Below are 113,599 nucleotides of genomic sequence, written 5' to 3'. Positions count from 1 at the left end.
AAACCAAGTAATGTTTGAGCAAAATATGACCACGGAAGCAATTTCATACCAAATTTATGGGCGTGATAAACGCACATCCGAGGCTCAAAATGTTTTAAAAATAGTTCTATATTTTATGGTTATATTTCTTATTCTTCATTTACTGGTGTGGATATTCCAAAGCGGGGCTAAAGCAATTAATCTTGGATACCAGGACGCTCAATTGAATTATGTGTACACCTTTTCACCTCAAAACAAGAATTCGGCACCAATCTTCCCTTTGGTTAGCTCAAAAACTAAACCTGAGTTAAAGGGCTATCATATGACAGATTTCTGCATACAAGGATCCTGCTTACTAGTAAATAAACACAAAAATATTCAAACTTTTAAAATAGATGATTTGGTCATCAAAAATAGGCCAAATTTGGATTAAAAAAGCACCCTAAGGTGCTTCTTTAAGTAAATTTCAAAACTATGGGAGTTACTGTTTTGTTCCTAAGTACAGTACTGCGTTCTGCCTATTGCTATTTTCTGCCACTGCATAAAGTGATTTAATTGATGAATCATAATAAACCACGCCCTTTACAGACTGTCCCGCTAAGAGACAAGGTGAATAACCAAAAGCTAAATCAACATTGTAGTAAGGTGCATTTTCTTCAACTGCAATTTTCCCCGTGAACGTACAGCCACTTTGTCCCTTACCTGAAATCACACCCGTATTTGAAATTGTTAAGGTTGCTTCTTCAATACCTTCAACAATCGCTGATTGACCTATGTAAGAGCCTGTGATTGTCGTCAGATTGGATACCGTATTATTTAAATCAGCGTCATATAGGGTGTCAAATGTAACCTTATTTGAAGGCGTATAAGTGATCGTTCCATTTAGGCTCTTTTTAGTTTCAAAAGTACCATTAATAGATGTGTCGTAAACTGCACTACCACCAAAATAAAAGTCTTTCCCTTTATTCGCTTTTACTGTGTTACCAGAAACAGTTAAGTCACCAGTCATGAAGCCAGTAATTCCGTTAGAATAAGGTGGTGTATATAGAAACCAGAATTTATTATTTTTATCTACCAACCCAATAACATTTTGCGCTTGATTGGTCTTGCCGGTGTAAACACCATTGATTTCAGCATTAGCTACAGGTGTTTTATCTCCCTCATTATTAGAAGAAGAGGAATTACCCCCGCCACCACCGCAAGCAGTCAATGCCAAAGTTAATAGACCCAATCCAATTACTTTTTTCATGGTTATATCCAAGTTGTTATAAAGTTCCCGCGAACTTTAACCAACTCAAAAACTTTAATCAATTTATTAACTTATAACCCAGATAAATATCATTAAAATAATAAAGCCGACTATTCCTATTACTATCCAATCAGGCTCAGAAGAGTTGGTTGAACTCATAAGATTATTTTGCGGAGTTTGTTTTTGTGCTTTGCTTTTGTGCGGTTTATATGATGAGTAGGACAATCCAGTACCTGGTGCTGAGATTGTTGTTCTCGTTCCCTTTTTTCCTACGCTCACACGAGCACCTTTGCCACCGACTGATACACTCGAAATGCCTTTCTTTCCAACATTAAGCCTAACACCAGGTGCGACTTTAAAACTCTTTCTAAAATTAAGTCCCATATCAATCACACCCTGTTATCTACATATTTTCTTAGATGCGCTAATAGAACCATCATTGCAGACAAACTTTGTTCCTTGGCAATGACTAATACCACCCTTTTTTCCTGAACAAGGTTTACGCCCCTTTCCCGCTTCTGCAGTACTCGTAAAAGCAAACATCAAGACAAAAGTTAAACCTAAAATATTTTTCATGTTATTTCCGAAGTTTTTATTAAGTACATCAAAACTTTAATCAAACTTCGTTTAAAAATCAATCAGGGCAGCCTTAGCCACCCAAAATAAAACCAAACCCAATCACCCCTGCAACTAATAATCTTTTCATATGAATATCTTCTTATAAGTAACCACAAGATACTAATTCCAGCACTAAAAAACCACCCGAAGGTGGTTCTTGTCTTACAAGCTATTAAAAACTACAACTTTGTGACAGTAGCTAAATCAGAAATTATTTTTTCACACATCTGAATAGCCTCATTCGCAGTTTTGCTTGTTACAACTGTATCCAGCTTATAATCAGCTGCTACCCTTAAAATATGAAAATTATTTAATTTAAAGGCTAAACCTTTTAATTTATTGTTTGCTGGTCTTAGCTCAATAAGAGTTTGTCGTAGAGATGAGTGAGTCCCACCCTTATATGCATTGACAGGGATCCCTAAAGAGTCGGCTTTGTTTTTAACTTGATGGAATGCACAATAGTAGCTACGCCCAACTGCTTGGCGATAATCAATTTCCTCTACAGGAGATAGCGCGATAATCTTTTTTGCAAATTTTAAAAAATCTAAACTATCCACAAATTGCTTCCTTGCGAGCCTCATTTGCATGATCTTCTGATGTGAAGATAATTGGAAATTTTAAAATTTCATCGTAATCATAGTGATCAAGTAAATTTACTAATGCCTCACTCATTTCATCATTCAGTTTTCCAATCACTTCCAAGCTGAGCTCGGAATTAAATAAGATGGTCGACAAGTGAGAATCAGTGTTTATCGTAAGTCGATGCACTACACCGCTACAATGTGAAAAATAAATTTTAAAGGCTTCTATTAAAATAGATCGATATATTTCTATATTTAAGCAGCTATTTTTAAGATCCTCTGTTTCTTTAAGAAAGCTTGCTAGCCTCTCCTTAAAAATTACTTTCTTTTCTTGATCAAGAGATTTCATATCTTCAACCCTTGGGTCGTACAAAACAAAGTTAGATACAACAGAAAGAAATGACTCAAAATAGCTAGGTTCATAGGTAAGTTGATATGCCCTCCAATAGGCATCTAGGGCCTCTTGAGGTTTCCCCATATGGAATTTCATATTGCCTACGCATCTATAGGCTATAGCTTTTTTATTGTTATTAGATGTCAAAGCTAATGCTGAATTTACAGCATTAATTCCAGTAGTATTATCATTTTCATATGCTGCTAAGATTCCCATCAATATTTTATACTGAAACATATCAATGGTTTTTAATTTTTCAGCACGTCTTTTCCACGAATGAATCTTGAATTCACTCGTTGTCTTCTCCACCTCAGAAAACATCTCATCTAAGATTTCTGAATATACAGTTTGAAGAGCAGGAATGGTCATATCTAACTTTATAGCGTGTTTATGCTGCCATATTATGCGCATGCGCATAAATCGTCAACAATGATTCCCTATCGCTTCGTCAGTATATGTGTCGTTTTGTTCCCTTCTAGTATCATCAAACACACTCATAGCGTCGTGTTAAGCAAGAAACCAACTCACGCTGATTTCTCACTCATCCTTTTATAAACCCCATCCAAAAACTTGTTATCCATCATCACAATGCAATCTACAAAAATATGAAGCTGACAAGGTGCTTCATAAATCTGTAGATACTGAGCAATTGCACTCATATCAATAGGCAATGGTGTGCCTTGTTCATAGTTTCTTGATCGAGCAATGATGTTGAAAGCATTTAAAATGAGATTTGCTGTATAAGAATATTCAGGCTTAGTGATTGGATCAGGTAAAGGCTGCCCTAAAGCTTCAGCGATTGCCTTGCGCTTTAGGTTATCCTCGTTGGCTTCTTCTTCACTTTCGTACTGAATCCAGTCATAAAGACTTAAGACTTTCCCAGTGTTTCATCTCGATGCTTATCAGCCTCAAATTGAATCAACTCAGATTGCGTTTTAACAAAAGCCCAAATTTGTGGACCAATATCACCCAAGTTAAAAAGCTTCATTGCATTTTCAGCTGAATAAGGCACTTCAATAACTTCGTCATTTTCTTTAAGTGCTACGCCTTTCCAATCTTCAATGAGATGACAGGCAGCAGCATCAAGGTGAAGCTCATGCAGTAATCGATCACTAGCACTCGCCTTGGTGACATCAAAACCTTTTGAAGATACCTGATTGTGCGCACGCTCAATTGCAACCTGATAAGCAGGATATGCAGCACCACGAATCTTGAATTCGGCTAATACGTTACCTTCAGCATCTTTATATTCTTTCCATAAAGACACATTTTTACTTTCTTTAATCTCAACAACTAAAGCCATATAGACCTCAAAAAAATACCGCCCGAAGGCGGTGTGAATTATGCTTTTGGAGTGCGAACAAGAGTCGGCGCTTGTTCAACGGTTTTGTATTCAAAAGTAGTAGAAATCTGATCAGTTTTAGACCCAGTTGCCAGAGGTGCTGTTAATTCAGCTTTTGGAATAGTGAGCGTGTAAGCATTACCATCAGCATCAGTAATTGGGATAACAATGGTGACCGGAGTATTTACAAATTGCTTTTCATACATTTCAGCAGCTTTAGCGCTCCATGCTACTGTTAGATTTCCTGAGCCTTTTGCGCTTGTTTCGATGAGGCTTTCAATTGTTAAACCTGAGCCTAAGCACTCTTGCGGTGTGATGCCATTTTCCCAATTGAACGAGAATGCAGACACGCACGCAACGCCTTTTGTAGACACACCATCAATCAGGATTTCACCCACCGACACATTTGATAGTTTTTTGTTTGTTGAAGCAGCTGTTACTGAACCTGCTGGCAATGTGTTCGATGGAGTACGCTTTTTGCCCATGAATCCAAAGCTAAATTTGATCATGCCCTTAGCTGGAATATCGATGCCGAACGTATTTACATGCATACCTGCAAATGTGTGGTAATTCGCAATATCGGAATAACCCCACAGAATACTGAACGACTGTCGAAGAATTCCGCCGAATGTTAGTGTATTTGTAGCCCAGTTATTAAATGCTGCGGCTGCAATTAAATCATCAAACGCTCCATATCGAGCCTCAACGTTAATATCACCATCATAAGTTGCGCCAACCACAGCAGAAGCTTCATCCAGTCTTGAATCTACAACAGATTGAGATTCTTCTTTCTCTGCTGCTTGATTTAATGAGCAGTCAATAAATGGCAGGGTTTGTCTTGCAAAAGGTGTTGGCGTTGTGCCATTGACTGTTTCTTTGGCAATTTGAAGTATTTGTTTAGCACCACTAGACATGGCAATCTCCTAATTTTAGGCGTAAAAAAACCGCCATGTAGGCGGTGGAATTGGTTTTTAAATTTCTCTTTAGCAGTGTCCACGCTGTCTTGCTCCGTCATGCTTATTTTCCCAATTAAAAGCATCAACAATTCGACCAGTTGGCTTGTTGTGTATCAAGTCGCCATCAGAAATCATTGCAGCCTCTAATTGCTCAAGTTGATCCAGTGTTTCAATTAAGTTGAACAGTGGTCGCTGCGTCACGATGATTTTATGTTTTGGGAATTTGGCTTCTATTTCTTCCTGCTTTTCAGCAAGATTAAGCATGTTAGCCTTAGATGCAGCCACAACAACATAAACTACACCATCAACAATAAAGTCAGCCTCTAAGTCGCTATCACTTACTCGCTTGCACGCAAAAATAAGGTACGCATTGTCTGTAATTAGATTCACATCAGAGCCTCACTAGCAAATGGCAACGAAGGTTGCAATTCACCTTCCAATTGAGCTATTTCTTTATCAAGTGGATGCTTTTCATGTTTCCACACATTCATATCTCTAGCTGAGCAACTAACTTGCTGTTTGCGATTTTCGCGATAACCCACAATATAATTATATCTAGCCCATTTGGATTGAAAGACTTGGGTTAATTGGTTTGACATCCAGTTAAACGCATCAATAAATTGCTCTTTTACTGCATCAGCCTTCTCACCAGTAAAGCCCATAACTAAAAACATCCAGCCATCTTTAGTCATTCTATAAAATTTTCTTGCTTTTCCATTCTGTAACTTGTTGTTTTCAAAGCAAAGCTCAAAATTGAGCGCTTTAAATTTGTCAGAGCATCTTAGTTTTTCAATATCTCGTATTACGTTTTTATGCAGTTTTCCAAATGCTTCAGCCACAGCATAACTGGTTGTCTTCGGCTCACCATTTTCACTTGAGACCATGGCTCGTAAATTTAATGTTGTCATCATGTTCATAAGATTTCCTCTCATATGCTCATGTTCAAAAAAAGAAACTGGCAGGCACGTTGAACATGGAAACGTGCTTTTCGAGCCGTCGCTCTAGCCAGTGATTGCCTAAAAACAGGCATAAAAAAACCGCCCAATAAGGACGGTTTGATTAAGTGTTCAAGCTAATTCACTCGGAACTCAGCTCTAATAATTCGACCCAAGAAATTAGGGTCATCGATACGTGCTGGTGCATGGACTGTATGAATCTCCAGATCGTCTTCACTAAATGACTGCAAGAGTAGCAACCACTCATCACAAAGTTTTAATAGTGGTAGAGTGCCTGAACTAAGTGGTGCAAAACACTGAATCTGAATTAATCCGTTATGCCTAACCAGTGGGTTGTCTGCTAGTTCAGCCACCAAGCTATTCGCATAATCTATATACACTTTGCACCACAATTTATTTTTAGGCGGTGTGTATGGTGGTGAATTTTCATATACAACATCAATATCGGGCTGACCTGTTTCAACTTTACCCAAAGGCTCAGTTTGACCAATCTGGTGAATATCAGCACCTGCCATGTATTTACTTCGATCAATAAATTGACCTATTCGAGTGTAAATCACACGCTCAGCTTGGCTTAGTGTCATCATTTTACATTTCTCATATTCATGAATGCGATTGAGTAAACACCTTTGGATGCTTGATCAGACCATCCATTTTCAAGCCTTACCGCGTAAGGCGCATTGTTTTGAATATACAACTTATCACCGAGCTTAAATTTCACAATTTTGGCGCTTTCTTTGGCTATCGTGCTTTGACCACCCAAATCTTTAAGGTTTTCATCAAATGTGTGATCTTCCTTGTTGATTGAAATTAGATGATTGCCACGATATGCACCATCCATAATGGGCGATCCAACCACAACCGATTGTAGACCAACACCTGCAATCTTCTTCACATGCTCTTCGCTTTCTTCAATTACATCTAAAGCAAATTGTGTGGGCTTATAACCTTTCCAGCTCATTACACTGTAACCTTGCGTATCTGCACAAGCCATGTTGCATCCGCAGCATCAGGCGAAACATTTATCACTCTAAAATCACCTTTTGGAGTTTCCCAAATATCACCAATTTTCGGTTCTTCTGTAACTTCGTTCTGCAGCACAATCGATTTGCAATCATCAACTAGATAGTCAGAAGGCTTTGACAAATCCTTCAGGTAATTGCCAAACAATACACCTCGACCTGTGTAAGTCTCGGTTTCTTGGTTTTCATATTGACCAGTAATTGGATTCCATCGACCACTTGAAATTATTCTTGTGCATGAAAAAGGGTGAGTTGCATCGATTAATTTGCTATCTAATGCTTTGGCGAGTTTGGATTGAATTTTGTATTTAATCATGACCCAAACTCCAATCATATAGATAAAATAAATCTTGCGTGATGAGCTGAATTGAATACGCTTCAAACTCAACACTCGGGTTTTCTTCACCCATTCTCTTTTTAATTTCTTGCCATATATGCACCGCTTCGTGCGTTAGAAGACTGTGAATCTGATTTATTGTCCAATCGGTCTGACTGCTAATTTGCACTATTGCAGAATCATCTGGTAGGAAATTCACTCTTGCGCTTGCACCACCCTCAAGAAACTCAAATAGTTTCGGCTTACATGTCATCTTTAACAGCAATTTGTCAAGCTGCTCTTGATTTGTGACTAGCGTGTAGCGCATGTGTTGAAACGGCGTCTCGTGCCAAGCTGGTAGGCGTAATTTTTTGGTCATCGATACACCTCAAAACCAAAGCCATTCGACTTATTCGGATTCTCAAGATCAACAGACTGAATCAATGCTTTGGCGATTTGCTCATATCGAGTTACAACAACTGAACCCTCGGCAAATGTTTCACTCACCGACACACCGTTGGCATTAACCGTTTCGCTTACCGTTTGACGATCTACACCGACAAATAGTGCTTCATCAATGATGCCACGAACAATTTCAGCAGCAGCCAATGTAAGATTCTCATCAATTGACTCAGGAACAAAACCAATCTGATTTTTCATCCAAGCATTAGCAAGAATCAAGGTTTGAGCTTTATCACTGGAGATTTCAAACGGTGTTCCAATGATCTGAAGCGCTTGTTGTTCTGTAATAAAGCTCATGTCTCACCTACTTTTTCTTTGTTTCTTTGGTTGTTGTTGCATCTCTATTTTCAGACAGCAAATCACCATTCACACCTGCATTTTTAATAGCAACTAATTCAGCCTGGGATGCATTAAGCTGTTCTTCAAGTTCTTTCGCTTTCACAACCAATGCATCACGCTCAGTTTTAATGCCTTCAATTTCAGCTTTTAAGGCTTCATTTTCAGCAACAACTTTTTCACATTCAGCTTTAGCATCATCGATTGTTTTTTGAAGCTCGGGTGCGATTTCAGCATTCAATTGAACAGTGATTTTATTCACTTTGGGTAATTCACGCACCTCGACATCAATACCTAGCGACTCGTAATCAGCTTTAATTTTCGGGTAATCACCATAAATAATTACCGCTTCAGCAGATGGGTTTGGTTTGTCGTAGTAGTCTGGATTCTGAAATGAACCCAACTCGTCAATACCTGAGCTTTTTTTTGCATAGATAATTTTCAATTCTGTCTCCAAAAAAGAAAGAGGGCCTAAGCCCTCCTTTATGGTGTACCTGATAAATCAAGCAATGTGCCAGCAGTCATCTTGTTGCTTGTAGCATGTTTAATCCAGTTAGCATCAGCACCCAATAGCGCCAATGTTGGGTTGGATCCTTTCGAGGTATCCCATGAATAACCCATGATATCTAAATTAAAGACACCTTCTGCACGCATACCTATTGCAAGGTTCTCTTCATCATTGATGTCGTAGGCACGGAAACCAGGTGCTTGCGATTCGGTCACCGTCAATGCGCCAGCTTGCAGACCAAAGGCATCATTGTCACCAACCAAGTCAGTCACCAAAACTGGTTTACCTAGCGTTCCAGGTACCCCACCATAAATAACAATCTCAGATTCACCATAAACCTGATTTGTAAGAGCTTCATCAACAATATCGAAATACGTATCAGAATTCATAACCCAGAGTGAAATGCGTCCAAACTTGTCACCAAATTTACGCATACCTCGAGTTAAAGCTTTGCGACCATCAACAGCAATGCTTCCAGCAGCAATCATGTCAGGATTACTACTAATTGCTGCCTTTAAAGCAGTCAAACCGTATTGAAGACGCCCAGCAACCAACGCGTCAGCAAGATCTTGACCAACGATTTCAGCAAACTCTGCTGGTGAGCGTGCGCGACGCTTAAAAGCCTCTTCGGTTGAAGCATATGGACCATATTTAAATGGAATTTTTACACCTACTGATTCACCAGCACCAATCTTCTTCGGTGTAACTTTTGCCTGCGAGTTCACGTCACGATGCTCGATACTTCCACCAACGCGATAAAACGACTCTTGTTTAAAGTCACCTTGAATTATTTCATTCACATAGCGGATTGCACCGTTTGATGCTTGGTTAAATACATTAAGGTTGTCTTGTAGGCGCTCTAGGTATGCTGTTTGCGCTAACTGGTTGTAGACAATCATGTCACTATTAACTGTAGTCGTCATTTCGACTCCTTATTTTGGAAGTTTTAAATATGATTCCTGACCATGCTGACGAATGTAATCTGCTTTAGCATCAGCATTCATCTCACTACGTTTAAAGCCAGAATTTGATCCACCACCACCCTGATAACCACCGCCTTGAGCTTGATTACCCTTTAGAATTGAATCTTTGAATGGACATCCACCAACCAAAGTTTCTAAAGCTTCATCAAAGTCGGCAACTTCACCTGGTCGTGAGCGTGAGTAAATTTTTTGACCGTCAGCACCGTAAGCCACAACTTTTCCATCTTCGATTTTAAAGTTTTTGCCGAAAGTGGCTTGAACCATCTCGCGTGGCGCTGCAATTTTTTCTTCTATGAACTTAGAACGTAAGAATCCACCACCGATTAGCTCTTGGTAATAATCGTTTTCGACTTTTTCCAACTTTTGAACCACTGGAGCGTATTTTTCTTCAACAGCCTTGATTGCTTCAGCTTTGATTTTTTCGACTTCACCTGCATCCACAAGTTTTTTGTCATCAAAATTTTTCAAAGTTTCTAAAGCTTTTTTTGCAGCTGCTGGATCTTCAATACCTTCAAAGTTTTTAAGTTGAGCAAGTGCTTGTTCTTTTGCTTCACGATGTGTTTTCGCTTCCGCATTGAGTGAGCTAATTTTTTGCATTGCTGAGCCAGCATCAAACCCCACTTCTTTACCATCGTCATGCACAAAGATTGGTAAGCCTTGTCCATCTACTTCTGCATACGTTTTGCCATCGATTTGTGTCGTTTTAAGTTTCATTGGTATCCACCATAATTATGAGCATCCGCTCGGTTGCGCCCTATCCATCCGAATTTCAGGCAATAAAAAAGCACCCGAAGGTGCATGTTGAGAATTTGGTTTGTTTAATCTGTTGTCATGGACTTAAGCCGCATTTAATACTCGGTTAAAAGTTTCCCTATCCATTTCTTCAAGCTCAGCCAATGTGTAACCACGCTTATTTAATGGGTCGGCAAACTTATCGATAGAATAGTTGCCTTCCTTGTAAAGTTGGTATTTTGATTTACCAAGCCACTTGCGCTTAAAGAAATCATCTTGCTCTTCAAACCAATCTTTAAAGGTGGTATTTGCATCTACCTGACCAATAACGCCATCACGTTGATCTTTCGGAATATCTTTAACTTTTCGCTCATCTGCAACAAAAGGACGCTTGCCGAATATCTTTCCTTCAGCATCGCATCCCACATAAGTGGTTCTATTATTAGGGTGAACAGGAAATCTAGGGCGTTTTGGATCTTCGATTGCAAACACTTTGCCGTCAATTGATGCACAATACTTGCATGTCCTACCATCCAATGTGGAGACAACTCTTACATGTGTGTATCCAAGAGCTTTATATGTATCAATATATGCCGCATTCGACACATGGCTTCGTGCTGTTCTTACCTGTCTTTCAATGCTTGATCGAGATGCGTGAAGCACGCCATCTTTATAATTTTGAGACTTTCGACCCTTGATTCGCTGAACAATCTGCTGATTGGTTTGACCTTGTGAAATACCATCACGAATGATGTCTTCAACTTTCTTTCTGAGCGAATACGCAATATCTGCAAATAGATAATCAACCAAAGCACCGCCAGCAAAAGGAATTGCCTTAGCACTTTTCAATACCTCAGCGCCTTTTGCGACTGCTGCTGTTTCACCTGCAATTTTGGCAACGTAAGATGCTTCGTAAATTGCCAACTCTAATGCTGTTTTGTTGAATTGTTCACTCAGATCAACATCGATGGATTTAAACCACTCGTTCAGAATGGTTTTAATTTCCTCAATGTTCTTTGAAGCCTTTGCTTTACTCGCAAAATTAAGCGATTTCAGCGCATTTCGCTCTGATTCTGATAAATCCTCAAGCAACTCTGCTAAACGCTGTAATTTCGCATTTGAGTGAGAATTGAAGTGCTTGATTAATTCATTAACTGATTGTGATGAAGCTCGGTATAAATAAGCGTTGTGCTGACTCAACGCATTGACCAAGGCTTTTTGCGTTGAGATGTTCATGCTTAATCCTCATCCAATCCATCCACCCCGTCCTCACGCTTTTCAATCTGCTTTACCACATCCTCCCACTTGGAATCCGTGAAAGTGCCTGTTTGCTCATAGTGATACCAAACAAGCCATGGCATCGAGCCATTTAAGCAAGATTCATAGACCAAACGAGATCGAACAGGATCATATTTCGGTTTATTAAAGTCTTGAGCAATCGAATAACTTAGCTCTTCGGTTGTGAAATCATGACTAGGCATTGCAAATTTTGCACACCAACGCAAAGCATTAGTGAAAGCTTCAGACACGTTTGCAACCACAAGCGACAAAACCGAATGTTGAATCGAGTTTTCATTATCTGCTTGGGTTGCTGTTTTATTTGCCGAACCAACCTCAATAAGCCTTGCGCCAAGCTCTTTCATCTGATCCCACTTATCTTGCATACGCTTGTAAGCTAGACCATTTTCATCAGCTTGGATGAATTTACCATCGGTTGGGATTCCAGACCTACTACCCACTTGAACGCCCGACTCTTTTACCATTGCATATTGTTCAGGTGTGATGCTTGGAAAACATAAAGTAGGCTGACCAACAATAAAAGCTGATTCCTCAACATCTGCTGAACTGCGATAATACGATAACTCTAACTCAGCCAATCCGTACAAAGGTGGCATTTGAATCTCATCAGAGTTATCTACGGCACCACAAAAAGTGAATGGAATGTAATCCCAAGTTTTACCATTAAAGTCAGTCGGAGTGGACTCACTAAATAAATACCACTTACCTTTATCATCTTGCTTATAAACCTCAACAACGTAGGTTAATAAACCATTGACGACTCTAAGCCATAAGCAGCGATATTGCTTAGTCTCAGAGGTTTCAAACCCATTACGTTCTTTGACTGTCTCAAGTATCTTGACGTAGCTTAATTTTCGTTGATTACCAATCACAATGTGATCCCAATCTTCAATTAAGCCCGCCTCAATCACATGAATCATTGGAAAAGCGTTTTTAGATTTATCCTCTTCTAGAGTGTGACTCGGTGTGGTTGCTGGATAGTCAACGTAAATACCACATCGATAATTTCTCTCCACCAACCGTGTTGCACGCTGCGATACTTGCCAAATTGAACGCCCTGCACCATCTGCATTTCGTTCTAAATATGCAAGCTCATCAGGGCGATTAAATACAGGCGTCTTACCAAATGCCAAGCCAATGTGATTTGACAGTGTTACAGAAGTTACGCTTGGAAATATCGCTCGATCCTTGTATTCCTTGTAACGATCTTCACCAGTCTCATCGTTCTTAGATTTGAAAAGCGTTGGTAATGGCAAATAAGTTTTGCCAGCTTTCTTAATTACTTCAGGACCTTTACAAACATCATCCAACTTTTTCCAAGTTTTTTCATGTTCTAGAAAGTCGGCATGTTTGCTTGTGATACTCATAATTAAAATCCGAAAATTGGTAGGTCTATTCGTGTCACTGGTTTAATAATTGGGAATCGCTTCACAAGCGGATACGTGCCTGCATCACTCACATGGTCATGTCCTGATTTCTTATCAGGCATCCCAAAATCGTCATAAACCTGCTGTTCTAGCGCTTCCGTAAATCGAGGGCATTTGTTCGTATTTATAAGTAGTGTTCGCTCACCATCACCATTCAATATCAACGCATTGGTTGCATTCACGCGATCTTTGATTGCTGGATTGGTGCTATTCACTTCAATACGTAATCCATGATCACGTAAAATTTGATGATCTGATTCACTGCTGTTTTTGGATGATTTCGCTTGCCCTGCTGCGTCAGGTATTACAGTGATTTCATGCCCCGCAAATCGCTCTTTCAAAAGCCTTGCCATTGTTGGTGTATCTCTCACCCCAACAAGCTCATCTAAAGCCAAAGGCTTGCCATCTCGAATGACATAAATCACCGAAGCCATTTTCAAGACGTTAAAGTCCATGCCGACAATCAAATGCTCATTCGGCTGAATCTCTGCATCTGTATGGTTTAGCTTTCGATCAAAATCAGGATAAACAGCACCGCTGGTTAAGTTGACAAATTGACCACGTAGGTATGCTGAAATTAACTGTGGTGGATACGATTCAAATAGCGATGAAATGTAGTCATCAGGTAGATTGGCTTCATTATCATAAGTTGAAGCCTGAATCATTCCATATAAAGCGCGCTTGGCTGGTGTTAAATTTGCTTCTTTTACAAACTGCTCATATGTGAACTTAAAACCTTCAGGTGTGGTTGTAACATCAATGCCATTCATCAAACCAGGATGCTTCACACGCATACGAGCAATAATCTTGCGCCATGCTTGTTGAGCTTTTGTCATTGCCATAACATCAAGCTCATCAATCAGCGCATGACCAATCTTAAAACCTACAATTGTTTGCGGTTTTTCCATTGAGCGACAAATGATAGTGCTTCGATATTGGCGACCGTAATACAAATCCACTTCTTTGTTTGACTCATATACTTTGGTTTTTAAACCCCAGTCAAACGCCACTTCATCAATAGTAGGAAAGAAAATATCTCTAATTTGTGGGTAGGTTGGCGCAAAGTAGCCAAGCGGAACTTTTGGAAACTCCCATGATTTATCACAGAGACTCCCACAACCAACCCATGTTTTTCCACTGCCAAATCCAGCAACAAAGGCTCTAAATTTGTTTTTAAGTTGAAGAAAGTTCGCCTGCGGAACATTCAGTGTCGGATTGATGTTCGGCATTTGATTTACTCGCATCCACAACTTGGATTGTTACTTTTACTGGTGTTGGGTCATCACCCGCCCCATCCTCACCATCTCTAATGCGCTGAATCTCTAATTTTTTAAGCTCAATATCCAAAAGCTGTACATCATGACCTTGCATCTCATCTTTAATTTGCTTGATGATGTTTTGCTTCATGATTTTGTTTTTGCCCCAGTCGTTGTACATTTTTTGCAACTCATTGAGGCGAACAGCTTTATTTGCTAATGGGATGTCGTAGATATTGGATTTAAAATCTTCACGCGTTTTATAGAACAACTCTTTTAATTTTTTACTAAGGTTTTGCCCAGCCACTTTGGTTGGGTCGTAAAGCGCCACCTGTTGACGTGATATTTCTATCTTGAAATCTTGCTTTACAGCATCTACAACTTGTTGAGGTGTTTCAAAGCAAGCAAGAGACTGAACTATAAAGATTTTCACAGGCTCTTTGAGTGCTGCCATAAACTCCCCTTTGTATAGCTAGGTATAGCAAATCAGGCAATAAATTAAGCCAACTTCAATAAACACGTACCACATGCTTGAGCAATTTTAGCCTTACCAATCATTGGACCATTGTTGGCAAGCTCTACCATCTTCTGTACATCAGTCGAAGCACCATAACGTTTAACCACACCATGGAATTCTTCAACGTCGTGACCACGTAAGAACAATCTAGGCTCACCTACCGATGTGTATTCAAACTCACCCGACTCTTTATTTCGCTTATGCCCTATGTGATAAAGCTCATGTTCGACCAACGCGCAGAAATCAACATCACTCATCACCTGGCATACTCGAGCATCCAATGTGATTAAGTATCTCGGTACATCGCCAAACCAATCGATTAATTGCATCTCTTGTCGGTCACGCTTCCAACCACCAACATTAATCATCACTTTTTCAGTCTGACCTAATACGCGACGCTCTTTAGCTTCGCATTTTGTATAAGCCCAAAGGAATGAGATTTCAGGTGGTTGAAAACTTAGTAGATGCTCATGATCAGGATTGTGAAGCTCACCCCATGTCTCAAGAAAGGTTTCTCTAATCCATGGCCATAAATCATTATTGGCAGGCTCGAAGTGAAGTAGACCACCAGTTTCAATAAATTCGTCATCTTCAACATCTGTATTTTGATTATCTTGGATTGGTGGATATGGTCGCTTCATTGCGATTCTCTCAAATACATCAAATCATCAGGACAAGTCAGATACACACCAAGCTCCATATTTGCAAATGCATGTATCTTGTCGCAAAACTCAGTGAATTGTTTCTTACTAAGTTTGCTAGACTTCACATGATCCTGAATAAACATCTTGACCACTCGGTTGTATTTAGCTGTGTGAATTAACTTCTCTTGACCATCTAGCAATCGCAACACATCACGATAACCAATCACAGCTTCAAATGCTTCTGCTGCATCCTCGCTATCTCTGACGCACATACGAGCTAAAAACTTCTTTTTCATTTCGTATTTAACAGATTCAGCATCATCGCCTGTCTTTTTGGCTATTTCACCAAACCACATATGAAGCAGTCTGTTCTGCGCCTTACTTCGATCATCTTCTTTCTGATTAATGCGAACGACTAAAGGTTTGCCCTGATCAATTGCTTGGGTATGCCATGCATTTAGAAAGCCGATGGTTTTTGTGATGTTTTGATGTGAGTCGATGATGAATGTAGCTTCGAGTTTCTGATTCATCAAAACACCTCTTCATCCTTACTCATCATCACTTCTGTCTTTACTAACCATTGCTCAAATAGCTTTTCAGACTCTTCTCTATTTCCAAGCTTAAATTGATCAAATTGACTATGGCATGAATAGCAAAGCGGCACCGTGAACTCATCACTTGCCTTAATCCCTCTACCCTTACCATGCTTGGAGCTATTTGAATGAGCAGCTTGGCTTGGCGATTGACCACACCTCACACAAGGTAGCTTCCGAATCTCAGCGAGTCTTTTTGCGTTCCGCATTTATTAAATGTCTTAAGTTGTCAGTTTGGGTTCTGATCTCATTCATGCGACGCTGACAATCTTGTTTGAATGATTCACGGCTATTTAAATGATTAAGATGTGCTAGATGATAATGATCGCTCTCTAGTTTCTTAAGACTCTTCTCGGCTTCAACGATATCGACCATTCGACACCTCATAAAAAAGAAAAACCCCGCCAATTCTTAATAATCTATAGCGGGGTTTTGTGCCTTAACATTATTTGGCAACTGTTAAACTAAGTGTGAGTGAGAACTAGTGCTTTAACGTAATCATTAAACGCTTCACGACTGCTAATTTTCTTATTCCTAAAATAACAGTCTAAGAATGATTTTACTTTAGCATCCGATTCTTGGTCATACGCATAACACTGTATTTCACCAATACCATCTAGATCAATCTTTCTTTTCGTGAAAACGTATACCATTTCTTCTGTCGACTCATTATTAGAATAAGTCTCTATATGTGGGAGACCGTTATATGCAAACAAATCATCTTGACAGTAGGTAAAATGTTTCTCTAATGGCCCACCAACAACTAGGCTTTTTTTTAAGTTTCGATTGAATACTGACATAAAAATAATCTCTTATTAAGAGATTACATTATAACCGATCTAAAAAACGTTTTGGAAAAGCCAAAAATCATAAGGTATTGATATTTAATGCATTCATTGCATTCATAGCGCAACCTTGGTTAGCACTCACTCAACCTCTTTCAAACAATCTCGGCACACTTTTATTTGATCATCATTAATCGTGTAATCAATTTCAGTAGCGCCATGAAAGCCTAGAATACAAAGTAATTTACGGAGCATACGATTCTCCAGAAAATTTTTGGGCGATTCTATGTATCTCTACCCACCCAAGAAAGTGTACGCACGATAATACAAATCCTAATTACCAAGTACAGTGATGTCTTTAAGAAAATAAACCCCACCAAATGAACCTAGAGCGGGGTTTAGTGCCGTAATAAGTTCGGCAAGTACTTCAAAAAGGGCTTGCTCTTACCTGCGAGCCCTTTAGGTTGGCATGGTGCAAATACATGCATGCGTTAGAAATTCAAGTTAGATGTTAAACATCCAGGTTTATTGAAAGGAAAACGCAATTCCGGATTTCAACTTGAATAGTTCCGTTTTGCTTACGGTTACAACCCAAGATCACATTAACACCCATTTAAACTTGAAATTTAAAGTTAATGTAAGGGAATTTATTTAGTGTTTTAACTTGCTAATTCAATGAAAGATTAATTATGTAAATAATCCAATCTCAATTTATTTGTGATTTTAAACACAATAAAATTAACTGATAGATATTCATTAACTGTTAATAATTTAAAAGGCAAAAAAATACCTCCTGGGTGAGGAGGTAAAATTGAAGAACAGGTTAGGTCCTGTGCATAAATAATATTCAATTTCTAAAAGCGTAGCATTAGCAATAAGTTACAATATTATATTAGAAGAATTCATTAACCCGAAGATTTTAATTCAAGCTGTCTATCATCTTGAGTAATCTTAATTTTAATATTTTGATAAGTACGCTTACTAGGATTCATAGCGGATCCTACTACCTCTTCAAAAAACCTTCTATCTTTCATTAACTCTGCATATAGCTTGTAGCCTATCAATATTCTTTCAGGTTTTTTATTATTCGCTAATGTTTCTTTAAAAATATTGTTTAACTGGTTTACATCTACCATAAATAAAAATTAGCTCTAAATTTAAGAAGCACATTATGCCTTATTTAAAAGTACAAACAATGACAACTGCCTGTTATTAAAGCTTTCAGAACAACCAAACGGTTAAAACACTATACTTCGTAACTTTATCACCAAAAAAAAAGAAATATTGATAACAAAAAAGCTCACCATTTGGCGAGCTTAATTTAAACATGGTCTGAAACTGCGTAATACGACCAGTATAGTTTTACTATACCATTCCAAGGAAAATTTTCCTAGAACTATTTTCACATTTCTTTAAAAGTATTTTTCTTATACTTCTTGATCGCCTCAGATGCTCCATTTATAGCAGTTTCAATCGCAATAACCATCAATTTCTCATATTGCTCCCAAGTGCATTCATAAGCCTTAAGTGACATTTGATGATCGCCAATGCCCATGTAATACATACATCCATATTTCGTATATGCATTTTCAAGTCTTGGATTCATTGCAAAATCCAATACCTTTCGAGCCATTAACCATGCCAGGTGATACATTGCAATTCCCTGTGGCTCGCGCTTCTTATCTGCTTGCGCATTAGTGAGCATTATCTTCGCTAGATGATTTCTAATGTACTCATAGTCTGATTTTGCCAAATCCCCATAAATAATCAAACTCGTCACCGACTTCTCTAATTGAGTATCCATACTCGCAATCGCACCAAGTCGATCTTGATAATCTAAAGGCTTTTCTGCAGTTCCTCGAACAGTAGGCTCATAATTTGCAGTTTTAGCTGTAATGCCTTTGGCCAACCATTCAAATGGTTCAAATTTTTCAATCGCTAAATCAATATTAATTGTGCTCATCCCCATCCCCTTAAAAATTCTCAAACTTCCAACCGCTTTGCTTATCCCAATAGACCGCCACAAATGGGATCGGATGCATTGACGCTGCGACCTTTATCTTTACCTTTGCATCGTCTTCCCAAAAGCCTTTCACTTCATGCGCCTCAAGCTCACCATTTGCTTTCATTACGATAAAATCAGGCGAGTAGAATGTTTTGTCTGCCAAGCGAAACTTGATTGAATCGAAGGCGAAATACTGGATTTCGCCCGATAGTTTTAGTTGTTCTAAATGTTGAGCGTATTTGCGCTCTGTATTGTTCATTACGCCCTGTTTAAGTCGCCCTAGTGCTCTTGCACCACCTTTCGACTTACTATCCGAAATAGTGGATTTCTGGCGCATTTGACGAGCTTTGAGTTGCTCCTCTGTCATTCTCACCACTTCTTCACCTCTTGGCAGTGAATGCAAATCTCTAAGTCGTAAATCCAGCAGTATTGGAATTCATGATTACAAGCATGAATAATTGTTTGCTTATTCATGCTTTCCACCCCTCAACCTCTCCAAAACTCACATAATTTCGTTCATCTTCCGCTTTCAGCAATTCAAACTCAGCGTGAATAGCATCCCATTGTTTTTGTGCTTCATCACGTTCTGCTTGTGTTAAGCGATGGTCGTTGCGCTTATCGTTCAATGTTTTTAGATCGTTCATGCAGCCAACTCCTGTAAACGATATTTTCTGCGCATTCCACGGCTCACACGCTCAGCCTTAAATTTGTTGTAGGACTCGAAGTTTTTAAACTTCACATCCGCTTTCATGTAGCACATGCACTTGAATAGCTTGTAACCCCTATCTAAAAACGGCTTATGCACTTCATCGGTTTCTTTCTCCAAGCCCTTCCATCTGCGCTTTATGCCACATTCATCCGTCACCTTTGCGTCACTTCCACCGAGCTTGAATTGATCGTATGTCATGCTTGGCACATCAAACTGCCTTGCTGATGTTTGAATGTCGCATGGGTCGTCTTGGTGGTAGTAGTAAGAATCCATGCCCACAAAAAACGCTGTGTCATCAACAATCAAATCCCACAAAATTGACACAACCAAATCCCCATCGAAGTATTCATACATACCTTCGATAGCTTGTTTTTTTGACACGCCAGCCGCTTTCAATTTGTTTGAAGCTTCGGTCAATTCAACATCATCAAACGATGACCACAACTCATAAGTTTTAGCCAATTCATTTCGATACAGATTGACCAACTTATTCGGGTTGTATTTCTTATTACGCTTTTTCACCCCTGTGCTCCACCAGTTGTAATCATTTTGAATGCCTTTCCTGTGGCAACCACACCTTTGCTTGTTTTTTCTAAATACCCACCATCAATCAAATTTTTGATATATCTTTGTGCGGATCTCCTGGAAACCGAAAGGTATGCAGAAACCCAGGCTGATGTGACTGGTTTAAATTGAGCAAACGATACAATTGAGAGCATGTCGCCGAAGTTTTCAGTTTTCTCTCTATTCACACCCCACTCCCTACCTGCTAAACAACTTAATCAAGAGAACAAGCATTACAAAGACAATCAAAAGCCCTAATCCAAAACAGTAACCACGACCAACCCATTCAATTGCGGCGTCAAGGTTCTTATTTTTATTAATCAAACCTTTCACAAAGTCGTATGTGTAAAGAACAGCAATACATACAGCGATAATTTGAAATACCTCCTTCACGCCACACCCCCAACACTCTTTCTGCGCTGCTCTACCATTTCCCCTAAAGTCATTTCCCAATTTCTAACCGCTTGTGGTAGCGGTTTTTTCTCTAAAGCAAGACAAGCCTTGTATTGCTCCATGTTGTCAAATGGGTCGATATGTACCTGCTCTACCGTCTCCCATGGTTGGATTTCCTTGTGTTCATCTTGCATCTTGTTCACATTGCGCTTGATGTGTGGTGCAAGTTTCGCTAAAGCCTCTTGAGCTGTAGTCCTGTATCGCTCCGCATCACACTTAATCTCGTGAGTGGTTTGTTTGTGCTCTAGCAAGTTTTTAGCTTCAGGTGCTGGTAAAAACCCATCAACTTCTGCTTGTTTAATCGCTGTAATCGCCTGGTCTTTATCAACCCCAAGTGAAGTTACATAAATCGGCTTCAATCCCTGATCTTTAGCTTGAGTAACAAGTCGATCATAAGCATCGCAAAATATTTTCTTTGCTTCTGAGCGTTGATACTTATCACCAGTCTTAACCAAGTCTTCGCAGCGACTGAATGCTTGAGCCATTTGCTCAGTCCAAATCACCGTTAACTCCTGACCATCAAAGCCAATTGACTTTTCAGCAATCGCCCATGCTTCATGTGAGCCGAGCCAGTCATCGGTCTTTGGTTCGCACCATGCACGAAATTCGGGGATAGTCGGTGGCCACTGCTCATGCTTCATGCGATTCACACCGCGAGCAAAGTCTTCAACTGTTAAGCCCTGGTACGTGTCGACCATAGCTTGCTTTAGCTCCTCAACATCAACACCAACCCACTGATCCGCGAACTTCTTGCCGTAGTTGATACGCATTTTTGAAATCAGACGCGTAGCATCATCTTTGGTGAACTCACGCATGACCCACCTCCTCAATCAGCAATGACTTTTTTGGTGTTACATCCCGCTCACCTAATACTTCACGCTCAGCCTGTCTCCAGCGGTCCATTTCAGATGCTGTTCGTTGAGCAGTGGTTTGGAAGTTAGATTGTTGTTTAGGTGTTGCCAATGGTGTTTCTTGCTGGCGCTTAATCCACTCGAATGCTTTACCAAGAATCTGATTCTTCACCATTTGATGTTTATGTGAATAAGCGTCTTTAAGTTGAATCAATAAAACATTCAAATCGTGTTGAGAGATATTTTTTAAACCTGCCATTGATAAACGAGTGTTCACATCAGAAAGAGAGAGATCGAAACGAGGATCTCGGTTTTCTGTATTCAGGTTTCCACAATCAGGAATCAGGTTAAGGGAATCAGGAATCAATATATCAGCAGGGCTAGACTGAGGCTTGTCTAGGGTTTGTCTAGGGCTTTGATTGTCATTACCATAAGTAATTGAATTTAAATCACTTGTGTAGTTTTGATTTTCACTGACATTTATGCCTACATTAGCTTGGTCTTGTGCTTGCCCTAGGTCTGCCTCGGGTTTGCCTAGGTCTTGCTCAGGGTTGTAACGAGGCACATCATTAATTGTTTCTTTATGATGTGGATTTTGATGCTTTGTGAATTTTGGCAAGAAAATACACTTACGATTATTAACCACGTAGCGGACTAAAAACTTATGCTCTTGAAGCTCACTTAACATTTGGTCTACATTGACATCATCAGCAGGGAAAAGTGCCATTTTGATCTTTTTAGGCTTGTCCTCTAGGTAGCCTTGACGATCAGCTAGAGTCCATAACCCAATAAATAGAAGTCGAGTTTCAAATGAAAGCTCTACTAGATTTTCATTGATAAAAAACGATGGTTTAATGTTTCTTGCTCTAGCCATCACTCACACCCCTTGCATTTATTTGACCAAGTGCCGCGTGTTAAAGATCCGCACACGCATGGTTTTGTGTGCTGATAAGTAGCACGACCCATAGAGCGTGCATTGCTTCTATTAATTTGATGCTGTGGAATGTCGGCACGTTTTGGCTTCTCATTACCGTGTGAGAAATGCCCTGCATTCAAGCCAAATACCGAAGCAAAATCGTTGTCGAAACGATGGAGATTGATCATTTTTCGCCCTCCAATCTGAACATGTAGGTTATGTGAAAGCCTTGCCCCCCCCAACATGGTTTGCTAAAAGCCTTAAGTTCTTTCTTTAATATTGACTCAAAGTTCTTTTTAGTTTCCTGTTTGTAGCGCATAGGACTTTTGAAGATTCTGTGTGAACCGTTAAACGCCTCTACAACTACGGTTTTGTCGCTTCGATTGATCTCTGACAGCCTAACCTCAATACTCATGCCGCCACTCCTTCACTCACTAGTTTCTCAATAACCCACGCTTCACCTTTAGTTGTGAACATAGGTTGAGAAAATCCAAGTTCAGTTTGTTTAAGCTCACCAAAGCCTTTATCGATGAACCATTGTTGGAATACGCGTGCACGCTTTACGCCACGACTGTATACATTGAGAGCATCAAGAAACTTATTCATAGCCATTGCTGACATACCGAGCTTTTGAGCTACCTGAGTTGCGTTCAGTAAGGTTGAGCGCTCTACAACTGTGTCGAAGTATTGAACCTTAGGTGCTGCAAGCTCCAATTGACGCGCTTGATCGGCTGCGAGTTGTAGGGCTTCGGCGAAGGTTTGAGGTAATTTGTTTTGAGCACTTTCAAGCTCGTACCAACGCTTTACTATTGCTGCTGTAAACTCAGGGCAAAGTTGAGCAACCACAGTGATTGAATCCAATTTGCCTTGTTCGCCAGAGAAAACAAAAACCTCAACATCGTAAATTCGGTTATTAGCCCCCTTTTGCACAACCACACTGTGTGGGCGTGCTATTACAGCCTCACGCTTTTCTGTTTTGGCAGACAAAATCTCGATAGTGCGCTTAACACTGTCATGACGTTTTTGACAAAGCTCTGAAATATCAAGGCTTGTCATGCTCTGTTGATTATGATTAAATTGTGTCATCATATTCATGTTTACTTTCCTGTTAGTTAGTGAACAACCGGAAAAGCCTGATCTCGACCATCAGGCTTTTTCTGTTTCTGGGTTATCAATACAAGCTTGGATTTGTTTATCCAGCTCAGCCAAAGCAACGTGCATCTGGTGAATCACCTTTGACATGTCTTGCACTTCACCTTCCGTAATACGGCCATCAGCCATGATTTCGCGGAACAGGCTCATCACATCACCGCCCTTCATACCAATGCACAGCACTTTGTCAGTCAGTGACATGTCGCGGCATTCAGGAATTTCAGGTAGATCAATTGCAACTTTTTCATGCTCAGCTGATAAAGCCTGTAAAATACGAAAGTCACCAGTTAGAGCCATAAGCTTTGATGCTTCAGCTAGTGTTAAGTGGTGGGTTTCAGTATTTGGATTTACTTTACTGTTAAGCACAGCTGGGCTTTTGATTCCCATACGTGCGGCTAGAGCTGAGGCGCCACCCGGGTAGTCATGAACTGTGTTGTACGCTGCATCCGTTATGTTCATTTAAGGTTCCTTTGAACGTGGTTGTTTAAATTCAAATGCTTAATAATTGGTTTAAGCGGTTAACAATGTTTGCGTGGTAGCTTCTCGAACGATCTTGTAAGAAATTCCAGGTATAACAGCCATGATTTTTCCAACAGAAGGATCGGGAACGTATTCACCCCATTGATTAATCGCCTGAGGGGTAATTCCAATTTCTTCAGCTAGGCGCGATGCATTTTTAAAATGATCAAGAGCGTCGCTGGTTTTGATAAGTACTCTCATGCCTAATCTCGAAAGTATGCTTTATTATTAAAGTGTACTTTAACACATTTATGCAAGCAAGCTTTATTAATATTGTTGTAAGCTGGCTTTAAATTTAAAGTGAATTTTAATATGAGTACTCTTGAGGATCGGATTAATCAGGCCATATCTCATTTCTTGTCCAAAAAAAATCTTAAGAAATTGGACAGAGCGGCTATGGCTAAGTATTGCGAAGCATCTGTGGCTGCGGTTGGTCAGTGGATTAATGGCAAGACAAAATCTCTTGATAGCTTTAAAAATGCTAAAGCTGCCCAATTTTTGGGTGTAAATCCCCACTGGCTAGCTGGTGATCCTAAGTACGGAATGCTAGACGCATCAAGTGATCAAAAACTTGATAACAATATCGATTTGGCGCAGAAAATAAATATCGAGGGGCGGCCTGTTCCTGTTATCTCTTGGGTGGCTGCTGGCTCATTTGAGCCGATCGAGACTGTTTTAAAAGATGCGGAGATTGAGGAACACCTTCCTCCGATCAAAGAGTGTGGCAAGAATGGCTATGGATTGGTAGTTGTCGGCAACTCAATGAAGCCAGACTTTAAACCAGGTGATCGTATTTATGTAAATCCTGACATTCAGACTTTTGATTTACAGACTGATGATTTAGTTATCATTGCTTGTTGTGGTGAGAGTGAGGCTACTTTTAAAAAGCTTATTATTGAGGGTGGTGAAAAATATCTTCAGCCACTTAACCCCGATTGGCCTGAACAGATAATCAAGCTGACAGAAGATTGCCGCCTGGTTGGAAAGGTTGTTGGTTTATATCGAAAGATTTAGAAAATAATGCTGCGAACCCGACGAAGAACATTAGGGTCGATCTGGTAAATATTGAGGAACTTATGAGTAAGCCTGTTTTATTTTCAATTCATGATTTTAAGTTTAATGCTAAGCGGTTTAGCAAGGATCATGAAGAACCTATACAACCAATAGATATAATTGAAGTATTTAAAGAGATTTCGAAACTCAATTACAGCGAATATAGCTACCCTCTAAATGAGGAAACTTTGATTTCGCGTATCAAATTAATTGAGATAAATGAAGCGAAAAAATATATCAGTATTTTAGTTATTATTTCGGATAAAAATGCAAGAAATCGCAGCTACACTGATAACTCAACAGGAAAGACGAGACTTACAAATAAAACTAAAAATGAAGGTGATGATTCACGTGTTCATATAGTAATTCATACTAATAATGACAAATTTTCAGGGAAATTAGCTATTGAAAGAGAACGAGGATCTAGAGTTAACCCGACTCTCTTAAGAGTCTTGATTGATCGTTCAATAGAGTTCATTTATGAAAACAATATGACTCAACCTAATGTATTGAAATTATTTTCAGAAGATCACCCTTCTGGTTTTAAAGATGAAAATGGCGCATTCCAAAGATTACCAAAAAAAATTAAAGCAACAATAGATAATGTTTTTAGTGATGCGGTATTAAAAGCTTTTAAACAAGGTAAAATTGAAGATCTCGAGCTAATTCATACACATCAAGTAACAAAGACTGACCAGCATTCTTCATTTCATAGTACTTCAAGTTCATTCCATTTCGAAGTTGATCCGCTAGTTATTCCAAATGAAATTACTTCACCTGAAGCAATTCAAGCTACTTTAATGACTAAACTAACAAATTTATGGAATTCAACTTTTAGTAAGTCCACCCCTATCCCTTTATCCGAACATAAGTATCGAATTAGATATAAGGACGACTTTGGTGAAGTTGTGTCACACACATATACGCCAACAGAAACCTTAGATTTCGCTCTAGCTAAAACAATAAAGATAGACCACCGCTCTTTTACCCCCCTAGACTGGAAAGAAATTCCTGAGATAAACTCAACTTTATGCTTACAAATATTTTTAAAGTTAAAAGCATTACAGGATGAAAAGTATGAGTAGAGAAATTCTTAGACCATGCGATTATCTCTGGATAAGCTGGAAAGACAATCTAGATGAGAACAAGAAAAAGGATAGGATGGATTGGATATTCCCCTTTTTCTTTTCAATAATTGTGTGCATTGTTTTGTTTTTCACTTATAAATCAAACTTTATATGCGCTACTTCATGCAAAACAGTTTTATATAACAATGATGCGTACAATGTAATTTTAAATTTTCTACAAACCATGCCTGGTTTTTATATTGCGGCATTAGCAGCTATATCAACCTTCAATAATCCTGGCATGGATAAAGATATGGTTGGAAGTACACCCATAGATAAAGATCGAAAAAAGATGACTAGAAGAAGATTCTTGGCACAATCTTTTTCTTATTTAACTTTTCTAAGTATTGTCTTGCTCATTCTTGGTGCAATCATTAAATATTTTTATAGCTTAGATTTAGTTATTACCAATACAACATTGTTTGCAATAATCTACATGTGTGTAACTTTTGTCTTATTTATATTCCTATTCCAATTAGTCTTTATCACTTTTTATTGTTTGTATTATTTGGGAGACAGAATCCACCTGCCTTAACTACACCTCCAATTCCTTTACAACCCATCCCTGTGATGGGTTTTCTTTTGTCTATTAAAGCACAAATTAAAGCAAAGTTTAAAAATAATATTAAAGTGCGCTTTACACAACATATTTATTAAAGTATGCTTTAATCATTAAGTAAAAAAAGCCCCAGCGTTGCAGCAACAACCTGGAGCATGACCCACCCTAGTGAGTGAAATTATTATGAATCAAACCGCATCACATAGTCAAACGCCGAAGTTTGACAAAGCTCAGAGTCAAACGACTCAAATCCTATATCAGCCACCTACTAAAGCTGAAATGAAGCCTAAGTCATTCATTAAAGACACTATTCACAACATAGTTATGGCCTTAGTCGTAGTTTCAATTATGAGTGGTCTCACAACTGCTTGCTTCTATGCAGCCGATAAAGAAGCTGAATATCAACAAAATCAAGGAGTGCAGCATGAACGCAATATCAATTCAAAGTGACTTGTTAGCGCCTTGTTTTCCTAGCCACGCTGAGTGTGGTTGTGGATTGATGGCATACAGCTACTACCCTGTTCCTAATTCAAACAATCAATTGATATGGGTTTGCAGTCAGGGTCACTCAACTCGCATAACTTACTGTTCTCAGGATGTTGTGAACTCAATCAAAGCCAAGTTTGCCAATGAGGTGAGCTATGAATACATCAGTTAATGGATTGATTCTTAGTGAATTTAATAGTTTTGGTGCAGAAATTGGAAAGGTGTTTGTACATTCTGAACTAGCCAAGAAACTTAAATGGCATCAGGACTTTTGTCGACAAACCAAAACTGAGCTTTATGTTTCAGACAATAAAACGCAACTGCAATTTGTGGTTAATAAAAATGAAATCCGATTGCTAATTAAACACATTGAATTTCAAGGTCCTGTATTACCTAAGGTAGCTAAGCCAGTTGAGCAGACACCTTACATACCTAAAGAGCCTGAGATTTATACGAACAGCAAATGGAAAGGCGATTAAAGGAAATGGAAATGAATGCACCAGTTAAAGTTGAAGACAACATGAGTTTATGGCGTGAGGTTTTTGTGACCGATCCTCTAGCCGTTAAGCCAATTACTGGCAAAACCTATAAAGGCAGCTCACCTAAACCGTTTTGGATTGTAGAGCAAGCAACACGCACATTTGGTCCTTGTGGTATTGGTTGGGGTGTCGAAGTTAAGCAAGAACATTACATTAATTGTGGCTCTGAGGATGTAATCCATTCTGCTGTAGTTAGAGTCTGGTATATCCGTGATGGTAAGCGTGGTGAAGTTGAGCAAGTCGGAGGTACTAAAGTTTCATATCGAACCAGCGATGGAAAAAAATACATTGTAGATGAAGATGCAGCAAAGAAAAGCGTAACAGATGGAATGATTAAATGCTTATCTCTTTTAGGATTTGCTGGTGATATTTTTTCAGGTAGATGGGATGACTCTAAGTACGTCGCTGAAGCCGCTGAATATCACAATCAACAACGTCAGGTTGAAGCCGCTCAGCAACAACAGCAACAGCTTGAAGCTGAATTCAATCAAGCATTGTTTGATATAGAGAATGCTAAATCTAAAGAGGATTTAAAGAGACCGTATAACTACTTTAAGGGATCTCAGTTTGAACAAGTTATTTCAACCGCTGTGAAAGCCAAGATTGATCAAATGGGATGGGCAGCATGAGTCAGCGAATTAAGGTCAAACCACTAAACGACTGGCAGATACTACGCAATCGCTACCCAAGTGCTCGAGCCTATAAAAATCGAATTGCTTTGCACGTATCTCAGCAAAACGATTTTTCGGAGTGGCTTGTTGATCAAGGTGCTGATGTTTTTACCAATGCTGAGAAATACGAAATTTTAAGATTCAAGCTTAATGGTGAATTGGGAATTTGGTATCAAACAGGATCTAGCAATCTTCTTATGCATGACTTGGCCGACAAATTTAAAGCTGAGGTGGCAGCATGAGCTACACATATAACAGTCAAACTCGCACAGTTGAAATCACATGCAGAGGCAGAGTTAAAACTTATCGGGATATCAATCTGTTCGGAATCGAAGCTTGTATTAAAGACTTTGTGAGTACGTGGGGGTATAGATGATTTTTAGAATAAAACAGCGCGACCTTCAAGCCTTCAAAATATGGCTTGTACTGCTCGGATATGTGCGCAAAGACCTTGCTGACGGTGGCGCGACATTTAAAGGTAAAGGCACAAAGTTGGATTATGTGCTTATTGATTCAAAGATGAGTGGCAACTCTGCATGTCAGAAGTCGTATGAAGAATTTAAAGTCCATTTGGTGAGTCCATTGGATGTGAAATTGGCGAAGGTGGCGTGATGGATATTCAAAAGGATTTTATTCAATGCTTGCGTGGTCGTGCTGATTTTTGTCGTGATCGTGGCGAAATTAAAACACCAGAATTGTTAGAGCAAGCAGCAAATTTATTAGAAGCAGCCAAAGCGAGTGTGGCGGAGGGATTTGTTTTGATTTCAAAGAATGACTTGAAAATGGAATTATGCTCAATACGTCATTTGAACAGTGGTGAATATTCAAAATCAATTATTGAGGAATGTGTTTGCAATATCGAAGCCATGATCGAAGCACAGGAGCCAACCAATGACTGAAATTAAAATTAATTGGGGGTGCTCTTGCACTAAATGCGGTAGTTCCAAATCAACCATATATTCAACTGCATCTGGTGCAGCTAAACACGGATGGTTTCATGATGGTGATGAAGTGAAGTGCAATAAGTGTGGTCATGCAGGTGAAATGGATGCACGTGGTGAGGATTCTGATATTTGTTGGTTTGAAGATGAGGATCAAAATCAAACTGATGCATTACCAGAAAGTGTGGTTGAGAGCTTAAAGGAGGTTTCTTAATGGCTTTAAAAAGTTTTAAGAATATCAATGAAGATGAACGATCTAAATTATTAAAACCTTTTTTAGATGCACCTAATGATCAAAAGTTTGGACAAGATTTGGTAGCGTTATATTTAGATTGTTCCCCGTGGACATTGGCTAGAATGCGCTGTGATGGGTCTGAACTTCCCTACACCAAAATTGGTCGACGAGTTGCATATAGAAAAGCTGATGTATTAGCATTCGAAAAAAGCAGAACCGTCACCTGCACAGCTCAATATGCATAAATAAAAAGGCAGGTTATCCTGCCTTTAATTGTTTGAGTCTTTCATCCCATACACTTTCATAATTAAAACAATCAATTTTCCCTTGATATACAGCCTCAATCATATTCATGGATGCTCTTAATTCCTCCATCGGGATTTGAACATAGCCGCCCGTGACATCTAACCGTGGTCTAGCAGTATGGTTAAGGAGTCGTTTAGTCACATAGATGTTAAACCTTAGTAAATTACATATTGACGCGAAGGTACGCCTAAAATCGTGCATCGATACATAAAAATTAACCTGAGCACCTATTTTCTTGAGCGCAGTATCTACAACAGTGGCGTGAATATTATGAGAAGTTGGAAGTTTAGTCGCTGGGAAAACCCAATCATTTTCTTTTAGTAAGTATCTTTCTTTTAATATAGACAGCAAATGATCCCCTACTGGAAATTCATGATTAGAACCATTTTTCGTATCTCTAAAAATAACTATACCTTCTTTAAAATTCACATCTTCCCATTTAAGACCGCAGACTTCTTGACGACGGCAACCGGTATACATGGTAAATAAAATGATATCTCTATGCGTGTTGGATCGTGCTGTATTTTCTAGATTAAGTTCATCCTCATAATTCAAAACGGCGTTGTAGTACTTATGAATGATACTTTTATCTAAATGCCTATTACGACTTTCAATCTTATTCCAGCCTTTAGTTACGGCAATAATATCTACCGGATTGCTTTTTAAAATTGGGTTTTCATCGGTCGAATAAAGCACATGAATATATTTCCAGACCGTGCCAAGCAATGAAATTGCACCATTGGCTGATGACTTGCTGAGCTCAGATACTTCGATAAATTTATCCAGGACTTCTTTTTTTGTTATTTCAAAGAGCTTACGATCTGACCACTTTAAGTATAAATCAAAGTATTTTTTATACTGCCTAATTGTTTTAGGTTTGAAATCATTTCTATCGGTATAAATCTTTAATGCTTCATCGACAGTGATATTTAAAAAATTATTTACGTTTACTTTTTCATTTGGACTAATGTATTCCCCATTGGAGATTTGAGCCAAAATCATTTGGGCTTTTGCTCGAGCAGAATTTACGGATATTTCATTCGCTTTCCCAATCACGACTCGATAAAGTTTACCCTCGTGTCTCCGTTCAACAATATAGGATTTTGATTTCGTGGTGACTCGAATCGCGAAACCGATCAAATCTGTATCTCTGATAATTTTTTGACCAGAATCCGTCAATGGGATAGCATCAACATTAGACTTGTTGAGTTTCATGATTAATCCAATAAACCTTCAGTAAGTTTATTAAATCATGCTTCTCAACAGTCTACAAATAGTCTACACGTGATTTTTTAAGACTTTTATAGCATCGTTAAGATTAATATAAACCACTAATAAATATATAATTTTAAGTTAATAATATTCCACAATGGTGTTATAGAAAAAGTAGAATCCACCTAACCTACTTTGGATTGGGAATGTTTGGTGCATATCGAACCGTGCTTAATTTCAAATAGAACTATATTATAAAATAGATAATGAATAGTGATGAGAATAAGAAAGGCAGCTCAAGGCCGCCTTTAAATTAATTCAGTGCGATGACTTTAACTAAGATTGTTTGTGATTCTTCAAAGTCATCAAATATTTGCTTTCGATTAAGTTCTTTTGACTTCACTTTAAACTCATGATTCTGGTACTGAATGACTGATGGAATTGAATCGAAATACGCATAGTCTGCCTCGATGGTTTCTTCAAACAATGGAGTGCCCAATTGATAGTCTTTGCTCTTCAGCACCACATATTTTACAGTCGTTTTCATTTCATACTCTTTTATTAACGCTTTATTTTTAGTTATATCACCTTTTGAAAAGTGTTCAATCAAAAATAGAAACGTTTGACCATAAAGGACTCAATCAATTATTTTTTACCACCTTTAAACTTAATTCAAGCAACCTGACAAGCATCACAAAAAGAAAAATAGCAAAACACGACATTAAATATATATTTTTTGATAACTGGTTAACATTTATATGGATTGTATGCTAAATTTAGCATATACAAAAACAACATCTATTTAACTGGTTGATAATAATGAAAGTTCAATTTATATCTATTCTTACTGCTCTTTCACTGAGTGGGTGTATCGTTGTATCCAATAAACCAAATGCAAGTTCTGCAAAAGCTTATGCATCTAATGTTATTGATTTTAAACCTTCAGAAAATGCCAAGCGAATTGAAACACGTGGTCAGGTGATTTGTGAACCATCAAAACCATGTACTGAGTTAACATTTGATTGGAAACAGCAGAGCAATAATTTATTTAGAGTACATACCAATCTATTTGATCGAAAATCTTTTGATATCAAGCAAGTGATTTTCACGCTAGATGGTCAAACTTATCCTTACACAACTTTAACTCAAACCAATACACGATCAGTCAACAATTCCGATCTCATTAACTCTACAAATTACATTGATGTACCTATGAATTTTGTCGTTATGTTTGATCAGTCTAAATCTATCGATATTGCTGTAGTGACAGATCAAGGTGCTATTACGCATAGCATTTTAAAAGATGGGCATGCATCATTTGCCTATCAAACATTTAAAAGTGGCTACCAACAATTTAAGCAAAAGTAAAAAAAGACCCACTATGGGTCTTTTTTTAATCATCTATACAAAACTGCAACGTGTTATTAGACTGCTAGGCATTTCATTTTTTAGAATTTTTCGTTAGATTTAACAAATTGTGTACACAGTTATAATAAACAAGACAATAGGTAAAATCATGAAAATCAAACTAGCGCTTATTTCAGCATTGGTTGTATTAACAGGTTGTGCAGGAAGTTATCCAGAACGTGTTGTAACCAAAGGACCTCTCATCTGTGCTACTGATGAAATTTGCCCTGAGCTTGCACTCCGTTGGAATGATGAAAAGCGTAATGGTTTTAAAATAACTGCAGATGTAAATGACACTATACAGCACGATATAAAACAATTGAACTTTATTGTTGATGGTCAGCCTTATGTCTATTCAACAATTCAACCAACCCAATATGCAACTGCAGCTGGTGTAACGAATTCATCTAATTTTATTGTCGTTCCTGTAAGTTTTTTAAACTCATTTAGAGACGCAAAACAAATTGATCTAAAAATCGTGACAGCTAACGGCGAAGTGACTCGTCCCATCCTGCAAGCTGACGGTCAGAAGTCTTCTGCTTACTTAACATTTATCAAAGGTTATACAGGTCAAACTATCGAATAAATGAATTATTCACTAAAAAGCCAGTTCGTTGAACTGGCTTTTTTAAGGCTTACAACTTTTTTGATAACTTGTTCCTAAATCTTGGAATGATAACTCAAAAGAATTTCTCATTTTTTTTGCAAATAATGCTTCTTCTTTTGCTTTAGCCATATGAATATTCTTTTGTGCTATTCGCTCTAAAGCATTTAATGCATCTGCATATTCACAAGCTCTTTGAATGATCAACGAAATATTCTGCTTACTATCGACCGATTGATGTAATCGAATTTGACTCGCTTCAATTTCGTTATAAATTGACTTCACTTCAATATCAAACTGAGATTGTGTTAAGCCATTCGCATAACTATACGATAATCCGCATAAGACCATCGCCCCAACCAATATCCTTATTTTCAATTGAATTCCCCATAAAACGTTCAATTGCAATTTTAAAATTATATTAAAAAGCCAGATCAATCATCTGGCTTTTTACATCATACGCTTTTTTACTTTGGTTAAATTGGCTCAAATGGCGCAACAACGTCGGCATTTTGGGCACGATGACGCATAAAGTGATCCATTAACACGATTGCAAGCATCGCTTCAGCGATTGGAGTCGCACGAACACCCACACAAGGATCGTGACGACCTTTAGTAAGCACATCCGTATCTTCACGATTAATGGTAATCGTTTTGCCTGGTGTGGTAATAGAAGCAGTAGGTTTTAGTGCAATTGATACACGAATATCTTGACCACTTGAGATACCACCTAATATACCACCAGCGTGATTCGCTAAGAAGCCATCAGTTGTCAGTTCATCACGTGTTTCATGACCAAATTGTTCAGCCACACCAAAACCATCACCAATCTCTACACCTTTAACCGCATTAATTGACATCATCGCATGTGCGATATCAGCATCTAAACGGTCGAAAACAGGTTCTCCCCAGCCTACGGGTACTTTAGAAGCAATAATTTCAAGTCGTGCTCCACAGCTTGTTCCTTTTTCACGCAATGATGTCACAAGTGCTTCAAAGCGTGGTACGGCATCAACATCACCACAAAAGAATGGATTATTCGGCACTTCATTCCAATCTAATTTTGCTGTTTTTTCAGTTCCGATTTGAGTTACATGCCCACGGATTTCAATACCAAATTTTTCAAATAAGAATTTTTTAGCAATTGCACCCGCTGCAACACGCATCGCTGTTTCACGTGCGCTTGAGCGACCACCACCACGGTAATCACGGAAACCATACTTTTGTGTATAAGTATAGTCTGCATGACCTGGACGGAAAGTTTGTGCGATATTACCGTAATCTTTAGATTTTTGGTCTGTATTTCGAATTAAAAGACCAATGGATGTCCCAGTGGTTTTACCTTCGAACACACCTGAAATAATTTCAACTTCATCTGGTTCTTTGCGTTGTGTTGCAAATTTAGAGGTACCTGGTTTACGACGATCTAAGTCTATTTGTAAGTCCTCAGCCGATAACTTCAGACCTGGTGGAACTCCATCTACAATCGCCATCAAACCAACACCGTGAGATTCACCACAAGTTGTTACACGGAACAATTGTCCAATACTATTGCCAGCCATGTTCAACAACTCCTTTAAACTTGAACAGATTGAATGAATAAATCACGATATTGACGGCATTGTGCTGCAGTCAGTGCAAAAATACCTGATCCACCACGTTGGAATTGCAACCAGTAGAAATCAACAGTATTAAAGTTTTGCTTCATCGCCCATTCTGAGTTGCCCACTTCAATGACGATTAAACCATCTTCAGTTAAATAGTCTGCGGCTTGAGCCAGCATTTTACGCACAAGATCCAAACCATCTTGACCCGCTGCCAATGCCAATTCTGGCTCGTGATGAAACTCATCTGGTAAATCTGCCATATCTTCAGCATCGACATACGGCGGATTAGAAATAATTAAATCGTATTGATTTTCAGCAGGTATTTTAGCGAAAAGATCAGATTCCAATAAAGCGACTTGATACTGTTTATTGTGATGCTCACAGTTGATTTGAGCAACCTCAAGGGCTTCTTTTGAAATATCAGTAGCATCAACTTCAGAATCAGGGAATGCATATGCCAAAGCAATCGCGATACAACCAGAGCCAGTACACATATCCAAAATACGCTGTGGAGTTTTAGGATTTGGATTCACTGGCAAATTATTGACCGCTTCACCCATTTCGCCATTTTCAGTCAAACAATAAGGTGCAAAACGATTTTCAATCAGCTCAACGATTGGTGAGCGTGGAATCAGTACACGCTCATCGACATAAAATGGTTTACCAAAGAAATAAGCAAGATTTAATAAATATGAAGTAGGAACACGGTCATTGATACGACGTTCGAGTAAGCTCAAGAATTCCGCAACTTCGCTTGGCAGCAATTTTGAGTCTAAAATCTCAGCATCGGCATTCCAGTCTAGTGACAAAGTTTGTAAAACTAAAGCAGAACTTTCAGCAAAATAATCTTCAGTACCTTGACCTAAGTGTGCATCGTATTGACGTAATGCTGTAACTCCAAAACGAATAAAATCTCGAATAGTTGTTAAGTTTTCAGCGGCTTCCTGTAGATGTTCAGGGCTAATAGTCGGTCGATCCACTTAAGGCGTCTCCAAGGTCAATTTTTTAAAAACGGTCTATGATACCTTGTTTTATCCTATTAATAAAAAGTTCTATCCGTGTTATTCGGCAAATTTGTATTGAAAATTTGAATAGTTAGAATTATCCATTGAATAAGGTCTACTCATTCAGGTTTTAAAATAGCGAGAAAGTTGATTAAAACTAACGATATTGAAAATAATCGTGTATACTCGAAGCCAACTAGAAAATTTATGTTGTTTCATTAAATCTTTTATTTCGCAGTGTTAGTCATAATCCTACGTTTGGTTTCAGATTTTAAGTTTCATTTTTTTTCCAAGTTACATCATTGAGTTCAAACTCATAACATTAAAGTTTTATTAGGATTCCTATTATGTCTAATACTGTTAAAGGTACAGTTAAATGGTTCAACGAAACTAAAGGTTTCGGTTTCATCCAACAAGAAAACGGTCCTGACGTTTTTGCTCACTTTAGCGAAATCAAGGGTTCAGGCTTTAAAACTTTGGCTGAAGGCCAACAAGTTGAATTCAGCGTAACTCAAGGTCCTAAAGGTCCTAACGCTGTTGACATCGTAGCAGTTTAATTAACTGTTAAAAAAAGCGGGCTTTGCCCGCTTTTTTTTGTCTCTCGAAAAGCTCACCAGAGTTGAAAAAGAAAATTTAGACTCAAACTAATAAAAGTTAAAGTGAATTTCAAAAGTTAAAGTATGAGTTATAAACACAATAATTTAATGGCAATGCGTCAAAATTACTGGAGTGATGATTCTTCCCCTCGTGTCACAACAGAAAAACAATTTCTTAAGCAATTTTTGATGGATCATCAAATTTTTGAAAATCCAAGTTTGGATGATGTCAAATATTTTTTCTTCAGCTTACCTAGCGTCATTATTATCAAAGCATATGCCCTTGGATTTATTCATGAAACTGTTGTCAACTTAATGAAGTTATTCATCTCTGAGTATCGCGTGTCTCTGTCTACTCGAGCTCAACTCCCAGTTAAATATCGACTTTAAAAAGCTTAGGCTATTTAAGTTTGAATAAATTGACCATTTATACACCTGATATTGAAATACTTGAACTATTTTAATACGTTCATAACATGTAATATTCAATACAATGATTTCTCTGCGCGATTCGCTTAAAGGACCTAAACTTCATGTCAGATCAGAATGAAAAGCTTAAACAATTAAAAACTTCTTCAATGGATCGCCGTCTTTCGATTGCGAAAGCTTCTCTACTGGCTGGCACACGCTGGGCTGCTTCAAGTGCGAGTTCTATTTTTTCAAGCGAAGAAGAAAAAGAAAAAAAACGTAAACAAGCGATGAAAGAACAAGCTGACTATCTTGTTGCTGAAATCGGTAAATTAAAAGGCTCTATCGTCAAAATTGGTCAAATGATGGCGTTATATGGTGAGCATTTTCTACCTGAAGAGATCACGCAAGCTTTAAACACTTTAAATAATCAGACCGTTGCCCTCGCGTGGCCTGCCATCCATGACCAACTGCGCAACCAACTTGGCTCTAAACTCGATGATCTCACCATTGATCATGAGCCTTTAGGCACCGCATCATTAGCACAGGTTCACCGTGCAACACGTAAGTCTGATGGTCTTGAATTGGTGCTCAAAGTTCAATATCCAGGTGTAGCAAGCGCAATTGACTCAGATATGAGCTTGTTTAAGAACATGCTCAAACTTACACGCATGGTTCCTCAAACTCGTGAATTTGATCAATGGTTTGATGAGGTTCGCGAAATGATGCACCGTGAAGTAAATTACAAAATTGAAGCTGAAACAACACGTCGCTTTAGAGCGCGTTTAAAAGATGATCCGCGTTATGTTGTTCCACAAATTATTGATCAATATTGTACAGATCAAGTGCTTTGTATGACTTTTGAGCGTGGTGTTCCGATTAATAGCCCAGTCATGCTTTCACTCCCTCAGGAGCGTCGCAACAAATTAGGTGAAGCATCGCTTGAAATTGCCGTTCGTGAAGTGTTTGAATGGGGCGAGATGCAGACTGATCCTAACTTTGGTAACTACCTAGTACGCTTAGGTGACGGCGCGCAAATTGAAGATAAAATCATTCTTTTAGACTTCGGTGCGATCCGTCAATTTGATGATCAACTCCTCAAGGTAGCTCGTAATTTAATTACCGCGGGCTATCATCATGATGCTCAAGCCATGGTCAATGCTATGACAGGTTATGAGTTTTTCGATGCAATGCCATTAAGCATTAAACCTGACATGGCAAAAGTGTTCCTTCTAGCTACTGAAGCTTTTAGTACTTATAGCAATAATCCAGACCTACCAACAGGCATTATGGATGAACAGCAGCGCTATGATTGGAAACAAAGCCAACTGCATAGCCGTGTGATGCAACGAGCATCCAAGTCGATGGCATCGCGCTATTTTTCAGTTCCACCGAAAGAATTTATGTTCATCAGTCGTAAGTTCATTGGTGCATATACATTCATGACTGTGATCGAAGCAAAAACAAATGTGCGCAAAATGATCCAATCATATGTTTAAGGAACAAAGACCATAGTGATCTATCGTGTCACTATGGTCAATTTATTAAATAAAAAATTTAATTACTAAAAAGAATATATCTTAAATTTCATTAGAATACCTATTCAATTACCATTTATCTGTTTGGTCAAAAAAGTCTTTTAAGCTAGTCATTTTCGACATAGTCATTTCACTAAACACATGTCACGATCTTGTTGTATAAAAAAACCATCAGGGAATTTACAACAATGAATGATATCGCAAACAAAGCGCAAGGTTTAGGCTTAGCCTTGATCACTAAGCTCGCAGGCAGTGATTTAATCGATCAATTAAAACTAAGAAAAATTATCGAACGCTCGCTTTATCAAGGTTCTAAGGCTGGATTTAAAACCTTGGGCTCTACACAGAAAATTTTTAAACAAAAATCCAATACTCCGACTCAACGTCTATCCAATCAGCAAAAAGGGTTATTTGATCTCAGCCTTTCTGAAGAACAACAGATGACTGTTGATGCGATGCAACAATTTGCTCATGAAGTTCTCTACCCCCTAGCACATACAGCCGACCACCAAGCTATTTTTCCAGAAAACTTATGGGCTCAATTTAAAGATTTAGGTGTCAATTATTATGCATTGCCTGAACAATACGGCGGCGTTGCTTCAGAAAAGAATGTGGTTACAAATGTGCTGATCGCAGAGCAACTTGCACAAGGTGACTTCTCATTAACAGCTACATTACTCTCCACGTTCTCAGTCATTAATGCAATTACACAGTGGGGTTCAGCAGAGATTCAAAATAAGTATTTGTCGGCATTTAGCGAACAAGATGATCTATTTGCAACTTTTGCTGTTCAGGAAAATACACCTGCTTTCAACCCTTTCCAATTAAAAACAAAAGCGACACACCAAGGCGATCATTTTGTCATTAATGGTGAAAAAACTATCGTTATTCTAGGTGAGCAGGCAGATCTTTTATTGGTTTCCGCAGATTTAGATGGAACAGCTCAGGTTTTCATTGTTGAGCGAAATGAAACGATTTCATATAAAGCAAATCCAGCAATGGGGCTTAAAGCAACCCAATCTGTGAGCCTAAAATTTAACAACACACCAGCATTTAAACTAAATGAGCAAGATTTTGATTATTCAGCGTTCATTGATCTGGGCAATTTAATGTGGTGTGCAATGGCAGTGGGTACATGCCAAGCGGTTAAACAATATTGCATTCAGTATGCCAATGAACGCACCGCATTTGGTGAACCAATATCCCACCGTCAAAGTGTTGCATTTATGATCGCGGATATGGCTATTGAAATTGATGCTATGAAAATGTTGGTTTTGAATGCTGCAAGCCGCGCAGAATCAGGTTTAAGTTTCCATCGTGAAGCATACTTAGCACGAATTTTGTGTGCAGAAAAATCAATGAAAATTGGCACTGATGGCGTACAACTCTTAGGTGGACATGGCTTTACCAAAGAACATCCAGTTGAACGTTGGTATCGGGATTTGCGTGCTACTGCCATTATGCATTCTGGTTTACATGCTTAATCAAATAATAAAAATTTAAGGACAAAGATGATGAATTTAGAAAATCCGAAAAAATTTAAAATGCTTGTTGATCAAGCTCATCAGACAGCGTTAAACGTGCTTCGCCCTATTTCACGCAAATATGATAAAGCTGAACATGCTTATCCCAAAGAACTCGACATGTTAGCATCCCTATTGGATGGTATGAATGAAGGTGGCGATGGCATGAATGCTGGCGCTGCCGTCAATAAACGTGGAGATACTACTCAAGGCAACAAAAATGGCGTGAACATGTCTACTGCTTTGGGTGTAATTGAGATGTGTTATGGCGATACTGGTTTATTACTTACCATGCCTCGCCAAGGATTAGGTAACTCTGCAATTGCTGCTGTAGCCAATGAAGAGCAACTTGAACGCTTCAAAGGAACTTGGGCTGCGATGGCAATTACCGAGCCAGGCTGTGGATCTGATTCTGCAGCAATACGCACCACAGCGACTAAAGATGGTGATGATTATATTTTAAATGGCGAGAAAATTTTCGTCACTTCTGGTGAACGAGCTGATTCAGTCGTGGTTTGGGCAACACTCGATAAAAAACTTGGGCGTGCAGCAATCAAATCATTTGTTGTTCCTAAAGGCACGCCTGGCATGACCGTTGAACGTCTTGAACATAAACTCGGAATTAAAGCTTCAGATACTGCTGTCATTCGCTTTATCGATTGTCGTGTCCCTGCTGCAAATTTATTAGGCAATGCTGAAATCGATGTTGCAAAAGGTTTCGCTGGCGTCATGGAAACTTTTGATAATACACGCCCTCTTGTGGCCGCAATGGCAGTTGGGTGCTCTAAAGCGTCTTTAGAGCGTATCAAGGAAATTTTTAAAGACCAACTAGATGCTGAATATGCCACCCCCTACCTTCAATCCTCAAATATTGCAGCTCAGATTTATCGTATGGAAGCAGAATGGGAAGCTGCTCGTTTATTAACCCTAAAAGCTGCATGGATGGCTGACAATAAAAAGCCTAACTCGCGTGAAGCTTCAATTGCAAAAGCGAAAGCTGGACGAATTTGTAATGAAATTACATTGAAGTGTGTCGAACTTGCTGCAAGTGTAGGCTATACCGAAGATGAGTTGTTGGAAAAATGGGCGCGTGACTCCAAAATACTAGATATCTTCGAGGGTACACAACAAATTCAACAGCTTATTGTTGCGCGCCGTGAACTTGGAAAATCATCAAGCGAATTGAAATAAATCACGTTGAATTAAACTCAACTCCGATGAAACTTAGATATACTCTGTGAAGATTTACTAAGTTTCATCGATTATGTACTTTATTCGAACTATTCAACCCCAAGATAATCCCCATATTGCAAAAATCATTCGTGAAGTCTCAGTGGAGTTTGCTCTCGCTGCTGAATCAGGCTTCGCAGTAGCAGATCCAATTCTAGATCAACTCTATGACGTTTATACAAAACCTCACTCCATATATTGGGTTATTAGCAATGACCAACACGAGGTCTTTGGTGGTGGGGGCATTGCACCTTTGCTGGGCCACGAAAACACCCTAGAGATACAAAAAATGTATTTTAAGCCCTCAATACGAGGTATGGGTTTTGCAAAACAAATTCTAGAAAAATGTATCCAATTTGCACGAGATCAGGGTTACACGCAAATTTATCTCGAAACCACAGCATCTCTCTGGCAGGCTGTAAAGTTATATGAAAAATTAGGTTTTCAACATCTACAACACCCATTAGGAAATACTGGACATAGTGATGCATGCGAAATACGCATGTTAAAAGTATTATAAAAAAACCGACCCATGGTCGGTTTTTTATTTTTGAGTGTTAGCCCAATAATTTATCAATAACACCAAATTTTTTAAAAATTTTTGCTCGTCGTTTTGGAAGAATATTGGCTTTATTTAAATCGCCACCATAATGGTCAAATACGCGCTTATCCATAATTTTAAACCATAACTTAGGTATTAAAACTGGGATCAACATCGTCGCATATCCACTTGGCAACACTGGCGCTTCTTCAAAGTTTCTCAATGCTTGGAATGGTCGTGTCGGATAAGCATGATGATCCGAATGGCGCTGCAACTGGTATAAGAATAGATTGGTTGTGATGTTATTATTATTCCAACTATGTTCAGGCATAGTGCGCGAGTAACTTCCATCCTCCTTCTTTTCTCGCAATAAGCCATAGTGCTCAAGATAGTTGACCATTTCGAATAAAGTCACACCATAAAGTGACTGAATGGCTAAGAATGGTAAAATTTTCTTACCATACAGTTTTAGCATCGTTGCGTGAAAAGTTGCACTAATGGCTGCGCCGTGAAATAGCTCATTTTTCAGTGAAAAGAACGACTCACCCTTACGATTTAATCGATGTTTTTCAATCTGTATTGCTGACTTCAAGCCACCGCTAATGGTTCTTGGAAGAAACTCATAAAAGGTCTCACCCATCTTAGAGGTCGCTGGATCTTCTGGAGTAGCTGCGCGCTTATGATGCCCATATGGGTGCTCAATACGGAAATGATTGTATCCAAGTGGTGCTAGTGTCACGTGTGACCAATAATGATCTGCACGCTTCGGTCGATGGCATAGTTCATGGGCAGTATTCACACCAATACCGTTGATCAATCCCATTGTACAACCAATCAATAACTGATCCAACAATGGAGTTTCTTTACGTGAAACAACATATCCGGCAAAAAAATTAGCTGCATACTGTAAAGGAACAAACATTTTTACTATACGATCATAGTAAGGATCACTGACCAATTTTTTGATCTGCTCATCACTCGGATTATTCTCATCAGTACCGACCAAAGCATCAATGGTGGGAATAATTACGTGTAATAATAAAGGTCCACCTAATGCAAACAATTTTTTAGTTGCTTTAGGTCCGTATTGATATCCAGCCAAAAAGCCCATCCCTAATACAGGTAGTGCTGGACTAAGCAACCATAAGTAACGCTTCTTATCCAGTTGTAAGCCTTGCGCTATCGGGTTCTGACTCAATAACTCTTCAACTTTTACCTTTGCATTCACTTGCAATTATCCTTTTCTATTTCTTATTTTTATCTTTGGTCATTTCGAATTTCAAATACAGTCGTAATCGTCCAAAAAAGCTATTGAGTCGTATTTCCGCGATGATTTTGAAGCTAAAATACATTATAGAAATCTTTACACATGTTAAGATTCAGCAATTGTATGCGTATAGGGAATATACGAAAAACATGGATGCCCTCAGTCAAGTTTTTGAAGATATTCACCTCAAAAATACGGAATATCTCTACCTTCAAGCACAAGGTAAATGGGCTTTTGATTTAAGTCATCAAACAGCCATGATTACCTATATTTTATTATACGGTGAAGCCTTTTTTAAATTTCAAAATGGCGAACAGCTACACTTAAAAGCTGGAGATATGGCAATTATTCCTTCTGGAATGTCACATCAAGCCTATAGCCATCAAGAACAAAGATTAGTCAACATTACTCAAATAGATCATTTATTTAAAGGTTTAAGAGATGATGAAATTATCCTCGGTGACGAAGATGATAAATCTGAGAAATCTCTCATCTTCAGTATACGATCTAACATGGACAGTATTATGGGTGGACCATTGATTCAAGCCTTACCCACTTATATCCATTTAAACAATGCACTGAATGCTAGAGAGCCGGAGTGGTTAAGGATCGGGCTTTATTTCGTGGCTGATGAAACCAAGATGAACCGACCTGGTCGCCATAAGATTATGGATCACGTGGTGAGTATTATGTTAATCGAATGCGTGAGAGATTACATTTCCACGCTTACAGATCAGAATAACTGGTTAAATGCACTGACTCACCCAGAACTGAGCCCTGCATTTTCAGCGATTCACAGCCAACCAGAACGAAACTGGACTGTAGAATCATTGGCAGAAACTTGCTTTATGTCGCGTTCAAAATTCGCTCATTTATTTCAAAATATGGTGAATGAAACACCATTAGCATACTTACAGAAACACCGTTTAAGATTAGCCAGTCAACTTTTACGCTTGAGCCAGCTTTCAATTCAACAAATCGCGCATAAAGTTGGTTATTCATCAGAGACTGCATTTAGTCAAGCCTTCAAAAAACATTATCTATGCAGTCCAAGCCAATATCGTAATACTTATTTGAATTAATCGAATTAAATAAATCATAGCAAAATAAAAAAAGCACCGAAGTGCTTTTTTTATGAAGATAGAATTACTGGTGAGTTACTTGATTTTTGCAACTGACTTTAAATACTCAGTGTAATCTTTAAGTAATTGTGTACCACGATAGTTTTGATAAAGCTGTGCAAGCTGCTGTTTTTCTTCAACCGAAATCGAATCCATAGATGGTTTTTTTACCTCAGCCACACCGATAATTACCATTTCATTTGGTAATTGAGCTGTAGTCACAGACCACATTCCTGCTTTAGGTGCAGGCACACTAAATGCAGCACGTTCAATTTCTCGTTTAAGACCTTGAGAACGAGTAAAAACACCAGCATTTACGAAAGATTGCTGATGCTTAGTTAAAACCTGCTGTGAAGGTAGTGTTTTAAAATCCTTTAACATTGCAGCAACTTTTGCTTGAGCAGCTTCATATGCCTTTTGATTCAACAGCTTTTCTTTAACCTTCGCTTTGGCTACTGATAAAGGTTGAACACCAGCTTCACGGTATTCACGAACTTTCAACCAAACTGTATCACCATTCGCCAATTGTATATTGCTGGTCGCATTACGATCACCATTTTTTACATCTTGACTAAAGATCTTAGCTTTTACAGCAGGATCCGCTAGGACTGTATTTTGAGTGGCAAGAGTTACATTATTCGCAGTAACCAATTTAGCCGATTTTAATTCCTGAGGGACTACATCTAAAGCATCGCTACTTACAACGAGCTCATTCAAACCATTTACTAGATCAGAATAAGCATTGGCATTTTTAGATTTTAATAAATCAGCTTCAAGACGTGCTTTTTCAGACTCAAAACTAGCAACATTCACTTGAGCAGCTTTAGTTTGAATAATATGTACACCAAAATCGGTTTTTACTGGCTTAGAAATCGTACCTTTTGAAGCTTGAACTGCATTATCAAAAGCATCACCGAATACACCGGCTTCATAACCATCAACTCGACCCGCATTATCTTTGGAACTAGAATCTTCAGAATACTGTTGAGCAGCCTCTGCAAAAGATAATCCTGATTGAATTTTTGCATAAACATCATTGGCTATTTTTTCAGCCTCAAGCGCAGTACGATTATCTGTTGTAATCAAAATATGTTGGACTTCAACTTTGGCATTTTTATTTTGTTGAGTTACATATTGATCATAAGCTTGTTTTAATTCTGCATCTGTAACAGTTGTTGTGGCATTTGCTACCATAGCAGGCGTTACCAATACATAATCAAGATCAACTGAGGCAGGTTGCTTAAACAGCACTTTATGTTTTTCATAATAAGCAGCGACTTCAGCATCAGTTATTTTTAAAGACGTTTTGTAATCATCCAATTTTACAGATGACATAAATAACGTACGTTGCTCACCTTGTAGATTTGCGATTTGCTGAATATCACTTTGGCTTACCAAAGAATTATCACGAATGCTTGAAACTAACATTTGAAGCGCATGATCTTGTCTTAAATTTTGGATTAGACCCTGGCTCGTCATATTAATTGATCGAAGATAGTTTTCATAAGCTTGTTGTGAAAATTTACCATCAACCTGCAGACTTGGCTGTTGAGCAATCATTTGTTCAATCTGAGCATCACTTAAACTGATGCCTAACTTTTCAGCCTGCTGAACCAATAAAGCACGATCAATTAAACTATCTAGAGCCATTTGTTCAATATACGATTGATTCAGAAGTGATTCATCACCTTGAACCATTTGTAAGAATTGATCTTTATAATTCTTCGTTTGAACTTCTAGCTCTTTATTAGAAATTTCTAAATCATTAACGGTTTTAGCAATCCCATCTTTGTTTCCACCACCGAAATAGCCTTCAATACCGACCAATGCCAATGGTGTCAAAAATAATACTAGAAGGACTTTGCCGAGCCACCCTTTAATGAGTTTACGAAACGATTCCATAGGTATTCCAATATTTTATTTCAAAGCGATTCTAACTGATATTCCAAACCGAATATATCAGATGAAGCCATAAATTTTCTTTTTAATAAAAAACGCGCCAAGTCGGCGCGTTTTGGACTTAATAAGAATTAAGCTACAGAATCTTTTAAACCTTTACCAGCTTTAAAGCTAGGAACTTTGCTTGCTTTAATTTGTAATTCTTCGCCAGTTTTCGGGTTACGACCAGTGCGTGCAGCACGATCTTTAACGCTGAAAGTACCAAATCCTACTAAAGTAACAGAGTCACCTTTTTTCAGCGCTTCGCCAATAGAAGCAATAGTCGCGTCCAATGCCTTACCAGCATCAGTCTTAGACAATCCCCCTTTCTCTGCAATTGCATCAATCAATTCTGATTTATTCATGAAGATTACGTCCTCTTATATCGTTTGTTTAAAATCCAAGGCTTGTATTTTAAAAGGCCATGACGACTTTATAGCAATGCTTTGGGGGGAAACGCAATACTGCTCGACCTGTTTTGATCAAAATAAGCGACAAAAAATACCAAAATTACAGTTTTATCTCTAAATCCATCATTTTTTTTCGAGTTTAGCTCGTAAAGCTTGATTTTCAGCAATGAGCACATCTAATTTCTGGTTAATATCTAAAATCATATTCTCAAGATGTTGTACATCTTTAGTTGAGACGAGCCCAATACGATTAAGCGAAGTACTCACCCCATGATCTAAAAGTTTTTCGACCTTATCTTTTTTATCCGTAACAGACTCTTTAGTTTTTTCCGCAACTTTGTTTACTGTTTGATCTGTAAATTCAACCGTTTTTGATTCAAGCTCTTCACCAACTTTGACTAAAGAGTCAAACATTTTATTACCTTCTTCCTCTGCGCGAGAAAAAGCACCTAAACCAGCAAGCCAAATTTGTTTAGTATATTTACGAAAATCAAGTGTGGACTTGCGTTGATGCTTTGTTTTACGTGAGTTTGCAGGTTGTGAGTTGTCCATTAATTCCTGTTCTTTATTGTTATTTACATCTTGATCCACCGTTACACTCCTGTATATTTTAGCCTCTAAACTGACTATTCGTGCATAAAATACATTGATAATATCAAATATCGCTATTGAACCTTGTTCAAAACTGTTCTACAAAGCAATGATAAATGATGTAATCTTAGACTTAATTTAAGTTTGTGTTAATAGAACTTTTTAGATTTATTAAATTTGAATAGGATTTATTTATGAGTGAATCGCAACAACAACAAGGTCATACCCGTTTGTTGCTTAACATTGTTATGTTAGTTTTAGAGACATTCTATTCTTTCGTCTTAAAACATGACCGTGTTGTTCGCCTTCAAGCAAAAAAATTTGTAGAACAACAAATTACAATTAAAATGAATAGCTATATCCCCTATTTTGACTTTTATATCCAATTTACGGATAAAGGCATCTTATTTGACCTTCAAGCGCCAGAAAAAGAACCTGACCTCAAGGTAAGTAGTACTTTAGTCGATATCATTCAAATTTTCGGGTTTGCAAACCGCAGAAGTTTGAAAAAAATGCGTATTGAAGGTGATCAAAACCTTAAAGACGAATTCAGAGATTTAGCATTACATCTCTCAACACCGAAATTACTTTCAGATTGGAAAAACTGGTTAACAACAGCTTCTGAAGACCAAGACACAAAGGCTTCGAGAAAACGCATTGCACCATTACTTGAAAAAATTGACTTACAAAGATCTAAAATCAATACACTTCAAGTAGAGGTAAAACAATATAAAAATCGTATTCGTCGCATGCAAACCAACCAAAAACGCACCAATATTGCGTTCGGGATAGTTTCGGTTCTATTCGTGGCTTTAATCGTGTATAATTTATTGAATATTTATTAAAATAATAAAGTTTTATCTGTTTAAATCCTCGCCATATTTAATTCCGATTAATTTAGTTGGTTTTTAGAAAAAATACTTGACTAAATTAGTCGGAATTCATAAAATTTCATCATCTAGCCTTTTACACGTGTATCGAATCATGCGCTTAACCACTCGCGGTCGCTACGCAGTGACTGCATTACTTGATCTAGCTTTGCAGCCGACTGAACAAACCATTACTTTGGCAGAAATTGCTACTCGCCAAACTATTTCTGTGGCTTATTTAGAACAACTATTTGCTAAATTAAAGCGTCATGGCTTGGTTTCGAGTGTACGTGGTGCTAATGGTGGATACCATTTAGCGCGTAATGCTTCTGATATTACGGTCTTAGAAATTATTGAAGCTGTAAACGAAACTGTTGATGCAACACGTTGTGACCACAAAGGTAACTGCCAAAATGGCGCAATGTGTCTAACTCACGATTTATGGCAAGAACTCTCCCTCCACATTGCCGATTACTTAGCTAAAATCTCTCTTGCTGATTTAGTTGCTCGCGATAACGTTCAAACTGTTGCGATCCGCCAGAATACAGCTCCATTAGATTCAGCCCTTTTATCGGTTACAGGTATTTGACATGAAACGTCCAATTTATCTTGATTATGCTGCAACGACTCCAGTCGACCCACAAGTTGCTGAGCGCATGATGGAATGCCTTACATTCGATGGGACTTTTGGTAACCCTGCATCACGTTCGCACGCATATGGTTGGCAAGCTGAAGAAAAAGTTGAATACGCTCGTGAGCAAGTTGCAAATCTTGTAAAAGCAGATCCACGCGAAATCGTTTGGACATCTGGCGCTACAGAATCTGACAACCTTGCACTGAAAGGTGTTGCACAGTTCTACGCTTCAAAAGGCAAACACATCATTACGAGTAAAATTGAACATAAAGCAATTTTAGATACTTGCCGTGAATTAGAACAAGAAGGCTTTGAAATTACCTATCTTGAACCAGAAGCTCAAACAGGTCTAATTACTCCTGAAATGGTTCAAGCTGCTTTACGTCCAGATACAATTCTTGTTTCATTAATGATGGTCAATAATGAAATTGGTACTGTGACTGATGTTGCCGCTATTGGTGAATTAACTCGTGCGAATAAGACATATTTCCACGTAGATGCCGCTCAAGCTGCTGGTAAAGTTGAAATCGATTTATCAACCATGAAAATTGATTTAATGAGTTTCTCTGCTCACAAAATTTATGGCCCTAAAGGTATCGGTGCACTTTACGTACGTCGTAGTCCACGTGTGCGTCTTAAAGCTCAAATGCATGGTGGTGGTCATGAGCGCGGTATGCGTTCTGGTACGCTTGCAACTCACCAAATCGTTGGTATGGGTGAAGCATTTGAACTTGCAGGTAAAAACCTAGTTGCTGAACAAACTCGCTTACGCACTCTACGTGACAAACTTTGGAATGGTCTACAAGATCTTGAACAAGTTTTCTTAAATGGTCATCCGACTCAAAACGTAGCAAACTACTTAAACGTAAGTTTTAACTTCGTTGAGGGTGAATCTTTAATGATGTCACTTAAAGATGCTGCTGTTTCATCTGGTTCAGCTTGTACTTCTGCAACATTAGAACCTTCTTATGTTCTTCGTGCATTAGGCTTATCTGATGAGTTAGCACACAGTTCAATTCGCTTCAGTTTTGGTAAATATACGACTGAAGAAGACATTGATCACGTACTAGAAGTGACAAAAGCTGCTGTAGAAAAATTACGTGACCTTTCTCCACTTTGGGATATGTACAAAGAAGGGATTGATCTGTCGAAAGTTGAATGGACAGAACACTAATTTAAACCAAACACATGCATCTTATTAAGCTTAAATATTGAAATTTAATAAGATGCACCCATATTAAATATTATCAGCCGACCCTGAGGTTTGGAGACGCATCATGGCTTATAGCGAAAAAGTGATTGATCATTACGAAAATCCTCGTAATGTTGGTGTTTTAGATAAAAACGCAGAAAACGTAGGTACAGGTATGGTCGGTGCACCAGCTTGTGGTGACGTTATGCGTCTTCAAATCCAAGTGGATGAGAATGGAGTAATTGAAGAAGCTCGCTTCAAAACTTACGGATGTGGTTCTGCAATTGCTTCAAGTTCACTTGTAACTGAATGGCTAAAAGGTAAAACTTTAGACCAAGCACAGCAAATCAAGAATATTGATATTGCAAATGAACTTGCGCTTCCTCCTGTAAAAGTACACTGCTCTGTACTTGCAGAAGATGCAATTAAAGCTGCTGTAGAAGACTACCGTAGCAAAAAAGCGAAAGCTTAATTTAGCGCTTGATGATTGAATGGAGTTTTCATGATCAATTTAACTGAAAATGCTGCAACTCATATCAGCAATTATTTATTGAATCGCGGTAAGGGTGAAGGTATTCGCGTTGGTGTGAAAACTTCAGGTTGTTCTGGATTGGCTTATGTTCTCGAATTCGTTGATGAAGTTGACGAACATGATCAAGTCTTTGAACAGTTTGGGGTTAAAGTTTTCGTTGATCCGAAGAGCCTTGTTTATCTAGAAGGTATGGAAATGGACTATGTTAAAAATGGTCTAAACGAAGGTTTTGAATTCAACAACCCAAACAAAAAAGGTGAATGTGGTTGTGGTGAATCTTTCACTGTTTAAGATAATCATTCTCTTTTTACCTGATTAAAACAGTGCCCTGCACTGTTTTAATTCTATTCAGCGCCCACTTTTATTTTTCACTATTTTGGAATTTCCAATCCATGAATCATTTTGAGTTGTTTAATCTCCCTGTAGCACTCGATATTGATTTAGCAACTTTGAAAGCTAACTTTCTAAAATTGCAGCAACAATATCATCCAGATAAAGCTGAAAATAAAGACCAAGCCTTGATCAAATCTAGCGAAATCAATCAAGCTTATAAAGTTTTATCTCAAGTTGACAGCCGTGCTGGATATTTACTTACACTCAAAAAACAAGACTATCATTTAGATCAATCCATCAATGATTTCGAATTTTTACAATCTGCATTAGAAATTCGTGAACAGTTAGATGAAGCTCAAAGTTCTGAACAACTTTCATCTTTAAAAACTGAAGTGCAACAATGGATTGATGGTTTAGTTCGCGAATTCAAAATAGACTATGAAGCTGAAGATTGGGCTGAGTCTCGCGATACTGTTCGAAAATTACGTTTCTTCCAAAAAGTGATGAATGATATACATCAAGCTGAAGACCGTATTCTCGATGATGAAGATTTTGACTTAGATGACGAATTCTAATTTTATTTTTTTGTTTTATTTTCAAGGGATTTAACACATGGCACTCTTGCAAATTGCTGAACCTGGACAATCAAGTGCGCCACATGAACATCGCATTGCTATTGGTATTGATTTAGGTACGACCCACTCTCTTGTAGCAACTGTGCTTTCTGGCAAACCTAAAGTTCTAAATGATGAACAAGGTCAAGTGTTACTTCCTTCTATCGTACATTATGCTGAAAACTCTACTGTGCTCGGCAATGACGCAAAACCGTTTATAACTCGTGACCCACAGAATACTATTGTTTCTGTAAAACGTTTTATGGGACGCTCAAAAGCTGATATTAAATTTCAACACCCATATCAATTGGTGGGTGAAGACAATCAGATGCCTGCTTTTGAAACAGCGCAAGGTCGTAAAACACCTGTGGAAATTTCTGCTGAAATTCTAAAAAACCTAAAAGATCGCGCTGAAGCAAGTTTAAAGAATCCCATAAATGGTGCTGTCATTACAGTACCTGCCTATTTTGATGAGGCACAACGCCAAGCAACACGAGACGCTGCACAGCTCGCTGGTTTAAACGTACTGAGATTATTAAACGAACCTACAGCAGCAGCTGTAGCGTATGGTTTAGATCAAGCAACAAATTTAAGTACAGATCAAAATTATGTGATTTACGACTTAGGTGGTGGTACTTTCGACGTCTCCATCCTACGTTTCTCACAGGGTGTATTTGAGGTACTCGCTACAGGTGGACACACTGCACTTGGAGGCGATGATTTAGATCGTCTTATCGTCAAGTGGGCTAAAAAATCACTCAATATCGAGACCTTAGATGATAACGAGTATGCACACTTCCTTGTTGCAGCACGTAAAGCGAAAGAAGCTTTATCGGACCAAGATCAAGTTAATCTTCAGCTTTTAGAAAACGAATTAACTTTGGATCGTTCAACGTTTGAAAGCATCATTAAAGTTGCTCTAGATAAAACGATTTCAGTGTGCAAACGAGTATTACGTGACGCTAAATTGAAATTAGACGATATAAAAAATGTCGTTTTAGTAGGTGGCTCTACTCGCTCTTATGCGGTACAAAAAGCTGTAGCAGAAGTATTTAGTCAAGAACCCCTGTGTACCATTAATCCAGATGAAGTCGTTGCAATCGGTGCTGCAATTACTGCCAACCAATTAATTGGTAATAGTTCAGATGGTTCTCTACTACTTGATGTAACACCATTATCACTTGGTATTGAAACCATGGGTGGACTAGTAGAGCGATTAATTTCACGCAATACTGCAATTCCTGTCGCTCGTCGTCAAGAGTTCACCACGTATCAAGATGGTCAAACTGCGATGTTAATCCATGTTGTCCAAGGTGAGCGCGATTTAGTAGAACATTGCCGTAGTCTCGGACGTTTTGTTTTACGCGGCATTCCACCGATGACTGCTGGTCAAGCACGCATTGAAGTGACTTATCAAGTCGATGCTGACGGTCTCTTATCGGTATCTGCTCGTGAAACAACATCTAACGTCTCAGCTCAGATTGATATTAAACCATCGTATGGTTTATCTGATACTGATATGGAGCGCCTACTGGTTGATGGTTTTAAATTTGCAGCAGAAGATAAAGCCCTTCGTCATTTACATGAAACTAAAGTTGAAGCTCAACGAGAACTTGAAGCTCTTTCTCAAGCGCTTAAAGCTGATATTAAACTCTTGACTGAACAGGAAGCTCAGGATTTAATTTCGGCACAAACTCATTTGGCTCAACAACTTGAAACTTCTGATATTGAAGCAATTGAAGCTGCTGTTGCTGCGTTAAAAGTACATAGTGATGCATTTGCTGCAAAACGAATGAATCAACATATTGATCATGCTCTCAAAGGCACTAAGCTTGACGATTGGTCAAACTCAAACTAAACATAGGTAAAAATTTATGCCACGTATTAAAGTTCTTCCACATGCGCAAATTTGCCCTGAAGGTGCTGAGTTTGAAGTTGAGCAAAATGCCAATCTTTGCGAAAGCCTTCTAAAAAATGGTATCAAAATTGAACATGCTTGTGATATGTCTGCAGCTTGTACGACCTGCCATGTTATTGTTCGTAAAGGTTTTGATGGTCTTGAAGAAATGAATGATGTAGAAGCAGATTTACTCGATCGTGCTTGGGGTCTAGAGCCAGATTCACGTCTTTCTTGCCAAGTAAAAATTGAAAATGATGATTTAGAAGTTGAAATTCCGAAGTACACGATTAACCATGCTTCTGAAAATCATTAATCATTTGTAAAACCATATAAAAAAGGTCACTTAAGTGACCTTTTTATTTGTGTAGATATAAAATCCTAATTTAGATATTTTACTTCATCAGATATTTTTAATTTCACAATACCAGAAGAGTTGGTTAAATCCTGCTGAAGTTTAATACGTTCAATCATTTTTTCTAAAACTGCGATTAATTCAGCATATTCGTAATTTTGTACTTCTTCCATATTCAGTACCAGTTGAAACCCTTTGTACTCATAATCAAACCAATGCTGATGGGTTTGCTTGGTGCTATATTTTTCCATGACCTGCCAACTTTTAATTGAACCATGAATCCCTTTCAGCTCTATAGGTTCCTGAGGTGCACAAAGATAATAGTTTTTAACTAACTTATAAGTCTCATCCGAGATTAAAATTTCATCAATTTCTGCAGCATTTTGAAGTCTTGCAGCTAAATTCGCATCCCGCCCAACAATGGTATATGCCATTCGATGAACTGCGCCATAGTTACCAACGTGACAATAACCAGTACTAATGCCCATACGTATATGCAGTGCTGAGTATCCCATTTTCACCCAGCGTTCACGCAAAAATTTCATTTGTTGACGCATTGCCATCGCCATATCGATGCAATTTTTGGCATCTTGTTCAACCCCTTGCGAATCTGGATCTCCAAAGAAAATGAGAATCGCATCTCCCATAAACTTGTCAATTGTTCCACCATATTGCTTGGCAATTTCAGTCATATGGCTCAGATAGTCATTCAAAACAAAAGCTAAGTCATCTGGAATAAGAGTCTCTGAAAGCTCAGTAAATCCCTGAATGTCAGAGAAAAAAATCGTAATTTTTTTTCGTTTATATTCAAGTTTCGCTTCAGTTTCACCACGCATGATTGATTGCCACAATTGAATTGGTGCATAGCGGCTTAACTGATTCGATAACTCAATATATCGATTCATTTCTTTAAAATAAGTTTGACGTTGAACATCTAATTTTTTTACACGTCGATTCTGATAATAATTAGCAAAATTCACAAAAAGAATCGCACATATACACGAGACTACGGACAATTCGATTGAAGTTTGCTGGAAATAATCTTCAAAACCAAAAATAAAAATTGTACAAATATAAAAAACAATGATCGCAACTAAAATTGCAATCGAACTCACCATCATCGAAATTTTATTATTAACGGCGGTATACACTAATCCAAACAGGAAAACAAATGTTGGCAACAAACTTAAATGCACTGCTGCTAAGGCGGTAGCTACAACAACAACATCAATAATAAAGAACGCAAAACGTCTGGTTTTACTACCATAACGATATTGGATACTGTGTGAAATTCGGGGCGCTAATAGAATCAGCAAGAAAATAAATAGAGGGTATAAAATCTGATAATTTTGGTTTTGTGAAGTGAAATAATAGATCACAACAAGAATCGCGATCATCACATACCCCATCATCCTGAGGAGTACTTCAAATTGCTGTGGCTCTTTATCCAGCATTCGTTCAAATGGCAATTGCTATTACCTCAATTCACATTATTTTTATTCTTCCCTGAAATTGACGTATTTACTCCATACGCCAATCGAAAGGCATGTCACCTTGACCACGTAGCGCGAGCATGAGCGTTTGACGCATATGCGCTAAAACATCATTACTGTAAGGAACTGCAGGTGAAGCACCCCAAACAGGCTTAGGCCATGCAGAATCATTCTGATAACGAACTACATGATGAAAATGAAGTTGAGGAACCATATTTCCTAGTGCTGCAACGTTCATTTTATCCGCACGGAAAACTCGAGATAATTGACTAGATAACCAGCTAGATTCTCTTAAAAATTGTTCTTGGTCTGCTTGGCTTAATTCATATAATTCAGTTACACCAGGAACACGCGGCACCAAAATCAACCATGGAAATTGCATGTCATTCATTAAACGACAAGTTGAAAGTGGAAAGTCGCCAACAAAAAAAGTATCTTGAGCAAGTTGTGGATGCAAACTAAACATATATTTATAAATGACGCAAAAATTAAATGGATAGCTAATACTAACACAACAGTTTTAGACTGAGTATTATTAGTCATGTGTTTCGATACAAAAAAATATGTATTTCATTGATTTGAATCTCACTCATTCATTGCAACTCATCGCTAAAAAATCTACCTATAAAGTTGACTGTCAGCCAGTGCATTTTGAGCAATGAACAAGTCTAGATTCAAGCCCAACTTAGATCAGTTGAGCCCTCTCATCAATTCATCTAAAAGATCATTAATAAACTGAATTCTTTTGTCATTTTCCTCAAGCATAACCATCACTTTCAGACGTTGACCACCGTCCATTCTAAAAAATGTCGGATGTTTTTGCATCATTTGGATAATACTCATCGCTTGAACAGGAGTATCAGGTGAAAATTCAATTTGGCCACCCTGCTTACTCAAGTCAATCTTGGTAATACCTAATTTTTCTGCTTTTATACGCACCTGATGAACAGTAAAAAGATATTTCACTTGTTGAGGTAGCACACCAAAACGATCGATAAGCTCCATACGGATATGATCGAGTTTTTCTTGTGTATCCGTATTACTAATTCGCTTATAGAACAATAAACGCTGATGCACATCACCTAAATATTCATCTGGAATTAATGCAGGCATATGTAAACTAATTTCAGCCGTGAGTGACAAAGGGGCATCAAAGTTAGGAGTCTTACCATTTTGGATAGCTTTAGTCGCTTTCTCAAGCATTTCCATATATAGACTATATCCAATTGCATGCATTGAACCACTTTGTTGCTCACCTAAAAGCTCGCCTGCTCCACGTATTTCTAAATCCTCTGTTGCCAATACAAAACCAGCGCCTAAAGTAGAAGCACGCTGAATGGCATCAAGTCGTTTTTCAGCATCACCTTTTAAGCCTTTAATAGACGGAACCATCAGATACGCATAGGCTTGATGATGAGAGCGCCCCACACGACCACGCAGTTGATGAAGTTGTGCCAAACCTAGCTTGTCTGCTCGCTCGATGATAATTGTATTGGCATTTGGTACATCAATTCCCGTTTCAATAATGGTCGAACACACCAATACATTATATTCTTTATGATAAAACTGCTGCATGACCTGTTCTAACTCACGCTCACGCATTTGACCATGCGCAACTGCAATCCGAGCTTCAGGAACTAACAACCGAATATTTTCAGCCGCTCGTTCAATGGTATCCACTTCATTATGCAAAATATAAACCTGACCACCACGTAATAGTTCACGCAAGATCGCCTCTTTCATCGTGGCATCGGTCTGCTCATTGACAAAGGTCTTAACAGCGAGACGGCGTGCAGGTGGTGTAGCAATAATTGAGAGGTCACGCATACCTGAAAACGCCATATTTAAGGTACGCGGGATTGGCGTAGCGGTTAGCGTCAGCATATCTACATCGGCACGCATCGCTTTAATACGTTCTTTATCTCGCACACCAAAGCGATGTTCTTCATCAACAATCATCAATCCAAGTTGTTTAAACTGGACATTTTCCTGCAAAATTTTATGCGTTCCAATGACGATATCAACTTTACCCTCTGCCAAATCTTCGATCGTTTTTAAGTGTGTTTTATTTGAGCCAAATCGAGATAACACTTCAATACGGATAGGCCAATCAGCAAATCGATCTTTGAAAGATTCATAATGCTGTTGCGCAAGTAAAGTTGTTGGAACTAAAACAGCAACTTGCTTATTGTTCTGTACAGCAACAAAAGCAGCTCTCATCGCTACTTCTGTCTTACCAAATCCAACATCACCACAGACTAAACGATCCATTGGTTTAGCTTGTTGCATGTCGTATAAAGTCGCTTCGATAGCATTCGCTTGATCAAGCGTTTCTTCATAAGCAAAACCACTAACAAACTGCATATAAGTAGTGTGATCTAATTCAAATTGAATACCTGGTTTTGAGTGGCGTCTTGCTTGAATATGAAGAAGTTCGGCTGCAACATCATGTATCTGTTCTAGTGCTTTGCGCTTAGCTTTATTCCAAGCATCTGTACCAAGTTTATGCAGTGGTGCTAAATCAGGATCACCTCCACTGTATCGACTAATCAGATGCAAATTGGTGACAGGAACATAGACTTTGGCATCATCAGCATAATTAAGTTGCAAAAATTCGTGGTCTTGATCATCAATACATAAAGTCACTAATCCCGCATAGCGACCTACACCGTGATCAATATGAACTACAGGAGCACCTATACTTAATTCAGTTAAACTTTTAACTAAGAACTCTTCAGAAACTTCATGCTGGCGTTTTCTACGGCGTTGTACAACACGATGCTCATAGAGTTGATTTTCTGAAATGACAGATATTTGTCCTTTAATCTCCAAGCCACGTTCAAGTGGTGCATGCGTTACTGCTACTGAATATTGTTGATTAATAAACTCCTGATAATGCTCTACAACAGGAATTTCACCCATACTTGCTCGCAAGGAGTCCTTTAACGATTCACGACGTCCCGCACTTTCAGCGACGAGTAAGACAGGGTGTTGCGCAGCATCGATAAATGATTTTACAGCATGAAATGGCTGTTGATGTTTAGGCTCTACCGCTAAACGAGGTGGCTGTTCAGCAGAGGTATTAATTACACCCGCTTTAGGTTCAAAAACTTCGTCAGATGCGATAATACGAGGAAACTGATTGAGTTGTTCAAAAATTTGATTTTGTTGAAAGAAGATTTGTTCTGGAGCTAATAAAGGTTGATCAACATTGTGACGTCGGTCTTCATAACGCTGATAAATATCTTTCCAAAATTGAGTTAATTCACTTTCAATATTGCGATCTGTAATGACAATAGAATGATTTGGTAAGTATGATGAAATACTACTTTGTTCTAGCATTTCTTTTTTTGAAAAGAACAGTGGAAAGTAATAGTCCAATCCTGGTGAAGATATCCCCTCCATTACATCCTGATAAATCGGATTTTTTTTCGGGTTCGCCGTTGGAAACTCTTCAGCATAACGGTCTCGAAATTGAGCTCTACCTTCTTTTAAAGGAAACTCTTTAGCTGGTAAAACCTTAAAATGTTCAAGTTTCGTCGTGGTCCTTTGAGTTTCTGCATCAAAAAATTTTAAAGAATCAATTTCATCATCAAACAAATCTATTCGAATTGGAGCATCTTGCCCTGAAGCAAAAATATCAACTAAACTTCCCCGAACAGCAAATTCTCCATGATCATATACAGTATCGACCAAATGATAACCAGCCTGAATCAGGCGTTGTTTCTGCTTTTCTAAATCAAATTTTTGCCCAACGCTAATATCAAAATGCTCACCTAACACCCAAGACGTCGGCGCAACACGTTGTGCCAAAGTTGTGCTTGAAATGAGTAGTATCCCTTTTGCTGGCATATTAGAGAGCACTGATAATCTTTCTGAGACAATATCTTGATGCGGAGACAACCGATCGTAAGGTAAGATCTCCCAATCTGGAAAGATGGTGGGCTTCACACCATAAAATTCAAGTTCACTCTCAAGTTGAGCTAAATGTTGATTATTTCTAGCTACCAGAACAAAGAGTCGATCAGAGTTTTGACTTATTTCTTTTAAAAGCAAAGCGATGGCAGAGCCTTTAAGCGCCCCTAACCATCTTTTTTCGCCAGATTTTATTTGTGATAGATTAAGTTGAGAAATTTCTTTTTGGAACATGAAGATCGCTTTAAAAGTCTGGTAGGACATTGCACTATTTTATCATGTTCAAAATCGAGAATGAGTTATTTTTAGATATCACAAACATTCAGTCGCAAACATTAGCGCTCACGTTTGAATTCACGATAATAATCATTGAGCAATATCACGAATTTTTTTAACTGTTCTAGATTCTGTTGATTATTACCTAATCTCGTAGTAAAACGACCTGTATTCAACTCGAGATCTATTTTCTCTTTGATCAACATTCCTCGATAAAATAAATTTTCCAAATCATCAAAACGAGTCACCTTTCGGTTCGAAAAATATGACAATCTTTCATTTAGTTCATTCAAAACAACGTCATCGATAATATATCCTAATTCAGGATCATGACGAATTTGATGGGTCTGTAAATAAACTTGCTCAGCCGATGGTTTTTTTTGAAACAAATCAGAAATTTTTTTAAACATAGTTCGGTAAGAAAAGCTGAAAACTCAAAATAATGTTTTATCTTAGCATTTGGTCATGAATACACCTATATTCATGACCAAAAAGCACTCAAACTAAAATTAACCGTAATTTTTTCTTAAATATTCTACAATCTTCTTCGATTCGAACAATTTTACGCCTGTATTCGGATCAACTAAGTACGGGACTTGTATATCCTGCCCCTTGCGATTCATTACCTTTACAACCTGCTCGCGTTTACCGCCAGCCAAAGGAATATATTTCCCAGGCTTCAATCGTAAAATCGCTGGTCCTTGATCCTGCCAACGCTCTTTAGCGACATTATGAAACTTAAATGGTAATTCAAGTTCTGTGAGTTCAGCGCGCACGATTCTGGTGTATGGACTCGCTTCAAACCCCCACAGCTCAATTAAATGCTCGGGTTGTGGTCTCTGCTTAATCGCTTTATTTATAAAAATCCCACGAGCACCATTAATCAGTGTTCCAGCTAGAGCAACCACAGGCAATTTGGGGTAGTGTGAGAATTGTTTCGGTGTTTGACCTGTCTCACCATAATGCTTAAAAAGATAGTGAATAATATCCTGAGACTCGTAAAGTTTAGCCCCAGTATTTTCATCAATTAAAAAAGGAAATTGAGTCTTACCCCCAAGTGTTTTTACTTGATCTCGATAGACCCTTCCACCTTTTGGACAAGGATACACTTCGTAATCAAGATTAAGTAAAGTGAACACTTCTCTTACACGGCGACAGAATGGTGATCCTTCAAATTCGTAAAGCTTTAATGCTTTTTCTGGCTGTTTAGGAAACGGTGTACCTGAAGTCCCACGTCCACCTTCTGCAACAGCTGAAGCTAGCGCTTGAGCCACTTTTAATTGATGAATCACCATACTGATTACCTCGTTTTTATTTTATTTAAATTAGTCGACTAATTTTGTCTTGGACACAATAATTCCATTATTGTCTGCATAGATATAATCACCTGGTTGGATTGTGATATTTCCAATTTGAATCGTGATATTGGTTTCGCCCACCCCTTTACGATTACTTTTTTGAGGTATAGCTGCAAGTGCGTGCACGCCTAGATTTAAACTCGCAATGGCATCAACATCTCTAACACAACCATTAATAATGACACCACTCCATCCATATTTAACGGCAGACTCAGCAATCATATCTCCCATCAATGCACAACGCATGGAAGAACCACCATCTACAACTAAAACTTTGCCTTGCCCATCTGTAGCGAGTAACTCTTTTACTCGTGAATTGTCCTCAAAACATTTAACAGTGACGGCTTCACCCCCAAAGCTTTTTACACCGCCGTAACTTTTGAAGAATTTTCCATCAATAGATGGATACAATACTTGAATATCTAAATCAGGATGGTCATCCAGTAAATCACACGTCACAAATGTTGGCGTTGTCACTTTTTATACCCTCAGTTATGTTTTTGAATCTCTAAATTATCATAAATCTTAATTTTTTCATTTTGAGTTCTTGCGCTCACGACCATAGTATTAGCGACTTGCTCTGCTGTCACTGGCTTATATTTGAATGTATTTGGCAGAAATTGCGATACTCGCTTGAAAATACTCTGAGAAATATCTTCGAGTGTCCTAGTTTCAGCTCTTTCACCAATTAAGAGTGAAGGTCGAATGATCGCCAATTGATAGAGTGATAATGATTTTAGATAATTTTCTAACTTTCCCTTCACTTGATTATAAAAGAATGAAGATCTTTCATTCGCACCTTCCGCACTTACAATTGCAAAAAAAGTGTCGGTATTCACGAGCAAATCAGCAAAATGAGCATTTATTTCAAAATCGATATTGTAAAAATTTTCTTTAGAGCCTGCTTTTTTAATTGTACTTCCTAGGCAACTAAACGCATGTGAGAATCCAGAAGCGTCCTCATCATTTAACATTAAAAAGTCATCAATGACCAACTGATCAACTTTGGTGAACTGTTCAAATTGTTCATCATGCTTACGAACAACTACGACAATTCTTTCGCAATCTACCAATTGATTCAAATGATTTACCAAAGATCGACCAACTAAACCAGTTGCCCCTATAACTATTGCACTTTTAATATTTTTAATCATTTTTTCGCCATTCCTTCCAATATTTATATAATCTAACGTGCTAACCGCATTTTATCTGCATCAAAAATGTTGTCAAAGCATGTCAAGACTTGACTTTGCCGCATCATTTAATCACAATATGGCACTTGTTTACGGGCTGGTGTAAATTCTTCTAATGTTTGTATTTAGTTGAAATTTCAGCCCGCCCAGACCAATCAATTTCAAGGAGTGCACGAGTGGCAAACTCTGCTCAAGCAAAAAAACGTGCTCGTCAAAACGTTAAAGCACGTAAACACAACGCAAGCTTACGTTCTATGGTTCGTACTTACCTTAAACGCACAGTAGCAGCGATCGCTGCGGGTGACTATGCAGCAGCTTCTGAAGCTTACAAAACTGCAGTACCTGTAATCGACCGTATGGCTGACAAAGGTATCATCCACAAGAACAAAGCTGCTCGTCATAAGAGCCGTTTAAATGCACAAGTTAAAGCTTTAGCTTCTAACTAAGTTGCGTTAAAAAAAGCCCTTTAAGGGCTTTTTTTATATCTTAAATTTACTTTCTTGCTCTACAAATTCACGAATAGACAGCTCATTACATTCACCACGCCATATCCATTTCAATTTTGCATCTATGAATGCTTCACCTTCAAACCAAACAAACAAACCTTCCATCATTTCTGGCCAATCCTGCTGAATAATCTGTGTTTTACCTGAAATCACAGCCAGAATACCAGCCAGAATAGTGTCATGGCTAACCGCCAAACTTAATCCATGATTCTGTTGAGGGTGAGTTTGATAAAGCAAATGTAAAACATCAACCACACCTGTAATTGGCTGCTTCATCCCAGGTAAGGTATTGTTTACAAAGCTATTGATAAAGCCCAAAGCACCTTGTTGCTTAAAATATGGCGCAGCTTGATCGATATCTAAAACAAAGCTACCAGGCTCGACCAAGAGCCCCTGCTCAACAATCTTAATATGATGGGTATTTGACTTAGGATTGATTTGATCAGCACCTTGAATCATCAGTGCAGCAGTATCAATACAACGTTGAATTGGACTAGAAATACAGTGTTCTATCACACGATCTGTTTGATCTATAAGATAAGCCCCCCAAGCCTGCGCCAGATCCTTACCTTGATCAGTTAATTGCAAATCATATCCAGCGAGTCCTTGACCCACCACCATTTCACGTATTGAGTGGCGAGTAAATAATGTAACAGGCACAGCAACATCGGGCAGTAAATCAACCGCTCTGAGCATACTTGGAGGAAGCAACTTCAGCGACATAATAATTCTAATAAATGAAATTAATTTCACTATAACACGATGAAATTATAGTTCCACTCCCCTAAAGTACATTTGACAACGCATCTAAAGCCAATTGCCTCATTTCAGGATCACGATAGGCGATAAAACCGTTATTCAAAACAGTATCACGCTGATTATAGGTAAATGGCACAGAATCTAAGGTCAATAAACCACCCCCTATACTCTCTAGCAAGCCTTGTCCAGCACTGGTGTCCCACTCAGAGGTTGGATGAAATCTTGGGTAAATATCTATCTCACCTTCAAGCATCATACAAAACTTATAAGCACTTCCAGCTTCACGACGTATAACCGGTATTTCTCTTTCAATATAATCAATATAGTGTTGATACTTAGGATTTTTACTACTATGACTCAGTCCAATTTGGATGGCATCGACTGGTGAGACTTTAAATTTGCAATATTTTTCCCAAATATTGTTCATAAATGAATATTTATAAGGAAGATCCGTCAAATAGCCCATATACATAACTTGCTCTGTCGGCACGACTATGACTGAAAATACAGTTTGATGGTTCTGAATAAGACTCAGATTAATCGTAAATTCATCACGCTCATGAATAAACTCCTTCGTACCATCCAAAGGGTCTAGCATCCAACATTGAGGCCATTCATGTCGCTCCGAATAATCACTTTCTTCAGAAATGATTGGAATATCAGGTGTAAGTTTTGCAAGCTCTCTGAGCAGATATTGATTGACCTTTAAATCTGCTTGAGTTACAGGAGAATGGTCATCTTTTTCGTTGATTTTAAAATCACGTCCAGCACAATAGTTTTGATATTCTTCTAATAATATTTGGCTTGCAACAGCCAAAATCGGAACCAAATTTAACATTTGTTGATCTTGGGGAGCATGCGTTGTGATAAACATGGATAAAACCTATTTTTTCTGGCGCTACACACTCTAAGCACGACGATCATATTAAGAACCTCAGCCTAAAATGCAGCGTGATTTAATTTGCATTGTTGGATTTATATTTATAGTAGCAAACCTATAAAATATAACCACTTTGAAACACATAACCCATTTCAATCATAAGAACTCTAACACTTTTAAAACAAAATCCGAAGCGTGATTGCCAACAACCCTCAATACATCTTAAATAACACCCGCAATAGTTCCAAAAATCAGAGCGCGCCTTAGAGTCAGTATCAACATAAAAAACAAGCCTTCTTAAAGAAGGCTTGTTTTTTATTTTTGCTCTTTGACTGGACTTTCAGGCTGTTCATTCGGTTTTTTTACAGGCTCTTTATTTTTAAAAGAGTCCTGATTCCCTTTATCCTCATTAGATTCTTTGTGTGGTTTCGAACTATTATCATGTTTTGTCATACTTCAAACTCCTATGCACCATTTTCAAAAAATATGATGCTTTCATAGCGACTTCTATACTATTTTTGTATTCATTCTCAAGATCTAAATTTGTGACCTCACACATCTAATTCGATATAATACGAATGGAATGAAATATAGAAGTAACCACGCACACCCTTTCTTGAAGTTCAATTTTAAAATGCTGATGCAAGTCCAACCTTTTGCATCAAATGATGGTGTAAATCGATATTTAAATAACACCCATTTTGTTGTTTTTATTTGTGCTAAATTGCAACAATACCTGAGGAAAGATGAATGAATAAACCCATCATCATGTTCGACATGGATGGAACCCTACTCGATCTTGCTTTTGACGATTTAATTTGGAATCACAAACTCCCTGAGCGACATGCCAAAACTCATCAAATCAGTTTAGAACAGAGCAATCAAATTCTATTTAAATTTTATCAAGATCATAAGCACACGCTCGATTGGTATTCTACGCGCTTTTGGACAGCCAAAGTCGGCATTGATACCTTTCAGCTTCAACACGATCACAAAGAATTCATCAAGCCGAGACAGGGATGCATTGCGTTATTATCAAGCCTTAAACAAGCTGGATACCGAATGTGGTTAGTCACCAATGCTGATGAAAGAGGTTTAGCATTGAAAATGAATCAAGTTGACCTTACCTCTTATTTTGAAGTGATGATCAGTAGCGAAACGATCGGTTTTGCTAAAGAACGTTTTGAATTTTGGGATCAATTACAGAAAATGCACCCATTTGAACCTCGTCACTGCGTTCTCGTTGATGATACAGCGGTAGTACTCGAAGGTGCTAAATCTTTTGGTATCGAACACCTGATCACAATTACCCAACCATCTAGCGCTCAACCTGAGCGCGAAAGGTCTAAACTTCAGTATCCTGCAATTAATGATCTAAGATCATTAATCCCCTATTTAAACCAAATTAACCATGAGAAAGAAATGAATGTCAAAACAGCATGAAACTAAAATCACTGATTCAATGCGAATTGATAAGTGGCTTTGGGCAGCACGCTTTTTTAAAACCCGCTCAATTGCCAAGGCAGCAATCGAAGGTGGTAAAGTTCATCACAACAATGATCGTGTTAAAGTTTCCAGAGAAGTACGTGTAGGAATGGAGTTAACGATTCAGCAGGGATTTGAAAAGAAAACCGTCATTGTGAAAGCATTATCATCTGTACGAGGCGGGGCACCTACTGCACAATTACTCTATGAAGAAACTGAGGTCAGTATCGCGCGTCGTGAGTTGCTTTCTGCACAAAGAAAATTGCATAATCTTGCACGACCAGATCATCGACCAAGCAAAAAAGATCGACGTGATATTACAAGATTCCGTCAACAAAATGGTCAGCAATATGACGAAGTTTGGTCATACGATGATGAATAAGTTAAAGCGACAAATACTGTCGTTTTGAAGTTTAAAATTATAGAACAGTTCGATTTTTTCTGTCACTATAAATGCCGTGGACATTAGACTTAATTAAAGACATCCACTTAAGTTATCAGTGATTTACATCGTTTTGAGGTTATGAGATGGATGATAATAAAAGCAAAGCACTGAGTGCTGCTTTAAGCCAAATTGAAAAACAATTTGGTAAAAATACGGTAATGCGCCTCGGTGACAATACTGTTCAAGCTGTAGAAGCTGTATCTACAGGCTCTCTTACATTGGATATCGCACTAGGTATTGGTGGTTTACCTAAAGGCCGTATTATTGAAATTTATGGTCCAGAATCATCAGGTAAAACCACCATGACACTTCAAGCGATTGCGCAATGTCAAAAAGCTGGTGGTACTTGTGCATTTATCGATGCTGAGCATGCTTTAGATCCTCAATATGCTCGCAAACTTGGTGTAGATATCGATAACTTATTGGTGTCACAACCTGATCACGGTGAACAAGCACTAGAAATTGCAGATATGCTGGTACGATCTGGCGCTATCGACTTAATTGTTGTCGATTCTGTAGCAGCCTTAACCCCTAAAGCCGAAATTGAAGGTGAAATGGGTGACTCTCATATGGGTCTACAAGCACGCTTGATGAGCCAAGCATTGCGTAAAATTACAGGTAATGCAAAGCGCTCCAACTGCATGGTGATCTTCATTAACCAAATTCGTATGAAAATTGGTGTCATGTTTGGAAGTCCAGAAACCACTACTGGTGGTAATGCGCTCAAATTCTATGCTTCTGTACGCTTAGACATTCGCCGTATTGGTCAAGTAAAAGAAGGTGATGAAATAGTTGGTTCTGAAACACGCGTTAAAGTGGTGAAGAACAAAATGGCACCTCCTTTCCGTGAAGCATTATTCCAAATCATGTACGGTAAAGGTACAAATCAGCTTGCTGAATTGGTCGATCTCGCTGTACAACAAGAACTTGTTCAAAAAGCTGGTGCTTGGTATTCATACCAAGGCAACAAGATTGGACAAGGTAAGAACAACGTGATTCGTCATCTTGAGGAAAATCCTCAACTTGCACAAGATCTTGATCGCATGATTCGTGAACAGTTGTTAACCACAGCGACTCCAGCTCCAACCGAAGAAAATGACGAAGAAGCTGATTTATTTGAAGTATAATTTTTCAAAAAATTTGAAATCGAAGCGCCCAAATTATGGGCGCTTTTGTTTAAGAGCATGGATTTAAAATGTCAGAGAAGTTTCCCAAGTTCATTCATTATGAGGACTTAAAATCAATAATGAATGAAGATGAACCTCAACATCTCATCAATGATCAACATGTGGCTAGCCAACACCCGAAAAATCAAGCATCAGATGAATGTGATTTAGATGACAACCATTCATCAGCTCTAGCACAAAATAAAGGCTTAACAGGAACTCGTTTGAGATCGTATGCATTTGCAGTCTTAACTCGCAAAGAATACTCAAAAAAAGACTTAATCGATAAACTTGCTTTGTATGCACAAAATAAAGAAGAGGTTTTGAGCTTAGTTGATGAGCTAGCGCGAGAAAATTATCAAAGTGATGCTCGCGTTGCAGAAATGACGGTACGCAGCCAATTACGCAAAGGAAAAGGTCCAAATCGAATAATGCTAGCGCTTAAAAGCAAACACGTTGATAAAGCCTTGGCTGAACCAGAAATGGAAGAAATAGATTGGTATGAACAAGCATACTTATTGAAAGTCAAAAAATATGGCTATGAAGTTGCTCAGGACGCAAAATTAAAAGGAAAACAAATTCGCTTTTTACAATATAGAGGCTTTGAAATGGATGCGATTATGAAAGCTATAAAACGAAAAGAGAATGAAGAATAAGAAATAAAATTATTATAATGGTGGCAACCCTACTAGCAAAACTCCGGCACATTATAGTTCTGATACCGTTGCTACCTTCCGGTCCTGGCGGGGTTCTCAGAGTACAATTGCGAAGCCACCAGCAGGGCTACCATTGCAAGAACAGAGTATAGAGATTTTTAACGATCTTGCAAGACCATAATGGGCTTTAAAGGCACTAAAAAAGTTCAAGTGAATATTTACTAATCTATTAACAACAAACTTGATATTTTTCATCTAAATAACTTCAACTTAAATTTCTTCATTTATACAGTTTCATTGTAAATTTATATTGATTTTAAATGCTATGACGTTTTTAATGATCTGATTATTAAGAATTGAAAATACTCAAAGTTCAAATTTGAGTATGGATACAAATGGAATAATGAACATGCTCAATAAGCGTACTTTTCTTGCACTAGCATTGATGAGCTCAACCTCAGTTTTTGCCAATATTCCTATCGAATCAAAAGGATTAAGCCAAAATTCGAGTTTGAACCAAACAGCAGTCGCAGCGAATAACACCGCTACAGCCCCTACCAACACCAGTTGGCATCTTATCCAACAAAATCAACGCTTAGAAAATCAAATTCGTGCACTTCAAGGCAAATTAGAAGAACAAGAACATCAAATTAATCAACTGACCAACGAATTAAAAAATCGCTATACAGATCTAGATCAAAGATTAGAACTCCTTCAACAAAAAATTGATCCTGTGGAGGAGTCCAATGCCGAAGATCCTAATACTGCACCACCCATTCCTAATGAGCCAACTGCACCAAGCACTAGCACTAACTCCAATACCACAGCATCACAAAATGCAACGAACTTGAATCAAACCAACCAACAAGAACTTGATAAAGCGGCTTATACAGTTGCCTTAGATGCATACAAACAAGGTGGCGCAAAAAAAGCCATTGCACCTATGCAAAACTTTGTACGTAACAATCCAAATAGTGTGTATACAGGTAATGCCTATTTTTGGTTAGCTGAATTCAATTTAGCAATTGAACCACCCAATTATGAAGAAGCAAGAAAACACTATGAAACTGTCGCTTCGAAGTTTCCAAATTCAGGAAAAGCAGCACGATCTTTATATCAGCTGTATAGCATCGCGAAAGATGTAAATAAAAACGCTCAAACTGCTGAAATTTATAAAAATAAACTACTAAGCACCTATCCTGACTCAGAAGAAGCTGGATATTTCAAAAAAAGTTAAATAAAAAAGACATCATAAGATGTCTTTTTTTTGCTAGCAAAAGCTCTTAACGAACAATACCGCGCTTAGATTCATTTAGAGAATCTATGAGGAGCTGAGCTTCAGAAACATTTGGTAAAATTTCAGCAGTAATCTGCTCAATGGCTTGTTGTGTCGTCAGACCACTTTTATAAATCAACTTAAATGATTCTCGTAAACCATTGATTACATCTTTGGACCAACCCTTACGACGCATACCTTCTACATTCATTCCAAATGCATGCGCCGGATTACCAGACACCATCACATAAGCAGGAACATCCTTCAAAATCAATGATGCTCCACCAATCATGCTGTATGAGTCGATTTTACAGAATTGATGAATACCGGAGTTGCCACCGACAACAACGAAGTCACCAACATGCACATGACCTGCGACACCAACATTGTTTGCAAAAATGTTGTTATTACCCACCACACAGTCATGCGCAATATGCGTATTGACCATCAACAGATTATTACTACCAATTTTAGTAATACTTTGATCCTGCACTGTACCGCGATGCAGACTGCAATGCTCACGAATTTTGTTGTTGTCGCCAATCTCAAGCCAAGTTTCTTCACCAGCATACTTAAGATCCTGACACACCTCACCCACACTGGCAAACTGGAAAATTTCGTTTGATTTACCGATGCGAGTATATCCACCAACCACCACATGAGAATGTAACACTGTCCCACTATCAATCGTCACATGAGGACCAATAATCGAATAAGGACCAATTTTTACATCAGAAGCAATCGTTGCCGTAGGATCAATAATTGCTGTAGGGTGGATTAAATCACTGTTACTCATGCTTGCTCTAATTTCTGATGAGAAATAATAATTTCAGCTGTCGCTGCAATTACACCATCAACGCTCGCACTACAAAGATACTTGTAAATACCACGTTTCTGCATTACAAGCTCTGATTTTAACACGAGTTGATCACCAGGAACGACTTGTTTTTTAAAACGAACTTTTTCAGCGCCAGCGAAAAGAAAAAGTGAACCAGGTTTGGGTTTTTCATTGTTCATGATAAAGCCAAGAACGCCAGAAATTTGTGCCATCGCCTCAACGATTAAGACACCCGGCATGATTGGATAACCTGGAAAATGACCTTGCATAAACTCTTCATTTATGGAGACATTTTTAAATCCGACAATTCCATTCTCAGTCACTTCTGTAACACGGTCTACCAATAGAAATGGATAACGATGCGGCAAATATTCACGAATTGTTTGAATATTCATCGGCAATTCAGGAATTGAAAAAGATAAAGTAGACTCTGTCATATTATTTACGCAATTTTAAAGTTGATTCGATTGACTCTAACTGAGCCTGCATATCATCTATTTGTTTGACTAATTTGGTCAATGGCACATCTGCTAATTGTCTTAGACGAACAACTGTTCGTTTCCAACGAGAATTTTCGAGCAATCCCATTCCTGAAGAATATGTACCAGCTTCTAAAATGCTACCTGTGACCATTGACATTCCAGTTAGCGTCACATTATCTACAATTTTAAGATGTCCTGAGATACCACAAGCACCTGCAAGGATACAGTTTTTGCCAATCACAGTACTGCCCGCAATACCGCATTTTGCAGCAATTGCAGTATTTTCACCGATTTGAACGTTGTGTGCGACTTGCACAAGATTATCAATAATCACACCATCATGAAGTATAGTGTCATCTAAAGCGCCACGATCAATACTACAGTTAGAACCAATTCTGACATCATTTCCAATTTGAACAGACCCGAGTTGAGCAATTCGGTTCCACTTACCTTGATAAGGAGCAAAGCCAAAACCCTCTCCTCCAATTACGGTATTCGCATGGATACGAACACGTTTAGCAATTTTAGATCGACCCGTAATCGTAACATGCGAATCAATGAAACAATCCTCACCGATTTCAACATACTCATCAATTTTAGTTTGCGAATGAATTACTGTATTTGAACCAATCACGGCATGTGGGCCAACTACAACGTAATGACCAATGTATACATTATCTCCAATCATAGCACTCGGATCGATTACTGCGGTGGCCTCGATTCCACGTTGCACAGTTTTAGATTCGAACACATGAGTTAAAATCGCGAAAGCAAGATACGGATTTTGTACGACAATAAAATTATTATGCTGATTAAGCTGAGCCTGCATCTCAGAAGTGACAATTAAGGCACCTGCTTGAGATGAAATCGCTTCGTCTAAATACTTATCAGAATTTACAAAAGAAATTTGGTTTGAATTCGCTTGAGTTAAACTTGCAAGACCCTCTAGCAACAGATCTGCATCACCAATAACTTGGCCTTGTACAAGTTTGGCCAAGTGATCGAGACGAAATTGATTTGATTTCATTGACTATTTGATTGCATTAACCTTTTGAATCATTTTAGCAGTTAAATCGTATTTTGGGTCATATGCCAAGGCAGCATTTTTATTTAAAACTAAATCAAGATTATTTTCTTTGCGCAATTGTTCAGCAACTTGTTTAATTCTTGAGTCGAAAACTTTATTTGTATTTTGAATGGTGCTTTGAACACGTGATTGAACAGTCTGTTGCAAAGATTGAAATTCGTTCATCTTCGTTTGATATTGAGAGGATAGTTGCTGGGCATTCGATTGATTGGCTTGAGCTGATTTAGCCAACGCTTCAATTTCTTTACCCAATTGTTCTAATTTTACCGTTTGCGGTTTAATTGTCTGCTCAAGCTGAGTATTCTGCTGTTTTAAGTACGTGCTATTTTCAACGACTTTTTCTAAATCAATTACCCCATATCCTGCTGCATGCGCAAAGCCAACTACAGATGTGAGTAAAACCGTTGAAATCGTTGTTTTAAACATATTCATTATTATTCCTTAAAGGCAAAAGGCCGTACTAGAAAGTACGACCAATTTCAAATTGAACAGACTTAGTTTCATCACCAGGCTTATCATTCAGAGGGTACGCATAGCTTAATGATAGTGGACCAATCATCGTAATCCATGTGAAGCCTACACCAACACTATATCGCATATTTCCAGCATCGAAACCAAAGTTGTCTTTACAGTATTGTCTAGCATCGAATGCAGTCGAATTGGTTGCGCCAAAATAAATATTTCCAGTAGGTACGTCACATTGAGTGTCGAACACTTGAGCACCTTCTGCAAAAATAACAGGACGGACCTGTCGCGCCCAGTCGCCTTTAAAAGGAACTGGTAAGATTAATTCAGTACCAAATTGAACTAATGCATTACCCCCCACCTCTTCAGGGTTTCTATCTTCTCGAGTTAGAGCAGCATCTGTAATACTCGGATATTTTGGACCTAATGTACTATTATCATAACCACGAACAGACCCATAACCACCAGCGTAATAGTTTTTATAGAATGGTAAATCATTACCGAAACCTACCTTACCATAACCACGCCATACAAAATCCTTTCCTAAAGGAATAAAGGCTTGAGTATCGTATGTTACCTTCTGATATTCAACATCACTACCCGGCAATGCAATCTCTGCATTAACACGATGAGACATACCCGACGTTGGGAAGCGTGGATTATTTAATGTGTTATAAGACCAACCTAAATTTAAACTATAAGTAAAGAAATCACCTTTAAACTCATTACCGTACTCAACTTCAGGTTCAGAGCAAGGTTCATAACCAATTACATTACCGTTATCATCTTTAATTGGCTCTAAGTCGACTGGACAATACTTACCAGTACTTGTTTCCCTACCACCATTGGCAAGTAAATAATCACGCACATAAGTAGAAACAAATGGACCAGTCGTTACTTCAGTTTGATCAATATTAATACCAGCACTTAAGCTCTGATTCTCATCAATTGGGTAACCAAAGCTCAGACCACCACCGAAGCTATCTGTAACATAATTGTTAACGTTATAGTCTTCATCTAATTTCGTCTTACGATAATAGAGATTGTAACCACGGCTGACACCATCAATTGTAAAGTATGGATCAGTAACACTTAGGTTATAATAATCTTGTGTCTCAGAACGAGAAAGATCAATCGCTACACGGTTACCTGTACCTAAGAAGTTAGTTTGACTTAAGCCTGCTTGGAACGTAATACCCCCGTTTTGCGAATAACCAACAGCTAAAGTACTTGATCCTGAGTGTTGTTCTTCAACAGCGATATTCAAATCGATTTGATCAGGCGCTCCTGGAACACGTACCGGCTTAACATCAACTTTGCTGAAAAATCCAGTACGCATCAAACGGACTTTTGAAAGATCAATTTTTTCATTACTCGCTAATGCGCCTTCCATCTGGCGCATTTCACGACGTAAAACTTCATCAGCAGTCTTGGTATTACCTGTAAAATTAATACGTCTAACCGTAACTTGCTGACCTGGATTGATGTAATAATTCAAATTAACTTTTTTTGTTTCATTGTCAATTTGAGGCACAACATTAATTTCCGCATAGTAATAACCAGCATTACCATACTTACGCTGTAATAACTGTTTTACTGCATTCACCAACTCTTGTGAGTAAGTTGCATCATCTTTATAAATCTTTAGTGCACGAAGATCTTCGTCTTTATATAAAGCATCACCTAAAAATTTGGTTTCACCAAATTTAAATTGCTCACCCTCATTCATTGAAACTTCAATGAAAATATTTTTTTTATCTTCACTGATATTCAAATTAGAGTTGGTAATTTCAAAATTGATATAACCTTTATTAAGGTATAATGCTCTTAATGCTTCAAGGCTTGCTGCCATTTTTTCACGCGCGTAGCGATCATTTCTGGAAATGACAGATAACCATCCGCTTTCCTTGACAGCAAAGACTTGCTTAATTTCATCGTCTTTAAATACAGTATTACCAATTAAATTAATTTCAAAAACTTTAGCTGGTTTACCTTCAATGAAATTAATATTGACATCTACACGGTTATTAGCTTTTGCAACAGTTTCAACCTGAATATCAGCATTGTAGCGACCTTGTTGTGAATACTGTTGTTCAAGCTCGGTTTCTAGCGTCTGAAGTGCAGATTTTGTGAGCACCTCACCTTCAGCTAGACCCATTTTCTTCAAGCCCTCTTCCAAGGCTTCTTTTGGAATGAGCTTATTACCCTTGAAATTGATTTTAGAAATAATAGGACGTTCAACGACTTTGAAAACCAAAACATCGTTTTCTTTGAAAGCTTGAATATCATCAAACGAATTAGAGGCATACAACGCACGAATCGCATTCGCAATCACTGGATCATTAATGCGATCCCCAGCATTCACCGGTAACATTGCGAGTACATTAGCTTGCGTTAGTCGAACTAATCCATCAACACGCACATCCCGCGCGATAAACTCGTCTGCTGCATATACTTGTTGTACTGCTGCCATTGCGCTAACGAGTGCCAATGGCATAAATAAATGTTTGTGCTGCATGCCTATTGTTTTCCAGTAAGTTAATTATCCATCTATAACGCTTATAAACGCATAAAATCATTAAATATTGCGAGAAACATCATACTTCCCAGCAACACCATACCAATTTTTAATCCAACCAATTGTATTTGTTCAGAAACAGGTTTACCACGAATTAATTCAATTATGTAATAAACTAAATGCCCACCATCCAACATCGGAATCGGAAGCAAATTTAATATACCCAAACTTACACTCATTAATGCCATAAATGAAATGAAAGTTTGCCACCCCATTTCAGCACTTTGACCTGCAACTTTAGCAATCGTAATTGGACCCGAGAGATTATCCAACCCAATCAATCCACGAATCATTTTGACAATTGAGCCAAGTATCATAGAAGATAATTGACCCGTTTTTTCAACCGCAACCACGAAAGCTTCCGCTGGATTATATTGAATTGTATGCTTATATTCAGCAGGAATATTGATCTGACCAGATTGAGCTTGCACTCCCAACATTCCTGTCGTATTGCCCATATTGTCACGCTTTCCTTGCGGCATGACCTTTAATTGAACAATCTCGCCTTGACGCATCACTTCAATATTCAATAGTTTTTCTGGTGATTTTTGTACTATATCAACAACTTCAAACCAATCGTTAATTTTTTTATTATCAATCGCGACAATTACATCACCTTCTTTCATCCCTTGGCGTATAGCAGCACCATCTTCAGATAATTTATGCACAACTGGTTGAATATGAGGTCGATATGGTAAAAACCCCAAGACATCCAAAGGTGATTGAGACTGATCTTTTAAAAAATGCTGAATCGGTAAATTAAAAGTTTGTACCTGACCATCACGATCAGCTTGAATTTGAATCGTACCACTTTCACCTACGCGATCAATCAGCGCATAATTCAATTTTTCCCAAGTTGGCGTCGCAGTTCCATCCACAGCTATGATTTTATCACCAGAACGCATCTCTACTTGTGCGGCTGGCGTATTTTCAATCACTTTACCAACTCGAGTGTTTAATTGTTCCTGAGCTGGTAAGAACAGAATCCAAAACAGTAAAACAGCAAAAATTAAATTAACAAGTGGTCCCGCAGCAACGATTGCAATTCGTTTTAAAGGGGATTGCCGATTAAACGCATAAGGTAAATCTTCTGCACTTACATTACCTTCACGCTCATCTAGCATTTTTACATAACCACCTAAAGGTAATGCAGAGAGCTGATATTGAATGCCTGACTTTTTAGAGGTCCACTTTAGAACTGTTGGACCAAATCCAATTGAATACACAAGAACCTTAACGCCAAGTTTTCGTGCTACCCAGTAATGTCCAAATTCATGAATTGCAATCAATGGACCTAGAAGCAAAATAGCCGCGACGATAATGAAAAGTATATTCATCTTAGGTACTCAGTGAATTCGTGAGTTGAATAGCATAGCGACGTGAAAGCGCATCAGTCTCTAGGATTAGCTCTAAAGAATCAGCATTTGAATTTTGAATATGGTTCAAAGTGGATTCAACAACTTTAGGAATATCTAAAAATTTGATTTTATTTTTTAAAAATGCTTCAACCGCGATTTCGTTTGCAGCATTTAAGATCGCAGGCGCCAATCCTCCAGATTTCATTGCTTCACGAGCCAATTGCAACGCTGGAAAGCGTACAGTATCAGGCTGCATAAAATTAAGCGTATCGTTTAGAAATAAATCTAGCGGAGGAACATGTGTTTCAATCCGATCTGGCCATGCAAATGCATGTGCAATCGGCGTACACATATCAGGATTACCCATTTGAGCCAAAGTACTACCATCAACATACTGAACCATTGAGTGAATAATACTTTGTGGGTGCACAACCACTGTAACAAAATGTTCTTGAATTGAAAATAAATGACAGGCCTCGATCAACTCGAGACCTTTGTTCATTAGCGTTGCCGAATCAACTGATATCTTCTGCCCCATAGACCAATTAGGGTGCTTACAAGCCTGTGCAGGTGTCACATTACTGAGCTCATCTAGCGTATGATGCAAAAATGGACCGCCAGAAGCAGTCAACAAAATTTGTGAAACACCTAACTGGGGTTTACCACCTGTATCTAATTGTAAATAATTTTGAGGCAGGCACTGAAATATTGCGTTATGTTCAGAATCTACAGGTAATAATAAGGCTTTATTCTCTTTAGCGGCCTTCATCATGATGTCACCAGACATCACCAACGATTCTTTATTTGCTAGAAGAACACGCTTACCAGCTTGAACAGCAGCGAGTGTTGGCAATAATCCTGCCGCACCCACTATCGCCGCCATCACGATATCAACCTGAGGATGCTCAGCAACAGCGATTAAACCCGACTCATCAGAGAGAATTTCGGTTGAAGTGATATTTTTTAATTTGAAAAATTGATGTAGTTCATCCACCTTGCCTGAAGGTACAACAGCATACTGTGGATGATATTGTTGACATATTTCGCTTAACTGCTCTACACGACTAAATGCAGATACCGCAAAAACATTGTACTTCTCTGGATGTCGATCAATGACTTTTAAGGTACTTTGTCCAATTGAACCCGTTACACCTAATATACATACTGATTGAGACATCTATAAATCTACACCAACAAGTTTTAAAACAAATATTCCCGCAGCAAAAATAGGTGCGGCAGCAAGCAATGAGTCAATGCGATCTAATACACCACCATGACCAGGCAAAATACGACCTGAATCCTTAATACCTGCACGACGCTTAATCATTGATTCAAATAAATCACCTTGAACTGAGCTAAATACTGTCAGCACAGATAGGAGTAAAAATAGAATATGCTCTACTGCGGTTAAATCTAAATAGTTAAATTGTACAAATAAGATAACAATGATGACTGTAATTACACCACCGATTAACCCTTCAATAGATTTATTCGGGCTCACCTCAGGTGCAAGCTTACGCTTACCAAGCTTCCTACCTACAAAATACGCCCCACTATCAGCACCCCACACTAAGAGGAATAGATACATGAGCCACCAAGGTGAACTTATCCAGACTTCGTATATTGCCGATACTGCAGCGCTAATAATCACTACACCAATCCAATTCAGTGAAGTGTTATACCACGCATCATAAAGAGGATATTGCTTAACCCAATAAATGGTAATAACCCAAGTAATAATCGAAGCACTCCACAACAGCAGTACTAGATCATCAAAATAAAGCGCAATTGCAGAAAATACCGCAGTGATTACACCAAAGCATCCTGCTTTAAATTTATTCACTTGATCAGTTTGACGAGGCATGAGTTTAAACCACTCATAGCCAGCCCCCCCGGCAGCGATAATCATTAACGCTAACATTGGATAAATGGATGTAGTTGCAAACATACAGCTCAAGACTACAGCCACTAAAATCAATGCGGTAATTATCCGCTCTAACATTATTAGTTCTCTATTTTCTCTTGTTGGACCTGCTCAGAGGTTTTTCCAAAGCGCCTTTCACGCCCTAAAAACACACCAAAGGCATGATCCAATTCTTCTGTTGTGAATTCTGGCCACAACGTCTCAGTAAAATACAACTCAGCATATGCAGATTGCCATAATAAAAAATTAGACAATCGATAATCACCACCAGTACGAATCAATAAGTCGACTGGAGGTAAGTCACCTAAACTGACATGCTGAGCAAACAAATCAACATCAACTTGATCAACATCAATTTTTTGTTCTTTGACGAGTTGTGCGATTGTTTTAGCAGTTTGTGCGATATCCCACATTCCACCATAGCTCACAGCAATTGTGAGCGTCATTTCTGTGAAAGTAGCAGTCCTTTGTTCTGCTTGCAACATTAATTGTTGCAATTCTGGCGATAAACGAGAGCGATCCCCGATGAATCTAAGCCCAATCTGAAACTTTATCATTCGAGGAATTTGTTCATTAATCGTCTCTTCCAACAGTTTCATGAGCAAATCAACTTCGTATTGAGGTCGATTCCAGTTTTCACTTGAGAAGGCATAAACAGTAAGTGCTTTTACACCCACTTTACGACAATGCTCTACAATCGGATCAAGGACATTTTTTCCTTCACGGTGTCCATCACCTTTTTGTAGATGTTTCTTTTTTGCAAAACGATTGTTGCCATCCATAATGATGGCAACATGTTGAGGCAGAAGCTCTGCTGAGATGGTCATTATATAGCTTAGACCTTCATCAACTCTGCTTCTTTTGCTGCTAAACGCTTTTCAACTTCAGCAACAAATTTATCTGTGATTTTTTGGATTTCATCGCCAGCACGACGCTCATCGTCTTCAGAAATTTCTTTTTCTTTCAGCAACGCTTTAATATCACCTAATACATCACGGCGAATATTACGAATCGCAACTTTTGCATTTTCAGCCTCGTTACGTGCCACTTTTTGCATATCACGGCGTGTTTCTTCAGTTAATGCCGCCATTGGTACACGAATTGAATCAGCAGTAATTGGGTTCAAACCTAAATCTGACTCACGAATTGCTTTATCAATTGCAGCAACCATATTGCGCTCGAAAGGTTGAACAAGCAATGTACGCGAATCTTCAACACCAATGTTAGCAACTTGGTTTAATGGCACATCAGAGCCATAGTAAGGAACCATTACGCCGTTAAGAATTGATGGATGTGCACGACCTGTACGAACTTTAGCAAAACCATGCTCTAATGAGTCCAATGATTTATTCATGCGCTCTTCAGCATCTTTTTTAAGATCGTTAATCATGTGATCTTCCTTACCTAATTCTCAAAATTTAAATCAAAATAGTGTTTAGTATAAATAGCTTTGAAAGCCACGTACATCAATTAGTAACGTGAGTACCTTCTTTTTCACCCATAACCACTGACAATAACGCACCTGATTTATTCATATCGAATACTTGAAGTGGAACATTATGGTCACGGCATAAGCAAATCGCGGTTAAATCCATTACACCAAGTTTCTCATCTAAGACTTGGTCAAATGTTAATGCATCATATTTAACAGCATCTTCGTATTTGCTTGGATCTTTATTGTAGACACCATCTACCTTCGTCGCTTTAAGAATTAAGTTGGCCTCAATCTCAATACCACGTAAGCAAGCAGCGGTATCTGTCGTAAAGAATGGATTACCAGTACCCGCCACAAACACACAAACTTCACCATTATTTAAATGACGAATCGCATCACGGCTAGAATATGATTCTACAACTGTACCGATTGGTAATGCTGACATTAAACGGGTTTTAATATTACGACGTACCAATGCATCTCGTAGCGCCAAACCGTTCATCACAGTTGCTAGCATACCCATTTGATCACCTGTTACGCGACCAACCAACCCATCTTGCTGTAATTGGCTACCACGATAAAGGTTACCACCACCCACAACGATACCAACTTGCACACCTAGACCAACCAAGTGAGCAATAGATAAAGACATTTGATCAAGCACTTGTGCATCGATACCCATATCTTTATTGCCTGCTAGCGCTTCACCCGAAAGTTTTAGCAGAATACGACCAAAGCGTGGTTTTTTAGAATCTAACATTACAAACTCCAATATCCGAATTCATTTATAAGTATTACTTCAAACAATTATGCGGTTTTAATTTCAATCAATTCTGCATAAAGGTCGTATTCATCCGCATCAGTGATTTTAACAACCAGTAAATCACCTGCTTTAATCATGCTCTTATCAATATCTTCCACAAAGACATTTCCATCAATTTCAGGGGCATCTGCATAAGAACGCGCCACTGCAACTGGAAACTCTTCTTCTAGATCATCAACCAGCACAGTCATGGTTTGACCAATACGCTTTTGTAGTTTTGCAGCAGAAATTTCTTGCTGAACCTGCATAAAGCGTTCGTAGCGTTCCTGTTTAATTTCTTCAGGCACATGATCTGGCAGATCATTTGCAGTTGCACCTTCAACTGGAGAGTATGTAAAACAACCAACGCGATCGAGCTGAGCTTCTTTCAACCAATCTAGAAGTTGCACGAAATCTTCTTCAGTTTCACCCGGGAAGCCAACAACAAATGTAGAACGAATGACTAAATCAGGACACTTTTCACGCCAAACTTTTAAACGCTCTAGCGTGTTTTCACTATGCGCTGGACGCTTCATCAGTTTTAAAATTTTAGGGCTAGCGTGTTGGAATGGAATATCTAAGTAAGGCAAGATCTTACCCTGTGCCATCAAATCGATAACCGCATCAACATGTGGATATGGGTAGACATAATGCAGACGCACCCAAATACCCAATTGACCTAATGCTTCACACATATCGTAGAACTTAGTTTTTACAGGCTGACCATTCCAAAAATCAAGCTTGTATTTTGTATCAACACCATATGCCGAAGTATCTTGAGAAATAACCAAGACTTCCTTCACACCAGATCGTTTTAAAGCCGCCGCTTCTTCTAATACAGAACCAACTGGGCGAGATACCAGATCGCCACGCATACTTGGGATAATACAGAAGGTACAACGATGGTTACACCCTTCAGATATCTTCAAATATGCATAATGTTTTGGTGTTAGTCGAATACCTTGTTCTGGTACAAGATCAATAAACGGATTGTGTTTAGGGGGTTCAGGAACATATTGATGCACAGCTTCCATTACTTCTTGATAAGCTGCTGCACCAGTAACTTTAAGTACGTTTGGATGCATTTGACGAATTTTTTCTTCATCTTTACCCAAACAACCTGTTACGATGACGCGACCGTTCGCACTCATCGCCTCGCCAATCGCGTCTAATGACTCTTGTACTGCAGATTCAATAAAACCACAGGTATTAACAACAACTAAATCAGCACCGTCATAATCCGACGCTACATCATAACCTTCAGTTTTTAACTGAGTAAGAATTCGCTCGGAATCTACCAATGCCTTAGGACAACCTAAAGAAACAAAACCGACTTTGGGGGATTTCATGAATCTGCGCTCCACTAGAATCCGCGTATTGTATGTCTTTTCAATTCATAAAAACAGTTGAAAACCCCACTCTTTGCATAACGCACCAAAATATTCCTATAAATTTTAAAAAATATTGCAATCGCACCAATATGATGCATTATTAAATAAACCCAACTTTGCATGAATATTTTGCAATCGCTTCGCGCTTTTTTTCTTAATAAATGAGTTCATTTTAGTTGTATTTAACGATTTCAAACAAAGTTGGCTCATATTTTGCTTTATTTGAGGACGTTAAAATTAAATAACTCCCTCTTTGTGAGCAGTGATGGAAAAACTCATAGATGCAATTGCTCTATTTTAAGACAGGATTTTGAGGTTAATGAATCAACAACCAACGATTGATTACCGTTTACTCGTAGACAACTTGAGCACTGCGATACTTTTAGTCGATAGTGAATTAAATATTTTTTATTTAAATTCCTCATGTGAAGCACTCTTTGATATCAGCTTATTAAGAGCATCAGGTCAATCTGTGCTCAGTATTTTACAATCTCCAGGTGATTCATTTAACACAGAAGAAGCACTCACGAATACATTACTCACGGGGCAAGCTTATACCCGCCGTGAAGCGACTATTATTGTGAACTTTAAAGATGTACATGTTGACTATTCTGTTGCCCAACTTAACACTGGCAAAAGTTATCACCCCCTCCTTCTGATTGAACTCAATCCAATTGATCGAATGTTGAAAATTTCTAAAGAAGAAAATTTTATTCAACAACATCAGGTCGCACGCCAATTAATCAGAGGTGTCGCGCATGAGATTAAGAATCCATTAGGGGGCATACGTGGCGCAACTCAATTATTGGCACGTAGTTTAAATGATCCTGAATATAAAGAATTTACGGACATTATTATTAGTGAAGTAGATCGCCTGAGAAATCTTGCTGACACAATGCTCGGTTCTCGGCAGTTACCAAGCTATGAACCTGTAAATATTCACGAGCCTTTGGAACGCGTTCGTTCTCTGATTGTGAACCAAACAAAAAAGAAAATTAAAATTACTCGTGATTATGATCTTTCTTTACCTGATGTTGAAGCAGATCGGGATCAACTTATTCAAGTGATGTTGAACATCAGTGTAAATGCTATTCAGGCCATGACTGAAAATAAAGAGTTTTTTCAAGACACTCAACCTGAATTAACCCTGCGTACACGTATTCATCGCCTTGTCACGATTAACGGAACTTTACATCGCTCAACTGTTCGAATTGATATCGAAGATAACGGCCCTGGCGTTCCAGAGGAAATTTTAGAGTCCGTATTTTATCCATTAGTCACAGGACGCGCTAAAGGAACAGGCTTAGGTCTGAGCATCGCACAAAATATTATGCATCAACACAATGGAATGATTGAATGCCAATCTGTTCCAGGCAAAACCGTATTTAGTCTTTATATACCTTGGGAGTTAAACCATGTCGCGAAATAAAATTTGGGTAATAGATGACGATCGCGCCATGCGTTGGGTTCTAGAAAAAACATTTAAAGAAGAAGGTTTAGATGTTACCAGTTTCGAAGAAGCTCAATCTGCACTGGATCAGTTACTTGATGATACACCTGATGTAATTTTGACAGATATACGGATGCCAGGAATTGATGGTCTTACCTTTCTCGCTAAAGTCAAAGGTCATTATCCTGATCTACCTGTGATCATCATGACGGCACATTCGGATCTAGAGTCAGCAGTATCAAGCTATCAAACGGGTGCTTTTGAATATTTACCAAAACCATTTGATATTGATGAGGCTTTAGCACTTGTCAATCGTGCCATCATGCACATTAATAAGCTCCAACAACAAGAATCTGCGAAATCATCCGTACAGCCAATTCAATCAACTGAGATCATTGGAGAATCTCCTGCAATGCAGGAAGTCTTCCGAGCAATTGGACGTTTGTCGCAATCACACATTACGGTATTAATTAATGGTGAGTCAGGTACAGGTAAAGAGTTAGTCGCTCATGCATTGCATCGTCATTCACCACGTAGCAGCAAGCCATTTATTGCGCTTAATATGGCTGCCATTCCGAAAGATTTGATTGAAACTGAATTATTTGGTCATGAAAAAGGTGCATTCACTGGCGCTAATACTCAGCGACAAGGTCGTTTTGAGCAAGCCAATGGCGGTACATTATTCCTTGATGAAATTGGGGACATGCCATTCGAAACCCAAACGCGTTTATTGCGTGTTTTAGCTGATGGCGAGTTTTATCGCGTCGGTGGACACATTCCAGTGCGTGTTGATGTCCGCATTGTCGCTGCGACTCACCAAGATCTAGAAAAATTAGTACATGATGGACGCTTCCGTGAGGATCTTTATCATCGTCTGAATGTAATTCGTATTCATATTCCTAAACTTGCTCACCGCTCGGAAGACATTCCGATGCTCGCACAACACTTTCTCGCACGAGCAGGTAAAGAACTTGGTGTAAGTCCAAAGATTTTACGTACAGAAACTATTGAATACATGAAACAGTTGCCTTGGCAAGGTAATGTACGTCAACTTGAAAACACATGTCGCTGGCTGACAGTGATGATTACTGGAAGAGAGGTTTACCCAGAAGATCTTCCTTCTGAGTTAAAACAACTACCAATCCAAAAATCTGATGATCCAAATCATCCACACAATCAAGCAGATCGTATCGCTATTCAGCATTGGGATGAGTTGCTTAGTCAGTGGGCTGTACAAAAACTCAAAAATGGCGAAATGAAATTATTGGATATCGCCACGCCTATGTTTGAACGCACCTTAATTAATGCGGCACTACAACAAACTCGAGGAAGAAAACGCCATGCTGCTGAGCTTTTAGGTTGGGGTCGCAATACCTTGACTCGTAAGCTAAAAGAATTAGGAATGGATACTGCTGAAGATGATGAAGATGAAGTTGTAAGCACTACTGCCGAGTAAACTTCTAGATTTAGGTTAATCAACACATTTGATTAACCTATTCTTCATCATAATTCTAAAATTTTAAATCATGCTCAATATAAAATACAAAAAGATGAGTCCAAATGAACAATAATCACTTAAAGCATAAAACTTATCTAGGTATCATCTTCTGCCTTATTTCTTCACCCTCCTTTGCCACAGTCGGCGGTCCGGAGACAATAGAAGTACTAGGTTCAGATATTAAAGATCAGAAAATATATTATTTACGCCATTACCATGATGAATCTGGTCGACTACCAACACTTTATTATTATTTGCTCAACAGCAGAAACCCACATAAAGCGATTGAGGTTCAATCCATTTATACCCCATTAAATAGCCGAAATCACATTACTGAAACTCAGCATACGCTTCGCAAAATTCAAAGTATTCAAGCTCGCCTTGTCAAACCAGCGCCATTAAGCCCTAAGACTGCTAACCTAAAATTAAATAAACAAAGAGAACAGACTGGAAATTTTTGGTTAAACGTGCCTGAAATTAAAGTAAGTAAATTCCAATCTCAGGTACAACTCAGCCAAAGTTCTAAACCTTCAATGTATAAAAGCCAACAATTCGAGAATATTCGATATCATCGTAATTTACCTCAGATCAAAAAACTTTACGCATTTCCTCACACTTTCCCCAATTATCGCGTTGCAGTTATTAGTTATATGGGTATTCCTACTGAAACAGGCTACGAAAAACAAGATGCCATTTTACTCTGCTCAACAAAATAAAAAGCTCCCGAAGGAGCTTTTTATTATGCTTTTCAAGCACGCTGTTCAATTGGTACAACTTTGCGTAATTCAGGTCCTGTGTAATCTGCACTTGGTCGAATAATACGGTTGTCCGCACGCTGCTCCATCACATGTGCCGCCCATCCTGTTACACGAGACATCACAAAAATTGGCGTGAATAGCTTCGTTGGTATACCCATAAAGTGATAAGCAGAAGCATGGAAGAAATCAGCATTACAGAATAATTTTTTCTCTCGCCACATGACTTCTTCACAACGTACTGATACTGGATATAAAACAGTATCTCCTACGTCCTTAGCCAAGCGCTCAGACCATACCTTAATAATCCCATTACGTGGATCATTGTCTTTGTAAATTGCATGACCAAAGCCCATGATTTTTTCTTTGCGTTCGAGCATACCCAGCATTTCGCGCTCAGCTTCTTCAGGAGATTTCCATTGCTCAATCATATCCATTGCCGCTTCATTTGCACCGCCATGCAGTGGACCACGCAAAGAACCAATCGCACCTGTAATACACGAATGTAAATCTGATAACGTCGAAGCACACACACGTGCCGTAAATGTTGAAGCGTTAAATTCATGTTCTGCATAGAGAATTAAGGAAACATTCATGACTTGTTCATGCAATTCATTAGGTTTTTCGCCACGCAATAAATGCAAGAATTGAGCACCAATTGAGTCGTCATCAGTATTTTCTTCGATACGAACACCATCATGGCTATATCGATACCAATAACAAATAATGGCTGGCAATGTTGCCAAAATACGATCAGCTATATCTTGCTGTTCACCAAAGGACTGTTCTGTTTCTAAGTTACCCAACATAGAAACACCTGTACGCATAACATCCATAGGATGTGAATCTGCTGGAATACGCTCAAGCACTTCTTTTAGTGCTTGTGGTAATGCTCTCAGTGATTTTAGTTTTGCTTTATAGTCCGCAAGTTGTTGCGCCGTAGGTAGTTCACCAAAGAAAATTAAATATGCAACTTCTTCAAATTGGCAATTTTCCGCCAAATCCTGAACATCATAACCACGATATGTTAAGCCCGCACCACTTTTCCCAACGGTTGAAAGTGCTGTTTTACCTGCGACTTGTCCACGCAATCCTGCGCCAGTCAATACTTTTCCTTCAGCCATTTTTTTATTTCTCCTGAGTGAATAGCTTATCTAGTGTGTTTTCGAAAGTATGATAATCAAGGAACTCGTATAATTCTTTTCGTTGTTGCATTTTATCAATAACATTCACTTGCGTGCCGTCTTTACGAATAGAATGCATCACTTCTAATGCTGCTTTCTGCATCGCACGTGTCGCAGACAATGGGTATAACACCATAGAAATTCCCTGTTCTGCTAGCTCTTCGGTCGTATAATAAGGGGTATCACCAAATTCAGTGATATTCGCTAGCACAGGCACACCTACAGCATCACAGACTGTTTTATACATCGTTATATCAGTCATCGCTTCCGCAAAAATAGCATCAGCTCCAGCTTCAACACATGCACATGCACGATCAATGACGGCTTGAAGCCCTTCTTTTTGCAGCGCATCCGTACGTGCCATGACCACGAAATTAGAATCAGTTTTTGCATCAACAGCAGCCTTAATACGGTCTACCATTTCTTGTTGTGACACAATTTCTTTATTCGGACGATGTCCGCAGCGTTTTTGCGCAACTTGGTCTTCAATATGAACAGCAGCAGCTCCAGCAGCGATCATTTGCTTGATACTTCGTGCGATATTAAATGCACCGCCCCAACCTGTATCAATATCCACAAGCAAAGGCGTATCTACACGTTCAGTGATACGACGAACATCTTCAAGCACATTATCTAAACTCGTCATTCCCAAATCAGGAAGACCATAGGAATAGTTTGCAACACCTGCGCCTGATAGATAAATTGCTTTATAGCCAACTTGTTTTGCCATCATTGCTGCATATGCATTTACAGTTCCGATGATTTGTAATGGCTTTTCCACTTCTAATGCTTGTCTAAATCTTAAGCCTGCAGACGATTGTTCTGTCATATTCCTTTCCACAGTGTTTACTATAATTATCGAGTTTTTAGTATATCTATAAATTTAGTTTGATATATGACCGTTTAGTATTTTTGCTCTAAAACTTTAGTCATATAAAAATGAATTATCATTCATTTTTTGATTTTGTTATTATTTTGAGTGTCAGGCGTTAAGTGCTTTAATTTGTTATACTCCATCTTCAATTTCATTTTTCGCTATTGTTACTGCATGCAACATCCATTTCCGCATATTGAAACTTCTGGTTGTGATATGCCCCATACTCGCCGTGGTCAAGAACGACGTTTAGCATTATTGCTAAGCGCCAATACGCTATTCTTGGAACGTGGCTACGATGCTGTGTCTTTGGATGATATTGTTCAACATGCTGGAGGCTCCAAAGCATCTATTTATAAATATTTTGGCGGCAAAGAAGGCCTTTTTACTGCTATATGTGATTATCGACGTGAACTCTTTTTTAAAGATATCTGTGTTGCATATGATCCAGATCATGGCGATTTTAGATCTTATCTGATACATACACTACTTAACTTTCATCGCCACATTAAAAAAGAAGATCATACTGCCTTTATGCGCCTCGTGATTGAGCAATCCCAAAAAAATCCAGAACTTGCTCTTTATTTGCACGAAAAAGGCCCTAAACATATCCAGTTAGCGATCGCAAATGCATTAGAAAATGCGCATAAACTTGGTGTGTTAAAATGTGAAAATCCTTTATTTTCTGCTCAATTATATTTTGGAATCTTAAGAAATTTAGAATGGAAAATTTTAATGGGGATACCAGTACTTGAAACCGATCAAGAAACCATCGAATACATCAGCTATTCTGTCGATCGCTTCCTAGATGGGCACCAAAAAGTCTAGTTTTTTTGCAATTCTCTTTACATATAGTATATTAGTCGATTCTCGTTTTTTTTCATCAACCAACAATTATTGGTCGTCTCATTCACTATTTTGACGAAACAATGATTGTGGAGTAACCATGGCTCTACGACATTTTCTTACTTTACGTGACCTTTCAACTGCAGAATTAAATCGCATTATTGATCGTGCTATAGAATTAAAACGCATGCAGCATAATCATGAAGTCTACCAACCCTTTGTTGGTAAAGTAATGGGAATGATTTTTGAAAAATCGAGCACACGTACCCGTGTTTCTTTTGAAGCTGGTATGACCCAATTTGGTGGTAGCGCAATTTTCCTCTCGTCCCGGGATACGCAATTAGGTCGCGGCGAACCGATTGAAGATTCAGCTCGCGTTATTTCAAGCATGCTTGATATTGTGATGATTCGTACTTTTGGCCACGATATTGTCACACGTTTTGCAGAATATTCTAAAGTCCCAGTTATTAATGCACTGACCGATGATCACCACCCTTGCCAATTGCTTGCTGATGTTCAAACATTCGTAGAACACCGTGGCGCTATCCAAGGCAAAACCGTTGCGTGGATTGGTGATGGTAATAATATGTGTAACTCATATATCGAAGCTGCACATATGTGGGGCTTTAAACTTAAAATTGCATCACCAAAAGGTTATGAACCAAAACCTGAATTTCTCTCTGAATTCGCGCACTGCGCCGAAGTTGTAGACTCTGCTGAAGATGCTGCAGTGAATGCCGACCTTATCGTTACTGATGTTTGGGCCAGCATGGGACAAGAAGAAGAGCAAAAAATTCGTGAAAAAGCTTTTGCTGATTTTCAAGTCAATGAACGTCTAATGGATCTTGCTCATCCAGACTGTTTATTTATGCACTGTTTACCTGCCCATCGCGGTGAAGAAATTTCAGAAAATATGCTCGATCACAAAAATGCTGTGGTATGGGATGAAGCTGAAAACCGCCTTCACGCTCAAAAAGCACTTGTTGAGTTCCTCATCAATGAACGCTTAAAAAAAGATTAATTTCATCCACTAAAAAAGCACCCTCGGGTGCTTTTTTATTTTCTAAATCTTAATGATCATCTTTTAAATATTTAGGTTCTTTGGGAAGTTGCCAACTACAAAAGAAACATACGATTAAAATAATGATCACGTAAATAAAAAATGAATTTTCAATTCCTGCGGCCTTAAACTGCAAGGCAACAGAAGGTGCAGAACCACCAAATACGGCATTACCTATCGCATAAGAGAAACCTACACCCAACGCACGTACATGCGGAGGAAACATTTCAGCTTTTACAATACCGCCAATAGAGGTATACAAACTAAGCAATAGCATCAGGAAAATCAGTAGCATCGCGACAATAAATGGAGTTTCGCTAAAATATCTCATCCCGATTGCCATGACTGGATAGATAAATATAGCCATCAGACCACTAAATAACAGCATAGAATTTCTGCGACCAATACGATCTGACAATGCACCAAAGAATGGTTGCGCGACCATGAGTACAAAAATGCAGGCTGTCATCATCAACCCTACCGTTTTAGGATCTATTCCAATATTGGTAAGGTAAGTTTTTGAGTAAACTGTAATCACATAGAAACTAAGAGAGCCTGCTGAAGTATAACCAACCACCAAAAGGAAAGTTTTCCAGTGATTTTTAAAAAGCTCACGAAGTGTACCAGAATCTTCTTTATCACTTTCATCACTGGATAAAGTCTCTTCTAATCTACTTCTCGCTAATAAAGATAAAATTGCTGCAACACCACCAATAATAAATGGAATTCGCCATCCCCCATCATAAAGCTGCTGTTCAGACATAAAAGCTAAGAATATTACACCCAATAAACTTGCAAGGAGTTGACCACCCGTGAGCGTTACGTATTGAAATGATGAAAAAAAGCCACGTTGACCTTTTAAACCCAATTCACTCATATAAGTCGCCACAGCACCATATTCACCACCAACGGATAAGCCTTGAAGCAATCGAACCATTAATAATAAAAACGGTGCAGCCATACCCACTTGCTCATACGTTGGTAACGCTGCAAACATGAAAGAACTTATAGCCATCAATATAATTGAGATGACCATTGATTTTTTTCGACCGTGTTTATCTGCAATTCGACCAAAAAGCCAACTACCGATAGGTCGCATAAAAAAGCTTGCTGCAAATACACCCCACACATAGATGGCTTGGGTAGAACTATCCATATCTGGCGCAGTTAAAGCTTGGGTAAAATATACAGCAAATACTGCATATATATAAAAATCAAACCATTCAACTAAATTACCAGAAGCTGCACCAATAATTCCTTTGATACGGCTGGTTTTTTCTTGCTTGGAATATGTTGTAGACAAATGAAAAATCCTTATTCTAATTACATTGTTTATTGTCGAATAATGATGAAACTCTGAAGTATTTCAAAATTATAGGCGGAAAATATATGCCTATTTCATGCCAATTTAAAAAGCCTTTATGTAAATTTTATTAAATAGGCTTCTAAATTTTTCTCAAAAATATTCAAGGTCGATTTATTATTAATTTAATTAAACAGACTTTCTCCTATAACAACTCACCGAATTAAGCCTTGTGGCTGTAAAATGATAATCAGCGCCCCGAAAATAACCACTCCGCCACCAATGATATCCCATTTAGTAAGATCCATTTGATCCACAAACTTTAACCACAACAATGCCGAACAAATATAAATACCTCCATATGCAGCATATATTCGACCTGATGCTGCTGGATGCAAAGTCAATAACCACACAAAAGCAGCGAGTGCGACAAAAGTGGGTAGCCACAACCAATGCGCACGCCCTTGATTTAGGATCAAATATGGAAAGTAACACCCTAATATTTCCATCAGTGCTGTCAGAAAAAATAAAGCTGTCGTAGATATTACTTTTGTAACTTGTATGTCCATACTTTCACCCAAAAATTAAAGCCCGTTTAAATAAACGGGCTTTAATACAATTAATAACACACTATGCTGGTTCAGCTGCAGAATCTTCAAATACTTCCAACTTTAATCCAACGGCTTTGCCATCTTCTTTTTTAACTGTTACTGCTACATTACCGCCGTTTTCAGCCAGCTCACCAAATAAAATCATTTCAGCAAGCGGCTTTTTCAAATGCTCTTGAATCAAACGCTGCATTGGACGAGCACCCATCAGACGATCATAACCGTTTTCACTTAACCAATCTCGTGCAGACTGATCTACTTCTAAAACAACTTTTTTGTCATCAAGTTGAGCTTGAAGTTCTGTAAGGAATTTATCTACTACAGAATCGATTACTGTCGTAGGTAGAGCTTTAAATTGAATAACCCCATCTAAGCGGTTTCTAAACTCTGGTGTAAATGCCTTCTTCATTGCTTCCTGATTATCACGACTATTATCTTGCTCTGTAAAACCAATACTTGTACGGGAAATACTTTCAGCGCCAATATTCGTTGTTAACACTATAATGACATTTCTGAAGTCTGACTTACGACCATTATTATCAGTTAATGAACCATGATCCATGACTTGCAGCAATAAATTAAACACATCAGGATGTGCCTTTTCAATCTCATCCAATAACAATACACAATGTGGATTTTTATGTATTGCGTCAGTCAGTAAGCCACCTTGATCAAAACCAACATAACCTGGAGGTGCACCAATTAAACGTGAAACCGCATGGCGTTCCATATATTCAGACATATCAAATCTGACTAGTTCAACACCGAGTAGTTTTGCAAGTTGTTTTGTTACCTCAGTTTTACCTACACCAGTAGGTCCTGCAAATACAAAACTACCAACTGGCTTATCTGGTGCTTTAAGCCCAGCTCGTGACAATTTAATTGCAGAGGATAATGCGGTAATCGCCTCATCTTGACCAAATACAACTCGTTTAAGATCACGCTCTAAGTGCTCAAGTACAGATTTATCATCTTTAGACACAGTTTTAGGTGGAATTCGTGCAATTTTCGAAACAATATCTTCAATATTTTCAACTGTAATCAAAGTGTTATCTTGATCAGCTCTCAAACGTCGTTGTGCCCCTGCTTCATCTATTACGTCAATCGCTTTATCTGGGAGGAAGCGATCATTGATAAATTTAGCCGATAACTCAACTGCAGAAACAAGAGCTGCATCATCATATTGAACTTTATGAAATTCTTCAAATTTAGACTTGAGTCCACGAAGAATATCAATTGTTTCATTAATTGATGGCTCATTAACATCAATTTTTTGGAAACGGCGTGATAATGCATGATCTTTTTCAAAAACTTGACGATATTCTTGAAACGTTGTTGAGCCAATGCAACGTAAAGTACCATTTGCCAATGCAGGTTTGATTAAATTCGATGCATCCATAGTGCTACCCATACTTGAGCCTGCACCAATGATCATATGAATTTCATCAATAAATAAAATTGCTTCGGGCTTCTTCTTTAGGGCATTTAACAATTGCTTTAATCGTTTCTCAAAGTCACCACGGTATTTTGTACCTGCAACAAGTGCACCGATATCTAAACTATAGATTTCCGCATTCAGCAGTGGCTTTGGTGCTTTATTGTTAACAATCAGCCAAGCCAAACCTTCTGCTATGGATGTTTTACCCACACCTGGATCACCCACCAAAAGCGGATTGTTTTTACGACGTCGACATAGAATTTGAGCTGCACGCTCAATTTCTTTTTCACGACCAATCAAAGGATCGGTTTTACCCTTTAAAGCTTCTGCATTGAGATTTAGGGTATAAAGTTCTAATGGACCTGCATTTGCTGAGGCTGAGTTTTCACCATCTAAGTCATCCGTTTCTTCTTCAGCTGGAACATCTTCCTTACGCGCACCGTGTGAAAGATATTGAGTTAAAGTAAGACGATTGATTTGGTGGCGTTTTAGCAAATAAACCGCAAATGAATCTCTTTCTGAGTACATTGCAACCAGTACATCTGCACCTTCAACTGTCCGATCTCCACCACTAGACTGAACATGGAAAATTGCACGTTGCAATATACGATCAAAGCTTTCTGTAGGATGAGGCGCTTGCTCAGCATTATCGCCTAATTTAGGCGTATGTTGCTCTACATACTCTTCAAGTTCTTTACGCAAACTGACAATTTCTGCACCGCAGGCTTTTAGTGCATTCACGGCAGAATCATTATCTAAAAGTGCGAGTAACAAATGTTCAACTGTAAGAAACTCATGTCTCTTTTGACGAGCCATGCTAACAGCCAAACGCAGTGATACTTCTAATTGACGACTGAGCATGTGATCCCCTTATTCTTGTGGCTCGATCTGGCAAAGCAATGGATGACTTTGAGAGCGCGCATAATTGTTGACTTGATTCGCCTTGGTTTCAGCAATGTCTCTAGGATAGACACCTGCGATACCTTTCCCTTGATAATGTACTGTTAGCATTACTTCGGTAGCTTGGTCAAGATTCAATGCAAAGTATTGTTGTAAAATTTCAATTACAAAATCCATTGGCGTGTAATCATCATTCAACAATACCACATTGTATAAGGGAGGTCGCTTAAATTGCGGTGGTGCTGTTGCTACAGCTAAATCGCCATCGGCTTCATCATTTTGTGCATCACTCAATCGTGGATTGAAGTGCCAATCCACCAATCCAGATTGTTGAAATGATAATTTAATGTCATTGAGACATTTATGACGTTTATTACTTCGCATAGCACTCTATAATCTATTATTGAGAATTTGCCGCAGCTTGCGGTACTTCAGCTGCAAATGCAGCAGTTGATTCGATTGCTTCACCACGTTGCCAACTAAAGCGCTTGGTTTGAGCACTTGAGCCTTTTACACGGATTTCAATAAATTGGGGCGTAAAGCCTTTTGGCATCGTCCAACGACCAGTTAATCGCTGATAATGGTCGAAATTGAATGATTTTTCTGAAATTGGAACAACCAAGACTTCCGTACCTTGAATTAATCTGATTTCAATTTCACCAGATGCTTTACGTTTATTCGGACTGACTTGAACTAAATCAACCTGATACTCATATACATTTTCTGGAAGCGACTTAACAGCTAAATTTTGCACTGTTAAACTCAATCCACCACGTTGTCTCAGCACTTCTCGGAAAATCGCACTCTGACCTTCAATTTGAAGTTTTTCAGCGTTGGCTTGATTTAATGCAGCATACATATCGTTTGAGTTAGTTACAGCAACATCACGTTCTTGAACTGAGGTATTTAATTTCTTATTCAGCTCAGATAATTCTTTTTTTTGTTTTTCGACAACTTCAACCAATTGTTCCGCGTCAGCATCATAACCAACTACAGTTAGACCTTGACGATGACCAATCGTATAGCCCAGAAGTAAACTGCCTGCACATAAGATGATCCCACCCGCCATAAGGGGTTTATTCGATTGAAAAAAACCGATATTTTTTTCATCTTTATGCTGTGACGTATTATTTGATTCTGAGTTTTGCATCGTCATCTCTAATTTATAAAATCAAAACACACATTTAACTGCAAAGTTAAATGTGTGTGAAGTCAAAAAAGGTTTTTTATGGTAATAAACCAATCACGTTAAGGCCTGCATTTTCCGCAAATCCAAACATTAAATTCATGTTTTGAACAGCTTGTCCTGCTGCACCTTTCACCAGGTTATCTTGGGCAACTAAAATGACTAACTTTGTTGGTTGTGGTTTATACAACGCAATACGTAAATCATTTGATCCACGAACAGAACGAGTTTCTGGTGAACTTCCTGCCGGCATAACATCAACAAACTGCTCGTTTTGGTAGAACTGTTCGTAAATTGCTTGAAAATCGGCTTGCTGACCTGCTTCTGTTAAATCGACATAAATTGTAGATAACATGCCGCGGATCATCGGCACCAAATGTGGAACAAAAAGGATATTGTCAAATACACCTTTCTGTCCTGATATATTTTCAAGCGCTTCAACAATTTCAGGATGATGACGATGCCCTGCAACACCGTAGGCTTTGAAGTTATCAGCATTTTCAGTATAGATCATGCCTAAACTTGCTTTGCGTCCAGCTCCAGATACACCAGATTTTGCATCAATAATAATACTTTCAGGTTTTACCAATACTTCTGAAGATCTCAGTACAGGCGCCAAACCAATTTGAACTGTCGTTGGATAACAACCAGGATTACCAATCACTTGAGCTTGTTTAATTTTTTCACGATTGAGCTCAGAAAGCCCATACACTGAATTTTTAAGTAGATCTGGACAAGCATGCTCCATACCGTACCATTTTTCAAATTGCGCTAAATTCTGCAAACGAAAGTCAGCGGCTAAATCGATTACTTTTGTATTCGCTGCTACTAATTCTTCAGCGTGTTTCATCGCTACACCATGTGGTGTCGCAAAAAAAACAACATCGCATGACTTTAATAAATCTAAGCTTAAATCTGAAAACTCTAGATCGGTATGACCACGTAAACTTGGAAACATATCATCGACACGACGACCAGCCTCAGTACGAGAAGTCAATGCTTTCACTTGAACATTTGGGTGTCGCAGCAAAAGACGCAAAAGTTCAACGCCTGTATATCCTGTACCACCAACAATACCAACTGAAATCACGATATCTACCTCTAAATGACTGTATTCGTTACAGGCAGTAGTATGACAGGAACTTATGACTTTCTGAACCCTTTCATATGGGAATGCTGTTATTTTGTAAGTTTAATAATTTAGATGGCTCTGTTAAGCATCTAATAAAGTCTATCATGTGACTTCATTGATTTTCTTGCCAACTCAAATAGCATAAATACAGTGCAAATATAAACCCTGGGAGAGCAACAAATACGATCGGATCCTGTTTCACAACAAAAGGAGTTACTCCCCATACCGAACATAACCCTCCACTCACGGAAAGCAATTTAGAAATCCTTTTTTGATTTATCCATAAAGTTGCCATGATCAATAATATCAACCACGCTATAGCCCCGCCAAAAAGCGATAAATAATTCGTCCAATGATAGTGAATAGGATTACTCGGGTTAAGTAGAATATATATGAGGATGCTATAAAGCATTAAAGCAGGTACAGACAAAATTAGAATCAAAAAACACACACCAATTCGTCTTATGAGCATACTAGAGACAAACTAACCAAACAGAGCAGTCATGATAGCCAAAATTTAGAATACCAGTCGCCAGATCAGACTAATTGACTAGCGCTAAACAATTGATTTTTTAATATCGATAAAGCAATCCCAGCATAATAATTAATTATGCATCCACCAATATGGCAACGGCGTTATTTTTAATTTTTTTCGGTTAAGTTTAAAATCTGGATCATACTTCGCCACTTCCGCCCAAAACTGAGCACTGTGATCAAAATGCTTTGTATGTGCTAATTCATGCACACAAACATAGCGTGTTATTTCCTGAGAAAAAAGCACCAAAGCACTATTCAACATAATGTCATGACGTGCAGTACAACTTCCCCACCGCGTTTTTGGCTGACGAATCTTACAGCCATGATAAGCTAAACCACACTGATCAGATACTTGAGCCAGATATACAGGCAGATGCTGTTTAGCATAATCAATAACAAAGGCTTTTAAATATTGTTCAGGCTGACGATCACTCACACACAGCTCATTCATCACTGAATCAAACTTATAGTTGAATTTCTGCTGAATATATTGAATTTGAATAGGATTTTCTAAATTAAATAACTGTAAAGATAAAGGTAAAACGCGATCAATTTGTTGAATTTTACTTTGTTGTGCCCGCCAAGTTTGAACAATCCAAGCTTCTGAATCTTGAACAAACTGTTGTATTTGTTTATGGGTACAAAACCATGGCGCAGTCACACGAATTGACGTTCCATCTATACGTAGACGTAGTCTTTTCGATCGAATACTTTTGGTGATTTCAATATCAGGAAGATCGGATAAAGTCATTGTTATTCTTTAATTATTAAATCCCCCTCAATCCCCCTTTAAGAAAGGGGGAAGAAAAGCCCTTCTATTTAAAAGAGGGATTTGGGGGACATTAGCTCGTCAAGGAGTTAAAATTAAACCGCTGTACGCTCTTCAATACCATTGTTGGTCGCAACGATCGCAATGTCTGCTTTATTCAAAGCAAAGATACCGTTGCATACCACACCAGGAATATCATTCAATGTTTTTTCAAGCTCAAGGGCATTTAAGATATTTAAGTTATGCACGTCTAAAATCACGTTACCATTGTCGGTCACTACACCTTCACGGTACGCTGGGTCGCCACCTAAAGAAACAATTTTACGAGCAACAGCAGAACGTGCCATTGGAATCACTTCAACAGGAAGTGGAAAATCACGCCCCAGCTGATCTACCCATTTAGAATCATCTACGATACAGACGAATTTTTTTGCAATCGATGCCACGATTTTTTCACGTGTCAATGCGGCACCACCACCTTTGATCATGTGCATATGACGATCAATCTCATCTGCACCATCTACATATGCATCAAGACCACCCACTGAGTTCATATCTACCACTTCAATACCCAGCTTCTTCAAACGCTGCGCAGTCGCTTCCGAACTTGCAACTGCAGCTTCTAATTGAAGTTCAGGAAGTAAATCAATCAAAAAGTTAACAGTACTGCCTGTGCCTACGCCTAAAATGCCCCCTTTCGGTAAGTGTTTTAAAGCTGCTTGTGCTGCTGCTTGTTTTTTCTCATCTTGGGTTGCATATAGACTCATGACTTCACTCAACTAATTTGGACTTTTGCAGTTATTTTAAACCGCTAAGCCTTATGGTTTGTTACAATAAGCGCCTATTTTAAACTGTTAGATGGAAAATTAACATGCTGTCTCGTTTGGTTCGACAAATTTTACAAGCAACGGTATACGACGTTGCTATCGAAACCCCACTCGAAGCGGCACCACGAATTAGTGAACGTCTTAACAATAATATTCGTTTTAAACGTGAAGACCTACAACCCGTATTCTCCTTCAAACTCCGCGGTGCCTATAACAGAATCAGCCAACTTCCTAAAGCTCAACTAGAACGAGGTGTCATTACCGCTTCTGCTGGTAACCATGCTCAAGGTGTAGCACTCTCAGGAAAAAAATTAGGAATTCGCGCGATTATTGTGATGCCTAAGACAACACCAGACATTAAAGTCCAAGCTGTAAAGCGTTTGGGTGGTGAAGTCGTACTTCATGGTGATTCTTTTGACATCGCAAATAAATACGCAATTCAACGTGCGCAAGAAGAAGGAATGACTTTTATTCCGCCTTATGATGATGAACTCGTTATGGCTGGTCAAGGTACAATTGCCAATGAAATTTTACGTCAATGGCGAGATGTGGATTATGTATTTGTTGCCGTTGGTGGTGGAGGCTTGATTGCAGGTGTTGCTGCTTACCTTGGTGATGTAGCACCGCATGTCAAAGTTATTCCTGTGGAATATGACGAGTCAGCTTGTTTAAAAGCTGCTTTAGAAGCAAATGAACGTGTGATTCTGCCTTCAGTTGGTTTATTCGCCGATGGTACAGCCGTGGCGCAAATCGGTGAAAAACCTTTTGAAGTGATTCGTCTGCAAAAATCTGACAATTCAGGTCCAATCGTAGAACCAGAAGTTGTTCTTGTGAATACTGATGAAATATGCGCAGCAATTAAAGACACCTATGATGAATGCCGTAGTATTGTTGAGCCGTCAGGTGCGATGGCACTTGCAGGGATTAAAAAATATGTGGCTGAGCACGGCTTAGAAGGTAAAAACATCGTTTCAATTGTATGCGGTGCAAATATGAACTTTGACCGTTTACGTTATATTGCAGAACGAACTGAATTAGGTGAACGTAAAGAAGCTATTTTTGCTGTCACGATTCCTGAACAAAAAGGTGCATTCCTCAATTTCTGTCGTGCCCTTCAAGGTCGAAATATTACTGAATTCAACTACCGTGCAAGTAGTGCGACTGCAGCGCAAGTATTTGTTGGAATTAGTTTAAAAAGCGGCGAAAAAGAACGTCAAGAAATATTCGAGACATTAAAGTTTCAGTATGATGTGGATGACTTATCTGACGATGAAGTTGCCAAATTACATATTCGCTACCTGATCGGTGGTCATGCTGATATTGAAAATGAACGTTTATTCCGCGTTGAATTTCCTGAACGTCCAGGTGCATTATTAACATTCTTGGAACGTCTTGGTCCAACGCATAACATTACCCTGTTCCATTATCGTAATCATGGTGCGGCTGAAGGTCGTGTATTGGTTGGACTCGAAGCTGAAGATGCACAACAAAACCCTGATGGTTTAGTTGAAACGTTAGAAAGTATCAATTATCCATACGAAGAAATTACCAATAATCTTGGTTATCAACGTTTCCTCAAATAAAATCAATACAGCCTGTCATTTTGACAGGCTTTTTTAATTCAATAATTGATATACAATTAAAATCGAAAGATAGAAAAAACGATCACTTTAAAATTTTAGATATTAAGATAAATCATGCAAATATGGTTCAGTTTTGTAGTAATTCCTTTTCTCATGTGGATCATCTTTTCCGCACTTCTGTTTATTTCGAAATATCTATATCCTGAAGTTACCACCTTAAGCAAATCCCTCGAAGTTTTTATTTTTTTAGGTTATGCAGCACTCCCCTATATCATGTTGGGATTAGCACCTATTTATCGTTATCGTATGACGTTGATATATATGATGGCAATTGTGCTCATGACAAGTTTCGTTCATGCTAACTTTATGATCGATCATATTCATTTAACTTATATTTACTTAGCACTTTCATGGACATTGATTTCAATTACGATTTACTATTTTTATAGTGATCATAAATAATCCTCAACAAATGAATTGAATCAACTCAGATCAACAAGATAAACTCACTCAAAGCGAAATTAAAATCAAATCATTACTTTCTGATCTTTAAAATTTTAGGATATTCAATGGCGCTATTTGCAGTAATTGGCTTAGGCAGCTTTGGTGGTACAGTTGCATTAGAACTCACTCAATTAAAACATGATGTGATTGGAATCGATACTGAAAAAAAATACGTTGAAAATATCTCTGATAACATCAGTCATGCTGTCATCGCCGATGCCACAGATGAACATGTACTTCGAGAACTGAATGTACAGAATTGCGATGCCGTCGTTGTCGCAATTGGAGAAGATATTGAGGCCAGTATTCTATGTGTCCTCAACCTTAAAAATTTAGGCGTAGAAAAAATCCTAGTAAAAGCAAAATCGAAAGCCCATCATATGATTTTGACGCATCTCGGTATTGGTCAAATTATTCATCCAGAAGAAGACATGGGTATTCGCGTTGCACAATCATTAAGCTACCCAATGGTTAGACGCTATATGGCGTTGAATGATGACCGTTATATTGTCAAAGTGGAAGTGAGTGAAAAACTACAAGGTGTAGAATTTAAAGATATCATGGAGCACAGCGACGGCGTACAAACATTACTATTACAACGTGGCACACATGTAATTTATGACATCGCACCTGGTACATTGCTGCAAAAAAATGACATTTTAATTGTTGAAGGTCCTGTCAATCTTCTACGTAAACTCTCATCGAGATTTATTTCGAAATGATGAAATTTTATGATCAATTGATCAATAAAAAAACGCAAAGTATTAATTTGAGTCCACCAAGTTTGCTTGCTTTGGGCTTTCTCAGTTTTATTATCATTGGAACATTACTGCTAAAACTTCCCTTTGCACACGAAGGAAATGTCTCTTGGCTAGAAGCCTTATTTACCGCCACGTCTGCTGTGACAATTACGGGACTTTCTGTGGTCAATATTGGCGAGGCATATACGACTTTTGGTCAATTCATCATTATGCTACTCATCCAATGTGGTGGCTTAGGATTCATGACTTTCGCAATTTTGGCTGCTTTGAGCCTTTCCACTAAACTTGGTTTAAAGCAACAAGTGATGGCTCAAGAAACAATTGGTCAAACCAGTTTAGCAAGGGCCTCGTTCACTGTTAAAGCCGTCTTATTGTATTCTCTATTTTTCGAAGGGATTGGAACATTCATCCTGACATTTACGTGGCTTCAATACTACGATTTTAGTGATGCCCTGTTTTATGCAGCCTTTTACAGTATCTCAGCATTTAATAATGGTGGTTTCTCTCTTTTTCCAGACAGTTTAATGAGTTTTTCAGGCCAATATGCTGTAACTCTGACCATCAGCATGTTGTATATCATTGGTGGAATAGGTTTTGTGGTACTTATGGATATCAAACGCGCTCATAAGTGGAAAAAACTCTCAACCAACAGCAAACTGATTCTTTCTACTATCGCGGGACTCAATCTATTTGCCTTTATTATGATTTGGTGTTTAGAAGCAAATAATCCATTGACCCTCGCCCCAATGTCAATTGGAGACCAAGCATTAAATGCTTGGTTTCATGCCACAGTACCACGATCCTCTGGATTTAATAGTATTGATATGGCCAGTATGAGTGATCCAGCAACCTTGGTGACTATGCTATTAATGTTTATTGGAGGCGGATCTTTAAGTACTGCTGGTGGTATTAAAGTAGGTACATTTATTATTGTTGTATTGAGTGTGATCACGTTTTTGAGACGAGCTGACGAAGTCACTGTTTTTAAACACTCGATTGCCGCAACGGTCACCTATAAAGCTCTTGCGGTCATTAGCATAACTGCTATGCTCATTTTCATTGGTTTCTTTACGCTATTAATTTTAGAGCCTAATAAACGTTTTCTAGATTTACTATTTGAAGCTGTTTCCGCGGCTTGTACAGTCGGATTATCTAGAGGTATTACTTCAGAATTACAACCTGCAAGTTTATATATGCTCATGATACTGATGTTTGCGGGTCGTCTCGGTCCTTTGACATTAGCATATTTAATTGCAACCCCTAAAAAAAGCAGGTTGAGTCATCCTAATGCTGAAATCCAAGTGGGTTAGATAGAATTCACTTGGATCTAAGGTGAAGTTGATCGATAAAACACGAACCAATCCAAAAGTAGATCAGATGTTTATAGCCATAAGTGCATTTTATAATAGCCGTGATTTCTTTATGCAAAGCATTGAACTTATCATGAATTAACACAAACTTAGAACTTTGCAATCAATATCAAAATACAATGAAATTAAAAGACTCAAGGTAACTCCAAGTCTTTTCACCATATGCGTGTGATTAAAAAAATTATGATTGGAAACCAATATAACGATTGAGGTTTTCGACACCCAATGCAACTTTATAAATTTTAAACTGAGCTAAATCAGAACGTGTAATCTCAGTAAACACATCCGAGTTTTCATCATCTGCATGAATTTCATCTACTGTGCGAGGCATAGTTGCTTCAAATTCATCTGAAATAAATTCAAATCCCAAGTCCATAGCAATAAACAATGTATGATCACAAGGTTGAATATATTGCTCTTCATTCCAGTCGATAACAGCGTGTTGACAATGCGGGCACTGTACATTTTCTTGAGGATCTTGAAGTTCAATTGTTGTATAAGCCATGTCAACCTTAAGTATTACGTGCTATAAAACATAAGTTTAACCATTGCTTTTAGATTTTTAAATAGCCCTCTTTATTCATTACTACATATAACAACCTTAGATTTTAGAGAAAACACAGCAACTCAATTGACTATTCAGAACAATAATGTATTTTTTAACAAAACGTCGCATATATGGAATGACTACATGCTTTCAGATTTAGATGATTTTTATTGCTTTGCCCTTGTTGTCGAACATGGTGGTTTTAGCGCTGCCGAGCGAGCAACTGACATTCCCAAATCAAAATTGAGTCGACGTGTTTATAATTTAGAAGAAAATCTCGGTGTAAGGCTTATTCAACGTAGTTCACGTCATTTTGCTGTCACTGATATTGGGATGAACATTTATCGCCATGCGCAAGTAATGATGAATGCTGCCCAATCTGCTCATGATTTGGTAGATCATTTAAGTGAACAACCAAGAGGCTTAATTCGTGTCAGTTTACCCGTATCAATTGCTCAGCATGATATGACCAAAATACTGCCAAATTTCCTTAAGCAGTATCCTGAAATCAAAGTTCAATTGATGGTTACTAATCGACGTGTCGATATCATCAATGAAGGAATTGATTTAGCGCTTCGTGTTCGCTCAAGTTTGGATGATGACCCAAGTTTGGTCATTCGAAAATTTGAAAATATTGAACAACATCTTTTCGCCAGCCAGGCTTATCTCAATGAATTTGGATCTATCAAAAAACCTGAAGAACTCTCAAATCATCGAATATTAAGTATGGTTGATGAACATACTGATCAACAACTCGTACTACATGATTCAAACAACAAATCGATTAAAGTCAAAGTGAGTCCAGTCGTGATGGGCTCTGACTTACTTATGCTTGCACAACTTGCAAGTGACAATTGTGGGGTAGCATTACTCCCAGACAGTATTGTTGAAGATTATATTAAAGATGGGCGTCTTGTTAAGGTTCTGCCTAACTGGAATGCACCACACGGTATTTTTCATGTGGTTTACCCTTCTCGCCGTGGTTTATTACCAGCTGTACGTGTGTTCATCGACTACTTAGTTGAGCACCTCACCAAAAGATAGTCACAACAGCACAAAGATTTAGAAGAATGTTGGCTTATTATTTGCTACCATTCACTCTGCTTTGTGCTAGTTTTTTTAGATTTTTATGACTTCTATTTATCAACAACAACTTGATGCAAAAATTGAACGTATCCGCAATCAATTTGCTGAATATCAACCACCTGAACTAGAAGTTTTTTCATCTCCTGAAAAACATTTCCGTATGCGAGCTGAGTTCCGTATTTGGCATACAGAAGATGATATGTTTTATGCCATGTTTGAACGCGCGGAAGATGGTATTCAAAAGAAAGTTGTACGTGTTGATGAGTTTCCAATCGCGGATAAATCTATTAATGATTTAATGCCAGTTCTCCTGTCTGAACTAAAATCAAATGCAGTGCTCTCTAAGCGTCTGTTTGAAGTACATTTTCTTTCTACGTTGAACGGTGAAATGCTGGTTTCATTGATTTATCGTTGTCCGCTTGATCAAGACTGGGAACAACTAGCAAAAAATTTATCTTCAAAACTCAATATTAAGATTATTGGTCGCAGCCGTGGTCAAAAAATTGTATTGACGGATGAATATGTAGTTGAAGAATTAAAAGTATTTGACCGTAAATTCAAATATAAGCAAATTGAAAGTAGCTTCACGCAACCTAATGCGCAAGTTTGTCAAAAAATGCTGGAGTGGGCATGTAATGCAGCTCAAACCAGTGATAAAGATCTTTTAGAGCTTTATTGCGGTAATGGTAATTTTACCCTTCCATTATCGCTAAAGTTTAATCGCGTTCTAGCAACGGAACTGGCTAAATCATCAGTTTATGCAGCGCAATGGAATATTGAGCAAAATCAAATTAATAATATTCAAGTTGCTCGCCTTTCAGCTGAAGATTTTACCTTAGCATTCAATGCAGAACGTGAGTTTAGACGTTTACAAGAAGCCAATATTGATATTCAAAGTTATGACTTCGATACTGTATTTGTAGATCCACCTCGTGCAGGCATTGATGATGATACCTTGAAGCTGCTTCAACGCTTTAACCGTATTATTTATATTTCATGCAATCCAGATACTTTGCACGACAATTTAAAGATCTTATCGGAAACTCATAAAATCACTAAATTTGCGCTGTTCGATCAATTTCCTTATACCCACCATGTCGAGTCAGGCGTTCTTTTAGAGAAAATTTAAACAATTTATTTCTTACTAAATGGACAGTTCTTACACTGTCCATTTTTTATGCTTTTTGAATTTCACTTAAAAATCATATAAATAAAGTATAATTTAATTTTTCAATGTCATAATTTCGTTAAACTTTAGGTTTATCATCGAAATATTTATTTTAAAATGTGCCTTAAATCACGATTACAAACTTGCATTAAATTTTAAATCGACTATATTTCGACCTATCTTTGGTTGCAAATGAAGGCTCTATGAGTTTTTGGCAAAAGCTGTTTTCATCAGATTCGCAGCAGAACGAGCATAAAAATCAAATTGCTTGTGTTGAAAATGATTGTTCATGTAAGACTAACGATCAGTTGATCGAGGCTTTACAAAAGGCATCAGATGAAGATGTAATCCGCGGAATCAAAAAAGTTCTTATTTCGCGTGGCTATTCAAAAAAAGATCTTACTGATTTATTGAGTAACAAAATCACCCTTCAGTAAAGAAAAAAAGCACTGCATAGACAGTGCTTTTTTTATGATAAATTTTCTGTTCAATTTAAAAATGTTCAATTAAGATAAGCTCATAGGATAATTAAAAATACATTTGGGGATTCAATGAAAAATATTCTATTCATTATTTTAGGGGCGACTTTCATATCGCTTAGTGGTTGTAATAAGCTACCTTCAGCATGTGAGGAAGTTTGGGGCAACATTGAAAAATTAGCGAAAGAGAGCGGTATTCCTCAAACTGCCATAGATCGTCAAAAAATCGAGTTTGAAGAGCAAATTAAACAGCTTCCTAAAGAAGATGCAATTAAAAATTGTGAAGCACAAAATGCTTTCTTCTCATAACTTCATTTGAGTTGAATAAAAAATTTAGGCACCTTTTTTAGGGTGCTTATATTGTATTTATACCTCATTATTTATTTCCAATTCGGTTATACTGTGGACTCTCTTTCAATAAATGTACATCTGTAAAGTTATTGGAATATTTTATAAATGCGGCATAAACACGTCAAAACATTCCCTCTTGGTGCTCACTTAATTGTTAAGCATTTTGGTTATTCACATCATGGTATTTATGTGGGTAAGGGTCGTGTTATTCATTATTCAGGTTTTGCTCATCTCTTTAAAAAACATCCGATCGAAATTACATCTCTGCAAAAATTTGCACATGGCAAAAAAATTACGATTCGGCATTATAGCACCCCCAAATATTCAGGTCGTGCTGTCGTAAGACGAATGCGCTCTCGAATGCATGAAAATAACTATCATCTCATTATTAATAATTGTGAACACTTATGTTCTTGGGCGATCACGGGCATCGAAAGTAGTCCACAAGTCATCAAAATGATGAATAGACTCACCACTATTGGTTATATCAGCTCACTCATGAGCTACTTAAATAGTCTTCTTTTAACTTTAGCAACCACCTGTTTTGCTTTGGTATTTTATATTAAGAAAAAGTTAAATGATCAGCGCAAACTGAAAGGCCCTGTGTATATCGCTTTACAGCAACATCAGAAACTAAATCAAAAAAAAGCCCCGCTTAAGCAGGGTTTCGAGGAAAACAAAGTTTCAAATTAACCTTTCGGTTGAATTAAATATGCGCTTGAAAATCCAAATAGTCAAATATATATTTGAAATATAATGTTATTTTAGTTTTTATTTATAACTTATTAAATTATTCTTAAATACTCACCTTTATCTAATCATGTGAATTTAATCACAAAAATTATTTATTAACCTAAATTTGAATAAAAAAAAGCCTGAATCAATCAGGCTTTTTTTGATATTACCAAACTTTATTTTGCAGGCTTAAAACTATCTTTTAAATCCAAAATACGGTTAAAGACAGGTTTTTCAACAGTATGATCAAATTGATCAGCGACAAAATAACCTTCACGCTCGAATTGGAATCGATCTTCAGGTTTCGCTTGAGCTAAAGCAGGCTCAATTACCGCTTGAACAATTTTTAGAGAATCTGGATTTAAATTCGCTAAGAAATCATCGTCCGCATCAGGTGCGGCTTCAGTAAATAGACGATCATAAATACGAACTTCAGCAGGAATCCCTTTATTTGCAGATACCCAATGAATAACACCTTTGACTTTACGACCTTCTGGATTCTTACCTAAAGTATGCGGATCGATAGAGCATTTAAGTTCAACAACTTCGCCATTTTCATCCTTAATCACTTCATCACATTTAATCACATAAGCATGACGTAAACGGACTTCACCACCAGGAATTAAGCGTTTAAACCCTTTAGGCGGCTCTTCCTCAAAATCTTTACGATCAATATACAATTCAGAAGTCAGTGGAATTACACGATCACCCATATCAACATTTGGATGGCGTGCGTGTGTTAAATCCATATCCTCTGGAAGGTTGGTCAATGTCACTTTAAGAGGATTCAATACCGCCATACCACGTGCAGCAGTATTTTCTAATGATTGTCGAATGCAGAATTCAAGCATTGCAACATCGACAATACCATCAGTTTTAGATACGCCCACACGCTTACAGAAATCACGTAAGCCTTCTGGAGTAAAGCCACGACGACGCATTCCCACGACTGTAGGCATACGTGGATCATTCCAACCATTGACGTAACCACCTTCGACCAGCTTACGTAATTTACGTTTTGAGGTGATGGTGTAATCAACATTCAAACGGCTTGATTCGTACTGGCGTGGAACTGCTGGAGAATTTACCTTAGCGATAACCCAATCATAGAACGGGCGATGGTCTTGGAATTCAAGCGTACATAACGAGTGCGTAATGCCTTCAATCGCATCAGACAAAGGATGAGCATAGTCATACATTGGATAGATTTTCCACGTATCGCCTGTTTGATGATGCTCAGAATGTAAAACACGGTAAAGAATTGGATCACGCATATGTACGTTCGGTGATGCCATATCAATCTTGGCACGAAGTACTGCTTGGCCTTCTCCAAGCTCACCATTACGCATTTGTTCAAAACGTGCTAAGTTTTCTTCAACCGTTGCATCACGTTGCGGAGAATTTTTACCTGGTTCTACAAAATTTCCACGATTCAGCTTAATTTCTTCAGGAGATTGCAAATCGACATATGCATCACCTTGTTTAATTAATTGAATCGCCCATTGATACAATTGATCAAAGTAACTTGATGCGTAGCGTGGTTCACCATTCCAGTCGAAACCGAGCCATTTAACATCGTTCGCAATACCATCTACATATTCTTGTTCTTCTGCATCTGGATTTGTATCGTCAAAACGAAGATTACATAAACCAGAAAATTCTTCTGCAATACCAAAATTCAGGCAAATCGCTTTAACATGTCCAATGTGTAAATAACCATTAGGCTCTGGTGGAAAGCGCGTCACGACTTTATCTGTACGCCCTGCTGCAAGATCTTCTGTAATTACTTGACGTACAAAGTCTAAGCCCGGTTGTTGTTCTTGCTGCGCAGCATCGACTGATGGATTGTTAGTCGTCGGGGTATTTGGCAGGGATGAAACAACATCATTCGGCTTCATAGTTGATAAATCACTTCTATAAGATAAAATAGGATAATTAAAACGCTATCTTCATATTATTAACAAAGAAAATAACGTTTTTGCTTGCCTTGTAGTTTACAGTTTGCTTATGCTTCTCTCAACCACAAACCCATGGCTTTTTGTCCATGATCAGGAGATTATAGAATGAGTTTTCCTCAAGTCGAATTAAACACCAATAAAGGACGTATTGTTCTAGAGCTTAACTCTGAAAAAGCACCTAAAACTGTTGCTAACTTTTTAGAGTACGTTCGTGATGGTTTTTATGATGGCGTAATTTTCCACCGTGTAATTGACGGTTTCATGATCCAAGGCGGTGGCATGGATGAAAACTTCAAAGAAAAAGCAACTCGCGATTCTATTGAAAATGAAGCTGACAACGGTTTAAGCAATGACGAAGGTACGATTGCTATGGCACGTACTCAAGCTCCTCACTCAGCATCTGCACAATTCTTCATTAACGTGAAAAACAATGCTTTCCTTAACCATACGGGTAAAACAGCTCAAGGTTGGGGTTATGCAGTATTTGGTAAAGTTGTAGAAGGTATGGACGTTGTTAATGAAATCAAAAGTGTTCGCACTGGCAACCGTGGCTACCACGCTGACGTTCCACTAGAAAACGTTGTGATCGAATCTGCTAAAATTCTCTCTGAATAAGAAACCTACTCCCTAACTTATTAAGTTTTCAAGCACTGCTTTAAAACGAATATCATGTTCAAGGGATCGTTTCGCCATCTAAAGTTGATGGGGATGTAGGCAAATAAGGAATATTAAGTGACCTATCTGTTTATTTCAGATTTACACCTGTCACCTGAACACCCTCGACTCGTTCGAGGGTTTTTAGATTTATTAGATCATTATCAAGACCAGCAAACCCAACTCTATATTTTAGGTGATTGGTTTAATGCATGGATTGGTGATGACTATACAGCTCCTTGGCTCGATGAAATCGTTGAACGCTTAAAAAGATTTACTGCTCAGGGAAATCAAGTTTTATTTTCTGTCGGCAATCGTGATTTTGCGCTGAATCAAATTTTTTTAAATAAATTTGGTGGCATCTTATTGTCCGAAGTCTCTAACTTAAAAATAAATGACGTCCAAATTCGTATAGAACATGGTGATTCACTGTGTACAGACGATGTCGCCTATCAACGTTTTAAAAAAATAATCAGAAATCCACTCATCATTTGGATACTGCGGAATACCCCACTTTCTTTTCGTACTCAACTTGCAAATGGATTTAGAAAAAAAAGCCACGAATCAAAAGAATTTAAATCTTATGATGTCATGGATGTAAATCAAGATGCTGTCCACGATGCATTGAAAGAAGTTGATTTACTAATTCATGGTCATACGCATCGCCCTCAAATCCATATCTCTCAAGATAAAAGAAGAATTGTTTTAGGCGACTGGCGTTTGGATCAAGCTCAAATTTTGGAAATTAATCAATCGAAATTCTCTAAGCAGTCAATCAATGATCTGACACTGAAAACATGGTCTTATTAGTTCCTCTATTTTTATAATGATCTCATCAACCTTTAAATTGAAATTTCACTCAATGTTTGAATATTAATCAGTATGTTTTGCTTTAAGTTTTTTTGCATATGATAATAACGACTCAATTCAATTCGTGAGTTTGTCATGTCTAATTTCAGCAATATTACTGTTCAACACCATGAAGATGATAAAGTGTCATTATTAATCGATGGTAAAGCAATCTCTGAACGTTATGATGTACGGCTAGATGCCACAATTATTGATGAACTCAAAAATCTTGCTGATGGCGCCGCATTGACAATCTTTGAACAATTTATATTTTCCCATCAAGATCTCAACTTTGAGCATTCATATCAATATGTGACTAACATCGTAAACCATAATAACGATTACGAATTGATCACCCACCTTGTCTACAAAATTAAGGCCGCAGACCAAGCACCGATCGAACATAATATCAGCAAGAATGGTCAACCTATGACTGAAGAAGATGTGCGCGCATTTATCAACCAACAAATTGCAATGTCATTAGAAAAATATACTGATTTAAAATATGCCTATTGATTTAAAGACAAGTCAGATTTTTCATATCATTTAGCATCAACTATAGAAAATATTTAAGTTCAGAGTCATTTAAAATTTTTAGATGAATATATTGTGAATAATCGGAGGATAATATGGATTTGTTAAACATCTCCCAATCTCGCTACACCACCAAAGCATACGATTCTTCAAAAAAGATCCCTCAAGAAAAGTTTGAAAAATTATTGGAATCTTTAAGGCTCGCACCTTCATCTATCAATATTCAACCGTGGCATTTCTTTGTCATCGAAACTGATGAAGCCAAACAGCGCATTGCTAAAGCACTGGTTGGTAAGTATGTTTATAATGCACCCAAAGTCCTTGAATCTTCACACACAATTCTGTTTTGTACGCATAAAGACATTACAGACTCTCATCTAGATCGATTATTAAATCAAGATGAAATCAGTGGTCGTTTTAAAGATGACCAAGCAAAACAAGCTCAAAAAGATACGCGCTTAGGCTATGTTGATTATTATCGCAACGAAAAAGGCGATATCCAGCGCTGGTCTGAAAATCAAACTTTTATTGCACTTGGGCAAACCTTATTTGCTGCAGGTTTAGAAGGTATCGATGCCACTCCAATTGGAGGATTCGATGAAAAAATTATCGCTGAAGAGTTAAATCTTGACGCAAAAGGCCTGATTCCATCAGTGCTATTGGCACTTGGTTATCGAAGTGAAAAAGATTTTAATGCCAAATTACCTAAATCTCGTTTGAATGCAGATCAAGTTTTCACTCGACTATAAATGTATTTGCCACAATAGTTTTCACGCTATTGTGGCTTTTCTTCATTAAGCCGCTATTTTCTGTGAAATTTCTAAACAGATCATTGCAGCAGTTGCAGCTGACAGCGTCCAACCCAGATGCCCATGACCGGTATTATAAAAGACTCTCGGATGCTTCCCTTGTCTTACCACTGGCATCATATTCGGCATCATCGGTCTTAATCCAGCCCAAGGGACACAATGCTCAGTTGAAATATCAAAATTACGATTCACCCAATGAACCAAAGGTTGTATGCGATCCATACGGATGTCTCGGTTATAGCCATTAAATTCTGCAGTACCAGCAATTCTTAAACGATCTCGACCTAATCTCGACGTCACAATTTTTGCACTTTCATCCAATAAACTTACCCATGGTGCATGTTGTTGGCTATGTTCATCATTCAACTGAACTGTAATCGAGTACCCTTTCACTGGATAAACATTGACACGATCTCCAGCCTGTTGTGCTAAATGATAGCTTCCAACTCCACCACAAATGACCATTGCATCAGCTTGAATAAATCCATCGGGTATATCTCTACTTTTAGGATCACAAGCGCGATATTTAGCTGAAACTTGTTCTGTTGAATGATCCAGATTTAAATCTTCAACTTCTACACCGTATAAAAATTTCCCACCTTTATTCGCCACCACTTGGGCTAAATGCGTGGTGTATTTGTGTATATCTCCTGTGGCATCGTCAGGACAATAAAAACCACCGTAATATTCTCCCTTCAAACTTGGTTCAATACTGTGAATTTCTCCATTTGTAACAGCGTGACGCTCTAATCCACCTTTGCATAACAAATCATTCACTCTTATTGCGACATCATAATCCTGCTGATTATGATAAAAGTGCAAAATTCCACGCTTTACCAAATCAAATTGAATATTTTCTTTCTGTGCAATTTCAAACAGCCGTTTTCTTGCCAATAATGCCAGTCTTACCGTTTCTTGTGTGTTGGCTTCGTAGTGTTGGATATTACCCATAAATTCAATCAGCCAAGCGTATTTATGCAAATCAAAAGATGGGTTGAGTAATAATGGTGCATCTTTTTGGGTCATCCATTTGATACCCTTCAGTACCGTTGCTTTCTGATTCCACACCTCTGCATTACATGCAGAAAGTTGACCTCCGTTCGCAAATGAAGTCTCCATTGCTGGATATAAGTTTTTATCCAAAATCGTGACTTGATAACCAAGTTCTAACAATTCGTAGGCAGTGGTTATTCCTGTAATGCCAGCACCAATCACCATAATATGTGACATAAAAGCTCCTTGAAAATTTTATATTTTCAATGCCCCATCTGTCACGGTACCTGAGAGCTTCGGAAATCTTCATAACATATGATTATTTCCATCCCCTTCGGTGAGTCTAAACATCATTAGACTTCTCTCCAGATGATTGAGAATAATTACAGTCCTTTTGCCTGAGAGATTCCGGGGTCGTTGCTCCTTCGGCGGATCTACAGAAGACCTCTCTCCTGCAATATTCGTTTAATTCTTATTCAGCAATTAATATGCCATAGTTAATTTTTTTATACATCTACGAAAATCAATTTTAAAAAATATTTTTATACAAATGGATCACCAAGTTTAAGACAACAGCTAAGACAGGAATTTTTAGCTTGGGAAACGTTACAAAGATCATTGTTTAGCTCAAATTTTCTCTACCATCGATAAAAATTTAGTTATTACAAAAAAATGAGGAAATAAGTTAATTATTTTAGAGTTACTCTCTCAAATAGCATAGATCAACTTCCATCTACACTTTCATCTTCTTCAGCATAAAAGTGTAATGACTGATTAGAGCAATCATTGAAGCTCAAAGTTTCAATAGATGTGAGAGTAAGCAGAATGTGAGTTGAAAATTTGCTGTCAACCCTAGATGTTTTAGCGATGAGTATGTATAGACATTACAATGCCCATACCTGCAAGCGTTGCAATGACTGCCGTACCACCATAACTCATGAGTGGCAATGGATCACCCGTTACTGGAAGTATTCCACTCACCATTCCACTGTTCAAAAACACAAAGAAAAAGAAAGTTAAACCTGCCGCACCGGCATAAAGACGTCCAAAATTATGGAAGCTGTTCATGGAAATAATCAAACAACGAATAATGATCGCAGCAAAAATAACAAATAATACGAACACACCAAAAAAGCCAAATTCCTCTGCATAAGCAGACATAATAAAGTCTGTATGATGTTCGGGGAGATAACCTAAATGAGACTGTGTTCCTTCATTAAAACCTTTACCAAATAGTCCACCAGAACCAATCGCAATTTTAGACTGAATGATATTCCACCCTGCACCTAGCGGATCTGATTCAGGATCAAATAAAGTTAAAATTCGCTTTTTTTGGTATTCCTGTAGAAAGAAATTCCATAATAATGGTGCAACCACTGCAAACCCAGCGACCACAGCCCCAATCAAACGCCAAGAAATACCACTTAAAAAAATGACAAAAATTCCGGGAATAATTAATCCAATGTTTAAGTCAGGCTGTAATGCGACTAAAACAAAAGGAATCATCATCAGAAATAATGCAAAGAGAATATGCATAAATTTGGGTGGTAAAGTCCGCAGACTGAAAAACCAAGCCATCATGAGTGGCATCGTAAATTTCATAAATTCACTGGGCTGCA

The 113,599-nt window shown here is 38.2% G+C and carries 135 protein-coding genes, 1 other RNA gene and 1 riboswitch (2 of these 137 cut by a window edge); of the genes, 54 read left to right on the top strand and 82 right to left on the bottom strand.

Annotated features, from left to right (window positions below; genetic code table 11):
• Positions 1-412 carry the final stretch of a hypothetical protein gene (locus AC1M9J_RS03390; RefSeq protein ID WP_481587439.1) on the top strand. 512 nt of this gene lie to the left of the window's left edge, so only the last 412 of its 924 coding nucleotides appear in the window; its start codon lies beyond the left edge, outside the window; it ends in the stop codon at positions 410-412.
• A gap of 48 nt (positions 413-460) precedes the next feature.
• Here AC1M9J_RS03390 and AC1M9J_RS03385 read toward each other — a convergent pair whose 3' ends face one another.
• From AC1M9J_RS03385 to AC1M9J_RS03210, 36 genes are all read right to left on the bottom strand, one after another.
• Positions 461-1,228, bottom strand: a complete 768-nt coding sequence (locus AC1M9J_RS03385) for a hypothetical protein (protein ID WP_481587440.1) — start codon at positions 1,226-1,228, stop codon at positions 461-463.
• Between the two features lie 66 nt (positions 1,229-1,294).
• Positions 1,295-1,612 (bottom strand): DUF4236 domain-containing protein, encoded by a 318-nt coding sequence (locus tag AC1M9J_RS03380; RefSeq protein WP_481592629.1) that lies wholly within the window; start codon positions 1,610-1,612, stop codon positions 1,295-1,297.
• Between the two features lie 15 nt (positions 1,613-1,627).
• Positions 1,628-1,771 carry a YdcA family protein gene (locus tag AC1M9J_RS03375; protein WP_458773076.1) on the bottom strand — a complete coding sequence of 48 codons (144 nt, stop codon included), beginning with the start codon at positions 1,769-1,771 and terminating at the stop codon, positions 1,628-1,630.
• A gap of 254 nt (positions 1,772-2,025) precedes the next feature.
• Complete coding sequence (locus AC1M9J_RS03370) at positions 2,026-2,403, bottom strand: HEPN domain-containing protein (RefSeq protein ID WP_481951882.1); 378 nt, start codon at positions 2,401-2,403, stop codon at positions 2,026-2,028.
• Positions 2,396-3,238: a hypothetical protein gene (locus tag AC1M9J_RS03365; RefSeq protein ID WP_481951881.1), complete on the bottom strand. Its 843-nt coding sequence runs from the start codon at positions 3,236-3,238 to the stop codon at positions 2,396-2,398. The genes AC1M9J_RS03370 and AC1M9J_RS03365 overlap by 8 nt, the downstream gene beginning before the upstream one ends.
• A gap of 451 nt (positions 3,239-3,689) precedes the next feature.
• Positions 3,690-4,124: a hypothetical protein gene (locus tag AC1M9J_RS03360; RefSeq protein ID WP_481951880.1), complete on the bottom strand. Its 435-nt coding sequence runs from the start codon at positions 4,122-4,124 to the stop codon at positions 3,690-3,692.
• A 38-nt stretch (positions 4,125-4,162) separates the two neighbouring features.
• Positions 4,163-5,077 (bottom strand): phage tail tube protein, encoded by a 915-nt coding sequence (locus AC1M9J_RS03355; RefSeq protein WP_481951879.1) that lies wholly within the window; start codon positions 5,075-5,077, stop codon positions 4,163-4,165.
• 69 nt (positions 5,078-5,146) lie between these two features.
• Positions 5,147-5,509, bottom strand: coding sequence for a hypothetical protein (locus AC1M9J_RS03350; RefSeq protein ID WP_481951878.1), 363 nt, complete (start codon positions 5,507-5,509; stop codon positions 5,147-5,149).
• Positions 5,506-6,036 carry a Rha family transcriptional regulator gene (locus AC1M9J_RS03345; protein ID WP_481951877.1) on the bottom strand — a complete coding sequence of 177 codons (531 nt, stop codon included), beginning with the start codon at positions 6,034-6,036 and terminating at the stop codon, positions 5,506-5,508. The genes AC1M9J_RS03350 and AC1M9J_RS03345 overlap by 4 nt, the downstream gene beginning before the upstream one ends.
• A 155-nt stretch (positions 6,037-6,191) precedes the next feature.
• Positions 6,192-6,662: a hypothetical protein gene (locus AC1M9J_RS03340; RefSeq protein ID WP_481951876.1), complete on the bottom strand. Its 471-nt coding sequence runs from the start codon at positions 6,660-6,662 to the stop codon at positions 6,192-6,194.
• Positions 6,659-7,036, bottom strand: a complete 378-nt coding sequence (locus AC1M9J_RS03335; protein ID WP_481587534.1) for a hypothetical protein — start codon at positions 7,034-7,036, stop codon at positions 6,659-6,661. The genes AC1M9J_RS03340 and AC1M9J_RS03335 overlap by 4 nt, the downstream gene beginning before the upstream one ends.
• On the bottom strand, positions 7,036-7,413 hold the full coding sequence (locus AC1M9J_RS03330; RefSeq protein ID WP_481587445.1) for a hypothetical protein: 378 nt from the start codon (positions 7,411-7,413) through the stop codon (positions 7,036-7,038). The genes AC1M9J_RS03335 and AC1M9J_RS03330 overlap by 1 nt, the downstream gene beginning before the upstream one ends.
• Positions 7,406-7,792, bottom strand: coding sequence for a hypothetical protein (locus AC1M9J_RS03325; RefSeq protein WP_481587446.1), 387 nt, complete (start codon positions 7,790-7,792; stop codon positions 7,406-7,408). Before AC1M9J_RS03325 ends, AC1M9J_RS03330 begins: the two co-directional genes overlap by 8 nt.
• Positions 7,789-8,172, bottom strand: a complete 384-nt coding sequence (locus AC1M9J_RS03320) for a hypothetical protein (protein WP_481951875.1) — start codon at positions 8,170-8,172, stop codon at positions 7,789-7,791. Before AC1M9J_RS03320 ends, AC1M9J_RS03325 begins: the two co-directional genes overlap by 4 nt.
• A gap of 7 nt (positions 8,173-8,179) precedes the next feature.
• On the bottom strand, positions 8,180-8,656 hold the full coding sequence (locus tag AC1M9J_RS03315) for a hypothetical protein (protein WP_481951874.1): 477 nt from the start codon (positions 8,654-8,656) through the stop codon (positions 8,180-8,182).
• 38 nt (positions 8,657-8,694) lie between these two features.
• Complete coding sequence (locus AC1M9J_RS03310; RefSeq protein WP_481587449.1) at positions 8,695-9,642, bottom strand: major capsid protein; 948 nt, start codon at positions 9,640-9,642, stop codon at positions 8,695-8,697.
• 9 nt (positions 9,643-9,651) lie between these two features.
• Positions 9,652-10,416, bottom strand: a complete 765-nt coding sequence (locus AC1M9J_RS03305; RefSeq protein WP_481587450.1) for a DUF6651 domain-containing protein — start codon at positions 10,414-10,416, stop codon at positions 9,652-9,654.
• Positions 10,417-10,539: 123 nt separating this feature from the next.
• Positions 10,540-11,670: a minor capsid protein gene (locus AC1M9J_RS03300; protein WP_481951873.1), complete on the bottom strand. Its 1,131-nt coding sequence runs from the start codon at positions 11,668-11,670 to the stop codon at positions 10,540-10,542.
• A 2-nt stretch (positions 11,671-11,672) separates the two neighbouring features.
• On the bottom strand, positions 11,673-13,100 hold the full coding sequence (locus tag AC1M9J_RS03295) for a DUF4055 domain-containing protein (protein ID WP_481951872.1): 1,428 nt from the start codon (positions 13,098-13,100) through the stop codon (positions 11,673-11,675).
• A 2-nt stretch (positions 13,101-13,102) separates the two neighbouring features.
• Entirely contained in the window at positions 13,103-14,389 is a 1,287-nt protein-coding gene (locus tag AC1M9J_RS03290; protein WP_481951871.1) for a terminase large subunit domain-containing protein, read from the bottom strand.
• Positions 14,334-14,870, bottom strand: a complete 537-nt coding sequence (locus tag AC1M9J_RS03285) for a DUF2280 domain-containing protein (protein WP_481951870.1) — start codon at positions 14,868-14,870, stop codon at positions 14,334-14,336. The genes AC1M9J_RS03290 and AC1M9J_RS03285 overlap by 56 nt, the downstream gene beginning before the upstream one ends.
• 44 nt (positions 14,871-14,914) lie before the next feature.
• The gene (locus AC1M9J_RS03280) at positions 14,915-15,574 is read right to left on the bottom strand and encodes a putative metallopeptidase (protein WP_481951869.1); all 660 of its coding nucleotides are present in this window, start codon (positions 15,572-15,574) and stop codon (positions 14,915-14,917) included.
• Positions 15,571-16,107 (bottom strand): recombination protein NinB, encoded by a 537-nt coding sequence (locus AC1M9J_RS03275; RefSeq protein ID WP_481951868.1) that lies wholly within the window; start codon positions 16,105-16,107, stop codon positions 15,571-15,573. Before AC1M9J_RS03275 ends, AC1M9J_RS03280 begins: the two co-directional genes overlap by 4 nt.
• A complete protein-coding gene (locus tag AC1M9J_RS03270) occupies positions 16,107-16,379 on the bottom strand; it encodes a DUF968 domain-containing protein (RefSeq protein WP_481951867.1) in 273 nt (90 codons plus the stop codon). Before AC1M9J_RS03270 ends, AC1M9J_RS03275 begins: the two co-directional genes overlap by 1 nt.
• A 1,481-nt stretch (positions 16,380-17,860) precedes the next feature.
• Complete coding sequence (locus AC1M9J_RS03265; protein ID WP_481587460.1) at positions 17,861-18,091, bottom strand: hypothetical protein; 231 nt, start codon at positions 18,089-18,091, stop codon at positions 17,861-17,863.
• Between the two features lie 266 nt (positions 18,092-18,357).
• On the bottom strand, positions 18,358-18,918 hold the full coding sequence (locus AC1M9J_RS03260; RefSeq protein WP_481588311.1) for a hypothetical protein: 561 nt from the start codon (positions 18,916-18,918) through the stop codon (positions 18,358-18,360).
• Positions 18,919-18,928: 10 nt separating this feature from the next.
• Positions 18,929-19,333: a DUF1064 domain-containing protein gene (locus tag AC1M9J_RS03255; protein WP_481951866.1), complete on the bottom strand. Its 405-nt coding sequence runs from the start codon at positions 19,331-19,333 to the stop codon at positions 18,929-18,931.
• Positions 19,334-19,430: 97 nt separating this feature from the next.
• Entirely contained in the window at positions 19,431-19,604 is a 174-nt protein-coding gene (locus tag AC1M9J_RS03250; protein WP_481951864.1) for a hypothetical protein, read from the bottom strand.
• Positions 19,601-20,191, bottom strand: a complete 591-nt coding sequence (locus tag AC1M9J_RS03245; RefSeq protein WP_481951863.1) for a hypothetical protein — start codon at positions 20,189-20,191, stop codon at positions 19,601-19,603. The genes AC1M9J_RS03250 and AC1M9J_RS03245 overlap by 4 nt, the downstream gene beginning before the upstream one ends.
• Positions 20,188-20,421, bottom strand: a complete 234-nt coding sequence (locus AC1M9J_RS03240) for a hypothetical protein (RefSeq protein ID WP_481951862.1) — start codon at positions 20,419-20,421, stop codon at positions 20,188-20,190. The genes AC1M9J_RS03245 and AC1M9J_RS03240 overlap by 4 nt, the downstream gene beginning before the upstream one ends.
• A gap of 201 nt (positions 20,422-20,622) precedes the next feature.
• Positions 20,623-21,501: a hypothetical protein gene (locus AC1M9J_RS03235; RefSeq protein WP_481951861.1), complete on the bottom strand. Its 879-nt coding sequence runs from the start codon at positions 21,499-21,501 to the stop codon at positions 20,623-20,625.
• Complete coding sequence (locus AC1M9J_RS03230) at positions 21,494-22,411, bottom strand: hypothetical protein (protein WP_481951860.1); 918 nt, start codon at positions 22,409-22,411, stop codon at positions 21,494-21,496. Before AC1M9J_RS03230 ends, AC1M9J_RS03235 begins: the two co-directional genes overlap by 8 nt.
• A complete protein-coding gene (locus AC1M9J_RS03225) occupies positions 22,411-22,641 on the bottom strand; it encodes a hypothetical protein (protein WP_481951859.1) in 231 nt (76 codons plus the stop codon). The genes AC1M9J_RS03230 and AC1M9J_RS03225 overlap by 1 nt, the downstream gene beginning before the upstream one ends.
• Positions 22,642-22,864: 223 nt before the next feature.
• The gene (locus tag AC1M9J_RS03220) at positions 22,865-23,548 is read right to left on the bottom strand and encodes a phage antirepressor KilAC domain-containing protein (protein ID WP_481951858.1); all 684 of its coding nucleotides are present in this window, start codon (positions 23,546-23,548) and stop codon (positions 22,865-22,867) included.
• A 51-nt stretch (positions 23,549-23,599) separates the two neighbouring features.
• A complete protein-coding gene (locus AC1M9J_RS03215; RefSeq protein ID WP_481951857.1) occupies positions 23,600-24,064 on the bottom strand; it encodes a phage regulatory CII family protein in 465 nt (154 codons plus the stop codon).
• A gap of 51 nt (positions 24,065-24,115) precedes the next feature.
• Complete coding sequence (locus AC1M9J_RS03210) at positions 24,116-24,325, bottom strand: Cro/CI family transcriptional regulator (RefSeq protein ID WP_481608556.1); 210 nt, start codon at positions 24,323-24,325, stop codon at positions 24,116-24,118.
• A gap of 111 nt (positions 24,326-24,436) precedes the next feature.
• Here AC1M9J_RS03210 and AC1M9J_RS03205 point away from each other — a divergent pair, with 111 nt between their 5' ends.
• The 12 genes from AC1M9J_RS03205 to AC1M9J_RS03150 all read left to right on the top strand — a co-directional run bounded on the left by AC1M9J_RS03205 (position 24,437) and on the right by AC1M9J_RS03150 (position 29,980).
• Complete coding sequence (locus tag AC1M9J_RS03205) at positions 24,437-25,138, top strand: S24 family peptidase (RefSeq protein ID WP_481608555.1); 702 nt, start codon at positions 24,437-24,439, stop codon at positions 25,136-25,138.
• A gap of 62 nt (positions 25,139-25,200) precedes the next feature.
• On the top strand, positions 25,201-26,262 hold the full coding sequence (locus AC1M9J_RS03200; protein ID WP_481951856.1) for a hypothetical protein: 1,062 nt from the start codon (positions 25,201-25,203) through the stop codon (positions 26,260-26,262).
• Positions 26,255-26,839: a hypothetical protein gene (locus AC1M9J_RS03195; RefSeq protein WP_481951855.1), complete on the top strand. Its 585-nt coding sequence runs from the start codon at positions 26,255-26,257 to the stop codon at positions 26,837-26,839. Before AC1M9J_RS03200 ends, AC1M9J_RS03195 begins: the two co-directional genes overlap by 8 nt.
• A 207-nt stretch (positions 26,840-27,046) precedes the next feature.
• Positions 27,047-27,313, top strand: coding sequence for a hypothetical protein (locus AC1M9J_RS03190; RefSeq protein ID WP_481951854.1), 267 nt, complete (start codon positions 27,047-27,049; stop codon positions 27,311-27,313).
• Entirely contained in the window at positions 27,288-27,521 is a 234-nt protein-coding gene (locus AC1M9J_RS03185; RefSeq protein ID WP_481951853.1) for a hypothetical protein, read from the top strand. Before AC1M9J_RS03190 ends, AC1M9J_RS03185 begins: the two co-directional genes overlap by 26 nt.
• Positions 27,505-27,828: a hypothetical protein gene (locus tag AC1M9J_RS03180; protein ID WP_481951852.1), complete on the top strand. Its 324-nt coding sequence runs from the start codon at positions 27,505-27,507 to the stop codon at positions 27,826-27,828. Before AC1M9J_RS03185 ends, AC1M9J_RS03180 begins: the two co-directional genes overlap by 17 nt.
• Positions 27,829-27,839: 11 nt before the next feature.
• Positions 27,840-28,517, top strand: coding sequence for a hypothetical protein (locus AC1M9J_RS03175; RefSeq protein ID WP_481951851.1), 678 nt, complete (start codon positions 27,840-27,842; stop codon positions 28,515-28,517).
• The gene (locus AC1M9J_RS03170; RefSeq protein ID WP_481951850.1) at positions 28,514-28,801 is read left to right on the top strand and encodes a hypothetical protein; all 288 of its coding nucleotides are present in this window, start codon (positions 28,514-28,516) and stop codon (positions 28,799-28,801) included. The genes AC1M9J_RS03175 and AC1M9J_RS03170 overlap by 4 nt, the downstream gene beginning before the upstream one ends.
• Positions 28,802-28,931: 130 nt before the next feature.
• The gene (locus AC1M9J_RS03165; RefSeq protein WP_481951849.1) at positions 28,932-29,171 is read left to right on the top strand and encodes a hypothetical protein; all 240 of its coding nucleotides are present in this window, start codon (positions 28,932-28,934) and stop codon (positions 29,169-29,171) included.
• Positions 29,171-29,458, top strand: a complete 288-nt coding sequence (locus AC1M9J_RS03160; protein ID WP_481951848.1) for a hypothetical protein — start codon at positions 29,171-29,173, stop codon at positions 29,456-29,458. The genes AC1M9J_RS03165 and AC1M9J_RS03160 overlap by 1 nt, the downstream gene beginning before the upstream one ends.
• A complete protein-coding gene (locus tag AC1M9J_RS03155) occupies positions 29,451-29,714 on the top strand; it encodes a hypothetical protein (protein ID WP_481951847.1) in 264 nt (87 codons plus the stop codon). Before AC1M9J_RS03160 ends, AC1M9J_RS03155 begins: the two co-directional genes overlap by 8 nt.
• Positions 29,714-29,980: a helix-turn-helix domain-containing protein gene (locus tag AC1M9J_RS03150; RefSeq protein ID WP_481608542.1), complete on the top strand. Its 267-nt coding sequence runs from the start codon at positions 29,714-29,716 to the stop codon at positions 29,978-29,980. The genes AC1M9J_RS03155 and AC1M9J_RS03150 overlap by 1 nt, the downstream gene beginning before the upstream one ends.
• 13 nt (positions 29,981-29,993) lie before the next feature.
• On the opposite strand, the gene AC1M9J_RS03145 is transcribed toward AC1M9J_RS03150, so the two are convergent.
• Both AC1M9J_RS03145 and AC1M9J_RS03140 read right to left on the bottom strand, forming a co-directional pair.
• Positions 29,994-31,256, bottom strand: a complete 1,263-nt coding sequence (locus AC1M9J_RS03145; RefSeq protein ID WP_481951846.1) for a tyrosine-type recombinase/integrase — start codon at positions 31,254-31,256, stop codon at positions 29,994-29,996.
• Positions 31,257-31,566: 310 nt separating this feature from the next.
• Entirely contained in the window at positions 31,567-31,800 is a 234-nt protein-coding gene (locus AC1M9J_RS03140) for a hypothetical protein (protein ID WP_035270711.1), read from the bottom strand.
• Positions 31,801-32,072: 272 nt separating this feature from the next.
• Between AC1M9J_RS03140 and AC1M9J_RS03135 the strand changes: the two genes are divergently transcribed.
• Both AC1M9J_RS03135 and AC1M9J_RS03130 read left to right on the top strand, forming a co-directional pair.
• Positions 32,073-32,621 (top strand): hypothetical protein, encoded by a 549-nt coding sequence (locus AC1M9J_RS03135; RefSeq protein ID WP_179998064.1) that lies wholly within the window; start codon positions 32,073-32,075, stop codon positions 32,619-32,621.
• Between the two features lie 148 nt (positions 32,622-32,769).
• Positions 32,770-33,246 carry a hypothetical protein gene (locus tag AC1M9J_RS03130; protein ID WP_035263591.1) on the top strand — a complete coding sequence of 159 codons (477 nt, stop codon included), beginning with the start codon at positions 32,770-32,772 and terminating at the stop codon, positions 33,244-33,246.
• A 42-nt stretch (positions 33,247-33,288) separates the two neighbouring features.
• On the opposite strand, the gene AC1M9J_RS03125 is transcribed toward AC1M9J_RS03130, so the two are convergent.
• From AC1M9J_RS03125 to prmB, 3 genes are all read right to left on the bottom strand, one after another.
• Positions 33,289-33,642: a hypothetical protein gene (locus tag AC1M9J_RS03125; RefSeq protein ID WP_143047393.1), complete on the bottom strand. Its 354-nt coding sequence runs from the start codon at positions 33,640-33,642 to the stop codon at positions 33,289-33,291.
• 98 nt (positions 33,643-33,740) lie between these two features.
• Positions 33,741-34,826, bottom strand: a complete 1,086-nt coding sequence (aroC, locus tag AC1M9J_RS03120) for a chorismate synthase (RefSeq protein ID WP_092766326.1) — start codon at positions 34,824-34,826, stop codon at positions 33,741-33,743.
• Between the two features lie 14 nt (positions 34,827-34,840).
• Positions 34,841-35,851, bottom strand: a complete 1,011-nt coding sequence (prmB, locus tag AC1M9J_RS03115; RefSeq protein WP_092766327.1) for a 50S ribosomal protein L3 N(5)-glutamine methyltransferase — start codon at positions 35,849-35,851, stop codon at positions 34,841-34,843.
• Positions 35,852-36,222: 371 nt separating this feature from the next.
• On the opposite strand from prmB, the gene AC1M9J_RS03110 reads away from it, so the two are divergent.
• From AC1M9J_RS03110 to AC1M9J_RS03085, 6 genes are all read left to right on the top strand, one after another.
• On the top strand, positions 36,223-36,432 hold the full coding sequence (locus AC1M9J_RS03110) for a cold-shock protein (protein ID WP_035263597.1): 210 nt from the start codon (positions 36,223-36,225) through the stop codon (positions 36,430-36,432).
• A 123-nt stretch (positions 36,433-36,555) separates the two neighbouring features.
• Positions 36,556-36,861 carry a hypothetical protein gene (locus AC1M9J_RS03105; RefSeq protein ID WP_481594617.1) on the top strand — a complete coding sequence of 102 codons (306 nt, stop codon included), beginning with the start codon at positions 36,556-36,558 and terminating at the stop codon, positions 36,859-36,861.
• Between the two features lie 143 nt (positions 36,862-37,004).
• Positions 37,005-38,378, top strand: coding sequence for an ABC1 kinase family protein (locus AC1M9J_RS03100; RefSeq protein WP_481951845.1), 1,374 nt, complete (start codon positions 37,005-37,007; stop codon positions 38,376-38,378).
• Positions 38,379-38,605: 227 nt separating this feature from the next.
• Positions 38,606-39,901, top strand: a complete 1,296-nt coding sequence (locus AC1M9J_RS03095; RefSeq protein WP_481951844.1) for an acyl-CoA dehydrogenase family protein — start codon at positions 38,606-38,608, stop codon at positions 39,899-39,901.
• A gap of 30 nt (positions 39,902-39,931) precedes the next feature.
• Positions 39,932-41,131: an acyl-CoA dehydrogenase family protein gene (locus AC1M9J_RS03090; protein WP_035263603.1), complete on the top strand. Its 1,200-nt coding sequence runs from the start codon at positions 39,932-39,934 to the stop codon at positions 41,129-41,131.
• A 73-nt stretch (positions 41,132-41,204) separates the two neighbouring features.
• Positions 41,205-41,690 (top strand): GNAT family N-acetyltransferase, encoded by a 486-nt coding sequence (locus AC1M9J_RS03085; RefSeq protein WP_481951843.1) that lies wholly within the window; start codon positions 41,205-41,207, stop codon positions 41,688-41,690.
• 37 nt (positions 41,691-41,727) lie between these two features.
• Here the strand turns inward: AC1M9J_RS03085 and AC1M9J_RS03080 are convergent, their stop codons facing one another.
• Entirely contained in the window at positions 41,728-42,939 is a 1,212-nt protein-coding gene (locus AC1M9J_RS03080; RefSeq protein ID WP_481951842.1) for an alkane 1-monooxygenase, read from the bottom strand.
• 188 nt (positions 42,940-43,127) lie between these two features.
• On the opposite strand from AC1M9J_RS03080, the gene AC1M9J_RS03075 reads away from it, so the two are divergent.
• Positions 43,128-44,060: an AraC family transcriptional regulator gene (locus tag AC1M9J_RS03075; RefSeq protein ID WP_481951841.1), complete on the top strand. Its 933-nt coding sequence runs from the start codon at positions 43,128-43,130 to the stop codon at positions 44,058-44,060.
• A 75-nt stretch (positions 44,061-44,135) separates the two neighbouring features.
• On the opposite strand, the gene AC1M9J_RS03070 is transcribed toward AC1M9J_RS03075, so the two are convergent.
• The 3 genes from AC1M9J_RS03070 to AC1M9J_RS03060 all read right to left on the bottom strand — a co-directional run bounded on the left by AC1M9J_RS03070 (position 44,136) and on the right by AC1M9J_RS03060 (position 46,999).
• Complete coding sequence (locus AC1M9J_RS03070; RefSeq protein WP_481951840.1) at positions 44,136-46,001, bottom strand: SurA N-terminal domain-containing protein; 1,866 nt, start codon at positions 45,999-46,001, stop codon at positions 44,136-44,138.
• Positions 46,002-46,129: 128 nt separating this feature from the next.
• Positions 46,130-46,402 carry an HU family DNA-binding protein gene (locus tag AC1M9J_RS03065; RefSeq protein WP_035263613.1) on the bottom strand — a complete coding sequence of 91 codons (273 nt, stop codon included), beginning with the start codon at positions 46,400-46,402 and terminating at the stop codon, positions 46,130-46,132.
• Positions 46,403-46,570: 168 nt separating this feature from the next.
• Positions 46,571-46,999 (bottom strand): phasin family protein, encoded by a 429-nt coding sequence (locus AC1M9J_RS03060; protein WP_481595662.1) that lies wholly within the window; start codon positions 46,997-46,999, stop codon positions 46,571-46,573.
• Between the two features lie 233 nt (positions 47,000-47,232).
• On the opposite strand from AC1M9J_RS03060, the gene AC1M9J_RS03055 reads away from it, so the two are divergent.
• The 8 genes from AC1M9J_RS03055 to fdx all read left to right on the top strand — a co-directional run bounded on the left by AC1M9J_RS03055 (position 47,233) and on the right by fdx (position 53,425).
• Positions 47,233-47,883 carry a hypothetical protein gene (locus tag AC1M9J_RS03055; RefSeq protein ID WP_481595333.1) on the top strand — a complete coding sequence of 217 codons (651 nt, stop codon included), beginning with the start codon at positions 47,233-47,235 and terminating at the stop codon, positions 47,881-47,883.
• 139 nt (positions 47,884-48,022) lie between these two features.
• Positions 48,023-48,496 carry an Rrf2 family transcriptional regulator gene (locus AC1M9J_RS03050; RefSeq protein ID WP_035263618.1) on the top strand — a complete coding sequence of 158 codons (474 nt, stop codon included), beginning with the start codon at positions 48,023-48,025 and terminating at the stop codon, positions 48,494-48,496.
• A 1-nt stretch (position 48,497) separates the two neighbouring features.
• Positions 48,498-49,715, top strand: a complete 1,218-nt coding sequence (locus AC1M9J_RS03045; protein WP_035263620.1) for an IscS subfamily cysteine desulfurase — start codon at positions 48,498-48,500, stop codon at positions 49,713-49,715.
• Positions 49,716-49,818: 103 nt separating this feature from the next.
• A complete protein-coding gene (iscU, locus tag AC1M9J_RS03040; RefSeq protein ID WP_035263622.1) occupies positions 49,819-50,205 on the top strand; it encodes a Fe-S cluster assembly scaffold IscU in 387 nt (128 codons plus the stop codon).
• 30 nt (positions 50,206-50,235) lie between these two features.
• On the top strand, positions 50,236-50,556 hold the full coding sequence (iscA, locus tag AC1M9J_RS03035; RefSeq protein ID WP_035263624.1) for an iron-sulfur cluster assembly protein IscA: 321 nt from the start codon (positions 50,236-50,238) through the stop codon (positions 50,554-50,556).
• 101 nt (positions 50,557-50,657) lie between these two features.
• The gene (gene hscB, locus AC1M9J_RS03030) at positions 50,658-51,173 is read left to right on the top strand and encodes a Fe-S protein assembly co-chaperone HscB (protein WP_092766335.1); all 516 of its coding nucleotides are present in this window, start codon (positions 50,658-50,660) and stop codon (positions 51,171-51,173) included.
• Positions 51,174-51,210: 37 nt separating this feature from the next.
• On the top strand, positions 51,211-53,070 hold the full coding sequence (gene hscA / locus AC1M9J_RS03025; RefSeq protein ID WP_481951839.1) for a Fe-S protein assembly chaperone HscA: 1,860 nt from the start codon (positions 51,211-51,213) through the stop codon (positions 53,068-53,070).
• Between the two features lie 16 nt (positions 53,071-53,086).
• A complete protein-coding gene (gene fdx, locus AC1M9J_RS03020; RefSeq protein ID WP_035263630.1) occupies positions 53,087-53,425 on the top strand; it encodes an ISC system 2Fe-2S type ferredoxin in 339 nt (112 codons plus the stop codon).
• Positions 53,426-53,490: 65 nt separating this feature from the next.
• Here the strand turns inward: fdx and AC1M9J_RS03015 are convergent, their stop codons facing one another.
• The 7 genes from AC1M9J_RS03015 to AC1M9J_RS02985 form a co-directional block, all read right to left on the bottom strand.
• On the bottom strand, positions 53,491-54,933 hold the full coding sequence (locus AC1M9J_RS03015) for an adenylate/guanylate cyclase domain-containing protein (protein WP_481951838.1): 1,443 nt from the start codon (positions 54,931-54,933) through the stop codon (positions 53,491-53,493).
• Between the two features lie 52 nt (positions 54,934-54,985).
• The gene (locus AC1M9J_RS03010) at positions 54,986-55,423 is read right to left on the bottom strand and encodes an HIT domain-containing protein (RefSeq protein ID WP_035263634.1); all 438 of its coding nucleotides are present in this window, start codon (positions 55,421-55,423) and stop codon (positions 54,986-54,988) included.
• 224 nt (positions 55,424-55,647) lie between these two features.
• Positions 55,648-59,106: a transcription-repair coupling factor gene (gene mfd, locus AC1M9J_RS03005; RefSeq protein WP_481951921.1), complete on the bottom strand. Its 3,459-nt coding sequence runs from the start codon at positions 59,104-59,106 to the stop codon at positions 55,648-55,650.
• Positions 59,107-59,207: 101 nt separating this feature from the next.
• Positions 59,208-59,558: a hypothetical protein gene (locus tag AC1M9J_RS03000; protein WP_180027816.1), complete on the bottom strand. Its 351-nt coding sequence runs from the start codon at positions 59,556-59,558 to the stop codon at positions 59,208-59,210.
• A gap of 99 nt (positions 59,559-59,657) precedes the next feature.
• The gene (locus AC1M9J_RS02995; protein ID WP_481951837.1) at positions 59,658-60,443 is read right to left on the bottom strand and encodes a glutathione S-transferase N-terminal domain-containing protein; all 786 of its coding nucleotides are present in this window, start codon (positions 60,441-60,443) and stop codon (positions 59,658-59,660) included.
• A gap of 30 nt (positions 60,444-60,473) precedes the next feature.
• Positions 60,474-60,983: a ribonuclease E activity regulator RraA gene (gene rraA / locus AC1M9J_RS02990; RefSeq protein ID WP_035263643.1), complete on the bottom strand. Its 510-nt coding sequence runs from the start codon at positions 60,981-60,983 to the stop codon at positions 60,474-60,476.
• Positions 60,984-60,994: 11 nt separating this feature from the next.
• The gene (locus tag AC1M9J_RS02985; protein ID WP_481951836.1) at positions 60,995-61,660 is read right to left on the bottom strand and encodes a Rossmann-fold NAD(P)-binding domain-containing protein; all 666 of its coding nucleotides are present in this window, start codon (positions 61,658-61,660) and stop codon (positions 60,995-60,997) included.
• Positions 61,661-61,875: 215 nt separating this feature from the next.
• Between AC1M9J_RS02985 and rpsT the strand changes: the two genes are divergently transcribed.
• The gene (gene rpsT, locus AC1M9J_RS02980; RefSeq protein WP_035263646.1) at positions 61,876-62,145 is read left to right on the top strand and encodes a 30S ribosomal protein S20; all 270 of its coding nucleotides are present in this window, start codon (positions 61,876-61,878) and stop codon (positions 62,143-62,145) included.
• A gap of 33 nt (positions 62,146-62,178) precedes the next feature.
• Here the strand turns inward: rpsT and AC1M9J_RS02975 are convergent, their stop codons facing one another.
• From AC1M9J_RS02975 to AC1M9J_RS02965, 3 genes are all read right to left on the bottom strand, one after another.
• A complete protein-coding gene (locus AC1M9J_RS02975) occupies positions 62,179-62,928 on the bottom strand; it encodes a histidine phosphatase family protein (RefSeq protein WP_481595339.1) in 750 nt (249 codons plus the stop codon).
• A gap of 61 nt (positions 62,929-62,989) precedes the next feature.
• Positions 62,990-63,838 (bottom strand): 3'(2'),5'-bisphosphate nucleotidase CysQ family protein, encoded by an 849-nt coding sequence (locus AC1M9J_RS02970; protein ID WP_481609588.1) that lies wholly within the window; start codon positions 63,836-63,838, stop codon positions 62,990-62,992.
• Positions 63,839-64,159: 321 nt separating this feature from the next.
• Positions 64,160-64,297, bottom strand: a complete 138-nt coding sequence (locus AC1M9J_RS02965; RefSeq protein WP_171076720.1) for a hypothetical protein — start codon at positions 64,295-64,297, stop codon at positions 64,160-64,162.
• 297 nt (positions 64,298-64,594) lie between these two features.
• Between AC1M9J_RS02965 and AC1M9J_RS02960 the strand changes: the two genes are divergently transcribed.
• The 4 genes from AC1M9J_RS02960 to AC1M9J_RS02945 all read left to right on the top strand — a co-directional run bounded on the left by AC1M9J_RS02960 (position 64,595) and on the right by AC1M9J_RS02945 (position 67,596).
• The gene (locus tag AC1M9J_RS02960) at positions 64,595-65,287 is read left to right on the top strand and encodes an HAD-IA family hydrolase (RefSeq protein WP_481951835.1); all 693 of its coding nucleotides are present in this window, start codon (positions 64,595-64,597) and stop codon (positions 65,285-65,287) included.
• A complete protein-coding gene (locus tag AC1M9J_RS02955) occupies positions 65,271-65,711 on the top strand; it encodes an RNA-binding S4 domain-containing protein (protein WP_035263651.1) in 441 nt (146 codons plus the stop codon). The genes AC1M9J_RS02960 and AC1M9J_RS02955 overlap by 17 nt, the downstream gene beginning before the upstream one ends.
• A gap of 146 nt (positions 65,712-65,857) precedes the next feature.
• Positions 65,858-66,901: a recombinase RecA gene (recA, locus tag AC1M9J_RS02950; RefSeq protein ID WP_035263652.1), complete on the top strand. Its 1,044-nt coding sequence runs from the start codon at positions 65,858-65,860 to the stop codon at positions 66,899-66,901.
• Positions 66,902-67,020: 119 nt separating this feature from the next.
• The gene (locus tag AC1M9J_RS02945) at positions 67,021-67,596 is read left to right on the top strand and encodes a regulatory protein RecX (RefSeq protein WP_481951834.1); all 576 of its coding nucleotides are present in this window, start codon (positions 67,021-67,023) and stop codon (positions 67,594-67,596) included.
• Between the two features lie 27 nt (positions 67,597-67,623).
• Here AC1M9J_RS02945 and ffs read toward each other — a convergent pair.
• An RNA gene (gene ffs / locus AC1M9J_RS02940) (signal recognition particle sRNA small type) lies at positions 67,624-67,720 on the bottom strand.
• A gap of 285 nt (positions 67,721-68,005) precedes the next feature.
• Here ffs and AC1M9J_RS02935 point away from each other — a divergent pair.
• Complete coding sequence (locus AC1M9J_RS02935) at positions 68,006-68,833, top strand: YbgF trimerization domain-containing protein (RefSeq protein WP_481951833.1); 828 nt, start codon at positions 68,006-68,008, stop codon at positions 68,831-68,833.
• Between the two features lie 46 nt (positions 68,834-68,879).
• Here AC1M9J_RS02935 and lpxA read toward each other — a convergent pair whose 3' ends face one another.
• The 12 genes from lpxA to rimO form a co-directional block, all read right to left on the bottom strand.
• Positions 68,880-69,668, bottom strand: a complete 789-nt coding sequence (gene lpxA, locus AC1M9J_RS02930) for an acyl-ACP--UDP-N-acetylglucosamine O-acyltransferase (protein ID WP_035263657.1) — start codon at positions 69,666-69,668, stop codon at positions 68,880-68,882.
• Positions 69,665-70,147, bottom strand: a complete 483-nt coding sequence (gene fabZ, locus AC1M9J_RS02925; RefSeq protein WP_035263658.1) for a 3-hydroxyacyl-ACP dehydratase FabZ — start codon at positions 70,145-70,147, stop codon at positions 69,665-69,667. The genes lpxA and fabZ overlap by 4 nt, the downstream gene beginning before the upstream one ends.
• Position 70,148: 1 nt before the next feature.
• A complete protein-coding gene (lpxD, locus tag AC1M9J_RS02920; protein ID WP_092766345.1) occupies positions 70,149-71,219 on the bottom strand; it encodes a UDP-3-O-(3-hydroxymyristoyl)glucosamine N-acyltransferase in 1,071 nt (356 codons plus the stop codon).
• Between the two features lie 3 nt (positions 71,220-71,222).
• The gene (locus tag AC1M9J_RS02915; RefSeq protein ID WP_373683274.1) at positions 71,223-71,711 is read right to left on the bottom strand and encodes an OmpH/Skp family outer membrane protein; all 489 of its coding nucleotides are present in this window, start codon (positions 71,709-71,711) and stop codon (positions 71,223-71,225) included.
• Positions 71,712-71,739: 28 nt separating this feature from the next.
• Entirely contained in the window at positions 71,740-74,262 is a 2,523-nt protein-coding gene (gene bamA, locus AC1M9J_RS02910) for an outer membrane protein assembly factor BamA (RefSeq protein WP_092766346.1), read from the bottom strand.
• 41 nt (positions 74,263-74,303) lie between these two features.
• Positions 74,304-75,659 (bottom strand): RIP metalloprotease RseP, encoded by a 1,356-nt coding sequence (gene rseP / locus AC1M9J_RS02905; RefSeq protein WP_481595342.1) that lies wholly within the window; start codon positions 75,657-75,659, stop codon positions 74,304-74,306.
• 1 nt (position 75,660) lies between these two features.
• A complete protein-coding gene (ispC, locus tag AC1M9J_RS02900; protein ID WP_481951832.1) occupies positions 75,661-76,857 on the bottom strand; it encodes a 1-deoxy-D-xylulose-5-phosphate reductoisomerase in 1,197 nt (398 codons plus the stop codon).
• Positions 76,858-77,682, bottom strand: a complete 825-nt coding sequence (locus tag AC1M9J_RS02895; protein ID WP_035263666.1) for a phosphatidate cytidylyltransferase — start codon at positions 77,680-77,682, stop codon at positions 76,858-76,860.
• Between the two features lie 2 nt (positions 77,683-77,684).
• Positions 77,685-78,431 carry a polyprenyl diphosphate synthase gene (gene uppS, locus AC1M9J_RS02890; protein ID WP_481587503.1) on the bottom strand — a complete coding sequence of 249 codons (747 nt, stop codon included), beginning with the start codon at positions 78,429-78,431 and terminating at the stop codon, positions 77,685-77,687.
• A gap of 8 nt (positions 78,432-78,439) precedes the next feature.
• A complete protein-coding gene (frr, locus tag AC1M9J_RS02885; RefSeq protein WP_481588194.1) occupies positions 78,440-78,994 on the bottom strand; it encodes a ribosome recycling factor in 555 nt (184 codons plus the stop codon).
• Between the two features lie 76 nt (positions 78,995-79,070).
• The gene (pyrH, locus tag AC1M9J_RS02880; RefSeq protein WP_035263670.1) at positions 79,071-79,799 is read right to left on the bottom strand and encodes a UMP kinase; all 729 of its coding nucleotides are present in this window, start codon (positions 79,797-79,799) and stop codon (positions 79,071-79,073) included.
• Positions 79,800-79,846: 47 nt separating this feature from the next.
• A complete protein-coding gene (gene rimO, locus AC1M9J_RS02875) occupies positions 79,847-81,190 on the bottom strand; it encodes a 30S ribosomal protein S12 methylthiotransferase RimO (protein WP_179998097.1) in 1,344 nt (447 codons plus the stop codon).
• A 361-nt stretch (positions 81,191-81,551) separates the two neighbouring features.
• Here rimO and glnL point away from each other — a divergent pair, with 361 nt between their 5' ends.
• From glnL to AC1M9J_RS02860, 3 genes are all read left to right on the top strand, one after another.
• The gene (glnL, locus tag AC1M9J_RS02870) at positions 81,552-82,661 is read left to right on the top strand and encodes a nitrogen regulation protein NR(II) (RefSeq protein ID WP_180027802.1); all 1,110 of its coding nucleotides are present in this window, start codon (positions 81,552-81,554) and stop codon (positions 82,659-82,661) included.
• Complete coding sequence (gene glnG / locus AC1M9J_RS02865) at positions 82,648-84,138, top strand: nitrogen regulation protein NR(I) (RefSeq protein ID WP_481591044.1); 1,491 nt, start codon at positions 82,648-82,650, stop codon at positions 84,136-84,138. The genes glnL and glnG overlap by 14 nt, the downstream gene beginning before the upstream one ends.
• A gap of 104 nt (positions 84,139-84,242) precedes the next feature.
• On the top strand, positions 84,243-84,896 hold the full coding sequence (locus AC1M9J_RS02860) for an aminotransferase (RefSeq protein WP_481588197.1): 654 nt from the start codon (positions 84,243-84,245) through the stop codon (positions 84,894-84,896).
• Positions 84,897-84,928: 32 nt separating this feature from the next.
• Here AC1M9J_RS02860 and prpC read toward each other — a convergent pair whose 3' ends face one another.
• Together prpC and prpB are read right to left on the bottom strand one after the other, a co-directional pair.
• On the bottom strand, positions 84,929-86,059 hold the full coding sequence (gene prpC / locus AC1M9J_RS02855; protein WP_092766353.1) for a bifunctional 2-methylcitrate synthase/citrate synthase: 1,131 nt from the start codon (positions 86,057-86,059) through the stop codon (positions 84,929-84,931).
• A gap of 4 nt (positions 86,060-86,063) precedes the next feature.
• The gene (gene prpB / locus AC1M9J_RS02850; protein WP_035263679.1) at positions 86,064-86,948 is read right to left on the bottom strand and encodes a methylisocitrate lyase; all 885 of its coding nucleotides are present in this window, start codon (positions 86,946-86,948) and stop codon (positions 86,064-86,066) included.
• 219 nt (positions 86,949-87,167) lie between these two features.
• Here prpB and AC1M9J_RS02845 point away from each other — a divergent pair, with 219 nt between their 5' ends.
• Together AC1M9J_RS02845 and argF are read left to right on the top strand one after the other, a co-directional pair.
• Positions 87,168-87,821, top strand: coding sequence for a TetR/AcrR family transcriptional regulator (locus AC1M9J_RS02845; RefSeq protein ID WP_092766355.1), 654 nt, complete (start codon positions 87,168-87,170; stop codon positions 87,819-87,821).
• A 118-nt stretch (positions 87,822-87,939) separates the two neighbouring features.
• The gene (gene argF / locus AC1M9J_RS02840) at positions 87,940-88,860 is read left to right on the top strand and encodes an ornithine carbamoyltransferase (protein ID WP_481595345.1); all 921 of its coding nucleotides are present in this window, start codon (positions 87,940-87,942) and stop codon (positions 88,858-88,860) included.
• A gap of 49 nt (positions 88,861-88,909) precedes the next feature.
• On the opposite strand, the gene AC1M9J_RS02835 is transcribed toward argF, so the two are convergent.
• The 8 genes from AC1M9J_RS02835 to rpiA form a co-directional block, all read right to left on the bottom strand.
• The gene (locus tag AC1M9J_RS02835; RefSeq protein WP_092766357.1) at positions 88,910-90,202 is read right to left on the bottom strand and encodes an MFS transporter; all 1,293 of its coding nucleotides are present in this window, start codon (positions 90,200-90,202) and stop codon (positions 88,910-88,912) included.
• Between the two features lie 215 nt (positions 90,203-90,417).
• Positions 90,418-90,771, bottom strand: a complete 354-nt coding sequence (locus AC1M9J_RS02830) for a YnfA family protein (protein ID WP_481591047.1) — start codon at positions 90,769-90,771, stop codon at positions 90,418-90,420.
• 61 nt (positions 90,772-90,832) lie between these two features.
• On the bottom strand, positions 90,833-93,109 hold the full coding sequence (clpA, locus tag AC1M9J_RS02825; protein ID WP_481588198.1) for an ATP-dependent Clp protease ATP-binding subunit ClpA: 2,277 nt from the start codon (positions 93,107-93,109) through the stop codon (positions 90,833-90,835).
• A gap of 9 nt (positions 93,110-93,118) precedes the next feature.
• Entirely contained in the window at positions 93,119-93,532 is a 414-nt protein-coding gene (gene clpS / locus AC1M9J_RS02820; RefSeq protein WP_035263688.1) for an ATP-dependent Clp protease adapter ClpS, read from the bottom strand.
• Between the two features lie 16 nt (positions 93,533-93,548).
• A complete protein-coding gene (locus AC1M9J_RS02815) occupies positions 93,549-94,298 on the bottom strand; it encodes a DUF6776 family protein (protein ID WP_481595346.1) in 750 nt (249 codons plus the stop codon).
• A gap of 76 nt (positions 94,299-94,374) precedes the next feature.
• Positions 94,375-95,424 carry an N-acetyl-gamma-glutamyl-phosphate reductase gene (gene argC / locus AC1M9J_RS02810; RefSeq protein WP_481595347.1) on the bottom strand — a complete coding sequence of 350 codons (1,050 nt, stop codon included), beginning with the start codon at positions 95,422-95,424 and terminating at the stop codon, positions 94,375-94,377.
• Between the two features lie 646 nt (positions 95,425-96,070).
• Positions 96,071-96,754 (bottom strand): M48 family metallopeptidase, encoded by a 684-nt coding sequence (locus AC1M9J_RS02805; RefSeq protein ID WP_481595348.1) that lies wholly within the window; start codon positions 96,752-96,754, stop codon positions 96,071-96,073.
• A 113-nt stretch (positions 96,755-96,867) separates the two neighbouring features.
• Entirely contained in the window at positions 96,868-97,539 is a 672-nt protein-coding gene (rpiA, locus tag AC1M9J_RS02800) for a ribose-5-phosphate isomerase RpiA (protein WP_035263693.1), read from the bottom strand.
• A 104-nt stretch (positions 97,540-97,643) separates the two neighbouring features.
• Here rpiA and ilvA point away from each other — a divergent pair, with 104 nt between their 5' ends.
• The 4 genes from ilvA (at position 97,644) to AC1M9J_RS02780 (ending at position 101,757) form a co-directional block, all read left to right on the top strand.
• Positions 97,644-99,182, top strand: coding sequence for a threonine ammonia-lyase, biosynthetic (gene ilvA / locus AC1M9J_RS02795; protein WP_481595349.1), 1,539 nt, complete (start codon positions 97,644-97,646; stop codon positions 99,180-99,182).
• A 114-nt stretch (positions 99,183-99,296) separates the two neighbouring features.
• On the top strand, positions 99,297-99,644 hold the full coding sequence (locus AC1M9J_RS02790) for a hypothetical protein (RefSeq protein WP_481587510.1): 348 nt from the start codon (positions 99,297-99,299) through the stop codon (positions 99,642-99,644).
• A 107-nt stretch (positions 99,645-99,751) separates the two neighbouring features.
• On the top strand, positions 99,752-100,408 hold the full coding sequence (locus AC1M9J_RS02785; protein ID WP_092766365.1) for a potassium channel family protein: 657 nt from the start codon (positions 99,752-99,754) through the stop codon (positions 100,406-100,408).
• The gene (locus AC1M9J_RS02780; RefSeq protein ID WP_481951920.1) at positions 100,408-101,757 is read left to right on the top strand and encodes a TrkH family potassium uptake protein; all 1,350 of its coding nucleotides are present in this window, start codon (positions 100,408-100,410) and stop codon (positions 101,755-101,757) included. The genes AC1M9J_RS02785 and AC1M9J_RS02780 overlap by 1 nt, the downstream gene beginning before the upstream one ends.
• A 241-nt stretch (positions 101,758-101,998) precedes the next feature.
• Here the strand turns inward: AC1M9J_RS02780 and AC1M9J_RS02775 are convergent, their stop codons facing one another.
• The gene (locus AC1M9J_RS02775; RefSeq protein WP_481592687.1) at positions 101,999-102,322 is read right to left on the bottom strand and encodes a hypothetical protein; all 324 of its coding nucleotides are present in this window, start codon (positions 102,320-102,322) and stop codon (positions 101,999-102,001) included.
• Between the two features lie 186 nt (positions 102,323-102,508).
• Between AC1M9J_RS02775 and AC1M9J_RS02770 the strand changes: the two genes are divergently transcribed.
• The 5 genes from AC1M9J_RS02770 (at position 102,509) to AC1M9J_RS02750 (ending at position 106,141) form a co-directional block, all read left to right on the top strand.
• Positions 102,509-103,408, top strand: a complete 900-nt coding sequence (locus tag AC1M9J_RS02770; protein WP_481951831.1) for a LysR family transcriptional regulator — start codon at positions 102,509-102,511, stop codon at positions 103,406-103,408.
• Positions 103,409-103,493: 85 nt separating this feature from the next.
• Entirely contained in the window at positions 103,494-104,579 is a 1,086-nt protein-coding gene (gene trmA / locus AC1M9J_RS02765; protein WP_481951830.1) for a tRNA (uridine(54)-C5)-methyltransferase TrmA, read from the top strand.
• A gap of 242 nt (positions 104,580-104,821) precedes the next feature.
• On the top strand, positions 104,822-105,055 hold the full coding sequence (locus tag AC1M9J_RS02760) for a hypothetical protein (RefSeq protein WP_035263705.1): 234 nt from the start codon (positions 104,822-104,824) through the stop codon (positions 105,053-105,055).
• A 114-nt stretch (positions 105,056-105,169) separates the two neighbouring features.
• The gene (locus AC1M9J_RS02755; protein WP_092766368.1) at positions 105,170-105,406 is read left to right on the top strand and encodes a hypothetical protein; all 237 of its coding nucleotides are present in this window, start codon (positions 105,170-105,172) and stop codon (positions 105,404-105,406) included.
• Between the two features lie 147 nt (positions 105,407-105,553).
• Positions 105,554-106,141, top strand: coding sequence for a lecithin retinol acyltransferase family protein (locus tag AC1M9J_RS02750; RefSeq protein ID WP_481591057.1), 588 nt, complete (start codon positions 105,554-105,556; stop codon positions 106,139-106,141).
• 218 nt (positions 106,142-106,359) lie between these two features.
• Here the strand turns inward: AC1M9J_RS02750 and AC1M9J_RS02745 are convergent, their stop codons facing one another.
• Positions 106,360-108,081, bottom strand: coding sequence for a glutamine--tRNA ligase/YqeY domain fusion protein (locus AC1M9J_RS02745; protein WP_481595352.1), 1,722 nt, complete (start codon positions 108,079-108,081; stop codon positions 106,360-106,362).
• 165 nt (positions 108,082-108,246) lie between these two features.
• On the opposite strand from AC1M9J_RS02745, the gene AC1M9J_RS02740 reads away from it, so the two are divergent.
• The 4 genes from AC1M9J_RS02740 (at position 108,247) to nfsB (ending at position 110,927) form a co-directional block, all read left to right on the top strand.
• Complete coding sequence (locus AC1M9J_RS02740; protein ID WP_481591059.1) at positions 108,247-108,756, top strand: peptidylprolyl isomerase; 510 nt, start codon at positions 108,247-108,249, stop codon at positions 108,754-108,756.
• A gap of 117 nt (positions 108,757-108,873) precedes the next feature.
• The gene (locus AC1M9J_RS02735; RefSeq protein ID WP_035263713.1) at positions 108,874-109,605 is read left to right on the top strand and encodes a UDP-2,3-diacylglucosamine diphosphatase; all 732 of its coding nucleotides are present in this window, start codon (positions 108,874-108,876) and stop codon (positions 109,603-109,605) included.
• Between the two features lie 135 nt (positions 109,606-109,740).
• On the top strand, positions 109,741-110,160 hold the full coding sequence (locus AC1M9J_RS02730) for a hypothetical protein (protein WP_035263715.1): 420 nt from the start codon (positions 109,741-109,743) through the stop codon (positions 110,158-110,160).
• Positions 110,161-110,273: 113 nt separating this feature from the next.
• Complete coding sequence (gene nfsB / locus AC1M9J_RS02725; protein WP_035263717.1) at positions 110,274-110,927, top strand: oxygen-insensitive NAD(P)H nitroreductase; 654 nt, start codon at positions 110,274-110,276, stop codon at positions 110,925-110,927.
• Between the two features lie 45 nt (positions 110,928-110,972).
• Here nfsB and AC1M9J_RS02720 read toward each other — a convergent pair whose 3' ends face one another.
• Positions 110,973-112,217, bottom strand: coding sequence for a D-amino acid dehydrogenase (locus AC1M9J_RS02720; protein WP_481951829.1), 1,245 nt, complete (start codon positions 112,215-112,217; stop codon positions 110,973-110,975).
• Between the two features lie 139 nt (positions 112,218-112,356).
• Positions 112,357-112,445, bottom strand: a riboswitch (glycine riboswitch).
• A gap of 396 nt (positions 112,446-112,841) precedes the next feature.
• Positions 112,842-113,599, bottom strand: the 3' portion of a protein-coding gene (gene rodA, locus AC1M9J_RS02715; RefSeq protein ID WP_092766373.1) for a rod shape-determining protein RodA. The gene runs 379 nt beyond the window's last position; 758 of the gene's 1,137 nt are visible here — the last part of the coding sequence; the start codon falls outside the window, past its right edge; it ends in the stop codon at positions 112,842-112,844.

Source organism: Acinetobacter sp. ANC_7588, from assembly GCF_056783995.1.
The sequence above is the reverse complement of the archived record's forward strand: the minus strand, read 5'-3'. Positions and strand labels throughout refer to the sequence as shown.

Coding starts and splice junctions, on each gene's coding strand:
- AC1M9J_RS02830 (WP_481591047.1), bottom strand. CDS start 90,771: ATGGACATACAAGTTACAAAAGTAATATCTACGACAGCTTTATTTTTT.
- AC1M9J_RS02970 (WP_481609588.1), bottom strand. CDS start 63,838: ATGTTTATCACAACGCATGCTCCCCAAGATCAACAAATGTTAAATTTG.
- glnL (WP_180027802.1), top strand. CDS start 81,552: ATGAATCAACAACCAACGATTGATTACCGTTTACTCGTAGACAACTTG.
- uppS (WP_481587503.1), bottom strand. CDS start 78,431: ATGACCATCTCAGCAGAGCTTCTGCCTCAACATGTTGCCATCATTATG.
- AC1M9J_RS03235 (WP_481951861.1), bottom strand. CDS start 21,501: ATGCGTGAGTTCACCAAAGATGATGCTACGCGTCTGATTTCAAAAATG.
- rimO (WP_179998097.1), bottom strand. CDS start 81,190: ATGAAATCCCCCAAAGTCGGTTTTGTTTCTTTAGGTTGTCCTAAGGCA.
- ilvA (WP_481595349.1), top strand. CDS start 97,644: ATGCTGTCTCGTTTGGTTCGACAAATTTTACAAGCAACGGTATACGAC.
- AC1M9J_RS03320 (WP_481951875.1), bottom strand. CDS start 8,172: ATGAGCTTTATTACAGAACAACAAGCGCTTCAGATCATTGGAACACCG.
- fdx (WP_035263630.1), top strand. CDS start 53,087: ATGCCACGTATTAAAGTTCTTCCACATGCGCAAATTTGCCCTGAAGGT.
- AC1M9J_RS02895 (WP_035263666.1), bottom strand. CDS start 77,682: ATGTTAGAGCGGATAATTACCGCATTGATTTTAGTGGCTGTAGTCTTG.
- AC1M9J_RS03100 (WP_481951845.1), top strand. CDS start 37,005: ATGTCAGATCAGAATGAAAAGCTTAAACAATTAAAAACTTCTTCAATG.
- bamA (WP_092766346.1), bottom strand. CDS start 74,262: ATGCAGCACAAACATTTATTTATGCCATTGGCACTCGTTAGCGCAATG.
- AC1M9J_RS03055 (WP_481595333.1), top strand. CDS start 47,233: ATGAGTGAATCGCAACAACAACAAGGTCATACCCGTTTGTTGCTTAAC.
- AC1M9J_RS03160 (WP_481951848.1), top strand. CDS start 29,171: ATGGATATTCAAAAGGATTTTATTCAATGCTTGCGTGGTCGTGCTGAT.
- AC1M9J_RS03140 (WP_035270711.1), bottom strand. CDS start 31,800: ATGAAAACGACTGTAAAATATGTGGTGCTGAAGAGCAAAGACTATCAA.
- AC1M9J_RS03000 (WP_180027816.1), bottom strand. CDS start 59,558: ATGTTTAAAAAAATTTCTGATTTGTTTCAAAAAAAACCATCGGCTGAG.
- AC1M9J_RS03090 (WP_035263603.1), top strand. CDS start 39,932: ATGAATTTAGAAAATCCGAAAAAATTTAAAATGCTTGTTGATCAAGCT.
- argF (WP_481595345.1), top strand. CDS start 87,940: ATGGCTCTACGACATTTTCTTACTTTACGTGACCTTTCAACTGCAGAA.
- fabZ (WP_035263658.1), bottom strand. CDS start 70,147: ATGACAGAGTCTACTTTATCTTTTTCAATTCCTGAATTGCCGATGAAT.
- recA (WP_035263652.1), top strand. CDS start 65,858: ATGGATGATAATAAAAGCAAAGCACTGAGTGCTGCTTTAAGCCAAATT.
- lpxA (WP_035263657.1), bottom strand. CDS start 69,668: ATGAGTAACAGTGATTTAATCCACCCTACAGCAATTATTGATCCTACG.
- mfd (WP_481951921.1), bottom strand. CDS start 59,106: ATGTTCCAAAAAGAAATTTCTCAACTTAATCTATCACAAATAAAATCT.
- AC1M9J_RS03155 (WP_481951847.1), top strand. CDS start 29,451: ATGACTGAAATTAAAATTAATTGGGGGTGCTCTTGCACTAAATGCGGT.
- iscU (WP_035263622.1), top strand. CDS start 49,819: ATGGCTTATAGCGAAAAAGTGATTGATCATTACGAAAATCCTCGTAAT.
- AC1M9J_RS03295 (WP_481951872.1), bottom strand. CDS start 13,100: ATGAGTATCACAAGCAAACATGCCGACTTTCTAGAACATGAAAAAACT.
- AC1M9J_RS03385 (WP_481587440.1), bottom strand. CDS start 1,228: ATGAAAAAAGTAATTGGATTGGGTCTATTAACTTTGGCATTGACTGCT.
- hscB (WP_092766335.1), top strand. CDS start 50,658: ATGAATCATTTTGAGTTGTTTAATCTCCCTGTAGCACTCGATATTGAT.
- prpC (WP_092766353.1), bottom strand. CDS start 86,059: ATGGCTGAAGGAAAAGTATTGACTGGCGCAGGATTGCGTGGACAAGTC.
- AC1M9J_RS02945 (WP_481951834.1), top strand. CDS start 67,021: ATGAATGAAGATGAACCTCAACATCTCATCAATGATCAACATGTGGCT.
- AC1M9J_RS03190 (WP_481951854.1), top strand. CDS start 27,047: ATGAATCAAACCGCATCACATAGTCAAACGCCGAAGTTTGACAAAGCT.
- nfsB (WP_035263717.1), top strand. CDS start 110,274: ATGGATTTGTTAAACATCTCCCAATCTCGCTACACCACCAAAGCATAC.
- AC1M9J_RS02805 (WP_481595348.1), bottom strand. CDS start 96,754: ATGACTTTATCCGATCTTCCTGATATTGAAATCACCAAAAGTATTCGA.
- AC1M9J_RS02785 (WP_092766365.1), top strand. CDS start 99,752: ATGGCGCTATTTGCAGTAATTGGCTTAGGCAGCTTTGGTGGTACAGTT.
- trmA (WP_481951830.1), top strand. CDS start 103,494: ATGACTTCTATTTATCAACAACAACTTGATGCAAAAATTGAACGTATC.
- AC1M9J_RS02750 (WP_481591057.1), top strand. CDS start 105,554: ATGCGGCATAAACACGTCAAAACATTCCCTCTTGGTGCTCACTTAATT.
- frr (WP_481588194.1), bottom strand. CDS start 78,994: ATGATTAACGATCTTAAAAAAGATGCTGAAGAGCGCATGAATAAATCA.
- AC1M9J_RS03175 (WP_481951851.1), top strand. CDS start 27,840: ATGAATGCACCAGTTAAAGTTGAAGACAACATGAGTTTATGGCGTGAG.
- AC1M9J_RS03105 (WP_481594617.1), top strand. CDS start 36,556: ATGAGTTATAAACACAATAATTTAATGGCAATGCGTCAAAATTACTGG.
- AC1M9J_RS03270 (WP_481951867.1), bottom strand. CDS start 16,379: ATGCGGAACGCAAAAAGACTCGCTGAGATTCGGAAGCTACCTTGTGTG.
- AC1M9J_RS02720 (WP_481951829.1), bottom strand. CDS start 112,217: ATGTCACATATTATGGTGATTGGTGCTGGCATTACAGGAATAACCACT.
- AC1M9J_RS02965 (WP_171076720.1), bottom strand. CDS start 64,297: ATGACAAAACATGATAATAGTTCGAAACCACACAAAGAATCTAATGAG.
- AC1M9J_RS02745 (WP_481595352.1), bottom strand. CDS start 108,081: ATGAAGCCGAATGATGTTGTTTCATCCCTGCCAAATACCCCGACGACT.
- AC1M9J_RS03130 (WP_035263591.1), top strand. CDS start 32,770: ATGAAAATCAAACTAGCGCTTATTTCAGCATTGGTTGTATTAACAGGT.
- AC1M9J_RS03365 (WP_481951881.1), bottom strand. CDS start 3,238: ATGCGCATGCGCATAATATGGCAGCATAAACACGCTATAAAGTTAGAT.
- AC1M9J_RS03340 (WP_481951876.1), bottom strand. CDS start 6,662: ATGATGACACTAAGCCAAGCTGAGCGTGTGATTTACACTCGAATAGGT.
- AC1M9J_RS03305 (WP_481587450.1), bottom strand. CDS start 10,416: ATGAAACTTAAAACGACACAAATCGATGGCAAAACGTATGCAGAAGTA.
- AC1M9J_RS03045 (WP_035263620.1), top strand. CDS start 48,498: ATGAAACGTCCAATTTATCTTGATTATGCTGCAACGACTCCAGTCGAC.
- AC1M9J_RS02775 (WP_481592687.1), bottom strand. CDS start 102,322: ATGGCTTATACAACAATTGAACTTCAAGATCCTCAAGAAAATGTACAG.
- AC1M9J_RS03265 (WP_481587460.1), bottom strand. CDS start 18,091: ATGGTAGATGTAAACCAGTTAAACAATATTTTTAAAGAAACATTAGCG.
- AC1M9J_RS03280 (WP_481951869.1), bottom strand. CDS start 15,574: ATGAAGCGACCATATCCACCAATCCAAGATAATCAAAATACAGATGTT.
- AC1M9J_RS02985 (WP_481951836.1), bottom strand. CDS start 61,660: ATGATTAAAAATATTAAAAGTGCAATAGTTATAGGGGCAACTGGTTTA.
- AC1M9J_RS02915 (WP_373683274.1), bottom strand. CDS start 71,711: ATGAATATGTTTAAAACAACGATTTCAACGGTTTTACTCACATCTGTA.
- rpiA (WP_035263693.1), bottom strand. CDS start 97,539: ATGAGTCTATATGCAACCCAAGATGAGAAAAAACAAGCAGCAGCACAA.
- AC1M9J_RS03110 (WP_035263597.1), top strand. CDS start 36,223: ATGTCTAATACTGTTAAAGGTACAGTTAAATGGTTCAACGAAACTAAA.
- AC1M9J_RS03225 (WP_481951859.1), bottom strand. CDS start 22,641: ATGATCAATCTCCATCGTTTCGACAACGATTTTGCTTCGGTATTTGGC.
- AC1M9J_RS03220 (WP_481951858.1), bottom strand. CDS start 23,548: ATGAATATGATGACACAATTTAATCATAATCAACAGAGCATGACAAGC.
- AC1M9J_RS03310 (WP_481587449.1), bottom strand. CDS start 9,642: ATGACGACTACAGTTAATAGTGACATGATTGTCTACAACCAGTTAGCG.
- AC1M9J_RS02975 (WP_481595339.1), bottom strand. CDS start 62,928: ATGTCGCTGAAGTTGCTTCCTCCAAGTATGCTCAGAGCGGTTGATTTA.
- AC1M9J_RS03165 (WP_481951849.1), top strand. CDS start 28,932: ATGATTTTTAGAATAAAACAGCGCGACCTTCAAGCCTTCAAAATATGG.
- AC1M9J_RS03010 (WP_035263634.1), bottom strand. CDS start 55,423: ATGTTTAGTTTGCATCCACAACTTGCTCAAGATACTTTTTTTGTTGGC.
- AC1M9J_RS03345 (WP_481951877.1), bottom strand. CDS start 6,036: ATGAACATGATGACAACATTAAATTTACGAGCCATGGTCTCAAGTGAA.
- AC1M9J_RS03135 (WP_179998064.1), top strand. CDS start 32,073: ATGAAAGTTCAATTTATATCTATTCTTACTGCTCTTTCACTGAGTGGG.
- AC1M9J_RS03150 (WP_481608542.1), top strand. CDS start 29,714: ATGGCTTTAAAAAGTTTTAAGAATATCAATGAAGATGAACGATCTAAA.
- AC1M9J_RS02730 (WP_035263715.1), top strand. CDS start 109,741: ATGTCTAATTTCAGCAATATTACTGTTCAACACCATGAAGATGATAAA.
- AC1M9J_RS03185 (WP_481951853.1), top strand. CDS start 27,288: ATGAACGCAATATCAATTCAAAGTGACTTGTTAGCGCCTTGTTTTCCT.
- ispC (WP_481951832.1), bottom strand. CDS start 76,857: ATGTCTCAATCAGTATGTATATTAGGTGTAACGGGTTCAATTGGACAA.
- AC1M9J_RS03195 (WP_481951855.1), top strand. CDS start 26,255: ATGAGTAGAGAAATTCTTAGACCATGCGATTATCTCTGGATAAGCTGG.
- AC1M9J_RS03215 (WP_481951857.1), bottom strand. CDS start 24,064: ATGAACATAACGGATGCAGCGTACAACACAGTTCATGACTACCCGGGT.
- AC1M9J_RS03380 (WP_481592629.1), bottom strand. CDS start 1,612: ATGGGACTTAATTTTAGAAAGAGTTTTAAAGTCGCACCTGGTGTTAGG.
- AC1M9J_RS02740 (WP_481591059.1), top strand. CDS start 108,247: ATGAGTTTTCCTCAAGTCGAATTAAACACCAATAAAGGACGTATTGTT.
- AC1M9J_RS02935 (WP_481951833.1), top strand. CDS start 68,006: ATGCTCAATAAGCGTACTTTTCTTGCACTAGCATTGATGAGCTCAACC.
- prpB (WP_035263679.1), bottom strand. CDS start 86,948: ATGACAGAACAATCGTCTGCAGGCTTAAGATTTAGACAAGCATTAGAA.
- clpA (WP_481588198.1), bottom strand. CDS start 93,109: ATGCTCAGTCGTCAATTAGAAGTATCACTGCGTTTGGCTGTTAGCATG.
- rseP (WP_481595342.1), bottom strand. CDS start 75,659: ATGAATATACTTTTCATTATCGTCGCGGCTATTTTGCTTCTAGGTCCA.
- aroC (WP_092766326.1), bottom strand. CDS start 34,826: ATGGCTGGCAATAGTATTGGACAATTGTTCCGTGTAACAACTTGTGGT.
- AC1M9J_RS02790 (WP_481587510.1), top strand. CDS start 99,297: ATGCAAATATGGTTCAGTTTTGTAGTAATTCCTTTTCTCATGTGGATC.
- AC1M9J_RS03300 (WP_481951873.1), bottom strand. CDS start 11,670: ATGAACATCTCAACGCAAAAAGCCTTGGTCAATGCGTTGAGTCAGCAC.
- AC1M9J_RS03095 (WP_481951844.1), top strand. CDS start 38,606: ATGAATGATATCGCAAACAAAGCGCAAGGTTTAGGCTTAGCCTTGATC.
- clpS (WP_035263688.1), bottom strand. CDS start 93,532: ATGCGAAGTAATAAACGTCATAAATGTCTCAATGACATTAAATTATCA.
- AC1M9J_RS03075 (WP_481951841.1), top strand. CDS start 43,128: ATGGATGCCCTCAGTCAAGTTTTTGAAGATATTCACCTCAAAAATACG.
- iscA (WP_035263624.1), top strand. CDS start 50,236: ATGATCAATTTAACTGAAAATGCTGCAACTCATATCAGCAATTATTTA.
- AC1M9J_RS03260 (WP_481588311.1), bottom strand. CDS start 18,918: ATGAGCACAATTAATATTGATTTAGCGATTGAAAAATTTGAACCATTT.
- AC1M9J_RS03180 (WP_481951852.1), top strand. CDS start 27,505: ATGAATACATCAGTTAATGGATTGATTCTTAGTGAATTTAATAGTTTT.
- AC1M9J_RS03335 (WP_481587534.1), bottom strand. CDS start 7,036: ATGAGCTGGAAAGGTTATAAGCCCACACAATTTGCTTTAGATGTAATT.
- AC1M9J_RS03325 (WP_481587446.1), bottom strand. CDS start 7,792: ATGACCAAAAAATTACGCCTACCAGCTTGGCACGAGACGCCGTTTCAA.
- AC1M9J_RS03170 (WP_481951850.1), top strand. CDS start 28,514: ATGAGTCAGCGAATTAAGGTCAAACCACTAAACGACTGGCAGATACTA.
- AC1M9J_RS03205 (WP_481608555.1), top strand. CDS start 24,437: ATGAGTACTCTTGAGGATCGGATTAATCAGGCCATATCTCATTTCTTG.
- AC1M9J_RS03210 (WP_481608556.1), bottom strand. CDS start 24,325: ATGAGAGTACTTATCAAAACCAGCGACGCTCTTGATCATTTTAAAAAT.
- AC1M9J_RS02780 (WP_481951920.1), top strand. CDS start 100,408: ATGAAATTTTATGATCAATTGATCAATAAAAAAACGCAAAGTATTAAT.
- AC1M9J_RS03290 (WP_481951871.1), bottom strand. CDS start 14,389: ATGCCGAACATCAATCCGACACTGAATGTTCCGCAGGCGAACTTTCTT.
- AC1M9J_RS02755 (WP_092766368.1), top strand. CDS start 105,170: ATGAAAAATATTCTATTCATTATTTTAGGGGCGACTTTCATATCGCTT.
- AC1M9J_RS03375 (WP_458773076.1), bottom strand. CDS start 1,771: ATGTTTGCTTTTACGAGTACTGCAGAAGCGGGAAAGGGGCGTAAACCT.
- AC1M9J_RS03085 (WP_481951843.1), top strand. CDS start 41,205: ATGTACTTTATTCGAACTATTCAACCCCAAGATAATCCCCATATTGCA.
- AC1M9J_RS02815 (WP_481595346.1), bottom strand. CDS start 94,298: ATGCAAAACTCAGAATCAAATAATACGTCACAGCATAAAGATGAAAAA.
- AC1M9J_RS03230 (WP_481951860.1), bottom strand. CDS start 22,411: ATGGCTAGAGCAAGAAACATTAAACCATCGTTTTTTATCAATGAAAAT.
- pyrH (WP_035263670.1), bottom strand. CDS start 79,799: ATGTTAGATTCTAAAAAACCACGCTTTGGTCGTATTCTGCTAAAACTT.
- AC1M9J_RS03275 (WP_481951868.1), bottom strand. CDS start 16,107: ATGAATCAGAAACTCGAAGCTACATTCATCATCGACTCACATCAAAAC.
- AC1M9J_RS03250 (WP_481951864.1), bottom strand. CDS start 19,604: ATGAACGATCTAAAAACATTGAACGATAAGCGCAACGACCATCGCTTA.
- glnG (WP_481591044.1), top strand. CDS start 82,648: ATGTCGCGAAATAAAATTTGGGTAATAGATGACGATCGCGCCATGCGT.
- AC1M9J_RS03285 (WP_481951870.1), bottom strand. CDS start 14,870: ATGGCAGCACTCAAAGAGCCTGTGAAAATCTTTATAGTTCAGTCTCTT.
- AC1M9J_RS03070 (WP_481951840.1), bottom strand. CDS start 46,001: ATGGAATCGTTTCGTAAACTCATTAAAGGGTGGCTCGGCAAAGTCCTT.
- AC1M9J_RS02845 (WP_092766355.1), top strand. CDS start 87,168: ATGCAACATCCATTTCCGCATATTGAAACTTCTGGTTGTGATATGCCC.
- AC1M9J_RS03050 (WP_035263618.1), top strand. CDS start 48,023: ATGCGCTTAACCACTCGCGGTCGCTACGCAGTGACTGCATTACTTGAT.
- AC1M9J_RS03065 (WP_035263613.1), bottom strand. CDS start 46,402: ATGAATAAATCAGAATTGATTGATGCAATTGCAGAGAAAGGGGGATTG.
- AC1M9J_RS02770 (WP_481951831.1), top strand. CDS start 102,509: ATGCTTTCAGATTTAGATGATTTTTATTGCTTTGCCCTTGTTGTCGAA.
- lpxD (WP_092766345.1), bottom strand. CDS start 71,219: ATGAAATCAAATCAATTTCGTCTCGATCACTTGGCCAAACTTGTACAA.
- AC1M9J_RS02995 (WP_481951837.1), bottom strand. CDS start 60,443: ATGGTGATTCATCAATTAAAAGTGGCTCAAGCGCTAGCTTCAGCTGTT.
- AC1M9J_RS02860 (WP_481588197.1), top strand. CDS start 84,243: ATGAACAATAATCACTTAAAGCATAAAACTTATCTAGGTATCATCTTC.
- AC1M9J_RS03200 (WP_481951856.1), top strand. CDS start 25,201: ATGAGTAAGCCTGTTTTATTTTCAATTCATGATTTTAAGTTTAATGCT.
- AC1M9J_RS03360 (WP_481951880.1), bottom strand. CDS start 4,124: ATGGCTTTAGTTGTTGAGATTAAAGAAAGTAAAAATGTGTCTTTATGG.
- AC1M9J_RS02760 (WP_035263705.1), top strand. CDS start 104,822: ATGAGTTTTTGGCAAAAGCTGTTTTCATCAGATTCGCAGCAGAACGAG.
- hscA (WP_481951839.1), top strand. CDS start 51,211: ATGGCACTCTTGCAAATTGCTGAACCTGGACAATCAAGTGCGCCACAT.
- AC1M9J_RS03355 (WP_481951879.1), bottom strand. CDS start 5,077: ATGTCTAGTGGTGCTAAACAAATACTTCAAATTGCCAAAGAAACAGTC.
- AC1M9J_RS03145 (WP_481951846.1), bottom strand. CDS start 31,256: ATGAAACTCAACAAGTCTAATGTTGATGCTATCCCATTGACGGATTCT.
- AC1M9J_RS03330 (WP_481587445.1), bottom strand. CDS start 7,413: ATGATTAAATACAAAATTCAATCCAAACTCGCCAAAGCATTAGATAGC.
- AC1M9J_RS02955 (WP_035263651.1), top strand. CDS start 65,271: ATGTCAAAACAGCATGAAACTAAAATCACTGATTCAATGCGAATTGAT.
- AC1M9J_RS03060 (WP_481595662.1), bottom strand. CDS start 46,999: ATGGACAACTCACAACCTGCAAACTCACGTAAAACAAAGCATCAACGC.
- AC1M9J_RS02960 (WP_481951835.1), top strand. CDS start 64,595: ATGAATAAACCCATCATCATGTTCGACATGGATGGAACCCTACTCGAT.